The 115343-nt window shown below is 54.9% G+C and carries 112 protein-coding genes, 3 pseudogenes and 3 riboswitches (2 of these 118 cut by a window edge); of the genes and pseudogenes, 29 read left to right on the top strand and 86 right to left on the bottom strand.

The annotated features are described in order from the left end of the window. A protein-coding gene (locus C8P63_RS03515) for a nitrilase-related carbon-nitrogen hydrolase (RefSeq protein ID WP_108021947.1) crosses the window boundary here: on the bottom strand, nucleotides 1-1041 show its 5' portion. 753 nt of this gene lie to the left of the window's left edge; the window shows 1041 of its 1794 coding nt (coding positions 1-1041); the start codon lies at nucleotides 1039-1041; its stop codon lies off the left edge, out of view. Between the two features lie 237 nt (nucleotides 1042-1278). On the opposite strand from C8P63_RS03515, the gene C8P63_RS03510 reads away from it, so the two are divergent. Together C8P63_RS03510 and C8P63_RS03505 are read left to right on the top strand one after the other, a co-directional pair. Continuing rightward, nucleotides 1279-3384, top strand: coding sequence for a PAS domain-containing sensor histidine kinase (locus tag C8P63_RS03510; RefSeq protein ID WP_108021946.1), 2106 nt, complete (start codon nucleotides 1279-1281; stop codon nucleotides 3382-3384). Beyond that, nucleotides 3381-4745, top strand: coding sequence for a sigma-54-dependent transcriptional regulator (locus C8P63_RS03505; protein WP_108021945.1), 1365 nt, complete (start codon nucleotides 3381-3383; stop codon nucleotides 4743-4745). The genes C8P63_RS03510 and C8P63_RS03505 overlap by 4 nt, the downstream gene beginning before the upstream one ends. Before the next feature lie 286 nt (nucleotides 4746-5031). Here the strand turns inward: C8P63_RS03505 and C8P63_RS03500 are convergent, their stop codons facing one another. The 6 genes from C8P63_RS03500 to C8P63_RS03465 form a co-directional block, all read right to left on the bottom strand. Next, nucleotides 5032-5493 carry a hypothetical protein gene (locus tag C8P63_RS03500; RefSeq protein ID WP_108021944.1) on the bottom strand — a complete coding sequence of 154 codons (462 nt, stop codon included), beginning with the start codon at nucleotides 5491-5493 and terminating at the stop codon, nucleotides 5032-5034. Between the two features lie 357 nt (nucleotides 5494-5850). Beyond that, the gene (gene bioD / locus C8P63_RS03490; protein WP_108021942.1) at nucleotides 5851-6585 is read right to left on the bottom strand and encodes a dethiobiotin synthase; all 735 of its coding nucleotides are present in this window, start codon (nucleotides 6583-6585) and stop codon (nucleotides 5851-5853) included. Further along, on the bottom strand, nucleotides 6582-7946 hold the full coding sequence (gene bioA, locus C8P63_RS03485; protein WP_108021941.1) for an adenosylmethionine--8-amino-7-oxononanoate transaminase: 1365 nt from the start codon (nucleotides 7944-7946) through the stop codon (nucleotides 6582-6584). The genes bioD and bioA overlap by 4 nt, the downstream gene beginning before the upstream one ends. A 238-nt stretch (nucleotides 7947-8184) precedes the next feature. Continuing rightward, the gene (locus tag C8P63_RS03480) at nucleotides 8185-8865 is read right to left on the bottom strand and encodes a YetF domain-containing protein (protein WP_108021940.1); all 681 of its coding nucleotides are present in this window, start codon (nucleotides 8863-8865) and stop codon (nucleotides 8185-8187) included. Between the two features lie 529 nt (nucleotides 8866-9394). Then, a complete protein-coding gene (locus C8P63_RS03470; RefSeq protein ID WP_245920653.1) occupies nucleotides 9395-10462 on the bottom strand; it encodes a lamin tail domain-containing protein in 1068 nt (355 codons plus the stop codon). A 12-nt stretch (nucleotides 10463-10474) separates the two neighbouring features. Further along, entirely contained in the window at nucleotides 10475-11170 is a 696-nt protein-coding gene (locus C8P63_RS03465; RefSeq protein WP_108021938.1) for a thermonuclease family protein, read from the bottom strand. A gap of 704 nt (nucleotides 11171-11874) precedes the next feature. Here C8P63_RS03465 and C8P63_RS18945 point away from each other — a divergent pair. From C8P63_RS18945 to C8P63_RS03450, 3 genes are all read left to right on the top strand, one after another. Next, complete coding sequence (locus C8P63_RS18945; protein WP_108021937.1) at nucleotides 11875-12138, top strand: WGxxGxxG family protein; 264 nt, start codon at nucleotides 11875-11877, stop codon at nucleotides 12136-12138. A gap of 232 nt (nucleotides 12139-12370) precedes the next feature. Next, entirely contained in the window at nucleotides 12371-12949 is a 579-nt protein-coding gene (locus C8P63_RS03455; protein WP_108021936.1) for a spore coat protein, read from the top strand. Between the two features lie 155 nt (nucleotides 12950-13104). After that, entirely contained in the window at nucleotides 13105-13353 is a 249-nt protein-coding gene (locus C8P63_RS03450; protein ID WP_108021935.1) for a hypothetical protein, read from the top strand. 240 nt (nucleotides 13354-13593) lie between these two features. Here the strand turns inward: C8P63_RS03450 and C8P63_RS03445 are convergent, their stop codons facing one another. The 5 genes from C8P63_RS03445 to C8P63_RS18720 form a co-directional block, all read right to left on the bottom strand. Beyond that, nucleotides 13594-13899, bottom strand: coding sequence for a DUF1259 domain-containing protein (locus tag C8P63_RS03445; protein ID WP_245920652.1), 306 nt, complete (start codon nucleotides 13897-13899; stop codon nucleotides 13594-13596). A gap of 439 nt (nucleotides 13900-14338) precedes the next feature. Then, entirely contained in the window at nucleotides 14339-14656 is a 318-nt protein-coding gene (locus C8P63_RS03440) for a hypothetical protein (protein ID WP_108021934.1), read from the bottom strand. A 129-nt stretch (nucleotides 14657-14785) separates the two neighbouring features. Next, a complete protein-coding gene (locus tag C8P63_RS03435) occupies nucleotides 14786-15010 on the bottom strand; it encodes an ATP-dependent DNA ligase (protein WP_108021933.1) in 225 nt (74 codons plus the stop codon). A 375-nt stretch (nucleotides 15011-15385) separates the two neighbouring features. Beyond that, on the bottom strand, nucleotides 15386-17497 hold the full coding sequence (locus tag C8P63_RS03430) for a M28 family peptidase (protein WP_108021932.1): 2112 nt from the start codon (nucleotides 17495-17497) through the stop codon (nucleotides 15386-15388). A gap of 474 nt (nucleotides 17498-17971) precedes the next feature. Then, nucleotides 17972-18160, bottom strand: coding sequence for a hypothetical protein (locus C8P63_RS18720; RefSeq protein ID WP_146172101.1), 189 nt, complete (start codon nucleotides 18158-18160; stop codon nucleotides 17972-17974). A gap of 228 nt (nucleotides 18161-18388) precedes the next feature. On the opposite strand from C8P63_RS18720, the gene C8P63_RS03425 reads away from it, so the two are divergent. Beyond that, nucleotides 18389-19438: a M14 family zinc carboxypeptidase gene (locus tag C8P63_RS03425; protein WP_108021931.1), complete on the top strand. Its 1050-nt coding sequence runs from the start codon at nucleotides 18389-18391 to the stop codon at nucleotides 19436-19438. A gap of 1168 nt (nucleotides 19439-20606) precedes the next feature. On the opposite strand, the gene C8P63_RS03420 is transcribed toward C8P63_RS03425, so the two are convergent. The 13 genes from C8P63_RS03420 to C8P63_RS03345 form a co-directional block, all read right to left on the bottom strand. Further along, nucleotides 20607-22196: an alkaline phosphatase D family protein gene (locus C8P63_RS03420; RefSeq protein WP_211308236.1), complete on the bottom strand. Its 1590-nt coding sequence runs from the start codon at nucleotides 22194-22196 to the stop codon at nucleotides 20607-20609. A 226-nt stretch (nucleotides 22197-22422) separates the two neighbouring features. Then, nucleotides 22423-23382 (bottom strand): metal-dependent hydrolase, encoded by a 960-nt coding sequence (locus C8P63_RS03415; protein ID WP_108021930.1) that lies wholly within the window; start codon nucleotides 23380-23382, stop codon nucleotides 22423-22425. Nucleotides 23383-23398: 16 nt separating this feature from the next. Next, the gene (locus tag C8P63_RS03410) at nucleotides 23399-23878 is read right to left on the bottom strand and encodes a DedA family protein (RefSeq protein WP_170109474.1); all 480 of its coding nucleotides are present in this window, start codon (nucleotides 23876-23878) and stop codon (nucleotides 23399-23401) included. 1 nt (nucleotide 23879) lies between these two features. Next, nucleotides 23880-24800, bottom strand: a complete 921-nt coding sequence (locus C8P63_RS03405) for a lysophospholipid acyltransferase family protein (RefSeq protein ID WP_108021928.1) — start codon at nucleotides 24798-24800, stop codon at nucleotides 23880-23882. A gap of 18 nt (nucleotides 24801-24818) precedes the next feature. Continuing rightward, nucleotides 24819-25571, bottom strand: coding sequence for a GNAT family N-acetyltransferase (locus C8P63_RS03400; protein WP_245920651.1), 753 nt, complete (start codon nucleotides 25569-25571; stop codon nucleotides 24819-24821). 887 nt (nucleotides 25572-26458) lie between these two features. Then, the gene (locus C8P63_RS03390) at nucleotides 26459-27832 is read right to left on the bottom strand and encodes an MFS transporter (protein ID WP_108022005.1); all 1374 of its coding nucleotides are present in this window, start codon (nucleotides 27830-27832) and stop codon (nucleotides 26459-26461) included. 601 nt (nucleotides 27833-28433) lie between these two features. Further along, the gene (locus C8P63_RS03380; protein ID WP_108021925.1) at nucleotides 28434-29999 is read right to left on the bottom strand and encodes a phosphodiester glycosidase family protein; all 1566 of its coding nucleotides are present in this window, start codon (nucleotides 29997-29999) and stop codon (nucleotides 28434-28436) included. Nucleotides 30000-30024: 25 nt separating this feature from the next. Continuing rightward, nucleotides 30025-31488: an alkaline phosphatase PhoX gene (locus tag C8P63_RS03375; RefSeq protein ID WP_245920649.1), complete on the bottom strand. Its 1464-nt coding sequence runs from the start codon at nucleotides 31486-31488 to the stop codon at nucleotides 30025-30027. A gap of 432 nt (nucleotides 31489-31920) precedes the next feature. Continuing rightward, nucleotides 31921-32688, bottom strand: coding sequence for a 3-oxoacyl-ACP reductase (locus C8P63_RS03370; RefSeq protein WP_108021923.1), 768 nt, complete (start codon nucleotides 32686-32688; stop codon nucleotides 31921-31923). Nucleotides 32689-32768: 80 nt separating this feature from the next. Further along, a riboswitch (TPP riboswitch) is annotated at nucleotides 32769-32868 on the bottom strand. Nucleotides 32869-33006: 138 nt separating this feature from the next. Beyond that, nucleotides 33007-34074, bottom strand: a complete 1068-nt coding sequence (locus tag C8P63_RS03365; RefSeq protein ID WP_342748048.1) for a class I SAM-dependent methyltransferase — start codon at nucleotides 34072-34074, stop codon at nucleotides 33007-33009. Between the two features lie 79 nt (nucleotides 34075-34153). Further along, nucleotides 34154-35005 (bottom strand): esterase/lipase family protein, encoded by an 852-nt coding sequence (locus tag C8P63_RS03360; RefSeq protein ID WP_170109473.1) that lies wholly within the window; start codon nucleotides 35003-35005, stop codon nucleotides 34154-34156. Between the two features lie 507 nt (nucleotides 35006-35512). Further along, a complete protein-coding gene (locus C8P63_RS03350; RefSeq protein WP_108021920.1) occupies nucleotides 35513-36655 on the bottom strand; it encodes an acyl-CoA dehydrogenase family protein in 1143 nt (380 codons plus the stop codon). 100 nt (nucleotides 36656-36755) lie between these two features. Further along, nucleotides 36756-37334, bottom strand: a complete 579-nt coding sequence (locus C8P63_RS03345) for a TetR/AcrR family transcriptional regulator (protein WP_108021919.1) — start codon at nucleotides 37332-37334, stop codon at nucleotides 36756-36758. 450 nt (nucleotides 37335-37784) lie between these two features. Between C8P63_RS03345 and C8P63_RS03340 the strand changes: the two genes are divergently transcribed. Continuing rightward, nucleotides 37785-39044 carry a S8 family peptidase gene (locus C8P63_RS03340; protein WP_245920648.1) on the top strand — a complete coding sequence of 420 codons (1260 nt, stop codon included), beginning with the start codon at nucleotides 37785-37787 and terminating at the stop codon, nucleotides 39042-39044. A gap of 84 nt (nucleotides 39045-39128) precedes the next feature. After that, nucleotides 39129-40304: a S8 family peptidase gene (locus C8P63_RS03335; RefSeq protein ID WP_108021917.1), complete on the top strand. Its 1176-nt coding sequence runs from the start codon at nucleotides 39129-39131 to the stop codon at nucleotides 40302-40304. A 34-nt stretch (nucleotides 40305-40338) separates the two neighbouring features. Here C8P63_RS03335 and C8P63_RS18940 read toward each other — a convergent pair whose 3' ends face one another. The 12 genes from C8P63_RS18940 to C8P63_RS18935 all read right to left on the bottom strand — a co-directional run bounded on the left by C8P63_RS18940 (nucleotide 40339) and on the right by C8P63_RS18935 (nucleotide 49352). Then, nucleotides 40339-40497 carry a hypothetical protein gene (locus C8P63_RS18940; RefSeq protein WP_170109472.1) on the bottom strand — a complete coding sequence of 53 codons (159 nt, stop codon included), beginning with the start codon at nucleotides 40495-40497 and terminating at the stop codon, nucleotides 40339-40341. Nucleotides 40498-40616: 119 nt separating this feature from the next. Continuing rightward, nucleotides 40617-41264, bottom strand: coding sequence for a DUF3179 domain-containing (seleno)protein (locus tag C8P63_RS03330; RefSeq protein ID WP_342748049.1), 648 nt, complete (start codon nucleotides 41262-41264; stop codon nucleotides 40617-40619). Nucleotides 41265-41267: 3 nt separating this feature from the next. Further along, nucleotides 41268-41495 carry a DUF3179 domain-containing (seleno)protein gene (locus C8P63_RS19875; protein WP_108021915.1) on the bottom strand — a complete coding sequence of 76 codons (228 nt, stop codon included), beginning with the start codon at nucleotides 41493-41495 and terminating at the stop codon, nucleotides 41268-41270. Between the two features lie 129 nt (nucleotides 41496-41624). Next, the gene (locus tag C8P63_RS03320) at nucleotides 41625-42434 is read right to left on the bottom strand and encodes a DUF3179 domain-containing (seleno)protein (RefSeq protein ID WP_170109471.1); all 810 of its coding nucleotides are present in this window, start codon (nucleotides 42432-42434) and stop codon (nucleotides 41625-41627) included. A gap of 408 nt (nucleotides 42435-42842) precedes the next feature. Then, on the bottom strand, nucleotides 42843-43694 hold the full coding sequence (locus C8P63_RS03315; RefSeq protein ID WP_170109470.1) for a DUF3179 domain-containing (seleno)protein: 852 nt from the start codon (nucleotides 43692-43694) through the stop codon (nucleotides 42843-42845). 215 nt (nucleotides 43695-43909) lie between these two features. Next, entirely contained in the window at nucleotides 43910-44431 is a 522-nt protein-coding gene (locus tag C8P63_RS03310) for a GNAT family N-acetyltransferase (protein ID WP_108021912.1), read from the bottom strand. Beyond that, entirely contained in the window at nucleotides 44432-45430 is a 999-nt protein-coding gene (locus tag C8P63_RS03305; protein WP_108021911.1) for a YbgA family protein, read from the bottom strand. 49 nt (nucleotides 45431-45479) lie between these two features. After that, complete coding sequence (locus tag C8P63_RS03300; protein ID WP_108021910.1) at nucleotides 45480-45950, bottom strand: TspO/MBR family protein; 471 nt, start codon at nucleotides 45948-45950, stop codon at nucleotides 45480-45482. Nucleotides 45951-46117: 167 nt separating this feature from the next. Continuing rightward, nucleotides 46118-47041: a TIGR01777 family oxidoreductase gene (locus C8P63_RS03295; protein ID WP_108021909.1), complete on the bottom strand. Its 924-nt coding sequence runs from the start codon at nucleotides 47039-47041 to the stop codon at nucleotides 46118-46120. A 50-nt stretch (nucleotides 47042-47091) separates the two neighbouring features. After that, complete coding sequence (locus C8P63_RS03290) at nucleotides 47092-47487, bottom strand: VOC family protein (protein WP_108021908.1); 396 nt, start codon at nucleotides 47485-47487, stop codon at nucleotides 47092-47094. A 110-nt stretch (nucleotides 47488-47597) separates the two neighbouring features. Further along, a complete protein-coding gene (locus C8P63_RS03285) occupies nucleotides 47598-48272 on the bottom strand; it encodes an HAD family hydrolase (RefSeq protein ID WP_108021907.1) in 675 nt (224 codons plus the stop codon). 387 nt (nucleotides 48273-48659) lie between these two features. Further along, a complete protein-coding gene (locus tag C8P63_RS18935) occupies nucleotides 48660-49352 on the bottom strand; it encodes a DUF3891 family protein (protein ID WP_170109469.1) in 693 nt (230 codons plus the stop codon). A gap of 209 nt (nucleotides 49353-49561) precedes the next feature. On the opposite strand from C8P63_RS18935, the gene C8P63_RS19350 reads away from it, so the two are divergent. Further along, on the top strand, nucleotides 49562-50011 hold the full coding sequence (locus C8P63_RS19350; protein ID WP_211308235.1) for a hypothetical protein: 450 nt from the start codon (nucleotides 49562-49564) through the stop codon (nucleotides 50009-50011). A 202-nt stretch (nucleotides 50012-50213) separates the two neighbouring features. After that, a complete protein-coding gene (locus tag C8P63_RS03270; RefSeq protein WP_108021906.1) occupies nucleotides 50214-50345 on the top strand; it encodes a GapA-binding peptide SR1P in 132 nt (43 codons plus the stop codon). Nucleotides 50346-50501: 156 nt separating this feature from the next. Here C8P63_RS03270 and yfkAB read toward each other — a convergent pair whose 3' ends face one another. From yfkAB to C8P63_RS03235, 6 genes and pseudogenes are all read right to left on the bottom strand, one after another. Continuing rightward, entirely contained in the window at nucleotides 50502-51656 is a 1155-nt protein-coding gene (gene yfkAB, locus C8P63_RS03265; RefSeq protein ID WP_108021905.1) for a radical SAM/CxCxxxxC motif protein YfkAB, read from the bottom strand. A 245-nt stretch (nucleotides 51657-51901) separates the two neighbouring features. Then, the gene (locus tag C8P63_RS03260) at nucleotides 51902-52285 is read right to left on the bottom strand and encodes a hypothetical protein (RefSeq protein ID WP_146172100.1); all 384 of its coding nucleotides are present in this window, start codon (nucleotides 52283-52285) and stop codon (nucleotides 51902-51904) included. A gap of 272 nt (nucleotides 52286-52557) precedes the next feature. Further along, the gene (locus C8P63_RS03255; protein WP_108021903.1) at nucleotides 52558-52800 is read right to left on the bottom strand and encodes a spore germination protein; all 243 of its coding nucleotides are present in this window, start codon (nucleotides 52798-52800) and stop codon (nucleotides 52558-52560) included. A 76-nt stretch (nucleotides 52801-52876) separates the two neighbouring features. Next, nucleotides 52877-53274 (bottom strand): annotated as a pseudogene (locus C8P63_RS19455) (cupin domain-containing protein); the annotation flags it as partial. Nucleotides 53275-53644: 370 nt separating this feature from the next. Then, nucleotides 53645-55342, bottom strand: coding sequence for an alkaline phosphatase D family protein (locus C8P63_RS03240; protein ID WP_425437231.1), 1698 nt, complete (start codon nucleotides 55340-55342; stop codon nucleotides 53645-53647). A 142-nt stretch (nucleotides 55343-55484) separates the two neighbouring features. Next, nucleotides 55485-56048, bottom strand: coding sequence for a GNAT family N-acetyltransferase (locus C8P63_RS03235; RefSeq protein WP_245920647.1), 564 nt, complete (start codon nucleotides 56046-56048; stop codon nucleotides 55485-55487). Nucleotides 56049-56132: 84 nt separating this feature from the next. Here C8P63_RS03235 and C8P63_RS18930 point away from each other — a divergent pair, with 84 nt between their 5' ends. Next, the gene (locus C8P63_RS18930; RefSeq protein ID WP_170109468.1) at nucleotides 56133-56270 is read left to right on the top strand and encodes a hypothetical protein; all 138 of its coding nucleotides are present in this window, start codon (nucleotides 56133-56135) and stop codon (nucleotides 56268-56270) included. 57 nt (nucleotides 56271-56327) lie between these two features. Here C8P63_RS18930 and hmpA read toward each other — a convergent pair whose 3' ends face one another. Beyond that, nucleotides 56328-57596 (bottom strand): NO-inducible flavohemoprotein, encoded by a 1269-nt coding sequence (gene hmpA / locus C8P63_RS03230; protein ID WP_108021902.1) that lies wholly within the window; start codon nucleotides 57594-57596, stop codon nucleotides 56328-56330. Between the two features lie 115 nt (nucleotides 57597-57711). Here hmpA and C8P63_RS03225 point away from each other — a divergent pair, with 115 nt between their 5' ends. Further along, nucleotides 57712-58209 carry a Crp/Fnr family transcriptional regulator gene (locus C8P63_RS03225; protein WP_108021901.1) on the top strand — a complete coding sequence of 166 codons (498 nt, stop codon included), beginning with the start codon at nucleotides 57712-57714 and terminating at the stop codon, nucleotides 58207-58209. Nucleotides 58210-58259: 50 nt separating this feature from the next. Here C8P63_RS03225 and C8P63_RS03220 read toward each other — a convergent pair whose 3' ends face one another. From C8P63_RS03220 to C8P63_RS03210, 3 genes are all read right to left on the bottom strand, one after another. Then, on the bottom strand, nucleotides 58260-59303 hold the full coding sequence (locus tag C8P63_RS03220) for a VOC family protein (RefSeq protein ID WP_146172099.1): 1044 nt from the start codon (nucleotides 59301-59303) through the stop codon (nucleotides 58260-58262). Between the two features lie 196 nt (nucleotides 59304-59499). After that, nucleotides 59500-59916 (bottom strand): disulfide oxidoreductase, encoded by a 417-nt coding sequence (locus C8P63_RS03215; RefSeq protein ID WP_108021899.1) that lies wholly within the window; start codon nucleotides 59914-59916, stop codon nucleotides 59500-59502. 22 nt (nucleotides 59917-59938) lie between these two features. Then, nucleotides 59939-60682, bottom strand: coding sequence for a DsbA family protein (locus tag C8P63_RS03210; protein WP_108021898.1), 744 nt, complete (start codon nucleotides 60680-60682; stop codon nucleotides 59939-59941). A 282-nt stretch (nucleotides 60683-60964) separates the two neighbouring features. Between C8P63_RS03210 and C8P63_RS03205 the strand changes: the two genes are divergently transcribed. Both C8P63_RS03205 and C8P63_RS03200 read left to right on the top strand, forming a co-directional pair. After that, the gene (locus C8P63_RS03205) at nucleotides 60965-61528 is read left to right on the top strand and encodes a CGNR zinc finger domain-containing protein (protein ID WP_146172098.1); all 564 of its coding nucleotides are present in this window, start codon (nucleotides 60965-60967) and stop codon (nucleotides 61526-61528) included. A 36-nt stretch (nucleotides 61529-61564) separates the two neighbouring features. Continuing rightward, a complete protein-coding gene (locus C8P63_RS03200; protein ID WP_108021896.1) occupies nucleotides 61565-62137 on the top strand; it encodes an MOSC domain-containing protein in 573 nt (190 codons plus the stop codon). A gap of 138 nt (nucleotides 62138-62275) precedes the next feature. Here C8P63_RS03200 and C8P63_RS03195 read toward each other — a convergent pair. From C8P63_RS03195 to C8P63_RS03175, 5 genes and pseudogenes are all read right to left on the bottom strand, one after another. Next, nucleotides 62276-62527 (bottom strand): annotated as a pseudogene (locus C8P63_RS03195) (sensor histidine kinase); the annotation flags it as partial. 615 nt (nucleotides 62528-63142) lie between these two features. After that, the gene (locus tag C8P63_RS03190; protein WP_108021895.1) at nucleotides 63143-63898 is read right to left on the bottom strand and encodes an ABC transporter ATP-binding protein; all 756 of its coding nucleotides are present in this window, start codon (nucleotides 63896-63898) and stop codon (nucleotides 63143-63145) included. 3 nt (nucleotides 63899-63901) lie between these two features. Next, complete coding sequence (locus C8P63_RS03185; RefSeq protein ID WP_425437233.1) at nucleotides 63902-64921, bottom strand: ABC transporter substrate-binding protein; 1020 nt, start codon at nucleotides 64919-64921, stop codon at nucleotides 63902-63904. Further along, nucleotides 64921-65721: an ABC transporter permease gene (locus C8P63_RS03180; RefSeq protein WP_108021893.1), complete on the bottom strand. Its 801-nt coding sequence runs from the start codon at nucleotides 65719-65721 to the stop codon at nucleotides 64921-64923. The genes C8P63_RS03185 and C8P63_RS03180 overlap by 1 nt, the downstream gene beginning before the upstream one ends. Beyond that, nucleotides 65718-66023, bottom strand: a complete 306-nt coding sequence (locus C8P63_RS03175; RefSeq protein WP_108021892.1) for a thiamine-binding protein — start codon at nucleotides 66021-66023, stop codon at nucleotides 65718-65720. The genes C8P63_RS03180 and C8P63_RS03175 overlap by 4 nt, the downstream gene beginning before the upstream one ends. 91 nt (nucleotides 66024-66114) lie before the next feature. Next, nucleotides 66115-66225: riboswitch (TPP riboswitch) on the bottom strand. A gap of 132 nt (nucleotides 66226-66357) precedes the next feature. Here C8P63_RS03175 and C8P63_RS03170 point away from each other — a divergent pair. Further along, a complete protein-coding gene (locus C8P63_RS03170; RefSeq protein ID WP_108021891.1) occupies nucleotides 66358-67278 on the top strand; it encodes an RluA family pseudouridine synthase in 921 nt (306 codons plus the stop codon). Between the two features lie 21 nt (nucleotides 67279-67299). Here the strand turns inward: C8P63_RS03170 and C8P63_RS03165 are convergent, their stop codons facing one another. After that, a complete protein-coding gene (locus C8P63_RS03165; protein WP_281258669.1) occupies nucleotides 67300-67854 on the bottom strand; it encodes a short-chain dehydrogenase in 555 nt (184 codons plus the stop codon). 190 nt (nucleotides 67855-68044) lie between these two features. Next, the gene (locus C8P63_RS03160) at nucleotides 68045-68971 is read right to left on the bottom strand and encodes a DUF6612 family protein (protein ID WP_146172096.1); all 927 of its coding nucleotides are present in this window, start codon (nucleotides 68969-68971) and stop codon (nucleotides 68045-68047) included. Between the two features lie 222 nt (nucleotides 68972-69193). On the opposite strand from C8P63_RS03160, the gene C8P63_RS19695 reads away from it, so the two are divergent. Continuing rightward, nucleotides 69194-69325, top strand: coding sequence for a hypothetical protein (locus C8P63_RS19695; RefSeq protein WP_281258666.1), 132 nt, complete (start codon nucleotides 69194-69196; stop codon nucleotides 69323-69325). Then, nucleotides 69322-70839 carry a sodium/proline symporter gene (locus tag C8P63_RS03155; RefSeq protein ID WP_108021888.1) on the top strand — a complete coding sequence of 506 codons (1518 nt, stop codon included), beginning with the start codon at nucleotides 69322-69324 and terminating at the stop codon, nucleotides 70837-70839. Before C8P63_RS19695 ends, C8P63_RS03155 begins: the two co-directional genes overlap by 4 nt. Nucleotides 70840-71068: 229 nt before the next feature. Here C8P63_RS03155 and C8P63_RS03150 read toward each other — a convergent pair whose 3' ends face one another. From C8P63_RS03150 to C8P63_RS03140, 3 genes are all read right to left on the bottom strand, one after another. Then, nucleotides 71069-71407 (bottom strand): hypothetical protein, encoded by a 339-nt coding sequence (locus tag C8P63_RS03150; RefSeq protein WP_108021887.1) that lies wholly within the window; start codon nucleotides 71405-71407, stop codon nucleotides 71069-71071. A 115-nt stretch (nucleotides 71408-71522) separates the two neighbouring features. Further along, a complete protein-coding gene (locus C8P63_RS03145; RefSeq protein ID WP_425437229.1) occupies nucleotides 71523-71831 on the bottom strand; it encodes a YunC family protein in 309 nt (102 codons plus the stop codon). Nucleotides 71832-72025: 194 nt separating this feature from the next. Beyond that, on the bottom strand, nucleotides 72026-72280 hold the full coding sequence (locus C8P63_RS03140) for a DUF6154 family protein (protein ID WP_108021885.1): 255 nt from the start codon (nucleotides 72278-72280) through the stop codon (nucleotides 72026-72028). A gap of 171 nt (nucleotides 72281-72451) precedes the next feature. Between C8P63_RS03140 and C8P63_RS19450 the strand changes: the two genes are divergently transcribed. Together C8P63_RS19450 and C8P63_RS19955 are read left to right on the top strand one after the other, a co-directional pair. Next, nucleotides 72452-72568, top strand: coding sequence for a QueT transporter family protein (locus C8P63_RS19450; protein ID WP_245920645.1), 117 nt, complete (start codon nucleotides 72452-72454; stop codon nucleotides 72566-72568). Nucleotides 72569-72709: 141 nt separating this feature from the next. Beyond that, nucleotides 72710-72991 carry a QueT transporter family protein gene (locus tag C8P63_RS19955; protein WP_108021883.1) on the top strand — a complete coding sequence of 94 codons (282 nt, stop codon included), beginning with the start codon at nucleotides 72710-72712 and terminating at the stop codon, nucleotides 72989-72991. Here C8P63_RS19955 and C8P63_RS03125 read toward each other — a convergent pair. The 4 genes from C8P63_RS03125 to C8P63_RS03110 all read right to left on the bottom strand — a co-directional run bounded on the left by C8P63_RS03125 (nucleotide 72927) and on the right by C8P63_RS03110 (nucleotide 76714). Beyond that, nucleotides 72927-74372 (bottom strand): bifunctional metallophosphatase/5'-nucleotidase, encoded by a 1446-nt coding sequence (locus C8P63_RS03125; RefSeq protein ID WP_170109466.1) that lies wholly within the window; start codon nucleotides 74370-74372, stop codon nucleotides 72927-72929. The two genes, C8P63_RS19955 and C8P63_RS03125, sit on opposite strands and share 65 nt — an antisense overlap. 18 nt (nucleotides 74373-74390) lie before the next feature. Next, nucleotides 74391-75212, bottom strand: a complete 822-nt coding sequence (locus C8P63_RS03120) for a sulfite exporter TauE/SafE family protein (protein WP_108021881.1) — start codon at nucleotides 75210-75212, stop codon at nucleotides 74391-74393. A 124-nt stretch (nucleotides 75213-75336) separates the two neighbouring features. After that, nucleotides 75337-75729: an NUDIX hydrolase gene (locus C8P63_RS03115; protein WP_108021880.1), complete on the bottom strand. Its 393-nt coding sequence runs from the start codon at nucleotides 75727-75729 to the stop codon at nucleotides 75337-75339. Between the two features lie 97 nt (nucleotides 75730-75826). After that, nucleotides 75827-76714 (bottom strand): DUF72 domain-containing protein, encoded by an 888-nt coding sequence (locus C8P63_RS03110; protein ID WP_108021879.1) that lies wholly within the window; start codon nucleotides 76712-76714, stop codon nucleotides 75827-75829. A gap of 171 nt (nucleotides 76715-76885) precedes the next feature. On the opposite strand from C8P63_RS03110, the gene C8P63_RS03105 reads away from it, so the two are divergent. The 4 genes from C8P63_RS03105 (at nucleotide 76886) to C8P63_RS03095 (ending at nucleotide 80397) form a co-directional block, all read left to right on the top strand. Further along, complete coding sequence (locus C8P63_RS03105; RefSeq protein ID WP_170109465.1) at nucleotides 76886-77326, top strand: M67 family metallopeptidase; 441 nt, start codon at nucleotides 76886-76888, stop codon at nucleotides 77324-77326. 5 nt (nucleotides 77327-77331) lie between these two features. Next, nucleotides 77332-78798, top strand: a complete 1467-nt coding sequence (locus C8P63_RS03100) for a nicotinate phosphoribosyltransferase (RefSeq protein WP_108021877.1) — start codon at nucleotides 77332-77334, stop codon at nucleotides 78796-78798. A gap of 146 nt (nucleotides 78799-78944) precedes the next feature. Then, complete coding sequence (locus tag C8P63_RS18925; RefSeq protein WP_170109464.1) at nucleotides 78945-79091, top strand: hypothetical protein; 147 nt, start codon at nucleotides 78945-78947, stop codon at nucleotides 79089-79091. Nucleotides 79092-79167: 76 nt separating this feature from the next. Further along, the gene (locus C8P63_RS03095; protein WP_108022000.1) at nucleotides 79168-80397 is read left to right on the top strand and encodes an aminopeptidase; all 1230 of its coding nucleotides are present in this window, start codon (nucleotides 79168-79170) and stop codon (nucleotides 80395-80397) included. 229 nt (nucleotides 80398-80626) lie between these two features. Here the strand turns inward: C8P63_RS03095 and C8P63_RS03090 are convergent, their stop codons facing one another. The 17 genes from C8P63_RS03090 to aceB form a co-directional block, all read right to left on the bottom strand. Then, nucleotides 80627-81469, bottom strand: a complete 843-nt coding sequence (locus tag C8P63_RS03090) for a sulfurtransferase (RefSeq protein ID WP_108021876.1) — start codon at nucleotides 81467-81469, stop codon at nucleotides 80627-80629. Between the two features lie 517 nt (nucleotides 81470-81986). Then, nucleotides 81987-82949 (bottom strand): adenosylcobinamide-phosphate synthase CbiB, encoded by a 963-nt coding sequence (cbiB, locus tag C8P63_RS03085; RefSeq protein WP_108021875.1) that lies wholly within the window; start codon nucleotides 82947-82949, stop codon nucleotides 81987-81989. Then, nucleotides 82946-83650 carry an adenosylcobinamide amidohydrolase gene (locus tag C8P63_RS03080; protein WP_170109463.1) on the bottom strand — a complete coding sequence of 235 codons (705 nt, stop codon included), beginning with the start codon at nucleotides 83648-83650 and terminating at the stop codon, nucleotides 82946-82948. Before C8P63_RS03080 ends, cbiB begins: the two co-directional genes overlap by 4 nt. Next, the gene (locus C8P63_RS03075) at nucleotides 83647-84267 is read right to left on the bottom strand and encodes a histidine phosphatase family protein (RefSeq protein ID WP_108021873.1); all 621 of its coding nucleotides are present in this window, start codon (nucleotides 84265-84267) and stop codon (nucleotides 83647-83649) included. The genes C8P63_RS03080 and C8P63_RS03075 overlap by 4 nt, the downstream gene beginning before the upstream one ends. Then, nucleotides 84264-85001: an adenosylcobinamide-GDP ribazoletransferase gene (gene cobS, locus C8P63_RS03070; protein ID WP_108021872.1), complete on the bottom strand. Its 738-nt coding sequence runs from the start codon at nucleotides 84999-85001 to the stop codon at nucleotides 84264-84266. Before cobS ends, C8P63_RS03075 begins: the two co-directional genes overlap by 4 nt. Continuing rightward, nucleotides 84998-85534 carry a bifunctional adenosylcobinamide kinase/adenosylcobinamide-phosphate guanylyltransferase gene (gene cobU, locus C8P63_RS03065; RefSeq protein ID WP_108021871.1) on the bottom strand — a complete coding sequence of 179 codons (537 nt, stop codon included), beginning with the start codon at nucleotides 85532-85534 and terminating at the stop codon, nucleotides 84998-85000. The genes cobS and cobU overlap by 4 nt, the downstream gene beginning before the upstream one ends. Next, entirely contained in the window at nucleotides 85531-86667 is a 1137-nt protein-coding gene (gene cobD, locus C8P63_RS03060; protein WP_108021870.1) for a threonine-phosphate decarboxylase CobD, read from the bottom strand. Before cobD ends, cobU begins: the two co-directional genes overlap by 4 nt. Nucleotides 86668-86792: 125 nt before the next feature. Beyond that, nucleotides 86793-86985, bottom strand: a riboswitch (cobalamin riboswitch). Next, the gene (cobT, locus tag C8P63_RS03055) at nucleotides 86985-88037 is read right to left on the bottom strand and encodes a nicotinate-nucleotide--dimethylbenzimidazole phosphoribosyltransferase (RefSeq protein ID WP_342748046.1); all 1053 of its coding nucleotides are present in this window, start codon (nucleotides 88035-88037) and stop codon (nucleotides 86985-86987) included. Its footprint overlaps the riboswitch before it by 1 nt. Before the next feature lie 90 nt (nucleotides 88038-88127). Then, nucleotides 88128-88649 carry a hypothetical protein gene (locus C8P63_RS03050; protein WP_108021869.1) on the bottom strand — a complete coding sequence of 174 codons (522 nt, stop codon included), beginning with the start codon at nucleotides 88647-88649 and terminating at the stop codon, nucleotides 88128-88130. A 542-nt stretch (nucleotides 88650-89191) separates the two neighbouring features. Further along, on the bottom strand, nucleotides 89192-89611 hold the full coding sequence (gene arsC / locus C8P63_RS03045) for an arsenate reductase (thioredoxin) (protein ID WP_108021868.1): 420 nt from the start codon (nucleotides 89609-89611) through the stop codon (nucleotides 89192-89194). A gap of 13 nt (nucleotides 89612-89624) precedes the next feature. Next, nucleotides 89625-90665, bottom strand: coding sequence for an ACR3 family arsenite efflux transporter (gene arsB, locus C8P63_RS03040; protein ID WP_108021998.1), 1041 nt, complete (start codon nucleotides 90663-90665; stop codon nucleotides 89625-89627). Between the two features lie 27 nt (nucleotides 90666-90692). Further along, nucleotides 90693-91019, bottom strand: a complete 327-nt coding sequence (locus tag C8P63_RS03035; RefSeq protein WP_245920644.1) for an ArsR/SmtB family transcription factor — start codon at nucleotides 91017-91019, stop codon at nucleotides 90693-90695. Nucleotides 91020-91947: 928 nt separating this feature from the next. Continuing rightward, nucleotides 91948-92583, bottom strand: a complete 636-nt coding sequence (locus tag C8P63_RS03030) for a LysE family translocator (protein WP_108021867.1) — start codon at nucleotides 92581-92583, stop codon at nucleotides 91948-91950. A gap of 261 nt (nucleotides 92584-92844) precedes the next feature. Next, nucleotides 92845-93555 (bottom strand): hypothetical protein, encoded by a 711-nt coding sequence (locus C8P63_RS03025; RefSeq protein WP_108021866.1) that lies wholly within the window; start codon nucleotides 93553-93555, stop codon nucleotides 92845-92847. A 122-nt stretch (nucleotides 93556-93677) separates the two neighbouring features. Further along, complete coding sequence (locus C8P63_RS03020; protein ID WP_170109462.1) at nucleotides 93678-94541, bottom strand: GNAT family N-acetyltransferase; 864 nt, start codon at nucleotides 94539-94541, stop codon at nucleotides 93678-93680. Between the two features lie 107 nt (nucleotides 94542-94648). Next, nucleotides 94649-95938: an isocitrate lyase gene (gene aceA, locus C8P63_RS03015; protein WP_108021864.1), complete on the bottom strand. Its 1290-nt coding sequence runs from the start codon at nucleotides 95936-95938 to the stop codon at nucleotides 94649-94651. Between the two features lie 48 nt (nucleotides 95939-95986). Further along, nucleotides 95987-97579: a malate synthase A gene (gene aceB / locus C8P63_RS03010; protein ID WP_170109480.1), complete on the bottom strand. Its 1593-nt coding sequence runs from the start codon at nucleotides 97577-97579 to the stop codon at nucleotides 95987-95989. Nucleotides 97580-97882: 303 nt separating this feature from the next. On the opposite strand from aceB, the gene C8P63_RS03005 reads away from it, so the two are divergent. Further along, nucleotides 97883-98491, top strand: a complete 609-nt coding sequence (locus C8P63_RS03005) for a S8 family serine peptidase (protein ID WP_108021862.1) — start codon at nucleotides 97883-97885, stop codon at nucleotides 98489-98491. Nucleotides 98492-98660: 169 nt separating this feature from the next. On the opposite strand, the gene C8P63_RS03000 is transcribed toward C8P63_RS03005, so the two are convergent. Then, the gene (locus C8P63_RS03000) at nucleotides 98661-100331 is read right to left on the bottom strand and encodes a peptide ABC transporter substrate-binding protein (protein WP_108021861.1); all 1671 of its coding nucleotides are present in this window, start codon (nucleotides 100329-100331) and stop codon (nucleotides 98661-98663) included. A 309-nt stretch (nucleotides 100332-100640) separates the two neighbouring features. On the opposite strand from C8P63_RS03000, the gene dapD reads away from it, so the two are divergent. From dapD to C8P63_RS02985, 3 genes are all read left to right on the top strand, one after another. Next, nucleotides 100641-101351: a 2,3,4,5-tetrahydropyridine-2,6-dicarboxylate N-acetyltransferase gene (dapD, locus tag C8P63_RS02995; RefSeq protein WP_108021860.1), complete on the top strand. Its 711-nt coding sequence runs from the start codon at nucleotides 100641-100643 to the stop codon at nucleotides 101349-101351. A 94-nt stretch (nucleotides 101352-101445) separates the two neighbouring features. Then, on the top strand, nucleotides 101446-102648 hold the full coding sequence (locus C8P63_RS02990; RefSeq protein ID WP_108021859.1) for an aspartate aminotransferase family protein: 1203 nt from the start codon (nucleotides 101446-101448) through the stop codon (nucleotides 102646-102648). A 12-nt stretch (nucleotides 102649-102660) separates the two neighbouring features. Beyond that, nucleotides 102661-103794 carry an N-acetyldiaminopimelate deacetylase gene (locus C8P63_RS02985; protein WP_108021858.1) on the top strand — a complete coding sequence of 378 codons (1134 nt, stop codon included), beginning with the start codon at nucleotides 102661-102663 and terminating at the stop codon, nucleotides 103792-103794. A gap of 110 nt (nucleotides 103795-103904) precedes the next feature. Here C8P63_RS02985 and C8P63_RS02980 read toward each other — a convergent pair whose 3' ends face one another. Next, a complete protein-coding gene (locus C8P63_RS02980) occupies nucleotides 103905-106613 on the bottom strand; it encodes a penicillin acylase family protein (protein ID WP_108021857.1) in 2709 nt (902 codons plus the stop codon). Nucleotides 106614-106768: 155 nt separating this feature from the next. Here C8P63_RS02980 and C8P63_RS19445 point away from each other — a divergent pair. After that, nucleotides 106769-106965, top strand: a pseudogene (locus C8P63_RS19445) (hypothetical protein); the annotation flags it as partial. A 67-nt stretch (nucleotides 106966-107032) separates the two neighbouring features. On the opposite strand, the gene C8P63_RS02970 reads toward C8P63_RS19445, so the two are convergent. The 6 genes from C8P63_RS02970 to C8P63_RS02945 form a co-directional block, all read right to left on the bottom strand. Next, nucleotides 107033-109069, bottom strand: a complete 2037-nt coding sequence (locus C8P63_RS02970) for a CocE/NonD family hydrolase (RefSeq protein ID WP_211308233.1) — start codon at nucleotides 109067-109069, stop codon at nucleotides 107033-107035. Between the two features lie 40 nt (nucleotides 109070-109109). Further along, nucleotides 109110-110534, bottom strand: a complete 1425-nt coding sequence (locus C8P63_RS02965; protein ID WP_170109461.1) for an ABC transporter substrate-binding protein — start codon at nucleotides 110532-110534, stop codon at nucleotides 109110-109112. Nucleotides 110535-110646: 112 nt separating this feature from the next. Then, nucleotides 110647-111660, bottom strand: coding sequence for an ABC transporter ATP-binding protein (locus C8P63_RS02960; RefSeq protein ID WP_108021854.1), 1014 nt, complete (start codon nucleotides 111658-111660; stop codon nucleotides 110647-110649). Between the two features lie 12 nt (nucleotides 111661-111672). Then, nucleotides 111673-112632 carry an ABC transporter ATP-binding protein gene (locus C8P63_RS02955; protein WP_108021853.1) on the bottom strand — a complete coding sequence of 320 codons (960 nt, stop codon included), beginning with the start codon at nucleotides 112630-112632 and terminating at the stop codon, nucleotides 111673-111675. An 11-nt stretch (nucleotides 112633-112643) separates the two neighbouring features. Further along, complete coding sequence (locus C8P63_RS02950; RefSeq protein ID WP_211308232.1) at nucleotides 112644-113528, bottom strand: ABC transporter permease; 885 nt, start codon at nucleotides 113526-113528, stop codon at nucleotides 112644-112646. A 19-nt stretch (nucleotides 113529-113547) separates the two neighbouring features. Continuing rightward, nucleotides 113548-114555, bottom strand: coding sequence for an ABC transporter permease (locus C8P63_RS02945; protein ID WP_245920643.1), 1008 nt, complete (start codon nucleotides 114553-114555; stop codon nucleotides 113548-113550). Nucleotides 114556-114811: 256 nt separating this feature from the next. On the opposite strand from C8P63_RS02945, the gene C8P63_RS02940 reads away from it, so the two are divergent. Beyond that, nucleotides 114812-115343: the 5' portion of a GbsR/MarR family transcriptional regulator gene (locus tag C8P63_RS02940; protein WP_108021851.1), read on the top strand. 47 nt of this gene lie beyond the right edge of the window; 532 of the gene's 579 nt are visible here — the first part of the coding sequence; it begins with the start codon at nucleotides 114812-114814; its stop codon lies beyond the right edge, outside the window.

The following is a 115343-nucleotide window of genomic DNA, read 5'->3' as shown; positions in this document are numbered from 1 at the left end:
GTTCAGGTGATTGACCGGGCCAATGAAGGATAGTTCGGGCAATACCAACAGTTTTGTCACTGAAGGAACTGAACCGAGATAATGGAGAGATCCCCTCGTCAACTGTTCAACCTTTTTCAGATTGGCGGGTTTGTCTCCCGGGACCGGCTCGTATTGTAACGCGGCGGCCCTGATATCACGATGTGGGGCTTTGTTACCGTAATCCCAAGGACCTACATACAGCATGAGATCCTTGTACAAAGCGGACCTCCTTTCTCTCAACCGGTCCTTGGATTCGTTTCTGTAAAGAGCAGGATCGATTTCGGCTGAGACGAAAGTCGTCTCTTCCACCGCCTCTTTCGGGGACGGAAGATAATCCGCTTCCTTCAATTTCTCCCCCCTGGGGGACCATATGGCGCTGGCCCCCACCATATGGTATCCCTTCTCCGTGTTGGAACGGTTTGCACTGACGATGTAGAGACCGTTCGTTTCTGCCCATGCCTGCAAATATGCGATCGACTGACCCGATGAATTGGTGGGAAAGGCAAGGATGTCCGCTCCCTGTACCGCTGCCAACCTGGAAGCCTCAAAGTAGATAGAATCCATGCAGATCATCATGGCGATATTTCCAATCTCCGTCGGATAAACCGGTAAGCCCAAATCCCCCCAGCAGGCCCAATTTTCTTCCGTCGCCCACAGATGCATTTTTCGGTATTTCCCGATATATCCGTCCGGACCTACCAAGGCCGCAGAGTTGTAATAGAGCCCGGTTTCCGGCTCGTGCTCCGGCAACCCCAGAACAATGTAGGCTCCGTATTGCCTGGCAATCCATTCAAACCGGTTCGTCGTGATCCCGGGTAACGTATCGACAAAGGGCGAGATCGCTTCACGGTCCTCATAAGTATAGCCCGTTGTCGCCATTTCCGGAGTCACGATGAGCTTTGATCCGTTTCCAGCCGCCTCCCATACGGCTTGGAACAACTCCTCGATGTTTTTATCTCTGGCACTTAATTTCGGATTGAATTGAATGCCGGTTGCTTTAAAAGGTACTGGTTTCACCATACCGCCCCTCCTTCGTCTGCAATGATCGGAATAGGGAAGAAAGTAATGAGGCAGGCATAAGAGTCCATCTACGTTATGATTTCCATCAATGAACCCCAAAAACATCTCCTTCCCCGATTCAATAGCAATTTGGATGCCAACGCCCGTGGTCCTTCCCGTTCCTGTACGCCACTCTGCACAATCCTGTATAATGAATGAAAAACTTTGTTACAAAACAGATAAATCAGAGGTCGATCCATGAATGTATTTAATGCGAAGCTGACCAAGCGTTATTTCATCATCGTTTTAGCCGTTATATTATTTACACTCTCTTCGATTTATTGGATCACCAGTGTGGTTCTGAATTCTTCCCTTGAAAGACAAATCCAATATCGGGATGAGTTGATTGCGAGTACGATCAGCAGAAGAATCGGTGTCACCATGGAGCGCATAGTCACCGATTTAAGGTATGTATCGGTTTATGCAAAGGATCCGAAGGGGGAACGGAACGTCTATCTCAAAGAGATGGAACGCATCGTTTCTCATGAACCCCTGTACCTTTTTATCCAAGTTTACGACCAACAGGGAAACCCGTTGGTAAGGGTGCCGGATCGCCAATTTCCCAAACCTTTGCAATTCACTGAACTCCATCAACGGTTATCTTGGAGTAAAACTCATTACATCTCCAATTTGACAACGCTTCCGGACGGCACCAAAACGATTGCCATTGCTTACCCGACTCTGGATCAAGAGGGAAATTACATGGGAGGAGTCATTGCTTACCTCAATCTGAATACGCTCTCCGATTATTTAAAAGAATTCGCCATCGGAAAGAAAGGAACCAACATCATCGTGGACCGAAACGGTTCGATAATCGGGGACAGCGACATGAAGAGGATCGGAAAGCCTTTTGAAAGTCATACATTGACAAACCATCTTCAAAAAGATCGGTTTGGCATGTGGGAAGGAAAACTATCGGGGGAAGACTGGATCGTCGCATACAGGCCCATGTTGTTGGGTGAGATGGGCTTGCTGACGGGAGAGACCATCGATCAGGCAATGGAACCGGCTCGTGATGTACGCACTCTCATGCTTCAGGGATTTTCCATTGTTTTATTCATCGCAACCTTCCTGACGGTCTTCGGCACATCCCGGGTAGTAAAGCCGATATTACAGTTAATCAAACAGGTGAAGGAATATAAAGAAGGCAAACGGAGAAAATTCGATTTTTTGGACACGAAAGACGAACTGAAAGATTTATCGACGGTAATGGAACAGATGGCCAACCAATTGACTGAAAAAGAGAGAAGACTCTACTACATTCTGGAATCGATCCCTTACGGTGTGATCACAACCGATCAAGACGGGAAAGTCACAACAATGAACAAAGGTGCGGAAAATCTGACCCTCTATGAAAAAGAAGAAGTGATCGGTAAATATATTTATGAGTTGCCGTTAAAGGACAGCAAAGAGGAATTTATCTCTTGGAAAACGTTGCGGGAAGGCCGGGCATTCGAAGAAATCGAAAGCTATATATTCGATAAAGACAAACAAAAACACGATGTCATCATCTACTCTTCCCTTTTTCGAGGGGAGAATCAAGAGCTCATCGGGACCATCCTCGTGATCCGGGATGTAAGTCAAATGAAAAAATTGGAGGAACATTTGAAACGGAGCGAACGACTCGCTTCCATGGGCCAATTGACAGCCGGTATCGCCCATGAAATCAAAAACCCTCTCAGTATCATTCAAGCCGCCGTGGAAGCGATCCAAATGGAACTGAACGAGAGTGAATTGGAAAATAAAGAAATGGAAGAGCTGACAGATAATATTCTGGAATCTTCCGACAGAATGAACCGATTACTTACTGATTTTTTAAAATTGACCAAAGGATCCGATGTGCACAACAGAGAGAGAATCGATCTCATCCATGTGTTTGAGGAACTGCTGAACCTTTTTCGGAAGAAATTAAATGACCAAGGAATCACCATACACAAACAATACGAAGTGCGGGAAGCCCCTGTCTACGGGAACAAAGATCAACTGATCCAAGTGTTTCTCAATATCCTGTTAAACAGCCTGCAGGCGATGGATCAGGGTGGAGAGATCCGTTTCCGATTACTTGAACAATCCGGGTATTGGCAGATAGAAATTGCGGACACCGGCAAAGGCATACCCGAGCCGCAGCTCAAGTGGATATTCAACCCACTCTTTTCCACAAAAAACGAAGGTACTGGTTTGGGTCTGTCCATCGCCCATGAAATTATTACACACCATGGAGGAAGGGTGTGGGCATCCAGCACAGAACATAAAGGAATGACAATCACCATTCAATTGCCGAAGGAGAAGGGGGGCTTAACTTGAACACCCTGTTGTTTGTCGACGACGAAATCCAGCTGTTGCGCATTCTCGCCTCTTCATTCAGAAAAAAAGGGTACGAGGTCCACACGGCTTTCAACGGGGGGGAAGCACGCAAAAAACTGATCAAGACGAAAGCCGATATTATTTTTCTCGATTTAAAGCTGCCGGACACGACGGGGATCGATTTATTACAGGAATTTGTTCCTCTCTATCCGGAAAAACTGTTTGTTATCATGACCGCATACAGCGATGTGGAAAGTGCTGTGACGGCAATGAAGGCCGGTGCATTCGATTATATCGTAAAGCCGGCTAAATTGGATGAAATGCAGGTCGTAATCGATAAAGCCACTGAGTGGCTAAAAATGAAACGGGAAAACGTCTACTTGAAAGAAACATTACAACAAATTCAATCCGAGGGAAACGTGATCGGCGTCAGTTCGTCGATGAAGCGTATTTTTGAAATGGTGGAGCGGGCGGCAAATACGAATGCAACCATTTTGCTTGAGGGGGAGAGCGGCACAGGGAAAAGTTTGATTGCGCGCATGGTTCACCAGCTGAGCGAAAGAGAAAAAAAGCCCTTTATCTCCGTCAACTGTGCGGCAATCCCTGAACAGCTTTTGGAAAGCGAGCTGTTCGGATATGAAAAGGGATCCTTTACGGGGGCCCATTCCAGCCGAAAAGGTAAATTTGCAGCAGCGCACGAAGGAACGATCTTCTTGGATGAAATCGGGGAAATTCCCCCTTCCTTGCAGGGAAAACTGTTGCAAGTCATCCAGGAAAAATCGTTTATGCGGTTAGGAAGCAACACGTTGGAAAAAGTCGATGTCCGCATTATCGCCGCAACCAACCGCGACTTAAAAAAAAGGGTCGAAGAGGGAGCTTTTCGGGAAGATCTGTACTACCGGTTAAACATCGTGGACATCTATGTTCCTCCATTACGGGAGCGGAAAGAAGACATCCCCATTCTGATCGAGACCTTTTTGGAGAAGAACCGGACAAAATACAACAAATCTTTTCACCTTTCATCTGAGCTGAGAAATATTTTGATCGATTATGATTGGCCCGGTAATGTTCGAGAATTGGAAAACGCTGTGGAACGGGCTGCCGTTCTATGTAGCGGGAATCAGTTGTCCATTGATGACTTTCCCCCGGAAATCAAACACATTAAACAAAAGGAGAACCAGGAAATTCCTGATCAATGGCACCCTTCCCTCTCCTTGCCTGAGCATCTGGAACAACTCGAAAAACAATTGATCCTGTCCGCTTTGGAACAATCCAGCGGACAAATCACGGGTGCAGCCCGAATCCTTTCGATCTCAAAACAACGGTTGCTTTACAAAATGAATAAATACTCCATTCGATAGCCCCTCCGGTACCGACCGGAATAAAGTGCATTTGGAATACCAAACCACCCCGTCGGATCGTTGACGGGGTGGTTTTTTTTACGGCCTATCTCGACCGTGTATTCCGCTTTTAATTTTTCACATTCAGCAGATTGGACAGGATGATCTCAATGTTTGACATTCATTCCCTGCCATTTCGGTCGGAAACACAAGAATGACTGTGAATTCGATTTAGGGGGGCCTGACCCATTCCGATCCTAAAAACAGGCCTTACTCGACTTCAGGCCGGTCATTCCGATTGAACCACTTACTTTATGATTCCTTTGTTTTTGCATTGCAGGATCTCTTCCAAAAATTCATCGACCGGGTCGGGCAGCTTCTTCCCTGCTTTTCGCAGGCAGCTCCTCATATGGGTGGTTAACCATCGGAGCTCCATTTCCTCGTCCTTTAACTCCGGATTGTCACCCAGCATGTCCAGCAACAACCCCATCGACCGCACCTGTTCCCACAATGCCTGGACGATGAGGTGCTCCTTTTCCACCTGGTCCACTTTTCCCATCCCTTGGACCTGGTTTTGTTCCCTCTCCTTTTGAAGGTACCGAAAAATGTGATTCACGATTTCCTTGGCCTGCTTCAGGTTCTGCCGAAGAAGGTTGCTCTCGTTTTCATGTTCCGGATCCATGAGGGACCATGTGATCCGTTGTTCTGAATCAATCTGTGCTTCCAACGCTTTTAACAATTTCAACCGTTCCTTTTGCTTCTCCGTCAAGCCACCTTTCCCCCTTCTGCACCTTGCTTATGACCATTATGACATGAATTCGGTTCAAAAAACTTTCCTCTTATTTCTATCAGGGGAAAAGATCATCCGAAGGACAGGCCCCGGAATATCCCGGTTGTGACTGCCGTAAGCCATGGGAGATCCATGCAAACCGCAACCGTTTTCCGTATCCTGATCGATCTTTATTCAGTCCTTCCATTCCTGAGACTTTACCGGCCCCCCAATAATTCGAAGAAAAGTTGATCCGGCGCTTCCCCCCGCGTGTCAACGCGGGGGAAGCCGCGTCCGACACCGGTCGGAGGTTAGAAGATCGCCCGGTGCAGCTGTTGCAACTCCCCCCGGAAACTTTCATCCCGGACCGACACCGGAAGATCCCCCTTTCTTTAGCCGGATCGAAGCTTGAACCGGTTCCAGATCCAGGTTTTGCAGGACGGCTTGTCGGAGTCTTTCTTTCCCGGGATCCTCCAACCAAGGCAGCCGGCCCAGAACCGGTACCCCGGCGAAGGATTCGATCAGGCGGGGATTATGATCGACACTGGGGTCGTCGGCCCGGTATCCACCGTTGAGGACAACGCCGGCCACCTCCAGACCGGTGGAACGAATCGCCCGGACCGTCAGCGCGGTGTGGTTCACGGTTCCCAGGTCGGGCCGGGCCACGATCAGCACCGGCCAGCCAATCTCCCGGGCCAGATCCGCGATGGTCCAGCTCTCTCCCAGCGGCGTCATCCATCCCCCGGCGCCTTCCACCAGCACACCATCGTATTTCCGGGCCAAAGAATCCAAAGAGCGCAGAATCACCTCCCGATCGATCGCGGTCCCCTCCAGTTCGGCCGCCAGCCCCGGCGCCACGGGCAGGGAATAACTGTAGGGAACGATTGATTCGATGGGATCGTCCACTCCGGTCCAGCTTTTCAACCTCATCCCGTCTCCCTTGGGATGCTCCCGGAGATGGCCGCTCTGGACCGGTTTGAAAACTCCCGTCTTCACCCCCCGGGACTGCAAGGCCAGGGACAACCCCGCCGTGACCCAGGTTTTTCCCACTTCGGTGTCCGTGGCAGTGACCATCAATCCGCTTCCGCTCATTCCTCCGTCACTTCCCGCACCGAGCGGATCAGGATGTCCACCATGGCCTGCAGCTCCTCTTCCCGGGAGATGAGAGGAGGCATAAAGGTAATCACGTGTCCGAGCGGCCGGGTAAGCATCCCCAGCTCCCGTGCCCGGCGGCATACCCGGTTCCCGATCGCCTCTTCCCAGGCATAGGGGGTTCGGGCCGCTTTGTCACGGACCAGTTCGATGCCCACGGTAAAGCCCAATTGCCGGACCTCCCCCACGTGCGCAAGCTCGGAGAGGGGCCGGAGCATTTCCGCAAGCTTGGGAGCCGTTTGTTGCACATGCTCCACAATGCCCTCTCTCTCATAAATCGCCAGATTTTCCAAGGCCACGGCACAGCCGAGTTGGTTGCCGGTGTAGGAATGACCGTGGAAAAAGGTTTTGGCCTCCCGATGGTCCCCGAAAAAGGCATCGTAGACTTCGTCTGAAGTGAGCGTGGCCGCCACCGGAAGGTAGCCCCCTGTCAGTTTTTTCCCCAGGGTCATCAGATCCGGTTCCACCCCTTCGTGTTCACAGGCGAACATCCGGCCGGTTCTTCCGAAACCGGTGGCCACCTCGTCGGCAATCAACAAAACGCCATGTTTACGGCAGAGTTTCTCCACCTCTTTCAGGTATCCCGGCGGCATCAGGATGATCCCTCCGGCTCCCTGCACCATCGGCTCGACCACCACGCCGGCGATTTCGTCCCCTTTCCCGCGAAGACGTTGTTCCAGTTCCTCCAGACAGGCTTCTTTGCAGGCTTCCACCGACCCGTCAAAACGGTAGGGGTAAGGATAGGACACTTTTTCCGTCGAAAACAGCAAGGCACCGTAGGCCGCGTGAAACAGATCGATTCCCCCCACACTCACGGCACCGACGGTATCCCCGTGATAGGCGTTCCGCATGCTCAAAAAGGTCGTCTTTTCCGGGCGTCCCCGGTGCTTCCAATATAAACAGGCCATTTTCAGGGCAATTTCCACCGCCTCCGCCCCGCTGTCGGAATAAAAGACCTTTTGCAACCGGGCGGGAGTGATTTCCACCAATTTCTCCGCCAACTGAATGGCGGGAACATTGGAACACCCCAACAGGGTGGAATGGGCGATCTTTTGCAACTGTTCGGTGATCGCTTCATTCAGTTCCCGACGGTTGTGACCCAACGGGTTTAACCAGACGGAGGCATTCCCGTCCCAATATTCCTTTCCCTCCACATCCACCAACTTGACTCCATTTCCGCGCTCCACGATGACCGGTTGATCGCTCAAATACTCCTTCATCTGGGTGAACGGATTCCACAGATACTGCCGGTTCTTTTCAAGGAGCTCTTCGTAGGTGAAGCAGGTTTCGGTGCGGTTCAACGGGGTTCCTCCTCAATTGTAAACTTATAAATATATATGGTTTACGGTTTGATCGTAACACGGATCAACGACGTTCATCCAGTAGGATTTTTTCGAAAAAATAAAAACCCCCTGCCCACCCAGCCGGGGGAAATGGCATCACCACCGCGTGATCGGGTTCCATGACGAATTTTCGGGAATCCGATGAGATCAAATCCCCCTGACGGGGGTGTGGAAAGAGCCCAACCCGGAGACCGTTTCAGGATGGGGCTTCCAACGGAACCACATGCAGTCCGTCTCCTTCCAACCATTCGGAAAAAAACACATCCTCCACCTTTTTCACGCCCTGTGCCCGGAGTTCAGATTGCAGCCGTTGTTCCGTCCATCCGATGGCCTGCAGATTGTCCCGTAAAATCTTTCCGTCGATAATCAATGTCACCGGCAGGTTAACCGGTTGAGGCGGCAGATTCAGATCGGCACGGGTGGGAGTGGAGTCGTTCCACTGTTTGAGAACCGTTAATCTTCCGTCGGTCTCCAGAATCGCATAAGCGACTTTCCGTATGGAAAAGACGTTCTGATGACGAATGAGGTTCTGCAATTGGTTCAGATCGAGATTGTTTTTTTTCAACTCCTTCCGATCCACCACTCCGTTACGGATCACGATGGAGGGATTCCCTTCCAACAGACTCCTTGTCTTCGGGAACTTTGTGGTTATCTTCGCAACGGTGAGAATCATCAGTCCCCACAGTATGAGGGCGGACAAAATGGATAGAAGACCCACTTCCTTGTCGTAGACGGCATTGCCCAACAACTCTCCCAAGACAATCGCGGAGACGAAATAGAACGGGCTGAGCTGGCTGATCTGGACCTTGCCCAGGATTTTGGTGACGAGAAAAAGGACGATAAAGCCGACGATTAACTCAAGAATCATATATAACATACCGGAAAGACTCCTTCGAATGATTTTCGGAGACTTTCACCAGTTTTGACAGGATGAGATGAATTCAAACCCCGCAGCAGGGTCCATCGACCCCCGCTGACTCCCTTGACCCCCAAACGATACAGTCACAGGAAGCGTTCACCGGAAAAGTTGGACCCGTCGGGGTAGGGAAGAACGAATGACTGTCAGAGTCTTTCAAGGCGATTTTCGAGACCACAAACACAAGCGTGTGCAATTGATCATGGTAAAGCTTCCAGGTACCAAGCAACAGCAAACCAAGTTTGGACGTGAGGTGTTCCCTCTGACAAGACAAAAACAGGTCAACGCAAAGATCATTTACCTTCTCATCAAGGATTGTCTGGATCGACGGGAAGGGATCGAAGGCGATGTTCCTGAATCCCCGCTGAAAAAACCCAACTTAAAAAGCCCGCCCAAACGAGGCGGGTTTATATTTAATCCCTTGCGGCTGCGCTCCCTGTATAGGGTGGTTTTTTCATGGGAAAACCCTGCATGAAGTGAGGTATGTTTATTAAGGATTGGCCGTACCTTCAGTGGGGCTGGCTTGGATGCTGGACCAGCTTCCTCCATCCGGAGAACGATGCCAAGACATGTCATAGTCGGTGGAGCTGTAGGTGTATTGGTCCACCATGTTCCCGTTGGGGTCTGACAGGGTGACGTCATCTCCGTCATTGTTGAAGTAATACTCGGTGGTCCAGACGTAATACTCCCCCGGAGCCAGGGAAGTACCGTCCGGAATGGTGTAAGGACTGCTTCCGCCACCCACGATGTCATCGATCACATAGCCGGAGAGATCCACTGTCCGGTCACTGCCATTGTAAATCTCGATGAACTCATGCGCGTAATTTTGATGGGCGGGCAACACCTCATTGATCACCAGACCGGAAGGCGTCGTGCTGCCGTCATCTGCGGGGGTGTATCCGGCATCTTGGGCATCTTGTTCCGTAAAGAAGAAGACGCGGTTTTCCATTGGGACTTGTTTGTAATCGGCCGGTTGAACGTACTCCTTCGTGTAATAATCACCGACATATTTGTCTTGTTCATCCCCGGAGACCCGATCCCGAAATTCAAAGGGAAGCTCCGTCATCGGATGGTCCGGATCCCAGATGTTGCGACCGGCCTCTTTCGCCTCCAACATGGCCGAACGGTATTCCTCGAAATATTTCATGTTAGGCCAGATGTAATACGTCACCGCATGGCCCTGACGGAGCATGTCTTCGTTGACGTCCAGATCCCCTTTCCAGACATGGGCCAACAGACGGCCGTAGGCGTCTAATTCCTCGGTGTCGGTTTCAATGGTAACCGGAGTTCCCGGGGGAAGGAGTTGTTCCAAGTACTCTGTGGCATTCGGCCCCCACGGATCTTGGCTTTCCCCGTAGTAATTGGTCTCCGGGGCGTCGATGGACAACAGCCGGACTTTTTTGGTTCCCAGAATTTCTTCGTTGAGATAAACCGTGTCTCCGTCGACAACATAATCAATGGTGGCGTTATAAGTATTTGCGTGTGCATCCTGAGGAACCACCGTGAAAAGAGTGGTAAGGAGAGCCAACAAACCCATGAAGGAGAAGATTTTTTTCAACTGAAACACCTCTTATTGATGGGTATATCCGGCATCCAAAGCGTCTTGTTCCGTAAAGAAGAAGACACGGTTCTCCATCGGAATTTGTTCGTAATCCAGCGGATCGACATATTCACGGGTGTAGAAATCGCCGACATATTTGTCCTGCTCTTCATCAAACATCCGATCCCGATATTCAAATGGAAGTTCCTCCAAGGGATTGTTCGGATCCCAAACCCCCAGCCCCTTGCTTTCCGCATCCAACATGGCATCCCGATAGGCTTCAAACCGGGTGGTGTCATGGGTGTTGGGCCAAATCACGTAGGTGACGGCATGGCCTTGCCGTAACATTTCTTCATTGACATCCATTCCGTCCTTATACACATAGGCAAGCAAACGGCCGGATCCATCCATCTCTTCCTGATCCGTGACCATGGTGACCGAAGTCCCTTTGGGTAACAACTGCTCCAAGTAAGCGGTGGCGTCTTCACCGTGTTCCACCTGGTTTCCGGGATCTTTTCCATCCACCGTAAAGGTCTCCGGCGCATCGATTCCGACCAAACGCACTTCCCGAGTCCCGTTAACCGGCTTCGTCAACAGAATGGTGTCCCCGTCTTTGACATACTCCACCGTACTCGTGTAGGTAGCCGCTTGAACCGAGGAGTCCGGCAAGACAACCAAACTGAACATCAGGAACAATGTGAGAAAAAAGATGACGGGTTTTCGCATTCGATCGATCCTCCCAATGATGATTTGAGACGGGTTCAGAATAAAAAAATCATTTTAAAAATCGGTGTCAGCGGTTTTTGTTTCTTGTTAAAAATCCCGCATTCAGTCAAACATCAGAACGATACCAACTCATTGGAATGGATCGTATCCCAAACCCCGAAAATCTGGCTGCCAACCCTTCCTGAAGAAACCGCAACTCCGCGCTGAGCTTCAGACCCGGGTCCAGAACAACGACATCCAAGGCGGCTTATATGCTGAAGATGGAGACGATATTGCGACCCGGTTTTGGCTTAGTAATCTCGATTCCAAGCAGGCTCCTTTATGGAGCCCTTTTTATGGTCCAATGATTGAGACATAAAACAAAAAAGCCCCCTCAACAAGGGGGATCCCAATATGGAATAAAGAGAGGTTGGCTATAGAGGATTATTCGAGCCGACCCTCCTTTTTTCAGTCCATTTTTCCCGAGGAAATAAACCCTATTGAACAATATTAATCGCAATCCTCATCAATAAAAGAGTCAAACCCGGCAGCTTCGAGCTTCTTTTTCTCGTTGCTCTGCATTGGATTTCTCTTGAAAGGCGCCGGTTTGTACAATGTACAGGGCTTGTGCGTCATAACGGCCTCCACGATTAGTGGAGTTTTTTGTATGTATTGCCGATTTCGAGGGATTTTAAGGATGACCAAACTCAAAAGGAGGTATTTTATTGAAGACTTTTATGGGATGGCTTGCCATGGTCATGTTGTCCATTTTCGCGGTTCAAGGTACTCATGTCTGGGCACAACCGGTCACGCTAACCGCTGAAGTGAATGATAATCAGGACAACAATGACCAGAGGATGCTGGACATGACCCCCAACAACTACCAACGCACAGCTGTGGATGACAACGACACGGATTGGGGATGGATCGGTTTACTGGGCCTGTTGGGTCTGTTGGGCCGCCGTCGCAAAGATGATAACAACCGTTAGGAGGAAAAAGGGGGGTCCCCCTGATGCAAGTGAAGCATCAAGAGCCAGTTCACAGCTGAAGCCGGTTGAGCTTTCCTGGCCGCTTCAGGTGACATTCCAGAGCCCCAACGTTTTTGGGGGCTCTTTACTTTATGAAATGACCTTTTCCTTTTTTTACATACAAACCCTTACATAGACATCAGGGATGGTTGTTAAGCTATCCGTGATCAAAAACCAAAGGAGGGAACCTCCCATGCAACTGGCCGGTCATGAGCTTTATGACCTTCACGAACTGACCCTAAGTTGCGTTAACTCCATTACAAACATGGGGAATTTCATGATTCATGCCCAGGATCCTGAACTGAAATCCATGATTGAACGTCATTTTCCCTTTCATGTGCGGGATTACAACATGAAGGTGGAATACCTGAAAAACGCACAGGGTCCCACAAAGCAACTTCCTATCCCCGATCTGAACCCGGTACTCCAATCCTTCACCCAGTCCCCGGTGACAGGTCAAACCGTCACTCCCCGAACGAACACCCAAACATTCAATGACCAGGAAATCGCCACTGCTTACCTCCTGACACTGAAACGCGCCGGAAGGGAATACGCCTGGGCGGCTATGGAGATGTCTCATCCGGACCTGAGGGCATTCCTGGAAGACGGGTTCCGAATGAGCTCTCACCACGCTTATGATGTTTGGCAATGGATGGTCCAACAAGGATATTACCCGCTGGAACCTGCATCCCAGACCTCACAGAACACCATCGGCGGCATCTACCAGGAAGTCCCCGAACAGAATCCGGCAGCAACTGCACCCGTAATGTAACCAGGTCTTTGGATTTCTCACCCCCTAAAAAGGGGTAATGCCAATGAAGCTGTCACCAAGGTCAAAGCGGGGTTTTCCATGATTTTTTTCAGGGTTCTTTTCGCGTGAAGAAGCATCATTAGAACCAAACCAATAAACATTGGAGGGATCAGATCTTGAATAAGCAGGAAATGAAAAAAATGAAAGAAGAAATATCGCAAGAAGTTTCGGCCCAACTAGCTCAGCAACAACCTCAGCAAGCTCAGCAACAAGCCCAGCAACTGCAGCAACAACTCCAGCAAGCTCAGCAGCAAGCCCAACAAGCTCAGCAACAAGCCCAGCAAGTTCAGCAGCAAGCCCAGCAAGCTCTACAACAAGCCCAGCAAGCTCAGCAGCAAGCTCAGCGACAAGCTCGGCAATCCTAATCTGCTGCTGTACCTCCCGCTATGCGGTATTCGTAGCATCTGAAGGTGTGCCGAGAATTTGGAAACGGAACTTTAACCGTTTATAGGGTATTCCTGCCATGTGAAACGCTTTGGATCTCACCGCAGCATTGCTGGTTCTGGGCCCATGCAAAAACCGCCTCAGGGTTCCGGGCGGTTTTTTGCAGGCTTCTTCAAGATAGGAGTGAAAGTCACCGCTTCCTTTGAGACGGGGTTTATCCATTATCCTGCCGGACCGACGGGCCGATTGGTTAATACCCGGGAGGCCTTCCGTACATTCCTTGCAAAGACCAAGGGACGTTGAATGGACTGAAAATGAATATACCAAATTCGGGGATTGGTAAAGAGCCAGTGGTTGTGCAGAGCTGTTACCTGAATCCCTGCGCTTCGGAGTCGGCTGATAAACGGGTTGATCTCTCGGGTCAGAATGACGGTTTCCCCCAAGCACAAAGCCCGACCATCCCGACCCCGGCTTTCAAAAGAAATAGCGGCTGGAATGGTTAAGAAGGATCTCGATCTCCGCCCCATATTCTTACTCCAATGTGATTTCGAACTTTGGTAGCTGTACACACTCCGTTAATCACTTGTGCCTGACCGCCAAAAATACGAGCAAATTCTCGACACAGGGGACTGATTGCCATACTACCTCCCCCTTCCTGATAAGCTATGAACAAGTTATCAAGGGAAGAAGGGAGATGGTACCTCGTTTCTCCTGGAATATAGAAAATATACAGTTGAATATGATGGTCAAGCATTTATTCGGCCGGGGCAATCCCGTGCCATCAATCAAACATCGATGGCAGCAATGACGTAGGTGAACACCAGTTATTTTAATAACCCAAACAAAACCCTTGAAAAACGAGCTCACGCAGATATCCGGCGTGGGTTCAGAAGAAAAACCTTCCAATCGGAAGGTTTTTTAGTATGTCTTTTTTCATTTTAACACGATGGATCCTTCTTTTTCATCCTATGACTTGACAGATATTAGCTGGTTTTTATATTTGACTTTGCAATGGATTTTCGGCTCCACATGAACATATTGCCGATTCTCATACGTCTTGATCCGCTGCGCCACCTGATAGAAGGCTTTCCGTTCCCTTGGACCGATTCCGAGTTCCATCACTCCTCCCGGGCGGAGCCGACCGTTCTCCTCGACAGCGATCAACCAACCGGGTTCCTCTTTTCGGTATCCGGTAATCACGACTTCCGCCTCTTGCCAATGGTTCACCTTTTGCCACGCCCATGAGCGTTTCCCCAGGTGATACAGGGAGTCTTTCCGTTTCATCACGATTCCTTCTAACTCTGCTTCGCCGGTGATCCGAAAAAGCCCGGTCCCGTTTTCCCTCGACGTACCGGATCCGGGAAAACACCGAGTTCTCCTCCAATACCTCTTCCAATAAGGCTTTGCGTTCCATCAAGGGAAGGTGGATCCACGGTGGTAGAGGAGATCAAACACCACGTAATGGACTGGAAGAGAAGAGTCCAGTCGCTTCACATTCACCGGATCCCGGGTTTGTAACCGCTTGATGACAGCCTCGAAATCCGGCCGTCCTCGATCATCGGTCACGATCAGCTCCCCATCCAACACGAGACCTTTCGGAATGGAGGAGTCCTGAAGTTCCGGAAAACGATGGGTCACTTCATGTACGCCTTGGCACTATCCATCGTGGAAAAAAGCAGCCGAAATCCGTCCATCTTGGGTTCGGCGATATATCGTTCATCATCAAAGGGATAATCAATCTTCTGAGCCAATATGGGAGGAGTATACATTTCATTCACCTAATTCCAGCGTAGCAAAACAACCGGTCGATGGATCTGGGAATCGTTGGGTGTTGCTGCCGTCAAGGGAGTGAAAAAAAACGGCCTCAGAAGGCAAAATTCTGGGGCCGTTTTACTTACCAATAATCGGATTTGATCACAACGTCCAGGGTGCCGAAATACAAAAACCAACATTTAACACAGCATTTGCGTAGTAATTTGCCCCATCCGTTCTGAGGCAGGGAATAGGGTACTCTTATCTGGTTACCGACTCAGCGGTTTCGGTTGCGTGTTTTAACGACGCCTCCAGCCAATCCGTTGCTTGCTCTAAGGATTTTTCGTCTCCCGATTCCAACGCTTCCCCTAATGCCGGGAGCGGTTGAGCCGCATACCCAGTGGTCAGGCCCGGTGCCCAAATCTGATGTTTGTACCAGGGGCGGGACGGGATCCCCTCTTCTTGAATCAGATCGCGTTCCTGCTTCAATAAGGCTTTGTTGATCCATTCCAGCTGTTTCTTTTCTGCAGGTGTGACCCCATCCTGGATAAGCGATGCCGCTTTTTCCTCCAGATCACGCGCCGCTTCCTGCCATTCTTTCGACGCTTCGATGGAACCCTTCAGTACCTCTTTAGGGGCTCCTTTTTCCACCATATCCAAAAGAAGCTTTTCCACGTTCTCCGCATAGGCGGAATACTGGATCGGCAACACATCAGCATTGGCCAGGCGCAAGGCCAGGATGCCGTTCAATCGAGCTCCAGCGGCATGGTGTTCATAGTTGGGGTCAATAAAACGCTCCACTGAATCGGTGTTGTCGTAGGCGCTGTGATAAAAACCGTTGGGAGTGGTGAACCTGATGTTGATGGAAGGGACTCCGTTATGTTGGAGAAATGCCGTGTAATCCGAGCCGCTCCCCAGTTTCCCGATTGTGGGTTCTTCCTCATCAGAGCGATCCACCCAGTCCTCATAGATGCTCTTTCCGTTCCGGGGCTCCGTCACTTCTTTCGTCACAGAATAAATGACATCTCTCATGGAGGGAACGGCTTGTACACTGAAGAATTTCCCACCGGGGCCGTCCATGTTAAGATACGCCACAGCATGTTGTTTGAGTTTTGCGCGTTTTTCTTCCGCCCATTCCGTGGATCCAAGGAGCCCATACTCTTCTCCGTCCCAACCCGCGATAATGATGGTACGATCTGGCCGCCAACCTTCCTTATACATCTTTCCCATTACCCGGGCTATTTCCATAGCCGACGACCATCCGGAAGTATTGTCGCGAGCGCCATAGGTCCAAGTATCCCGGTGTGCCCCAATCACAATGGATTGTTCCGGATACTTGGTGCCAGGTATTTTGACGATAACATCGTTTACAGGTTGCTGATCGTACTCGATGTCGAGGTCGAGCTTCGTTTTGGCAGGCCCCGGCCCAAGGTGATAATCAAAGGGAAGCCCTCCTTGCCAATCTTTCGGCGCCAATGGTCCTTTCATGCTCTTTAGCAAATACTGGGCCTCTCCGTAGGAAATCGGGGTGGTCGGGATGGTCGGCAGGTTTTCGGTATCTTTCGGATCCAACCTCTTTTGACCTGGGAGAGAAGGTGCTCCCGGTGTTAGCGGGTCGCCAGGATAACGGTAGATCGGAAGGATACTTCCCCTCTGAATGGAGTCACTTGGACGCCAAGGGCCGTTGGGATAGACCTCGCCCTTCTTATAACCGTCATCCTCCGGATCAGAGTAAATGAGCATCCCCGCAGCACCGCGTTGGGCAGCCAGGTCTGGCTTCACTCCACGGAAGTTAGCTCCGTATCGGGCGATCACAATTTTTCCTTCGACGGAAACCCCTTGCCTCTCCAACTCTTCAAAGTCCTCCGGCCGGCCGTAATTCGCATATACCAGTTCCCCCTCTACAGTGCCAGAAGGAGAGTACGCATTATATCCAGGAACGATCTCATTTTTAAAGGGCGCATCCTCCGGAAGATCCTCCATCACGTTCAGTTCCCGCTTTTCCGGGGCAGTTTGCGTCACTGAGATATTCTTCGGGGTGGAGAGATATACGTCATACGAACGAATCTGGGGGTTTAATCCAGCCTTCTTCAGTTCCTTGACCGCATACATCAGAGACGCTATATTCCCCTTGGATCCGACCAATGAGGGGCGTTTGCTCATGGTGCGGGAATATTCTCCAATGGTATTCTTACTTACCGCTTCGGAAAACTTTTTTTCAAATTTCCTTTGCCATTGGCTTCTCTCCATGCTGAACCCTTTTAAGGAGTCCGTTTCAACCTTTGCTTGTACGAACGAAGCATGGGTCGAGAAACCCGTTGTCGCCACCAATCCAGCTGCCAGAAATCCCATAACAGCTTTCCTGACATGCATCGCTTCACTACCCTCCCTTAATTTTTAAACCCTTAAATTTTAGACAGCAAAACTGTTATTACAGAATTTAGACGTGCATATTGTATTTCCTCCCTATTTACAATTTTTTTACAAAAAGTGAAAGGAATCTAATCGCGTGGTGGAAAACGGAGCTCCCCGGAGGCTTGTGGTTCCGTACCCTTATAGGCAAGGAAACTGAGATCACGAAACTCTGACCTTCCATTTCAGACATTGAAAAACCGCCTTCTCCCCTATAAGGGTTGAAGGTGGTTTCCACATACGGTTCTCTTTTTTACCTTTCCGATCCATTTCCAATATAAGCAAAACAGTCTTATCCCCTTTGATCACGGGGTTTTTGACACTTCCCGTCTCTCTCTCCCTTCCCTGCTGAAGATAGGGAAGGGTTTAAAAACGATATAGTTTATTAAAGTTTCAGTTTCGATAAGGAGGGCTTACGCCCTCCCTTGCATCGTATTACCGCTCCTCAAGTAACGGTGAGGAGACGTCCTTCACACCGACCAGAGCCAGAATAGTCAGGTATGTCCGTTGAGATTCAAGATACGCATCCGTGGGGTCAAACCATTCATTCAGGGAGTGGGCCCCTCCTCCCTTGCCGCCTTGGCCCAAAGTCAGAGAAGGGATCCCCAAGTGTCGATCGCCCACATATTCCTGACCCATTCAGTTCCGGGAAGTAAAGTGAGCGAATCGCTGAAACAGGAGTCATCAGATAATCTAAGATAAACATAGAAAATACGTCATGAAAAGGATAGATATCATTCCACTTTCAGCTTGTAGAGAAACCCCGTTTTTTTCTGCAAGCTTCTTTATATAAGAAAGCAAGCAGGGTTTTCCGCTGAAAACAGTGAAGTTAAATACAGAAGGAGGGACAGTATGAAAAAATCTTTTCGTGCATTTGCTTTTCTTGTCGCCTTTTTGACGGCCATCGCCTGGCTCCTTCCCGCCAATCCCGCCGACGCAACGGGCAATGGGCCAAATTACAACGGGAATGAAACAGTGCGAAACGAACGTCTCCATAACTACGAAGAGATGGTCGACTTTCTGAAAAAAGAGGATCGGAAATCCGACGCATTGTCATTGGAAATCTACGGACAGTCCGTCAAGGGCAGGGATTTGTATCTGGCCAATTTCGGGGTGAAGGAAGGAAATCCGACGATCTTGTTTTTAACACAGCAACACGGTAATGAAACGTTGACCACCGAAGGTGCCCTCAAGTTCATTCAGTATCTTACCAGTAACAGCCGGGAAGTGAAAAACCTCCTCGACCGGGTCAATGTGCTGGTGGTTCCGCGTCTGAACGTGGATGGGGCTGAGGGAGACGTCAACTTTTCGATGGATGATTACGTTGCCGGGACCCATACCCGTTATAATGCCAATGGTGTGGATTTAAACAGGGACCACCAGGATCTGAACGAACCGGAAACCCGGGCGCTGCACAATTTGTTGAAGAAGTACCGTCCTGATTATCTGATCGACTTCCATCACCAGGGGACGCGGGAGCGATATGGGGATACCGACGAGCTGGTGTCCGGTTCCATCCTTCATCCCACCCACGAAAATGTCGATCCTGACGTGTTGCAACGATCGAAACAACTCGGTTCGGTTGTCTATCATGCACTGGAGCAAAAAGGATACGCCAAAATCTCCAAATACCCCGGCAGCGACAACCCCGCCATTGCCCGAAACAACTTCGCCTTGGATTACGGGAGCGCCACCCTGCTCATGGAAATGCGCGGAATGGCCGATCATTACTACGAACCGTATATCCTGGGACAGAAAAGCAACGGATATCTGATCCGCCAGGCATTTACGGCGATGCTAGCCACCACGCAATCCTTGGCCGATGGATCCATTCAACAGGCCGACACTTCATTCTGGGACACTCTGCCCGAAAGTAATTACGATGATTACGAAGGAGAATAATGAACGGCCGGATCTCCCGTGAATATATCATCTGTAAGTTTGCCAATTACCAAAAACGTCGTACTTCCATGGTGGAAGTACGACATTTTTGGGTTATCAGCCCGGTTGGGGGGATCCGGTCGTATTCTTCGGGATCGATGTCGTATACCTCACCGGTGACGACGGCCTTCAGGATGCCGTTCAGGCCCCGTTCGACCGTCTTGAGGCCCTTATTTTTATGGCTTTTCCTTTACCCCTGATAAATCCTTTCGTTAGGGGATGAGTGGATAAGATGCTGCATGATGAATGCCTTGGCTTAGCAGTAAAAAACTCGTTATGGATTTTATTTCCACCAATAAAATGACCTCTTTTTGGGATTCTATTAAAAGAAAGGAGGCTCAACATTTGTATAAAGTACATTTAATCCCTTATGAAATTGAAGAAGTACGACCTTCAGCGGACGAAATACCCGAAGGTGTACAAATGGTACATGGACCTCAATTTTGGGATAAAACAGGAAACAAAGGAGACGGCGTGGTAGTTGCCGTACCTGATACAAGTGCCAACCGGACAACCCAAACCTGCCGGTCGGCGGATTCCAGACACATGAAAAAAGCCACTCATTTCAGAGTGACTCCCGTCGTTCCAACACGAAAAGCATCATGTTTTTGTTGTCCCCAGCGGTCAAAAAAACTCCTGAAGCTTTTGTCTATCTCCTTCGCCTACCTGTCCATCTGCCCATCCATGCAGGTACGGTAGCGGGATATTCCACTTCATAACTCCATACGCCTTCAAATGTATTAGCATCAGGTGAAAAAGTAAACTCTATCCTCCCTGAGGATCTCCTTACACCAGGTGAAGGATACAATCTTCTCCAATAACCGCTTAATTGTAAGTAAGATCGGGAATGTATTGTTTTTTCATGATGCTCCACTCCCCGAAAATTTTCATTCATCTTTATCCAGACTATGCATTTTAACAAAAAAAGGGGACGTTTATGGAACTTTCGCTGGTATTGTGTGACGTGAAAGTCGTTTGCTTCACATGGCGATGAAGCCTGCTTTACCATCAGCAGTATCCTGGGCAGATCGGCGGCGAGCCGAGAGCCTGCCGACAACATCCCAACAAACAAAAAAAACGCCCTCCATCAGGGCGTTTTGTAATATGGGTGACAGGAAGACATTTTCATTTACTCTTTCCCTGCTGCTGTTTTCACTTTATTCTCTTGAGAGAAAAGCTCCTTTGCACCCGGCTGTCCGTTTCTGACTTCCCAAGACGTCAACGTATAAGCCTCTGCATGAGGATCGTTGGGGGAAGATACCACCCTGTAATCGCTTTTCCATGCCTGGTGTGTCACATCGCATCGGACGTAACCCCGCAGGTCCCCGTTAAAGAACTTTACATGTGGATTCACCGGGAGGGCTGCTTCCACTGCACCGGCCCACCCGCATCCGGAACTGATCGATGTCCCAACAAATTCAGTCGCGATCGTCTCGGATTCGGGGTTATGGAAGTCGGCTTTCAGATCATTGACCCAGCTTGAGTGCCAATCCCCAGTGATGACAACCGGATTGGAAGGCTGGCGCTGTTGAATGAAATCGAAGATGCGTTTCCGTTGACCGGCGTACCCATCCCACTGATCGTGGTTGACGCTGATTCCTTCTCCCGGATCATAATCAAATTGCGCCATAATCGTCTGCTGGGCAAGAACATTCCAGCGTGCCTGGGAACGGTCAAGATTTTGAAACAGCCATTGCTCCTGCTCCGCTCCTGTCATTGTCTTGGACGGATCCGAGGCTTCCGGTTGAAGCGGGCCGCCCGGGAATCCCTCATGCAATTGATCATCGCGGTACTGACGGGTGTCCAATACGCTGAACTCAGCCAGATCACCAAAGGTGAATTTTCGGTACAGCTGAATATCATGGCCATTCGGTTTCGATCGGGCCCGGAGTGGCAAGTGCTCGTAATAGGCTTGAAAGGCCGCGGCACGCAAAGCAAGGAAACGCTCGCGTTCATTCGACTCCTCCCCGTCCGGCTGGGATACATCATTCGCCCAGTTGTTTTCAATTTCATGGTCATCAAATGTAACAATGAACGGAAACTTTGCATGGGCAGCCTGCAAATCGGGAGAAGTTTTGTAAAGAGCGTGGAGAAGACGGAAATCGGCGAGGGTTTCCGTATCCCTCTTTTCATATATGTAATCGCCAAGGTGGATGACAAAATCGAGATCCTCCTCCGCCATATTCCGATAGGCGGCATAACGTCCACCCACCCACGCCTGACAGGAGGCAAAAGCAAACGAAAGATGGTCCACATGACTGGCGACAGCCGGAGCTGTTTTTGTCCTTCCGGTCGGACTGATCTCTTTCCCGGCTCTGAATCTATAATAGTACTCACGTCCAGGCTTCAAGCCATGTACCTCTGCATGAACGGAATGTCCAAGCTCCGGTGTGGCAATTTCTGAACCGGCACGGACAATCCGATGAAACTGCTCATCCTCCGCCACTTCCCATTGAACGGGAATATTGGTGTTCGGCATCCCGCCCCTTCCATCTGCCGCGAGAGGTTCGGGAGCCAGCCGGGTCCATAACACGACCCCGTCCGGAAGCGGATCACCGGACGCTACACCAAGGGTGAAGGGATATTTCGAGAACTTCATGGCGGCCTCTGCTTGAGGTTGTGTCGCCGAAAATGGGAATGTCAGCCCCAAAGCCGTCAGAACCGCTGTTTTTCCGGTCATTCCAAGAAAGGTTCGTCGATCCATTTTGTCGTTACCCATTTCCCGCAACTCCTTTTCCAATCGTGGTTGCTTTATTTGGAGAATCCTCCGGATTGAGTATAGAAAACAGGAATCGATATTTTATTAAAAAAATATAAAATATGCTTTAATAATTTCCGGCCCTCCATTGAGGTGACAGAGATCTTCTTTGCCCTCGTATAAACCTGGGTTACTGTGGTTCCTTACACCCTTGCCGGGGTGACCGGTCCCTTCCCGGGGTGAACGGTTACACATACGGTGGATCCCACGCTTTTTTTCGCCAACCCAGTTTCTGCTCCCGGACGCTCAGGTTGCGATCGAGCTGGATGTCGACACCGAAGCTCAGCTTCCGGTCATACCAGAAGCGGACGTCGCTCCAACTGACCAGATAGCCGTCCTTCTTCTCTTTCCAGGAAACATGGATTCGCTGGGCAAATGAAAGGAACGCCCGAACTCCGTCGGTTTCCATGGATGCCCGGATGATGGGGGAATCCGACGCCTTGGGGTACGTATCTTGGAGAATGATGTTTCCGTAAACCACTTTTCCCGTATGGAAACACTTTGACGTTTCCATTACGAAAACCCAATGAAACCAGTGCAGGGTCGGGGTGACCTGGCAGCTGCCCCGCTCCCCAAAATACTCTCTCACTCTTCGGACCAAGTGTCGGTGCTGAAGGGCCCGAACCGCGATGTACACAAAGGTGGCGGCATAGACCCCGGGAAAAACCGACGCTGCGCTGATGCCGCTCCACCAGAGGAGCAGCCCGGCGAAATGAAGAAAAAAGAGAAACGGTTCAAAAATCGATAAAATATCCAGGTGAAACCATTTCTTCGAGAAGGGCCAGGCCCATTGCGTTCCGTAGGTGTTCAATACATCGAGAAAGACATGGAACAACACACCGACCAGGATCCATATCCAAAGGAAGAACACGTGTTCATCCACTTGGAACAGAGGAATCAATAACGAACCGATCAACACGGGCCACAGAAGCCAGGCGAACACGGAATGGGTGACTCCCCGGTGGTGACGGAGATAAGAAGCATATCCCTTGAAGCGGGTCATTCCGTCCAAATCCGGGGCATTGGAACCGAAAACACATCCCGCAATGACGGCCTTGGACAGGGCAGGATCCCCGGCCACCGCCGGGTCCGTATGGGCGAGGCCGGCCAAAGTCACTCCCATCAACACGTGACTGGCAGTATCCATGGTATCTCCCCCTTATTCAGACCAGCATCCAACCGATCCAAAGATAAAAACCGACCCAGACCAGAGCTCCCGCGAAGGATCCGACGGCGAAGGTCTGAAGACGCAGGCGAACCAGACCGGCCGTGTAAGCTGTTCCCATGCGGACTCCGGGAACAAAATAGGAAACAGCCACCGCCCAACCACCGTATCGGTTTATCAGCTTAAGGGAAGTCCGAATCCGCTTCTTTGACAACCCCCATTTTCTTCCCCACCGGATCAGCCACCGCCGACGGGGAAGGGAAGCCACCCTGTAATTGATCAAGGAACCGAGGAGAACGGCGAATACACCACATCCGAAGGAAGACAGAGGGTCCAACCAACCTTTGGCGGCCAGGACACCGGCATAAATCAGCAACCCCTCGTCGGGGAGGGGAAAACCGATGATCCCCGCCAGAATCACCATGAACAACAATGGATACCCATACTCCCGGATCAGCATGTAAGCCGCCTCTTCCATCTTAACGGCTCTCCCTGCCCGTTCCGTTGTTATCCGCGGAATCTTCCCAGCGATGATGAACATCAAACCAATACAGCCACTGCTCCGGCTGTTCCCGGATCATCTGCTCCAATTGGATATTGAGGTGGTTAACGGCTTCGCGAATGCGGGTCCGGTCGTATCGACGATACAGGTGAAGAGGTGGATACAGGGTTAACTGATGACGGTAATCACGGGTGCGCGTACCCAGGCAGGGAATCACCGGGATTTCCCCTTCGATCGACAGGACGGCGGTACCCGACGGGCTTCGGGTGGGTTTTCCGAACAGCCGGGAGGGTTGGAAAGTCGGCCTCCAGAAATCGCCCAGGAGAAACACCACTCCGTTTTGTTTCAGATGATTTCGCAGCCTTTTCATTAAGGTGATCGGAGGGGTTTGGTCATAATCCAAGCCTTCACAGCCCATATTCCGGAATCGAAGGTAAAGCGGGCGAAGCTCCGCGCTGCCGGCGGTGGCCACCGTCAGGCAGGGATACAGACGGGATAAATACCAGTAACAGTAGAAAAAATTCCCGGTGTGGGGTGCAAACAGAATGGCGCCCTTTCCCCTCTGCAAAGTTTCCTTCAAGTGATGTTCCCCCGAAATCGCGATCCGCTCATCCCCCGTACGGTTCAGGAATTTGTCGGCGCAAAGGAGCTCGTACAGCAAAACCGCCAGATGGGTGAAGTAACGGCGGGAGATTTGTTTGGCAAACCGCCGGGAGGGGCCCCATTCCCCCAGGTTTTTCCGAACCCTCTCCCGAAGATCCCGATCATACCCATACAGCACCCATCCCGCCGATTGAAACAACGGGAGAGCCATGCTTTCGGGAATGGTCTCCAGCCGGCGGGACCACTTCCCCAGGCTCCCCTCCCCGGCCGTGACCCGAGCGAGCCAGTCGTACACCCTCTCTCCCCTCCCCCGTCACCGGTTCAGAAACCGACTGCGATATTTTTTCATCACATTTGCATTGTGAAGAATCACAAAAAAATCATAGGAACCAAAGTTGGGGTCGTAGGCGGGATCTCCCCCGATTTTTGCTCCCAACCAGCGGTACCCTTTCATCAAGGGAGGAAGGATCCGCATAATCTCCTTTTCATCCGGCAACTCACTCAAGAGGGAAAGCCGGGGGATCCGGTGATCCGAATGGGGATGAATTCCGTACTCCTGCGTCAAAACTCCGGTTTGGCACAGATGGGTATACAGACGGTTCAATGATTCCATCCCATCCGGATACAGGTTGGCGCAGCCGATGAGATATCGGTAACCGTTCATCCGCAGATAATCCGCGATACCGGACCACAACATCCGGATCACCCGCCCATCCCGATACCCTTCGGCCACACAACTCCGTCCCAGTTCCAGGGTCTCCGGCATCTTTGTTCTGAACGCACCGAGGTCGAATTCCGTCTCGGAGTAAAAACCCCCGTGTTGCATCGCGCGATCGCCCGGCAACAGGCGATACGTGCCCACCACCTCCCCTTCGGGCTCCTTCCGTACCATCAGATGGTCGCAGACCGGGTCAAACCGATCCTGTTCCATCCGGGAAGATCGCGACAGACCCGTGGCGTTGCCTTCCTCAACAAAGACCTCATACCGAAGGCGAAAAACGCGCTCCAACTCCTCTTCACTGCGGGCCAATTTGACGGTCAGCCGGGCGTTCTCCGTCATTGTCATGCAAATCGTTCCTCTCATGGGTGATGGATTGTATCTTCCGATTGATCATCGTAAACGATCTCTGTTGAAGACCCATTAGCAGTTGTTAAGCACTTTATTGAAAATTGACAAAGAAAAGGTATAGATATACGTGCTCTTTTGAGTTCCGAAATCAAGCAGTTGGCACCCATACGTCCCTCGAAGAACCGGTCCCCGAATCCGAAGGTGATGACAAAACAAAATCCCAGTGCCCATAAGAAATCGGTCACTGGGAAGATCAAGCCTTATGACAGATCCATATTTCACAACGAAATGACTCTAAAAGCGTTGTGATTACATGTTCGATTCGAGAAAAGGGGAAGCGTTTTCCCAAAATAGCGACTTTGCTGTCCTGCCCAGCGGAGAATCAGCCTGCAAGGGCGTTCAGGGGCAATAGCTTCTCTGTGTTGCATCCGAAGGTGTTTGCCCCTGCCCGCAGCAGGATGATTCGGAGCGGACAGTGCCTGCATCGCTGCAGGACAGCATAGCGAGACCGGGGAGAGAAGCGACCCAGGCGAGACTTGTGCTCGGTGAGTGCAGCCGGAGCGGCTTTGGGTAAATGCTGCCGCTCACTTTTTCACACCGCTTCTAAAGCTGGCGAGTCATCTCTTTCATCTTCACTCCTTGCTTAAAACCGTTCCAATCTCCTTTTCCTACACGGAGGAGTCGGGGGCAGTGCATGCGACCCTGGATCAAGCCCCGTTTTTCAAGGAAAGGCTGATGGATTTCTTCGGTTTCATCATGCACCTTTTTTGGGGTATAAATTATGTTGGATTCGGAAGGTTAAAATTTCGGTGGTTATAACAACAGGACCACCAGTTCTATTTCACCCTATGGCACCGATGGAAGAATTCGATTCCAGAACTTCATTATGGCTCATCGATTTTGTTTTTTTCTTCTTTCCACCATAAGGCTTCTTCAGGCTTTTCTAGAACATCCCTTATTTCCTGTTTCTCTTCCACCGCCGGCGGCGACCCACGAAGCGATTTGCCTGTGGTATCTTTAACAAAATACGTCACTACAAAAATGCCGATAAGGGAAGCGAAAACAAGATAATATGCCGGTACCAGCCGGTCTGCCGTTAAATTAATCAACCAGGACACAACTAAGGGTGTCGTACCGCCAAATAATGAAGCCGATATATTATACGTAATAGCCAGCGCCCCGTATCTTACTTCCGTAAAGAATAACGAAGGCAACAGCGACGGCATCGTTCCTTGGAAGGAAGACGAAAAGACGGCCAACATCATCAACCCTAAAAAAACCATCCAAATATTGCCGCTTGCGATTAACAAAAACGATGGAATTGATAAGAATATCAATCCGATCAATCCGCCCTGAACAATTCGCTTCGCGCCAATGCGGTCACCAAAATAACCCATCATAATTACAATTGGCACCATAATCAACATGATGATTACAACTAACAAGAGCCCTTTCGTTTCCCCATAACCAAGCACGGCGGATAAATGCGAAGGCATATAGGACAAAACCATGTAGTTCACAACGTTATAAAAGAATACCACGATCATGCCAATCAGCAAAGTCCTCCAATGAGAAATGAATATGTCCTTCATAGACAGATGTTGACGATCATTCCTTGCTTCTTCCATAGCTTCAAATGCGGGGGTTTCCTCTAAACGATTACGCAAGTAGAAGCCGATGAAACCAATAGGTCCAGCGATCAAAAATGGAATTCGCCACCCCCAATTCACCATAGTTTCCGATCCTAAAATAAAAGTAAGCAAAGTGACGAGACCGGCCCCGGCAATATATCCAATTAAGGTGCCCACTTCTAATCCGCTTGCCATAACCCCTCGCTTCTTGTCCGGCGTCGATTCGGCGATAAAAGTCATGGCACCTGCATACTCCCCGCCGGTCGAGAATCCCTGGACCAATCTGGCGATTAACAATAATATGGTTGCCGTCGAGCCAATCGTTGTATAACTTGGAATCAAGCCGATACTTAAGGTAGAGATCGCCATCACTATCAACGTCATCGCCAACACTTTTTTGCGTCCCAATCGATCGCCCAACATCCCGAAAAACAAACCACCCAACGGACGGACAAGAAAGGCGACGGCAAAGGTGGCAAAGGTATAAATCAATTGCACACCCCCGGTCATTTCAGGAAAAAAGACTTTGCCGATCGTCACAGCCAAATAAGAATAAATGCCAAAGTCAAACCATTCCATGGCATTACCAAGCCCTGTAGCCGCAACCGCCTTTTTTGCGACTTCCATATCTACAACGGTAACATCCTCTTGCTCCAATCTTTGTTTTGACTTTATTTTGATCGAAAATCGCTGTTTTTTGTTATCTCCCTTTTCAGCCAAGCGTTGCCCCTCCTTGTCGAGCCGTGTACAGGCTCTTAGACTTCAGTTCACCCGACATTTAGTATGAGCGAGGGGCTGATGCTCCATTCAAAACTGCAAATCAGTCCGAGTGGCTGCCGCCGGAATACTCCGGCCCTTATGTATCCCATGCCGGCGGACCGACACCCAATTCGAGAGCCCGCTCCGGTGGCGGGAGAAGCTATCTCTCGAACGAAAGTCACTATCGCTCCAACCGGCTCCGGATCGCGCTCGGAGCAGACCGACATCCCCGGTGGCCACCTCCATAACGCCGCCCTGGACAATGATCCCGAGGACAAGAGCGTTTATATCGACACAAAGTTCCGCGGGGAACGAAGAACCTCCGTCCATCAGACAATCGCTTTGGTAACGGCAGCCGCCCGATCGCTGGATTCATAATGAAAACCACCCCGGTCAGCGGGGTGGTTTGATGTGAACCATTTAACCCCGGCTTTCCAAGGAAAACCGGGGGTTGTTCATTCTATTCATCTCACTCCCTGATCAACAGTGCATCCGCGATGGGACGTTCTCCGGTCGGGTCGGAAGGGTGGTTGACCACCCGGTCTTCGACCGTCATGGTGGTGGATCCCCCTCCATCCAGGTTCAACCCTTCCCGTGCACCCAACGCCTTTAAAATCCGGGCACTTTCCTTGAAACTGGCCCCGATGCTGGTACCCGGGTTGCGGCCGTCCACCGTCACCAGCAGAAGACGGCCCTGTTCCGTAATCCCGGCGAGGGTGCGCGGATTGCGCCGAGCTCCGAAGCGGTAGTAAAATTCGGGGTTCTCTTTCCAATGAAATCCTTCCCTGACGGCCGTGATCGCCGGCTCCCCGTCTTTGAGCAACCGCGGTCCGCCGTTGAGAATATGCATACGGGGGGAGAGAGGCAGACGATGCCTTCCCGCTTGGACCCGGGTTTCAAAGGTCAACCGGGTCCCGGGACGGGCGTATTGTTGCAGCCAGCCCCGCGCCTCCCCGGTGGCGGCCAGGACCGATCCCTTTTCCGGAATCGGTCCGCCCCGGTCCGTCCGGATCTCAAGAACCCGTCCCGAGGCGTCCAACACCGCCTCCGTCCCCTCACCTCCGGGTGTTTGGTCACCGAAGGCGGAAGTAAACCGGATCAGTTCGCTGTCATCGGTGCAGGTGTAGTCATGCTTGGGCTCCTCTGTCGGCCGGTCCCCGCCGGATCCGCCGCATCCCCGGATGAGTCCGGGGCGGCGGTTGAGCCCGTCCAGTTCCCTTCGAACACCGTTGGCGGCGAGAACCTCCAGCTCTGTGGAAACCGGGGCCACCCGGGCCCCCTGACCGGAATCAGAGGGCAGGACCAGGGAGGTTCGTCCCCGGACCGCTTCGCTCAACACGCGCCCGTTGATGACGGAGGTACCCGCCAGATCCCCCGGGGTTCCGTCCGTTTCCCCCACCACGAAATAACCGCCATTCACCCCCGCGAGGGCTCCGGTCCGGCCGACCATGGACGACAGGGTTTCCCTGCCCTGGATCCGGTCCTTGCCCAGTTGGGGAACAAGGTTTCCCTTGAAGGATCGGGGGTCGATTTCAAGAACGTGAACCACCCAGGGGCCTGTAGTGGGACCGCCGTCCTCTCCGGTATAAACGACCCGGAGCCCGGAGTATCCCTGGGCCGTCAACTCCTGTTTCAGTTCCTCCGCTTCGCTTTCATCGGAAAACGCCCCCACCCGTACCAGATAACCCAAGGGCCCCTCCCGGGGATCGTCGGGAGCCCGTTCACGGATCGGTTTCACCCGGGGTCGGTGCCCGTCAGACCGCAGCCGGGCGGCTTCCCGCTCCGCCTCCTCCCGGGTGGCATGAAACGCCACATCCACGGTGAAAAGATCCTTTTCCGAGGGCTGTCCACGGACGATCCGGGTATAAGTCACCCCCGGTGCCAGGGGTTGGGTTTCCCTCTTCTCCCGCAGGTCCGGGGGACCCAACGGCAGTCCCCCGCGATTTCCGTCCGCCGAACCCACCGAAGGACGGAGGCTCATCACGAGAACGACCACAAGCAACAGGATGAAGGGCTTTCTCACAGGCTTCCGCATGCGCTATTCCCTCTATTCCCTCCGTTCAACCCAACGGAACGTTGTGACGCCTGTAGGCCGCCGCTTCCAAGGGGCTCAGTCCGTACCGTTCCACGGCTTCCTCCAGCCCCTTTGTATTCGGAGCGAAGGTTTCACCGGGGGCCGCATGGGCCATCTGTCGCCGCCGCACGGGATTCTTTTGCTGGAATGGTCCCCAGATCGCGAACGTCAGCCCCGGGCTCTGGATGTTGACAAAGAAGGTCCTTCCGTCCGGGGAAAAGGTGGGACCGCACAACTCCGAGTCATTCAGCCGGTTCCGGGCAAAGGGGTAAATCTCCCCTTCGGGAGTGATTCCCATGATCCGGTCCTCCCCGTCCCCGTCTTCCACGAACCAGAGATCGCCCCAGGGGCTCATGCAGATGTTGTCCGGGCTTTCCATCTTCTTCGCTTCCGTGGCTTCATAAAACAGCTCCAACGTTTCCGTCGCCGGAATGTAACGGTAGATTTGTCCCAGACGCTTTTCGCCTCCTGCGGTGTCGTCGAACCAGAACGCTCCGGCGGCGAAAAAGGCTCCCTCCAGCCGGTTGAAACGGACGCAGCCCTTTTTCAGGGCATCATCGTGGGGTTCTTCCGAATTCACATCCTTCCAGATCACTCCGAAACGCTGACCCGGGTTGAACAGATCGGCATCGGGCGAAACCTTTTCTTCAATAGCCAGGGCCTGGAGTTTGCCGCCTTTTTGCAGCGCACCCGGTTTCATGCTCCGATCATTCGGGATGTAGCGGTAAAGAAAACTGGAACGCGTGTCATTGAGGGGATCCTCCGGATCGATGGTGCCACGGAAATCGTCCTCGGTCAGATAAGTGATCCCGGTGGCCGGGTCGATGGCTGCCGCTTCATGGGAAAAGAAACCCATCTCCCGGATCGGGGTCTTCGACAGATCGTTTTCCGGATCGTCGGGCATTACCTCAAAAACATAACCGTGTCCCTCCGTGCGGTCTTCTTCGCATGTCAACCACGTCCCCCAAGGAGTTGCCCCGCCGGCGCAGTTGTTCCGGGTGCCGGAGGAGGTCACAAACTCCCGGATTTTTTTCCGGTCCGATCCGACCACGATCCCGGTGGTCCCGCCGGGTTCCAATCGGTCATAGGGGTTCTTTCCGAAGACGGCCGAACCGTCTTCCGGACGCAGCTCATGATTCCGTACGAGGACCGTGGTGTCCCCCGGCCCCGGAAATGCCGCCATCCCGTCAAAGTCCCCGGGGATCGGGGCCCCGTTGGAGAGCTTCTTACCCTCTTCGGAGATGATCCGGTACTGAAAGCCCTCCGGCAAATCCAGCACGCCTCCCGGATCCGGGACCAGTTTGCCGTAGCCGCCGGAACCGGATGAATGAGTTTGAGCGTTGGCCGCCCCGAGTCCCATGGGAAGACTGTTTGCAATGACAAGACCCGCCGCACTCACCCCCGTCATCTTCAAAAAGTGACGGCGGCTGATTTTTCCCTTTTCGCTCACCAAAATCCCCCTCATCTCTGTTAGATTGGCTTTCGATTAATTTTGTAACTTTCTGTCAAAATTCGAAAAGGTGACTGTTATCCCCCTGACAACAAGATCGGAAGATGATCTTCCCGTGAAAACAGAAACATGCCCTGAACCACCGAAGCATCCCATTCCCTCCAAACCTGAAAAGATCGAACACTGTTATGGTAGTGCAGCCACATTAACCAGCCATTAAAAGAATGTTAGGAATATCTTCGCTTCTTTCGTTGAAAGACCTTCCACACTCTTATAAGAACCCATCACCCCGCCTTCTGCCAAGACGGGGTGATGGGTGTCTCCTGTATATTTAAAAGGGGGAAGAGGCTGATCCGATGATCGATCAACACAAGGCATTTCCCCGTGCCATTTCAGGGGTGGTAACCACCAATCGGCCGCCTACCCATCCATTCAGTTCATCACCAGACCCCCATCCACGATCAGATACTGCCCGGTGATCTGTCGCGCCCAGTCCGAGGCGAAGAACAAGACGGCGCCGGCCACATCGTCCGGTCGGGTAACCCGCCGGAGGGGAGTGATGGAACGGACGAGTTCAAAGACTTCGTCGGAGGTTTTCCGGCTGGCCCGGGTTCGGTCGAGCAAGCCCCCCGCCACTGTGTTCACCGTGATGTTAAAGGGACCCAGTTCCGCGGCCAAGGTGCGGGTGAAACCCATCAGGGCCGCTTTGGCCGCGGTGTAATCGTGGTAAGGAACCACCGGGTGATTGACCAGATTGGTCCCGATGTTGATGATCCGGCCGAACTGCTGCTCCTTCATCTTTTTTAGCACGGCCTGCACACAATGGAAGGTGCCCTTCAGCGTCCCGTCCAGCTGATTTTGCATTTCCTCCCAAGTCAGGGTATCGGATGGGGAGCGATGATCGGGATCAAACTCATACCGGTACAGGGCGTTGTTGACCAGGATCTCAACGGGTCCCCACTCTCCTTCAATCTCCTTCACCATCCGTCGTACCGCTTCTTCGTCGCGAACGTCCGCCTGAATGGCGATCGCCCTGCCTCCGGAAGAAGTGATCTCATTTACCACCGCTTCGGCCTTGTCCTTGCTTTCCCGGTAGTTAACGGCAACGGAGGCGCCTTCGGCCGCAAAAGCCCGGCAGATGGAGGCCCCCAATCCCCGGCTCCCGCCGGTCACCAGCACGGTCTTTCCTTTCAGTTTCATAAAAAATCCCCTCTCCTTCCCGAGTACAGTGGAACCCGACGGAAAAAGGCCGCTCCGGGGGGAGCGGCCTTGATCAATGCAAAAAAACAGCCGGTACTCCCTTCGCCGGTATGACCCGGATCAGGTTCAAAGGGTTGGGACCTTGTCCCTCTCAGCCCGCAGGCACCCCTGTACTCCTTGGTTGAAAAATTCAATGGGTTATCGCCATCATAGAAAACTCATTGGCGGATGTCAAACCGATGATTTCAACACACCGGAAGGATGGCTTTCTGCATCGATTGGAAACTGAAAAAGGATCCCCGCCTTTCGAATACCTCTTCACCGCGGCTTGGCGACGATCCCGTTGTGAACCTTGATGATCCCGTGCCGCAGGATGCCGAAACCGTTTTCGTGGAGGTACAGCCCCATCTGCCGGATGTTCATCAGTTCCCGGTAGGTATAGTTCATCACGTCGGCCATGATTTTGTAATAGAGACGGGATTTCACTTGATCCCGGGGGGTGGTGAGGATGGCAACACCTCCCGGTTTCAGAAACTTCCGGTGCCAGTCCAGGACTTCCGGCTTGTACTCGTCGGGGAAATGTTCCAGCAGTCCAACACTGAGGACGATGTCGAATTCACGGCCGAAGGCGAGGTTTCGGATATCATCCACGATGTATTCGATCTTCATCTGCTCTTTGTACCAAACCTCCGGCCCTCCGGTGGCCGGGTTGGTCCCCAGGAAAGGGTAGGAGTCCGGGAAGCGGCCGTAACGATCCGTCTTGCAGAAGGCGTCATAATCGACCAGGACGGCCTCGCCGCCGGGATACATGGCGGAGAGCTGCATGGCCTCGTACCCTTCCGCGGCCCCCAGAAAAAGAATGCGCGGCTTCTCCACATCCAGCCCACGGAACAACGCCCGCTTGCCCCGCGGGTCCCAGATTCCGTCTTCCACCCGTTGGACGTAATTCCACAGGGAAAGGCGCATGTAATCGCCCAGGGCGGCTTTGACCTCCGACCACCGGAACCGGGACAGATGCTGTTTCAAGTTGCTCTTGGTCTCGTTCAGCTCCCGGGGGACATCTTTGACGAACCATTCGTGGAAGGAACGGTTAAAGTGCTCCCAGGACGTCTTGACGGACATGTCCTCATTCGCTTCCGCTTCCCACTTCTTCTTTCCTTCGGCCATATTTTCCACCCGATAGGGCCGACCGGCATCCTTCCAGCTCAGCTGGGACCAGTCCTTCACCTGGTCCGACTCGAACAACCGGTCCAGTTCCTCCGGCCCGGGGTTTCGGAGGTCGACCCGGTAACTCGGATTCAACTCGGTCGTTCCGATGTGCTCTTCCCCGTAGGGATACTTTGTTTCCACCCCTCCATCAGGAGAAGGTGCCGGCATCATCGGCATGAAAGCGCTCTCCTTTCTCGCCATTGGTTCTTCCCGATCTCCTTCGTTAAAGAAGGCTTTCCGGGTGGGGTCGGGAGACTTACCTCACCCGGTCGGGATCGGCCGGCCCGGGATGGGCCAGGGCGTCCAAAACAAACTGAAAGGCGTGGGGATCGTAGGGGATTCCCAGGTGCTCCACCTGATCGTAAGGATACACGTCTTGCAGGGTTATGTTGGCCACTCGGGAAGGCGGCCCCTTCAGAAAACCGGAGGTGCAGGGAACAACCACCTCATCGGTGCGTGTCGCCACCACCGTGTAGGAGACCGATCCCGGTGCCTCCTCCCCTTCGTTCAGTTTCCGCAGAAACTCCGACCCCGCCTGTTGCTGCCGGCAGGCTGCACAGGAGAAGAGGTCGACGGCCGGCCATGTCGCTTTCAGCCCGGCCAGGCCTTCGGTCCCATGGTTGGAGGGGGCCAATCCGATGAGGTCCTCCACGTTGCCCGCCCCGCCGAGAAACTTCAGGTAGTAACGGGGCATCATCCCGCCCTGACTGTGTCCGACGATGGATACCTTTTCGGCTCCTGTGTGGGCGAGGACCTGTTCCACAAAGGCTTTCAGTTCGGATGCCGATTCTTCGATCGGGCCGGTGGAGGGACCGGCTTTGCTGAAACCGTAATTGAGGGCATACACACAGTACCCCTTTTTCGACAAAAAGGGAGCCAGCACCGCCCAGTTTTGCGCCATGGTTTCAAAAGTTCCCGGTACCAGCACAACAGGCTCCGGATGCTCTTCATCCGGGCGGCAGTCAGGATCATTGGCTCCCGGCGGCGCCGGACCCTCCAGGAAATCCCCGGAACTGTCGGCGTTCACCGTCTGAGTGGAAACAAACGAAAATGAAACCAAGCCGGGAATCAGAACCATCAGCAGCACACGGAACAATACCTTTGGCAACTCCTCACCACCCCATGCAGTTTTCTGATTTCTAAAATAACACAATAAACAAAAAAGGTCCATGATCGTTAATATTCTGCATTCGGGCCTTAAAGAAAAATGAAAGACGAAATGTCGAATCCATTGCTATACAAAAAGCCTCGGTGTTCATTCGAGGCTTTTTCCCACATTGGATGGATCACCCGGGATGAAACGTATAAATGCCGTTGTTTCCGGCTCGGTGGACCATGGTCCACAGGGATCACCCGGAGATTCACCGAACAAGCGTCGTTCACTCTTTCAAACGGAAGGGGCCAAGGCATCCGGGAACCGGGGGACATGCTGGGTCCTACTCCTTTTCCTGACCGGATCCCCTCTTCCATTACCAGCATCGATCCCCTCCCCTGAGAGGAGCGTCGTAAGGATGAAAAAGGGGGGTTCGCCGAAAGCAAGCGTCATGATGAAAAAAGCATTCCCACGGCTGAAAACCGTTCATAGAGTTCAGGTTCCCTGAACCTCGCCGCGTTTTCAACACCCCAGCTGCCGGGCGATGACGAGCCGCTGGATTTCCGATGTGCCCTCCCCGATCTCCATCAGTTTCACGTCCCTCAGGTAGCGCTCCACTTCGTACTCCCGCATGTACCCGTATCCGCCGTGAATCTGGATCGCTTCGTTGCATATTTTGGTGGCCATTTCGGAGGCGAACAGTTTGGCAAAGGCGGATTCCTTCGTGAACGGTTTTCCCTGGTCTTTCAGCCAGGCGGCCTTCAGCACCATGTTACGTGCCAGTTCCAGGTTCATCGCCATATCCGCCAACTTGAACTGGATTGCCTGGAGTTTGGAGATGGACTGTCCGAACTGTTTTCGCTCCTTGGCGTACTGAAGGGCTTTGTCATAAGCCGCCTGAGCGATTCCCAGCGCCAGCGCCCCGATCGAGATCCTGCCGCCGTCCAGGGTATGCAAAAACTGACTGAACCCTTTATTCGGATCGCCGAGCAGGTTTTCCTGCGGAACCCGGACGTCTTGCAAAATAATTTCGCTCGTGTTGGAGCCACGGAGTCCCATTTTTTCATAATGGCTGTTGATGGTCACTCCCGGGGCGTCAGAGGGGACGATGATGGCGGAGATCATGTTTTTTCCTCTCGCGTCTTTCCCGGTCACAGCGGTCACGATAATGACCTTCGCATATCCGGCGTTGGTGATGAAACACTTCTCCCCGTTGAGGATGTATTCCCCGTTCTCCAGCACGGCGGTGGTCCGTGTGCCTCCCGCGTCGGAACCGGCATTGGGTTCGGTCAGCCCGAAGGCGCCCAGTTCCTTGCCGGAAGCGAGGGGCACGAGGTACTTCCGCTTTTGTTCTTCCGTTCCGAAATAGTAGAGGGGACTCGCCCCCAGGGAGACGGCGGCGGCATAGCTCAACCCCGTGCTTCCGCAGGCCCGGCCGATTTCTTCCACTGCCAGGGCATAGGACACGGTGTCCCCGCCGGATCCGCCGTACTTTTCAGAAAAAGGAATCCCCAACAGACCGAGTTCCCCCATTTTCCGGAAGGTCTCGACGGGGAACTCCCCGGTGCGGTCCACATGGTCCGCCTTCGGCTTCACCTCGTTTTCGGCAAAATCCCGCACCATGTTCCGGACCATTTGCTGTTCTTTTGTCAACTCAAAATTCATCTGCCCTTCCTCCCCTGATGTATTTTCCACAACCGAGATGGACCCACGCGGTACCGACCGGTCGGTCTGATCGGGCAAAACATTGCGGGTTCATCAAAAATTACTCAGGTAACAGGCCGTTCATCACAAAGTCCGTGTAGATATCGGCGATTTCCTCCAGGGAAAAGTCGCCGTCCGGTCTGTACCATTTATAGATCCAGTTGATCATTCCCAAGACCGCCATGGTGACGATCGTTACATTGGAGTTCGAACGGAATTCGCCGTTTTTCACCCCTTCCTCAATCACCTGATGGAGTAACCTTTTGTAACGATCCCGCTTCCCTTCGATCTTCTTCAGGTATTCCCGGGACAGATGCAAGCTCTCTTCATTGAAAATGGCCAGATGGGATTGGTAAGTGTCGAACAGCAGGACGAAAGAGCGGATGATGCCACGCAGCTGTTCCTTGGCATTGTCATGCCTTTCGATGGCTTCTTCCGCCTTTTCCAGGGCATGAGTGACACAAAAGTCGTGGATCATGTAGAGAAGTTCATCTTTCGATGTAAAGTTGTGATAAAACCCCCCTTTGGAAGTTCCGCTCTCCTTCACGATCTGATCCACGGACACGCGGGAGTAGCCGCAGCTTTCGAACAGGCGGAGAGCGGTCCGGATGATCCGGTCTTTGGTGGGGGATTGTTCCATTTCTTTTCACCTCTTCAGCGATCCATGAACCAACGGAAGACCGACCAGTCTGTCTGTTTGATATTATATAAATTTTCTGCCCATTTCTCAATCCTTATTTCGCTTCCTCCGCAGGCAGTTTCATCTTACATAATCAGGGTATTACTGGTCTCGGCTGGATTATGGAAAATACATCCGATCCATTATCAATCTATCAATCTCCACGACAGGAACGAGAAGTCAACCCCCAAAGGAAAAGTTTGGTTTCCTCGTCTGTTGGTTGTACTTGAACGGTAATTACCTTTATTAACCATATTGTAATTCTAATATATTTCGCGCTTTTATGCGCGAAAACAAGATGTCCCAATTAACATTATTACTAAACTATTAAATCTATACAAATTTTCAGATGTTTGTGTTATAGTGCTTATGGAGGATCTTCCAAGCCATTTATACGAGGGAGTGAACTGTTTGAAGGCAAAAAATTTTAAATTGTTGGGGAGCGTATTGCTGTCTTGCTCTCTGGTGTTCACGGCTTTCAGCCCTGGTGCCGGGGCCTCGGCAGCCGACTCTTCTTCACCGGAGAAATTCCGGGTTCTGATCCAAGCTGACAAAGAGGACAAGCGGGAGCTGAAACAAAAGTACGGTGAGCGGTGGGATTTCGGAAAAAAGGGGTTTACCACCGATGTCAACCAAAAGCAGTACGAAGGGCTTAAGAACCGCAAGGACTTGGAAATCCGGAAGGTGCAAAAAGCAAAAACCGTTGGAACCGTAAAAGCGGAGGCAACCCGTTCCGCAACCCCGTCGGACCAGACCCCTTGGGGGATTGAAGCCATCTACAACATTTCCTCGATACCATCCACTTCCGGCGGATCCGGCACCCGGGTCGCCGTCCTGGACACCGGTACTTACATCGACCACGCGGATCTGGCTGGTAACGCCGAGCAATGCAAGGATTTTACCTCCGGAAGGGGAATGAAAAACGGGGCTTGCACCGACAAAAACGGTCACGGCACCCATGTCGCCGGTACCGTGCTGGCTGACGGCGGATCCGACGGCCTGGGGATCTACGGAGTGGCCCCTGATGCCAAACTGTGGGCGTACAAAGTCCTCGGGAACAGTGGTTTCGGCTGGTCCGATGACATAGCCAACGCCATCCGGCATGCGGCAGATGAAGGGAACCGCCTCGGGGTGAACGTGGTCATCTCCATGTCTCTCGGCTCCTCCAGCAAAGACAGCCTGATCGCCGACGCTGTCACCTACGCGTACAACAATGGCGCTCTTGTCGTGGCGGCTGCCGGTAACGACGGTCCTGACCCGGATACGATCGGTTACCCCGGCGCCCTGGCCAACGCCGTGGCGGTGGCGGCTTTGGAGGACGTTCAGGAAAACGGAACCTATCGGGTGGCCGATTTCTCCTCCCGGGGCAACCCGGACACGGTGGGGGACGATGTGATTCAAGAGCGTGACGTGGAAGTCTCCGCTCCGGGCCGGACAATCGAGTCCACCTGGAAAGACGGCGGCTACAACACCATCAGCGGAACCTCCATGGCCACTCCGCACATCTCCGGTCTGGCCGCGAAGATCTGGGCAGCCAACCCGTCTTGGAACAACCATCAACTTCGCGACGAACTGCAGAACCGCGCCAAGACCAACGATATCCAGGGCGGTCTCGATGCCGGCAGCGGAGATGACATCGCCTCCGGCTTCGGGTTCCCCCTCGCCCAATAATCGTTTTTCAAATGATCTGAATGGTGCGACGTCAGGATCAACCGTCCCGGCGTTTCATCCATAAAATTTCAGGGAGGGTTTCCATTGAAACGGTTTCTCAGTCTTTCTTCCGCCCTGGCTCTGACCCTGGGGCTTCTCTTCTCCCCGGCCGCAGCCGACGTGGATGCCAAAGCGAAGGATCAGGCCGAATATGTGAAAGGCGAAGTCATCGTGAAGTTCAAATCCGGCACTACGAACAGCGAAAAAGCCCAAGCCCACAAAAATGAAAATGCCACGCTGAAAGAACGCAACGACCACAAAAAGGTAAAGTTCGACTTGGTGAAAGTAAAAGGCCGATCCGTGGAAGAAGCCATCCAAGAGTATAAAGGAAATTCCGACGTGGAATACGCCGAGCCGAACTACATCTTCAAAGCGGACTGGGTGCCCAACGACACCTATTACAACAGCTACCAGTGGGGACCCCAAAAGGTTCAGGCGGAAGCCGCCTGGGACTACACCCGCAGCTCCGGCAGCACCCGGATCGCCATTGTGGACACCGGGGTCCAGTATGACCATCCGGACCTGAACGCCAAAGTGACCCGCGGCTATGACTTCGTCGGTAACGACTGGTACCCCTATGACTACAACGGACACGGCACCCACGTGGCGGGAACGGCCGCAGCCGAGACCAACAACTCCACCGGGGTGGCCGGGATGGCACCGAATGCGGAAATCTTCGCCGTCCGCGTCCTTGACGCCAACGGCAGCGGGACCCTGGCCGACGTGGCCGACGGCATCGTCCATTCGGCCGACTACGGCTCTGACGTGATCAACCTCAGCCTCGGGTCCCCCTCCGGCTCCTCCACTCTGAAAAGCGCGGTCGACTACGCCTGGAACCGCGGGGCCGTCGTGGTGGCCGCCGCGGGGAACGCCGGCACCAGCACCAAACATTATCCCGCAGCTTATGCGAACGCCATCGCCGTCGGCGCAACCGACCCAAACGACAACAAAGCTTCCTTCTCCAGCTACGGTACCTGGGTTGACGTGGCTGCTCCGGGTGTGGATATCCTCTCCACCTACCCGACCAACAGCTACGCTTATCTGAGCGGCACTTCGATGGCCACCCCCCACGTGGCGGGATTGGCAGGTCTACTGGACGCCCAGGGAAGGAGCAAGAGCAACATCCGTGCCGCGATCGAAAACACCGCCGACTGGACTCCCGGCACGGGGACCTACTGGGCCCACGGACGGATCAACGCCTACGACGCCGTCCGCTACTGAGTCGCCTGAACTCCATACCCAAAAGGGACGACCTTCATCGGGGGTCGTCCCTTTTGAGTTCCTTTTCCTTCCCCTTTCGATCACAGTCGAAGCACCGGATTTTTCCGTCCGCGAGAACCACCCCGTTCAGGAAGCCCTCCAGGCAATACACGACTTTCCCGCATCCGGAGCACTCGCCCACCCGTTCTTGCATCGGCTCACTCCCTTCCCCGGCTTTCTTCGGCCGGCGGTTCCGATTCTCCTCCCGGCCGTAGAACCCGAACGGCTACCGTCCTGTAAAAACAGAAGGCCCGCCGGTTGCGGACCTTCTCATCATGAAGCCGATGATTCCTTTTTCTCCTCACTCTCCCGGTAAATCTCACATCCCGGATAGGTGAGGGCGAAACCGTACCAGCGGGTGTAAAGATACTGAGGAACGTCTTCCCAGTCGTCGGTGTCTTCATAGTTGACATCCGGGAAGCCGTCTTCGTCAACGGAGATGCTGACCGGACGACCGTCCAAAATATCCCGCACTTCCCCGCCGGATTTTTCGATGGCGTCGATGGGATAAAACTTCTTCACGTTCCCGGTCATGATCCCGACGCCGCTCATCATGTCCGGAAGTCGGTGGTCCCGTTTGACCATGGTCTTCTTGAATCCGGGGGGATAGATGCCGAATTTCCCAAACCAGTTCATCACAGGTTGAATCACCAATCGCCGGAACAGGGGTTGTTTCGACAGGGCCAACCGAAGATCGGGCCACCGTTCCAAGGCTTGTCCCGCTGTCATCTGACCCAGCAGAAGGCTGTCCATCTTCTTTCCTTTCAGGGGGCCATAGACACACTCTCCGGTGATGTGGTTCCAATAGGATCCGGTTTCCCGGTCCTGCAGGATGGCAAGACCATCGTATACCCCCACACAGAAGAAGTGAAGTTCCTTTCCATCAATGACGGGAACCATACTGGTTCCACTGTGGCAGATCGCTCAATAGTTGACGATATAGGGCTCACCGGCCAGTTTCCCCTGGGCGACATGGTGGTACGTCATCTGGTACATCCAGAAGGCAAGGCTCTCGCCGCCCCGGTTCAACACCAGCACCGTGTCATCCTTTTTGATCTCGCCGCGACCGACAGCGTTCTTGAGCGGTTCGGAACCGGCGACCGGAAACGGATGAAACTGCTGTTTCATAAAACGATCAATGTCAAACGCCATCCTTCTCCCTCCTTCTCTTCTTTTCTAATTTAGCACATGTCTTTTCCGCTTTCAGCAGAGGAAGGCCAGGTTTCCATAGAAATAGAATATATTAAGAGAAAAATATTCGACTATCATTGATTCCACAAATCAGGATGCAGCTTCCGTTTCCCCTTCCGACCTCGGTTCAAACACCTTGCAATCCGGAAAGGTGAGGGAAAACGCATACCAACGGGTGTAAACGTAGGGCGGAACATCATCCGGACCTTCAGCATCTTCGTACCAGACATCCGGAAAACCGTCTTCATCCACAGAGATGATGAAGGGACGGTGGTTCAGAACGTCCGTCACCTCTCCGCCCGATTTTTCGAGTTCCTCGATCGGGTAAAACTTTTTCAGACCGTCGGCCATGATGCCGACCCCGCTGGTCATGTCGGGGAAACGGGGATCTCTCTTGGGCATGGTGCTTTTAAACGTGGGGGGATAGATGCCGAACCGGCCGACGAAATTCATGAAAGGCAAAAGGATGTATTTCCGCCACGCGGGCTGTTTGGACAGCGCCAACCGAAGGTCGGGCCAACGTTCCAGGGCTTGTCCCGCCGTCATTTGGCCCAGGAGCAGCATCTCCATCCGCTCCCCTTTCAACGGTCCGTGCATGCATTCTCCGGTCACCGGGTTCCAGAAGGATTGGGTTTCCCGATCCTGCAGAATGGCGCTCCCATTGTAGACACCGGCACAATGGAAATGATATTCCCGACCTTTTATAACCGGCACGAAACCGGTCCCGGCATGACAGATGGCACAATAGCTGATCATGAAGGGTTCCCCGGCCAATGTTCCCTGCGCCACATGGTGATACGTCATCTGATACATCAAAAACGCGAGTCGTTCTCCACCCCGGCAGATCACCAACAACGTGTCATTCTCCTTGATGTCTCCGCGCCCGATCACGTGTTTCACAGGCTCGGACCCCCCGACCGGAAACGGTTCAAAATCGTGTCCCAAAACACGGTAAATCGGGGATTTCTTAAAACGGGAAAGATCAAACTCCTGCAATGGGGCTCCCTCGCTTTTCCTTGGTTGATGGGTGAACCTCCAAAAAAGTTGCTTCCAAAGCTTCTCTCTTCAGATCTTCGGCTGTGAGGGGCAAGCTCCTTTCCTGATCCATCCCAAAGCGGATCCACAGTCCGGAACGGTTCAGTCCAAATGTATCATATCTTTCTGTTCGTTTTCACCATCGAAATCAAATGATTTAAAATCAAATACGTTTTCAATCCTTCCAAATTCAAACAGAAAAACAGAGTCACGAAAAAGAGCCCGTATGAAACGGACTCTTCCCAGGACATATGGCAAGGAATGATTTCCGGGTTATCCCGCCTGATGGATCTTACAACCGGGATAGGTAATCGAAAACCCAAACCAGCGGGTGTACAGATACTGGGGAATGTCCTCTCCGTCCTCTGTGTCTTCGTAGTACGCTTCCGGAAACCCGTCCTCATCCACGATGACGGTGACGGGTCGTCCGGCGAGGCGGTCACTCAATTTCCCCCCGGCTTTCTCGATGGTGTCGATGGGATAAAACTTCTGCTCTTCCTTCGTGAAGACGCCTACACCGCTGGTCATATCCGGGAGACGCTCGTCCCGCTTGATGATCGTCTTTTTGTATCCCGGCGGATAAATCCCGTGTTTTCCGAAATAGTTCATGATCGGGGTCAGCATCCGGTGAAGCCAGCTCTGTTTGGCCAGGGAGAGATGCAGGTTCGGGTACTTCTTCAACGCTTGCCGGGCGGTCATCTGCCCCAGAAGGAGCATGTCCATTTTCTTTCCCTTCAGGGGCCCTTCCACACATTCCCCGGTCACATGGTTCCAGTAGGAATCCGTCTCCCGGTCCTGAAGCATGGCAATGCCATTGTGCACCCCGACACACCGGAAATGAAATTCCTTCCCGTCGATGACGGGGACCATGGCAGTCCCGGTATGGCAAATCGGACAGTAGGTCGCCAGGTAGGGCAACCCGTTCAAGCTTCCTTGGGCCACTTTGTTGTAGGTCATCTGGTACATCGAAAAGGCCCGGTATTCCCCGCCGCGCCCCACCACCAAGACGGTATCTTCCTCCTGGATCTCGCCCCGCTTCACGGCATTCTTAAGGGGTTCCGAACCTTCAACCAAAAACGGCTCAAACTCCATCCTCATAAAACGGGAGCTATCAAAGTCTTCCACGAACTCGTTCCCCTTTCTTCCCGTAAAAATGTACGGTTTTGATTCCATTATTAAATTTATCACAAGAAAATGTTTCCTTCTCTACCCCTGGGTGTATATTTTTTAGAATTTTACGAAACAAATTTTTTCATTTCTTCCATCTTCCGATCGATGAACGATATAATTCCCATTTCTATGTCAATGAACATGGGAGACCGGCTTCCCCCGGTTTCCGGTCATGGATTCCATTCCGGTTGCAGGAGGCTCATGATACACAGATTCCAGTACTCATCCCCCATTTTCCGGGCATCCCGCATCGTCCCTTCCCACCGAAACCCCGCCCGTTCGTAGCTCCGGATGGCGGAGCGGTTAAAATCGAAAACATACAGGTCCAGCCGGTGAAGGTCGAGTTCTCCGAAGGCATAACGAACCGCTTCGCGAACCATGGCCGTGCCCAGCCCGCCGCCCCGGCGTGCCGGGTCCAGCAGAACCCGGGCCAGGGTGGCGGACCGGTGCTCCCGGTCGATTCGGTTCAGCTCCACATGTCCCACCATCTCCCCGGATGCTTCTTCGATCGCCTTGAAATTGATCCGCTCGGCATTCTTTCCTTCGTTTCCTTTCAGGTGGCCGGCCAGCTGCGCCTCATCCAGGGGGAAATGAAAGCGTGGACCGGCCCACTGAAGGAGAAATTCCGGGGAGTCGGTCCATTCGATGAGACGGGGAAAATCCGCCGTTGTCAGCTTCCGGAGTGTCAGCATTCATTCATCCTCCCATCCCTCTTCCTCTGCATCCACCTCCCGCTTCCACAGCCACTCGATGGGGAGTGGATTCAGGTAGGTCTGTTCCTTCGCCCAGTCATCCTTCCTCCGCATGAAATGGTACCGAAGCAGGGTAAGAGGAACGGTCAGGGGAAGTCTCCCCTTCCGGAACGCTTCGATCGCTTCCCGGATCTCCCCTTTTTCTTCCGCCGGAAGGAAGTCTTTCAGGCGTCCCTCCAAATGGGTGAGTACATCGGTGTGCCGCTTCCGGGTGGCGGGTTTCGCCACCGCCTCCATGAAATGCTCTCCATACGTTTTCAGCCGCTCCTCCACGGGGCGATCCCCGTCGGCGGCGATCCGGCCGAGACGGGTGTACAGATCCCGGCTGTGGGACAGGAGGCTCAGCTTCTGACGGGTGTGAAACTCAACCAGATCCCCGGACCCGGGATTCCGCGAAAGAAAGGAAAGCCACCTCCACCGGGCGGCCACCCGGCCGATAAAGACAGCCAGCCTTCCCGGATCTTCCAGCTCCGTCTCCTCCGCCACCGGGAGCCCGGGAAACCGTCGCAGCAACGCTTCGGCAAACAACCCGCGCCCCTCTTCTTTCTCTTCTTCTCCGTGGTGGTGGATGGGAATCTCCCGGAGACCGCAGGAAGGGGAACCTTTTTTCAGGATGTAGCCGTGAAGAGGTTCCTTGGAAAGCTCCGCCAGGCGGCGTTCCGAATACGCTTCCATGGCCTCCGTCAGATCCCGCCGGGTCTTCGTCGCAACCAGGCGGGGGGCGGCTTCCCTGCCGTCTGACTCCAGCCGGATCGTTTCCCGGGGGACCCCCAACCCCAGTTCCACCTCGGGGCAGACAGGCACCCACCGGAAGAAACGTCCCAGCTCCCGATTGATAAACCGATGGTATTTGTGAGCCCCGTTGTATCTCACCCGCTCGCCGAGCAGACAACTGCTGATCCCGACGCGCAGAACGGGGACGTCCGACTCCCAGTTCATCCTTCCACCTCCCGATGAAAAACCGGTGCCGTATGCCGACAGCCTCCTTTTAATTCAACCACCAGATGTTCAGGTTGTAAAATGCGACAAAAGTGACCCAGATCCAATAGGGGAGCAACAGCACCGCGGCCGTCCGGGTCACTTTCCAGGCGGCGATCACAAAAGCCCCGATGAAAAACCACAACAGAAGGATTTCCAACAGGGCCGCGCCAGGGAACTGATACGCGAAGAACAAACAGGTCCACACCAGATTGAGGAGTACCAGTCCTCCCCAGAACAACAGCGCATACCGACGTTCCGTCGAATCCTTTCCCTCCCAGACCATCCAGCCGGAAATCGCAATCAGAACGTACCATACCGTCCACACCGGACCGAAAACCCATCCGGGAGGGTGGAAGAACGGTTTTTGCAACCGATCATACCATGATCCCGGATCGGGATCCGACACCCTCCCTCCCAGAGCCGCGACAATGGAGCAGAACACCAGGAAAACGGCCAACGATCCCCATTTTCGCTTCACCCGTACACCCCCTCACCCATTTGATGACCTGTGAAGCGATTCAACCGATTCTCTTCACTTTTTAATGATGGGTAAACGGAATATAGTACCATTGTTCCCGATTCCACCCCGGATTCAACCCGGGACAGGGGATGGCCGAGTGGGGGAAGGAAAAAACCACCGGAAGTTCACCGGTGGCCGTCTTCCTTATTCAATTCGTGACGAAGCGCTTTTTCAAGGTGGGGCCATCGAAAGCGGCACTCCGATTCCAACAGCTTCTTCGGAAGCGTTTGGTTTCCTCCGAGGAGCAACTCCTCCGCCATCTCCCCCAAAACCACCCGGGCGATCGGACCCGGCAGGGGGAACGGAGTCGGCCGGCGGAGGATCCGTCCCAACGTGCGGGTGAACTCCTCATTGTTGACCGGTGCGGGAGCGACAATATTCACCGGTCCGGACAGGTCCTCCCGTTCCAGCAGGAAATCCACCACATGGGGGATCTCGTCCCGTGCGATCCAGCTCATCATTTGACGGCCCCGCCCGATTCGCCCGCCCAGCCCCAGTTTGAAGAGGGGGAGCATGGTCGCCAGCGCCCCTCCCTTTCGGCTCAGCACCATCCCGAAGCGCATGTGGGCCACCCGGATCCCCGCGTCAACGGCCGCCCGGGTCGCCCGTTCCCACTCCATCGACACCCGTGCGAGAAACCCGTTTCCTGCCGGGGTTCCTTCATCCACTTTGATTCCGGGAGGCCGGTTACCGTAATACCCAACAGCGGAAGCGGACAGCAACACCTTCGGTGGATGTTTGAGCCCGGCCAGGGTTCGGGCAAGTAACTGCGTCCCTTCCTGCCGACTTTTCAGAATTTGTTCCTTCTTTTTTCGCGTCCAGCGTCCGGAGGCGATGTTCTCTCCCGCCAGATGAATGACCGCCTCATGGCCTTCCAACCCGGCGGCATCGATTTCTCCCCGGTCCGGACTCCAACGAATTTCAAAGCCTTTCTTCTTCCGGTCCGTATGGCTCCGGACCACACGGGTTACCTCGTGTCCCGTGCCGGTCAGGTGACGGACCAATGTGCTGCCGATCAATCCCGAAGATCCTGTCATGGCGATTCGCATGGGGGAACCGATCCCTCCCGGTCTCTGATCGCGATTCCATTCCCGGAAAATCAGACCCAGACTTTCATCCGTCCGCGGAGATCCCCTGTATTCAGCTCCAATTGGGTGCCGTCGGGGTCGAGAAAGTTGATCACCCGGCCGCCGCCCCGTTCCACCGGCCCCCGGACAACAGGGACCCGGTGCAGGCGAAGTTGTTCCACCGCTTCATCGAAGTCTTCTTCCGCGATCGAGAAGGCCACATGATCCACCCCGGGGCCCGGGTTTTCCTCCCGGATCGCTTCTCCTTCCCTCTCGATCAGACAGACCCAGGCCGTCCCCCACTCGAGGTAGGCATCCAGGCGTCCCCGGTGAACCAGTTCCATCCCGAGAACTTCCACGTAAAAATGGAGCGATGCTTTCAAGTCGGTGACACGGATGGTCACATGGTTGAATCCGGACACCTTCATCTCCCCGTTCTCCCCTCTCCATGGAGTAAAAAAGAAACCCCCGGATGATTTACAAACTGGGACTGGGGCGCGATTGCCGTCTCCGCACCGCTTTCCCTGCGGACCTTCTTTCACTTACCCGTGGCGGTTTTCTCCACTCGGTCCGCCCAGGCTTTCAGATCCAGTTCTTCCAAGGAATCCAGCCGCAAGTCAATGTCCCCGAAGGCGAAATGCTTTGTGACAGAGTTCGGAACGGCAATGCATCTCATCCCGGCCCGTTTGGCGGCGAGAGCCCCGTTCGGGGAGTCTTCCAGCGCCACCGCTTCCGACGGATCCACTCCCAGGCATTCCGCCGCCAGCCGGTACAGAGCGGGGTCGGGCTTGGTCCGTTCCACGTCGTCGCGGGTCCGGAGACATTGGAAATGAGGGCGGATCCCCAGTTTGTTCAAGTATCCTTCCACCCAGCTTCGGGTGGAGCTGGAAGCCAGCCCGACTTTCCAGCCGAGCTCACGGGCCTGTTCCAGGACTTCCCGGACACCGGGAAGAATGTCTTCCTCCTCAATATACGCAAGGTGACGCTCCCGCCGCCTGCTCTCCAGATCCCCGCGATCCAACGGACGACCCACGTGCTTCTCCAGATAGTCGTACGGATCGAAATCGCTGTCCGAACTGCCGACGACCCGTGCCCAGGACTCCATCGGAAGCTGGGCCCCGTATTGTTCGTATATTTCCGCAAAGGTCCGGTATTCGGACGTTTCCGTATCCAAAATCAGCCCGTCAAAGTCAAAGATCACCGCTCGAATCATCCCGCTTCTCCCCTCTCTCTTAGAAGCGTTGTGAAAAAGTGGCGGCAGCATTTACCCAAGCCGCTCCGGCTGTACCACAGAGCACAAGTCTCGCCTGGGTCGCTCTCTCCCCGGTCTCGCTATGCACTCACGGAGCACAAGTCTCGCCTGGGTCGCTCTCTCCCCGGTCTCGCTATGCTGTCCTGCAGAGAGCACTGTCCGCTCCGCTGGGCAGGACAGCAAAGTCGCTATTTTGGGTAAACGCTTCTCCTTTTCTCGAAACGAACATGAAATCACAACGCTTTTAGTGCTTCACCGGCCCTTCCATCACCCGGCGGGACCGGCCGGAAGGCGTCATCTCCCATTATATCCAATGGGAACGGTCATGGGAATGAAAAGATGGGAGTCTCAGTCCTCCCCGGCAACCCGGATCCGGTGGACCCCCTCTTTCAGCGGCTTCCCGGAGAAGCTGATCTCTTGGTACGGAAGGACCACTTCAAAGGTGACGAAAAAGGGCAGGGGTTCCAGGCGCAGGAGATCTGTTTCTTCCCACCTCGGAAGGAAGCGTTCGCTCCCGGAGCGAAACCCGGCCCGGTACCAGGGGTGTTCGTTTTTTCCCGGTGAATTGAGACAGAGAAACAATGAGAGATCATCGCACAGCTTCAAAAAGCGCAGACGTTCCTCCAGCTTTCGCCGGTCCGCTTCTCCCGTCCCGCCGGTCCATCTGCGTTGCCGCTCTGTTTCCCTTTCGACGAACCGGACGGCCGCTTCTTCCCGGGGTTTGGAAAAAAAAGAGACATAATGCATGCTGCAAAGACAGGCGGCCCACCCGTCCATCTCTTCCACCCGGTTCACTCCCGAATGATAGGCGCGTATTTTGTCCTCCATCGGATGATCCACAAAGGAATACGGTTTGCCGGTCTTCGGGTTCCACCGGACCGATCGGTCCAACTCTTCCCACCCCACGTCATGATAACGGACGGCCGTCCGCGTGGACGCGTCCGGCGTTTCCTTCCAATGGTCTGCAATATCCCCGGAGACCCGTCCGTGGTCATGCTGACGGATCAGGATGTACCGGTCTTTCTCTTCCCTGACGATCACCTTGGGCCACCCCTTTCGCCATAAGGAACATTCTGGAAATCCTTGATCCCTACCACTTTTCCAAAGAAACCTGAAAATCCTTTTGGATTCCAATTTATGCAAACGGTGATTTATCCGGCATAAATTGTCCGTGGACAAACAAAAAACAGTCCCACCCACATACATTTGTGGTGTAAGCCTATTTACGGTGAAAAAGGAGGAGAGGAAGGTTGTCCGATCAGGAACGAAAGGAACGGGAAAACCAACCGGAAGCCCGCTCTTCCGGACAAGAGCAGGAAGCCCAACCGGATTACGGGGCTCCTTATCCCTACGGATACGATTGGGCGCACCCCACGGTGAGTCAGTACGGGTTCGGTCAGGATCCCTGGCAACCGGCCCAGGAAGGTTTTGATCCACAGCAGGCAGCCTACGGCTGGCCGGACCCCTACGGTTTTTCCCCGGATCCCTACGGTTTTTCCCCGGATCCCTACAGCCAGACCACATCGTACCCCGAAGAGGAGGAGGACCTCGACACCGAGCAGCGCCGGCGGTATCCGCCTTATTATCCGCCCTACTATCGGCCACCTTACTACCCGCCGTACCGTCGTCCATATTACCCGCCTTACCGGCCGCCTTACTACCCGCCGTACCGACCGCCTTATTATCCTTACCGGAGATAATCGATTCACCCCCCGGTCCCTCCGGGGGTTTCTTGTGTTTCCAATTCCGTATAATAAAAAGGCTGTAAGGATATATGGGATTTACAACGGGATACGACATGAATAATGAAACATTATTCCATGTGTTGACGTAAACTGTATAACATAATAATATTAATGTGACACATTTATTAAAGCGCTTACTTGTAAAGGGGGATCATCCATGGAGGCCCTTGTCTGCCAAACCTGCGACACGGTTATTGATTACGTCGATGGGGAGAAAAATGGTACCCTTTACGGCACTTGTTGCGATTGTCACGAACTACAGGCAGAAAAAAATCACTCCGCCAATTGACGAAATTGCATAGAGAGTGCCCCATGGACACGACCGTGGGGTTTTTTTATCAAAATCCATATTTCGATCATCGATTCCCGGCCGTACGAAACAATGGATACGCGCGTTGATCCATCCAAAAAAAAGCCGGGAATCCGGTCACCCGGCCCTCCGGTTTCAATCCGGATCCCCGTCCAGCGAAACGAGGGCTTTTCGTTTTTGAAAATCCACTCCGGAATAATAAGCATCGGCCACGAGGATATTGGGGCCGGTGCAACGGGCTTCAGGACAATAACAGTGGTGCCGGCGAGCCAAAGGGTGTTTCAGCCAGCGGTTGAAGACCTCCTCCAGCCGGTCCGAATAAATGTTGCCGAGGGGCGGGACGTCCCCGAAGTCGGTTACGATCACATCCCCGGTGAAGGCATGGACGTTGAGCCGGTTCCTGCCATCGGGATCATGCCGGACAGTGACGTTTTCCTCCCGGTGAAGGCGCAGCCACAGATCCCTGTCCGCTTCCTCTTCACTGCAAGGATAAAAGGGGAGGGTTCCGAACAGGATCCAAACCCCCGGATCCCTCCAATCCAGGAGACGGATCACGGTTTCCCGGAACGTCTCCAGATCGATCAGCTCCATTCCCCTGGCGAAATCACTGGGATAGAGGGGGTGGACTTCATGCCGGCGACACCCCATCCCGGCCACATCCCGGTGAATCCGATCGATATGAGGGGAGGTGAAAGGGCTTAACAGGGTCTCGGCGGAAACGAACACCCCGGCGTCGGAGAGGGCCTTCGCGTTCTCCACCATCTGTCTGAATAACTTATCCGCGGCCTTCGGTGTCACCTCACGCCCGTATTTTTCAAAGGCGATCCGGTGAAAGTCCGCTTCATCCCGGTAATTGTAGGAGATATGTAAAACGTCCACGTCGGCGACCCAATCTTCGTACCGGGACAACGGGAGGGTCAGGTTGGAGTTGAGTTGGGTGTACACCCCCCGGTCCCGGGCATACCGGAGCAAAGGCCGGATCGTCTCTTTCACGATCCGGGGACTCAATACCGGCTCCCCGCCGGTAATGCTGAGGGTCTGCAGGTTCTCCACTTCCTCGAGTCTCCGGATCAGCTGATCGGCCGGAAGCGGGATCCCTTCCTCCTTCACCAACGCCTCCCCGACGGCACAGTGTTCACAACGAAGGTTGCAGAGCTGGGTGACGGTGAACTCCACGCCCGTCAGTTCATGCCGACCTTTTCGGCTCCGGGTGTACCACGGGTCCCACGGATCCCATGCCGGGGAAAGGGGGGTTTTTTCCGCTCTCTTGCCGACTTCCGTTTCACTCATCATCGTTCCCTCCCGTTCACTTCTACGCAGGAGAAGTATAGTCCCTGAAAGGACACCCGTCAATCATCAGCTTATTCCCGGTGGGGAACCCGCATGAAGGAGCGACAAAAAACCGACTTCCGCCGATGAATCGGTTTGTCTGTCAGCCGCAGTGTCACCCGGGACGGCCGGGCTGTCATTTTTGTCGAAACCTTTGCTTAGCGGCAACCGGGAAAGAGAAAGGCCGGGCGGGAAAGCCCGGCCTTTCAGGGACGGCGCACGCCGTAAATCAGCTGGTCGACGAGATTGCGAAGGGTTTGGAGCTCTTCCGTCATCTTTTCCTGGCGGGCCATCATGGCTTCCTGATTGCGCACGATTGTCACCATGGAAGGAAGCGCCGCCGGTTCTCTTTCCGTTTCCTCTTCCTGCAGGATCTCCTCTTTCACTTCTTCCATCAGAAGCGGGGTTTTCTCACGGGATTTTTTGCGTTTCTCGGTCTCATTCCTCAGAAAATCTTTCAGGTTTTCCCTGAGCCCTTTCAGACCGTCCCTCATTTCGAGGGACGGCTTTTCGGCATTCCGGTCTTCGACCTTGGTTTCCATCTCTTTTTCCTTCTCTTGATACGCTTCCGCTTTCTCCATTTTCTTCACCCTCCTTCTCCTCATACCTTTCCACGGAGAAGGCGGGTTTCCCTTTTTTCCGTGAAATTTAAGTTCGAATTTTTTGAACAGGGTGGGGACGGCCTGTCCGGCTTTGAGAAAACCGAAAAATGGTGGAAGACAGTCCGGGTTCCCTACCACTCCCCCAGAAGCGTTGTGAAAAAGTGAGCGGCAGCATTTAACCAACGCCGCTCCGGCTTTTTCTCACAGAGCACAAGTCGCGCATGAACAGCAGGATGATGCGTTTGTTCAGCATTCATTAATCAAAGTGATTTATTTACCGGGGAAGACGGGTTTCCGAATTGGCCTTGATCGCTTAAATCATTATCAGATAGACCATTATTCATTTGGGATTTCGCCGGAGATAAATCTCCTACTGACATATTCGTCCCCTGAGCTTTAGTGTTTGCTGTGTGGCTGTTGTGGAGCGTACTTCCAACGTTAAACGACCCGTTATTAGCAATATTATTAATCTTAATGCTCCCTATTTTTACAAAAGGAGGCATTATTCTCATTCCTTTTTATAAATAATTCATCTTATGCAAAATGGATGCCTCGTGAGAATGGCGGAAGTTACGATTCCTCCAGCCTTTGAATCGAGTGTGTCCGGGGGGGAAAAGTACCACAAATCGCCCATGCCGACATCGGCTATGAAGTTCCGCCCGTTCTGGTCGGCCGCGGTAATGTGCGCACGACCCCAAAGCATGCAAGCCCACTCCGTTTGTTTATGCCAATGGACTCATGCACAATCACCCCCGCAATGTGCTTGCGACCGACATCTCTCTAACTTTTACTTCCCGCGAGCCACTGCTATGATTGAACTGCATATAGGTGTCGGAGAAAGAAGCTGGGGATCGTTCCGGCGTCAGTGGCCGGCATGTCGGGAATCTCAAGGTCGCGCATCACGTCGAGCGGGCCTGAATCAATCCCATCGGCGCGATCATCCTTTTAGGCTGTGGTAGAGATGTATAAGGATACATTGGAATCAACGACGATCCCTTTATCTTTTTGAGTTGATACAGGATTATTCAACCAGCCGCCCAATGGTTCCGAAAAAACGGGTCGTATAATAACCGCAAGATGTAGCATCAACTTTAGTTTCGCCTTTCAGGACAAATCCTCTTCGGGAACGAGGACATGCATCCGAACGTGTCATTTTCGGCGACAGTTTCGCGGGATTTTATAAAAAGTAACGCATCAGGGCCATGATACGTCCTTAAAAGTATGGTGAAAAAGTGAGCGGCGACATTTACCCGAAGCCGCTCCCGGGAAGCCAGGGCATAAAATCAAACACCCTTCCGCATTGGGGAAGGGTGGGGATGAAAATGGGGCCGGGAACAAAGAGGTGGGTTATCGGGTCACCTTGGCTTTCTGCCTTTCGTGTGCCCGGTCCTGTGCCTTCAGTCGGTCCTTCTCCACTTCGGAGGTTTGAGCCTCGCCCCCGGGGATGGGATGGTCTCCGGTCTGTTTCATGCCGGGCTTTCCGTTTTCCACAAGAAAGGAGGCCCGGGTATAGATTGGGGCGCCCGGTTGGTTGACATAGGGAACGACACGGTAGTCGGTCTGCCAGCGGTCCGGGGTCAGGGTGCAGCGGACGTATCCCCGGTAGTCGTTAAAAAAGCGGATATGCGGGTTTTCCTCCAGCAGGACGGGTGTTTCGGCACGGATGTCGGAACCGTTGCCGCCGGAGGTGATCGACGTTCCCACAAATTCCGACCCGACGATGGGGGACTCGGGGTTGTCAAAATCGGCTTTCAGGTCATTGGCCCAACTGGCGTGAACGTCCCCCGTAATCACGACGGGGTTGGATACGGACCCCTCCCCAAACAATTCCAAAAGTCGGTTCCGGGAAGCGGCATATCCGTCCCAGGCATCCATGTTGAGCAACTTGCCGGGCCCCGTTTGAATGTCCAGCTCCGCAAAAAAGATCTGCTGGGCCAAGACATTCCACCGGGCAGGGGAGTTTCGCAGCCCGTCGAACAGCCACGCTTCCTGCTCCTTTCCGAGAAGCGTCCGGTTGGGGTCGAGCGACTCTTCGTTCGGGGCCTTGAACCCGTCCCCGTTGGCCTGGTCGTCCCGGTACTGCCGGGTGTCCAACACGTGGAATTGGACCAGATTGCCGAAGGTGAGCCGCCGGTACAGCTTCAGGTCCGGTCCTTTCGGCAGCGACGAGCGACGCAGGGGCATGTGCTCGTAATAAGCCTGGTAGGCAGCGGCGCGGCGGCGGATAAAGGCTTCGGGGTCCTGCCCCTTTTCCGGGATGTGGTCAGCGTAGTTGTTTTCCACTTCATGGTCATCCCAGGTCACCACCCAGGGAAAAGCGGCGTGGGCCGCCTGCAGGTCCTTGTCCGATCGGTACTGGGCATGACGGTTCCGGTAGTCTTCCAGGGTCAGGATCTCCGGACTGTTGTGGTGCCGGACGTTTCCTGTTTTGGATACATATTCGTCCGGCCCGTATTCGTAGATGTAATCGCCCAAATGGACCACCAGATCCAGATTCTCACGGGCCATGTGGCGGTAGGCGGTATAGTAGCCGTGCTCATACTGTTGGCAGGAAGCAAAGGCAAAGGTGAACGTCTCCAGTGCGGCCCCCCGCCCCGGCGCCGTCTTGGTTCTTCCTTCCGGGCTCACCTCGCTGCCGGCCCGGAACCGGTAGTAATACTCCCGTCCCGGCTCCAACCCCTCCACTTCCACATGAACAGAATGAGCCAAATCATAACGGGCCAACTCCGTTCCTCTCCGCACAATGTTGGTAAAATTTCGGTCCTTCGCCACTTCCCATTGAACGGGGACGTCCCGGGCCGGCATTCCCCCGCCGTTCAACGGATCGGGAGCCAGACGCGTCCACAGCACCACCCCATCCGGAAGGGGATCTCCCGAAGCGACCCCCAGAGAAAACGGATAATCGCTGAAGACCGGAGAAGCTTCCACCTCCCGAACCGGAAACGTCCCGGCGATTGCGGCGCCCGCCGCCATCATGGCCAAACGACCCGTTTCCCTCAAAAATCCACGGCGGTCCATGTTCTCCCAACGTTCCTTTCGATCCACCTTGATCCCCCCGGTTCCTTCGTAATGGATACACGAAAAGGATAGAATAGTAGTTTGAATGGAATTTTAAAATGAATTCAAAATTGTGTTGAGGAAGCCAATCAAAAAACCGGCCGGTTTGGCCGGTCAGGGACGGAAGCGATCATTCGGCGGGAAGTTCCGCCATCTCCGCGGTCAAGGCATACAGGTGGTGGTCCTCCCATTTGCCGTTGATTTTGAGATGCTGCTTCGCCAAACCGATGTACCGGAATCCCGTCCGTTCCACCACCCGGATGGAGGCCCGGTTCCGGGGCATCACGGAAGCTTCGATCCGGTGGAGTTCTGCTTCCTGAAAGGCAAAGGAGGTGGCCAGGCGGACTGCTTCGGTCATGTACCCTTTGCCCTGGTGCTGTTGATCCAAAAAATATCCGATGGTACAGTTTTGCCAAGCGCCCCGGACGATGTTGCTGAGATTGACCCGGCCGATCAACCGGTCCGTGGGGCGGAGGAAGATGCCGAAACCGAATCCCGTCCCGCGTTCCCACCGGTCGATCGTCGTTTGGACGGCTTCCCGCTGCCCTTCCTCGGTGAAATGACGTTCCGGAAACCGGGGCTCAATGGGTTTCAGAAATGCTCGGTTGTTCAGGCGAAGCTCCAGAAAAGCATCGAGGTCTTCCATTTCCGGCCGCCGGATGTACACCCGGTCACCCGTCATGCTTTGGATCATGATCTGTGGGCCTCTCCTTTTCCGTGAAATAACCGGGTTTCGCGGAAAGAGATTCCGATCTCCCCGGTGAAAGGGGTGGAACCGATGAATCAACGAAGGAAAGAATGGCTGATCCGGGCCGCGGTTTTGCTGGGAATCCTGCTGGTGATCCTCTACCTCCTGGGAGACGATCACCCCGGGGGACTCCGGATTCTGTTCAAGCTGCTCAAGGAACTCCATTAATATCCATTCAAAAAAAGGCAGCCTTTTCCTCCGGCCGCCTTTTGCTTATGGGAACCCTCAGATCCGGGACGGCTCCCTTCTCCCCCGGATTGTTCCCGCTTCACGGGATTCATCCAGATGGCAGGTGGGACCGAATACTTCATAATGAATCCGTAGATCGTCCACTCCCCATTCCCTCAGAATCCGGTACATGGCTTTCATGAAGGGAAAAGGACCGCAAAGGTAAAAGTCCCCGCGGTTGGACGGGAGCACGGTCCGGAGCCAGGTTCCGTCGATATTACCCTCCTTGTGAAACCTTCCTTCTTTTCGATCCCGTTCGGTGGGCTTCTCATAACAGATGAAGGACCGGATGCGGGGGTTTCGGGCAGCCAGACCGGAGACTTCATCCCCCAAAGCGTGGACGCGTCCGTTCACCGCGGCATGGATGAAGGTGATCTCCCGGTTCGACCCCTCTTCCACCAAGGTCCGCAACATGCTGACCAGCGGGGTGAGTCCCACTCCTCCGCTGAGAAGAATGACGGGATCGCTCCCTTCCCGTTTCAGGGTGAAATCACCGGCGGGGGCGGACAGCTCCAGCACATCCCCTTCGCGGATGTCCCGGTGGAGGTGGGTGGAAACCGCTCCCGGCGGCTTTCCGTCGATCCCGTCTTCCCGTTTCACCGTGATCCGGTAAACCTCTGCTCCGGGAGCGCCGGACAAACTGTAATGGCGCATGGAGGTGCAGGGATCTCCCGGGATCCGGACGCGAACGGTCACGTATTGTCCTGGCTGGAAACGGGCCAAGGGGCCGCCGTCGGCAGGTTTCAGATAAAAGGACGTGATGACTTCGCTTTCCCTGACTTTCCGGACCACCTGGAACGGACGGAAACCGGCCCAACCACCGGGCTGGCTGTTCACTTCCTGAACCAACCGCTCCTCCACCCCGATAAAGATCCGGGCGATCGCATCATAAGCTTTTTTCCAGGCATCCAGGACTTCTCCGGTGGCAGCTTCCCCCAGCACATCCCCGATGGCCCAAAGAAGGTTCTCCCCCACGATGGGGTACTGTTCGGGACGAACCCCCAGGGCCCGGTGCTTGTGCGCCACCCGCTCCACCACCGGCAGGATGTCCTCCAACCGGTCGATATGGGCCGCAGCGGCATACACGGTATCCGCCAGGGCCCGGGCCTGTTTTCCTTCCCGTTGGTTGGATCGGTTGAAAATGTTGTACAATTCGGGGTGACGGGAAAACATCCGCCCGTAAAATCGGCGGGTGATGACCTCTCCCTGCTCTTTCAATACCGGTGCCGTCCTCTTGACAATCGCCAACGTTTTCTCATCCAGCATGAACGGTTCCCCCTCATTTCACGGGATGGTGTTTTTCCATCTCCAAGATAGCGGAGGAAGCCGGTTCATTTCTGTGATGCACGGCACACTGACTTTGACAAAGAGGTGAACCCCCTTGATCCTGCACCGGGGAGAAGTGTTGTTTCGACAGGGAGAAACCGGAGATTTGTACCGGCTGAAAAGCGGGCTTTTAAAAGTGGTTCGTCTTCGTCCCGACGGTTCCTCTCTGCTTTTCAACCTGCTGGTTCCGGGAGAATTCTTCCCCCATCATTCCCTGTTGAGCCCTCAGCCCTATTTCGCCACCGCAATCGCCGTCATCTCCAGCGAAGTGGAAGCGGTCCCCGCCCGGGAATGGTACGATTCCCTGGAGAAAGATCCGGTAAAATACCGGGAAGTGGCCGTACAGTTGCAGCACACCCTCCGGATCATCCAACAACGTCTGAACATTGCCACCGCTCCCGCCAAGGAACGGATTCCCCTGTTGAGAGAATGGTTCAGACGCCACTTTGGAAGCCAATCCGTGGAAGAGATGCTCACTCAGGAAGAAATCGGGCAGCTGATCGGAATGAGCCGTGAGACGGTCAACCGGCAACTCCGGAAAACACAGAAATAACCGGACCCCTCCGGTATACACGAGTGCTGCACACCGGAGGGGTCCGGGCGTCATTTCCCGTAGCGACGGCGTGTCTCCATAATGGTCTGGACCTGCTCCCGGACCGACTCTCCCGCCACCTGCACCATGGTGCGAACCTCCACGTTCCCATGTTCGGAAACCAGGTAACGGTCCATCGCTCCGGAAACGGTTTCCAACTGGCTGAGGACATGATCCCGGACAAAGCGGAACATGCCGAGTTCAGCCTGAACGGGACGGGAAGCGTAATGGAGTTTTTCGGCCCATTCCTCGGGATCGTAGAGGGGGATGGTATACTTCCGGCCGCTTTCGGCCAGCGCCCACTTGATCCGTTGCATCATCTCCAGATCGAAATCCACGATTTGGAGGATCAACTGGCGGATGGTTTCCCCCTCTTCGGTTTCCCATTCCAAATCTTCGTTCTCCAAACCCAGAATCGCGCCCTCTAAGAGGTCCGGACCTTTGCGGTAGAGGGCGATCACTTCCTCATCGTCCAGGCGGAGGCTCTCATAGAGAGCGATGCGGTAACCGTCCGGATCCTGGATCTTCAAAACCTGCTCCACTCCGGGGTTCTCTTCCAGAAGGAGGTCGGGGAGCCCGTACATGGCCAGGCGTTCCTGGAAATACTCGAGGTTCTCTCCGGGAAAACGGAGGGGCTCCTCTTTATTCGCTTCCAGAATCTGATAGGTCCCAACTTGCCCCTTGGGTTCCTCTTCCCCGAAAGGATCATAAGAACCGACAGGTTCCGCTTCCGGATTCGGAGCCTGCTCCCCGTCCGGTCCGCCGTCAGGGGCTGCCTGATCTTCTTCCGATTCAGGCTCCAACCTCTCCTCCGGCACCGCGGGTTCCGGTTCCGCCGGTTCCCGGGGCGGTGTCTCCGGGGCAAACAGGGTTCGAATGTCCAGTTCCGGATCCGAAGTCAACAGGATCCGATCCCCGTCGGGTGCCACCAGCCGGACGGTCCCCCTTTCGGGGTCCTCCCAATCGGGCTCAAACCCCAGCATGTCCCGGTAGAAAGTGAGGGATCTATTCAGGTCGGTGATGCGCAACACGTGCAGCGGAATCGTTTCGCTCACCATGGATCTCTCCTTTGCCGATAGAATCCGATCTATATAAAGGGCGGTCTCCCGGTGTTTACCCTGACGGGTAAAATTAATGTACCAAAGTGCTTCCGGGCGTTCAAGAAAACTGATACAAATTACAATAAACTGGAAATGAATTCATTCCTGCTTCGACAAAAAGGGTGCCCGGAAAAAAAAGGCACCCTCCCCGTCAGTCCGTTTCTTTCCGCCCGATCCATAAAAGGGAAGTGATCAGGACAAAGGCGGTCAAAGCCAAAAAAGGAATCGTGACGAAACCGAACCAATTGATGTACTGACCGGAACAGGGAATCCCTTCGCTGCAACCGGCCACGTCAGCCAACCCCGGGATTTTTTGCTGTGCGTAATGCCAGAGGGAGACGACCAGCCCCATCACGCTGAAAGGCAACGCGTAAAGCACGGCATCACGGTCCCCGCGGTAACTGGCAAGACCTAAGATCAACGCAAGGGGGTACATGAGAATTCGTTGGAACCAGCACAGTTTGCAAGGGATAAATCCGGCCACTTCGCTGAACCAAAGGCTTCCGACCAGAGCGGCCACCGCCACCAACCACGCCAGATAGAGACTGTAGGTGCGTATCCAGGACACCGACGACTCTCCCCCCTGTGGGTTATTTTTCCAACTCTTCCTCGATCATCTTTCTAATTTGATCGTAATCGAAGGTGTTGGGAACCGGTTTCCCGTTGATGAACAGAGTGGGAACGGAAGTAACCCCCGCCTTCGCGGCGATCTGCCTGTCCTGTTGGACCGCGTCTTCATATTTCCGGTCTTCGATCGCCTGTTTCAGCTTTTGCCGATCCACCCCGGGGATTTCTTTTTTTGCCAGATCGACCAGAAACTCCTGGGTGGCCCAGGTTTCCTTTTCCGGCCCTTGGTTGTCGTAGACCGCATGGTAGAACTTCCAGAATGCATCCGGATCCTGTTCGTAAACCGCTTCCCCGGCAATCCCCGCAGTCACGGAATCCTCTCCGATGAACGGGTTGTTGATGAAATAAAAACCGGCTTTGTCGGTATCCAAGAAATCTTTCTTCAGTTTCGGAAAGATTTCATCCTTGAACCGTTTGCAAACCGGGCACTTGTAATCCCCGAATTCGACGATCCTGACCTTGGCGTCCGGATTGCCCCGGACGGGCTGTTTATCATAGGCGAAGATCGCTTCGTCGACGTTGGCCTTCCCCCCGTCTCCCTGTTTGACTTCTTCTCCTCCGATGAAACTGTCCACCAGCGCGAAGATACCCAATCCCAGGAAGAGCAGGATGACCGTCACGAGGGTGAGGGTCTGCATGCGGTCGGAGCGGGCCTCGACCTGTTTCTTTTTCTGTTTATGGCTCTGCCCCGTCTTTTTCTTTGCCATCCGGTTATCCCTCCCAATCGCTGTGTGTTTGAGCTCCTATACCTTTTCCCATCATACCCTTGATGACAAGGCTTTTCAATTGGGGAGGGAGTTTGGTAATCCCGCAAGAGAGATACGGACTCCCGCACCACAACTTCAATACCCGGCCCGAAATCGCCCCTTCATGCTGCCTCTTCCCCTGTCCCGTCCTCCTTGTTTGTAACTATTTAATTCATTTATATTTATTACAAACGAAATTTAGCGTAAATTTTGAATGGAACAAGGAAAGAGAGGGGGGTCACTGTGAATTTTCTGTTCATCGATTTTCTCAACAGTGAATGGCGGGACGGGGTGCATCCCGATTTCCTGGAGGACCGCCTGGAGAAACCCGGCTGGCTGGATCAGGTGCTCGCCGACTGGGGCATCCGGACGCCGGGGGAGCCGTTCCCGGAGAAGGCCCTGAAACGGTTTCGGGCCTGGCTCCGCCTGCTCACGATGGACCTGACCCGGGGGATTCCGCCGGACGAAGAGGCTCTGAGCCACCTGAACGCCTGTCTCGCGCACCGGCCGGTCCGACGGCAACTTCGACAGGAAGGTGATTCCTTCGAGTGGAAGCTGACTCCGGTGGAAATGGATTGGGACGGGGTGAAAGCCGAGATCGCGGCTTCCTTCGCCGAACTCCTCGTCCGGCATGATCCTGGCCGGGTGCGAATCTGCGGAAACGATGCCTGTCTTTGGTTCTTCTATGATGAAAGCCGCAACCGAAGCCGCCGCTGGTGTGACCACCGAACCTGCGGCAACCGGATGAATGTCCGCAGACACCGGGCCCGGCAAAGCGGCAAACCATCGACGCCGGAAGGTCGGTGATGCGGTATGATATGAAGATAAAAAGGAGGAGATCGGATGTGGAGGCATGAGGAAGTAAGAATTGAAGGAATCTACCGAGCCGACCGAAGGGATACGTTTGTCACCCGGTCGATGGAGTCGGCGGAGCTGGAATACGGCGGCATCCCGGGGGACCTTCACTTCGGATGGACGAAAAAAGCCGGTGCCAGGGAACCCATGTACCCCCGGGGGACGGAAATTTTCAACCGGAGACAGGTCTCCGTGGCCTCCGTCGAGGAGTGTACCCGTATCGCCGAAGAATTGGGAATCGAGGAAGTTCGGCCCGAATGGCTGGGAGCCAATTTGGCTATCACCGGATACCCTGAACTTTCCCGCCTTTCTCCCGGAAGCCGGATCATCTTCCCTGACGGAGCCGGACTCCTGTGCGAAGGGGAAAACCTCCCCTGCATCCAGCCGGGAAAAATCCTCCAGCAGCGGTTCCCCGATCAACCCCAACTGGCCTCCCGTTTTGTCAAAGCCTCACGGGGCTTGCGGGGGATCGTATGTGTGGTGGAGAAACCGGGGCCCATCCGTCGTGGGGAAACGGCCACTCTCGCCATCTGCCGTTCCCGAGCGGAAAATGAGTCTTAAGACCAGCTTCGCCGACTCAATGCCCTGAAGCGTTGCCGGAGGAGATCCGTCTCCCCGGAGGCCGACCGCCGACACCTTTTCCCTCCGGATGCCGCCGTTGAACTGAAAAGATCTAACCATCCACAGGCTAAGGGGTGGTTAGATCTTTTTGGCTTCATCGTGCCTGTAAGGCAACTTGACGATAAAGGTCATGCCTTGCCCCGGCTGGCTTTCCACTTCAATGGTTCCGTCATGGGCCAACACGAATTCCTTCGCAATCGCCAGCCCCAGTCCCGTTCCCCCTCTGTTCCGGGTACGTGCTTCATCGGCTCGATAAAACCGATTGAAGAGGAAAGGGAGTTGATCGGGTTCGATGCCGATTCCGGTGTCGGCGATCGCAATCCGCAGCATCCCGCTCAGCTGACATGACGCGCACGTTGTTTTCCGTTTCCCGTGACATTGGGAAATCCCAAGAAAAAACCCTGCAGCCAACGTATATCGTTGGCTGCAGGGTTGCCTTCCCGTTTTCATTCGCTATGGTTCGTTTGAATTTTCCGTTTTCTATGCTGAAAATCTTCTATCAAAAAGCAAGGTATAATATAACAAGCATAGGATGAACGGCTGTCCCCCTTCCGGGTGTCGGAGACCATCCGGAAAGGGAGGATGTCTATGGGCATGGCAGAATGGGCTGCTGTGACAGTAGCCTTCACCGCTGTTGCCCGGCTTCTCTTTGACCTGTATCGCGATCGGCGCGATCAGGATAAGGAGGAGTAGGCGCTAACCCTTGTGGCAGCGACGGGTATGAAAAACCTCACCTGAAGCGGCAACTTCGGTGAGGTTCCCGGCCCCGGAAGCGAGACCACGCCCTGTCGTTCATCTAAGCTTAATATATCATGTGCCAAAAGCAGAATCAATATGCATCAGACAGCCGGTCTACGCTTTTCCCACAATAAAATCAAGCGCCGTCTGCGTCAGGGATGACACGGATCAAAAAATGAAAGCCACCCCGAACGTCACGGGGTGGTTTCATTTGTCCTCATGCAGCTTTTCCCACAGCCACTGTTTCGCCTGAAGGAACGCCTCCGAAGTCATCTGTTCCCGTGTCCTCGGACGGGGGAGGGTGATGGAAAGCTCTCCTTTGACCCGGGCCGGACGGGGAGTGAGCACCACCACGCGGTCGGAGAGGTAGACGGCTTCGTCCACACTGTGGGTGATGAAGAGGACGGTCCGGGGAAACCGACTCAGGATTTGCAGGAGCCAGTCCTGTATCCGCTCCCGGGTGAGGGCGTCCAGGGCACCCATGGGTTCGTCCAGGAGCCACAGGTCACGGTCCGCCATCACGGTGCGCAGAAGGGCCGCCCGTTGCCGCATGCCCCCGGAGAGGCGGGCGGGATACTCCCCGGCGAAGTCCTCCAGCCCGAAGACCGGCAGGAGCCGTTCCGCCCGTTCCCGGGCTTTTTTCTTGTCCTTTCCGGCGACCTCGGCAGCCAGGGAGGCATTTTCCACCACCGTCCGCCAAGGAAAGAGGCAATCCTTCTGGGGCATGTAACTGACGTGGCCCGTCGCGCCGGTGATGTCGGAGCCGTCTTTTCGGATCCGGCCCCCCAGAGGACGCTCCAACCCGCTCACCAGGTTGAAGAGGGTGCTCTTTCCGCATCCGCTGGGACCGATGAGACTGACGAACTCCCCCTCCTCCACTTTGAGGTCCACCCGGTCGATCACCCGTCGTTCTCCGGTCGGGGAAGCGTAGGATTGTTCCAGGGCTTCCATTTCCAACTTCATCGGTCATTGCTCCGGAAGGAATTCATTGGTGAAGGCTTTGTCCGGGTCCATTTTTTTCTCGATCAGCCGGTGCTTCCACATCCACTCCGTGAAGTCCGTCCATACCTTCTCTTTCTGTTCCCCCCAACGGTCGGCATCGGCCCGGTAGCGTTTGCTTATCCACTTCTGGGAAGCACGGGCCAGTTTTTTGTCCGTTTCAGGTGCCGCTTTGACCAGGATGTCCGCCGACTCTTTCGGATGGTCGATGGCGTATTCGTATCCCCGGCTCACCGCTTTCATGAACTTTTTGACCGTCTCCGGATCTTCCTTGATTTTCTTTTCATTGGTGATCACGGTGGGCGTGTAGAAGTCCAGCACCGGATCCAGTTCCCTCAGTTCCAAAAAGTCGATGGGAACCCCCCGCAGCTTGGCTTCGATTCCCGTCCATCCGTAGTAAATCCAGGCGAAGTCCACATTCCGTTCGGTGGCGGTGAAGAAGTCGGCCTCTCCCATGTTGACGATCTTCACTTGGTCCTCGACGTTCCGGGTCTTCACTCCGTCCATATTCAGGACGGTCTGAATAAAGGCGTTTTCGATCGGAGTGCCCCATCCTCCGTAGGTTTTGCCGACGAAATCTTTCGGCCGTTGGATCCTTTTCCCTTTGGGAGCGGCGAACCCGGAGGTGTTGTGCTGCAGGATGGCCGCAATGGAAACGATCGGCACCCCTTCCGCCCGGGCCTGGGTCACGTACTCCTGGGAGCTGATGCCGAAATCCGCCTTACCGGCTCCCACCAGCTGGTTGGCGGTGGTTTCCGCCGGAGTGGCGATCTCCACCTCCAGTCCCTCTTCGGCAAAATATCCTTTTTCTTTGGCCACATAGAGGCCTGTGTGGTTGGTGTTGGGCACCCAGTCGAGCATGAGTTTCACTTTTTTCTTGCCGGAATCACCGCCCCCCGCGTCATGGCCCCCGCCGGCGCAACCGGTGATCACCAGGACCAGTGACAGCAGTAGCACGGTGAATGGATACACTCTCCTTCTCCCCATCATCGTTTTTCCTCTCCCTTCCATGAATCCTCTTTCCGAAGGTACGCCCAGGGGGCCGCCCACCGCGCCGCCAGACAGACCAGACCAAATAGCACCAGACTCCAGAAGGTGATGACAGTGATGGCCACAAACACCCGGTCCGCGGCGAAGGAGTTTTGGGACCGGATCAGAAAGACGCCCAATCCTTCACTCGCCCCCAACCATTCGGCGATCACCGCTCCGAGCACCCCGTAGGTGGCGGCGATCTTCATTCCGGAGAAAAACGAGGGCAGCGCGTGGGGAAACCGGACCATCCGGAACACTTGCCATTCCTTCGCCCCCATCGAGCGGAGAAGCCGCACCATGTCCGGATCCGCGGAGGACAGTCCGTCCACGGTGCTCACGACAACAGGGAAAAAGGTGACCAGGGCGACAATCAGCACCTTGGGCAACAGGCCGTACCCGAACCACAGAATCAACAGCGGGGCGACGGCGATGATGGGCACCGTCTGGGAACCGATCAACAGCGGATAAATCCCCCGGCGGAGCCAAGCCGAAAGTTGGATCAACACCGCCAGCAACAGGGCCACCCCGATCCCCAGCAGGAAACCGAGGACCGCCTCCTGAAGGGTGGGCCAGGTGTGACGTTGGATCAATTCCCAGCTGTCCGCAAAGGAAGCAGCGATTCCGCTGGGAGCGGGGAGAAGCCACCTTTCGATCCCCGTGAGCCGCACCCCCGCTTCCCATACCAGGAGAAACAAAAGCACGGTCAGGACCGGAGGAGCCCCGTCCCGAAACCGTTTCTTAACCCTGCGCCTCACTGGGAACCGCCGGAGCGATAGGGGGCCGTCTTCTCTTCCATCGAGATCCCCGCCGGCTTGTAGTCCACCTTGATAATGGAGATCACCCGATCGCTTCCGGCCCGGACCACCGCTTCCTGGGCTTCTTTGACGATGGTCATCAGGCTGTCGTAGTCGCCTTCCATCGTCGTTTCCATCGGGCCAACCTCGTACTTCACGCCGGAACGCCGGATCACCCGGATCGCTTCGTCCACCCGGGCATAAGCCTCTTCGTCCCCGGCGGCCCGGGGCAGGATCTGAAGGCTGACATTGGCATTCGCCACGGCATTCCCTCCTTTGGACAAAATAAAAAGCCAATCCTGACCGGACGGATTGGCGAGCTTCCATACGTACCTGCCTGCAGGCCCTTATGGGCCGCTTTTTCCGTATGTTCCCTACGCTGGTATCATCCAGATCAGGTTCAGCGGGTCGGTGCGGGATCCAGCACCCTCTCAGCCGGTTTCCCCGGCTCCCCATTGTCGTGTTGAACCCAATATATCATAAGCCCCGCCGGGCGGCAAACGCATTTCTTCCAGTAAAACCTTTGCCAAAGGGGGAAAAAGGGGTACGATGGATACGGAAGCGGCCATATGACAAAGAGAAAGCGGGGGTTGCCGGATGTCGCACAACAAGTGGATCACCTACCGCGTCCCCGAAGAGTGGGACCGGCACACGGTGGAGGAGGTGTTGAAAGGTCCGCTCCTCCTGTCCAACCGGATGATCAACCGATTGACCCGCAGCCGGGGAATCCGTCTGAACGGACAGATGCCCTGGCTGAAACGGGTGGTCAAAAAGGGGGACCGGCTTCAGGTGGCAGTCCGTCCCCGGGAGCGGGCCGACCTGGAACCGGAACCGGTCCCCTTCGACGTGCGGTACGAAGACGCCGACCTGATGGTGGTGGATAAACCGGCGGGGGTCAATGTGCATCCGGTCCGTCCGGGGGAAACCGGTACGTTGGCCCACGGGATCGTTCATTACTGGAAAGAGCAGGGGAGGGAAGGGAAAGTCCGCCCTGTCCACCGGTTGGACCGCCACACCTCCGGTCTTTTGATGGTGGCCCGATCCGCCTACGCCCACCAACTGATGGACCGGGAACTGAGGGAGAAACGGCTGAAGCGATTCTATTACGCCTTTTTGGAGGGGAGCTTCTCCGGATCCGGCTTCTCCGAGGGAACCATCGACGCCCCCATCGCCCGGGAACCGAACCACCCGCTCCGGCGCACCGTCTCCCCGAAGGGGGATCCCGCCGTCACCCATTACCGCGTGCTGGAACGGAACGAACACGCCACCCTGGTCCGGGTGGAACTGGAAACCGGCCGGACCCATCAAATCCGGGTCCATTTCGCCCATCTGGGCTTCCCGCTCTTCGGCGACGGCCTCTACGGGAGCAAAAGCCGTCTGATCCGGCGCCAGGCCCTCCATGCCTGTGAATTGCGTTTCCGTCATCCGCTGAAGGAAGAATCGATCGAAGTCCGATCCCCCTTGCCGAAAGACCTCCTCGATCTGGCCCGGAACCTGAAACTGCGCACCCCGGAATGAGTCCCACGCGGGCACCTTTTCTCAAGGTTTTTTTGACCACGGTTTAACGACTCCCACGATGGATGTTGTTCTGTTGGAATGAATCGCATCGATCACTCCCTGACTGATCTCCTGATGGGTCAACCATCTCGAGCCATCGTTTTCTAAAATGAATCCCAGAATGACTTCGTGATATCGGAGGTTCTTGAATCGATGAAATCCTTCGATTCCGGATGTCGAATCGCGGGAGGGGTCCGCAACGCTGCTTCCAATAATATGAAAATAATCACAGGATTCAATTGACTGGTCCAATAAAGAAGCCAACTTGTAAGGGGCTTCAGGAGCCGTGGAATGAATCCAGACGACTGCCAATTGGATCGGGCCGTATGTGGATATCGCCCGTTCCATCTCTTTCAGAAATGCATCCCCATCATGATAATCGACTTGTGCGGGATGGACGGAACCTTCAGCGGATGGAGTGTCATTCACCAAGGAGTTTAAGCGCTGATGATTCCGTGCAACGACGGTTACATCATAACCTTTCCCCGCAAGGAAAACAGACACATCCCGAATCATTCCGGTCCCACCTACAACCACGGCATGCAAGCCAATCACCTCCTTTTCAGTCAAACGGATCGCTGATCGGTTCCGTTCTTTGGCTTACCCCGTTGCACCCCTGGAAAAACCAAGCCCTCACGCCTTTCAACGCAGGGCCTTGTCTGAACCGGATGCTCTGATCAGAGCTTGATTTTTTTCAATATTTTGGGGAGCTTCATTATGAAAGCCCCTATTGCTGCCCCATGCCGTCCATCTCCTTCATATTCCCCATATCGACCGCATTTGCCTTTACTTCATCGGGGATCGTAATTTGATCCACTCCCCCTTTGATTTCCATGCTCATTTTTTGATCCGTCTTTATCTTGTTGCCTTCCAGCATCATTTCCATGTTCAGTTTCTGGTCCACTTTTTTTTGCTCAAAGGTTTTCTCATCGATGTGAAAGGTTTGCTTTAAATCATGGATCTTCATGTTCTTCAGAAATTTGTCCATTTCGCTTTTCATCTCTTCTTCTCCGGGGACACCGGTATCCTTCATCATGTTCAGAATTTGATCCATCTTGTCCTCGACTATAACGTCCATGTACTTCTGAGACTGTTCTTCGTTCAGTTCCAAGGTGATGATATACATCCCCTTTTCATGGGTCATCTTCAGATCGTTTTGAAAGGGTTTTAATTGTTCCAACATGGCTTGGGGATCTTCTGAACTGCTTTGGTTCAAGAGCTCCTCAAACTTCTCCTTATCAAAGTTGCCAGGGATCTCCATTTTGCTCCATTCGTCGCCTTGGGGATTTTTCATGTAGTACGTCATATCGGCAAAATACATCTCCATGGGGATCGATTCGTTCATGTTTATGGTTCCCTTTGCGTGCATCGCAAGGGGTTCGCGAGTCATCTGAATCTCCATCTCCATGTTTTGGTCCATGGATTGTTTCATACCGTTGGTTTCCATGTTCAAGGTTTGATCCATTGTGGTGTCAAAGTGTAATCCGGTCTGCTTTTCGGCGGCTTTTGTTGCTTTCTCCAGCACTTGGGCGGGCGTCAGTTCTTTCTTCTTCTTTTCTTCGAATCCCGGATCCGCTTGCTCTGCCTGCCCGCAACCGGTAATCAAACTGATGGAGAGAAGAAGAATCCATAAAACAGATTTGAATGGCTTCAACACAGTACACCCTTCCTGTTGGTAGAGATTCATATCCAAGAGGCAAGCACTATTAGAATATAGCATTCCTTGGTAAACATCAATTCAGAATCTTAACACTCACTCGAAGCGTTGCGAAAAAAGTGGGGATTGGTTCCCTTCCTGCAAAATACCGGGAGGTGGCAGGCTCTGTTTCATCGAAAGAATATTCTGCGAGAAAAAAGAGAAAGGAAGTGGATATCCGTGAGCGGAGGCATCTTCTTCGCCCTGGTGGGTCTCCCGGTTGGAATCATCCTGTTGGCGGTGATCCTGTACGCGGTGACCGGAAGAAACAACACGGAAGCCGAAGCCCGGAAAGGCGGTGAGTCGACATGAGCGCTCATCCGCTGACCCTGACGGTCTTGGGCGGGTATCTTTTGTTATTGGTGACGATCGGAATCCTCACATCCCGCACCAGCTCCGGATCTCTGGCCGACTTTTTCCTGGCGGGGCGAAAGCTGGGAAAATTCACCGTTGCCCTGAGCGCAGTCAGTTCCGGCCGGAGTGCCTGGCTGGTCCTGGGCGTTACCGGAATGGCTTATGCCACCGGGTTAAACGCGGTCTGGGCTCTCGCCGGGTTCATCACCGTGGAAGTCTTCCTGTTCATGTTTTTGGCCCGGCGGGTGCGCCAATACAGTGAAACCTCGGGCAGCATCACTCTGACCGACATCCTGGAGCATCGCTTCCGGGATCAAACCGGGGTTCTCCGGCTCACCGCCGCCATCATCATTATCTTTTTCATGATCGCTTACGTCAGCAGCCAGGTTGTGGCCGGGGGGAGCGCTTTTTCCTCCAGCCTGGGGCTCACCCCGACTCAGGGAATGTGGGTGACCGCTTTGATCATCCTCGTTTACACCATGCTGGGCGGATTTCACGCGGTCAGCAAAACCGACGTTCTGCAGGCCGGATTTATGTTGTTCTCCCTCGTGATTGTGCCGTTGGCGGCCGTGATCGACTTGGGTGGATTCGGACCCATTTTGGAGGCAATGAAGGCACAGGGAGAAGGTTTTGTCAACCCTTGGCACTTCGGCTTCGGCGCCATCGCCGGGCTTTTGGGGATCGGATTCGGCAGCCCCGGCAATCCCCACATCATTGTTCGCTACATGGCGCTTAAAAACCGGAAAGAGATGCGCAAGGCTGCGCTGATCGGATCGGTCTGGAACGTGGTGATGGGCTGGGGGGCGGTGATCCTGGGGCTTGCCGGCCGGGTTTATTTTCCCGACATCGGAAGTTTGCCGGATGAAAACCAGGAAACCATCTTCATGACTCTGGGTGACGAATTGTTCGGGCCCTTTATTCTCGGACTGCTGTTGACCGCCGTCCTGGCGGCGATCATGTCCAGCGCCGACAGTCAGCTGTTGGTGGCCTCCAGCTCCTTCATCCGGGATATCTACCAACGGTTCACCAAAAAGGAAGAGGCGCCGGAACGGCGCCTGGTGGTCTACAGCCGGCTCTCCATCCTTCTCGTCATTCTGCTCGCGCTGTGGCTCGCCTTCTCGGCCCAGGAGTTCGTCTTCTGGCTGGTGCTTTTCGCCTGGGGCGGTCTGGGAGCGGCCCTCGGTCCGGCTCTCATCTTTTCGATGTTCTGGAAACGGGCCACCAAATGGGGGGTTCTTTCCGGAATGATCAGCGGTTTGATCACCGTGATTCTGGTGAAAAAACAGCCGGCCTGGACCTTTTCCTTCCTGCCGGACATCAAGGAACTGTTCGCCACCCTCCTCGGAGGAATCACCTACGAAGCCGTCCCCGGATTCCTCGTGTCCACCTTGGTCACGGTGGTGGTCAGCCTGCTGACCCGGGTTCCCGCCGAAGCCGGGAGGGAACTGGAGGAGTTGAAGAAAACGGCCTGAACAGGGTTGTGCCATCCATCGCAACAGCCTCCTGTACCGGCAGAGGGCTGTTGTTACGATTCCCTGCCTCGGAGATCCCTTTCGATGTCGAAAGAGCCGTTGCCTAGAAACCCGGATGGGGAGAGGGGATCCAAGATACGAACTTCAGGATGGGGACCTGCTTCAACGAACGGGCCGAAAAATAAAAGACACTCCCGAAGCCCTCTCTCCGGGGGTGTCCCTTTCTTCCCTATGCCCGATGTCGCAATTTCAGGCGAAGGCTGACGGGCTGGGATCCGTGATCGATGGAAATCCACCCCCGCTCCTCACACTTGGCAAGGGTCTTGTCCACCTCGTTCCGGGACAGACCCGCTTCTTTCTCCCAATCCTTCGTCCCGATGCGAAGGGTCTCCTTTCCGTCCTCTCCGAGACGGAGGGATTTCCGGACCAAGTAGCCCATCAGTTTGATCTCCGCTTTGGTGACCTGTTTCTCCGCCACGACATCGAACAAATACCGTTTCACCAGTTCCATCGCTTCCTTGGAACCCGTCACGGGGTGGCTCCCTTTGTTCGCGTACCATGTCGCCATTCGCTTTTCCTCCGGTTTTGTGAAAATGAGTCCGATGATTCAGGTTTCAGTATACCGGAGTTGAATATCCCGTTCAATTGATCCGGACAAAGGGTGAGGGCACCCGTCGGTACCCTCACAGCATGTGCAAAAGAGCTTCCCTGCCGGTCGTCCCCGCATGGATTCCCAATTGTTCCGCTTCGACCGTCACCATTTCCAACGGGGCGTCCAGAAGCTCTTCCAGCGTGCGCACCCCGACGGCGCGGCCGGCCAGGACCCTTCGGTCCGCCAGCTTTTCGTTTAAGAGGGCCACATCCAAGGCGCCACACATGATGTACCCTTTCTCCGTCGTGATGACCAGAAGGTTGGTTTTCGGCAGCGCCACTTCCACCCCCACGACCGGATGGCCATCCACTTGCATCGGTTTCAGCCGGACCACTGACATCCCTCCCACCTTGCGTTCCGTTACACTACAGCGTATGTGAAGCAAATGGAAGGGGTGTCGGATCCGTCTGAACCGGGCGTCTTCCCGGGGCAAAACGGCGGAAGCTTCGGAATGCGGGGCTGTCCGTTCCTTTTTCCCCGGAAACTCCCCCGAACCGGTATGAGGTTGGGAACGGACTCGTCACCGGATCCGTCTCAATGGTATCGGGGACGCTTCAGAGGGGATTCCCAATCGCTGAGTTGCCCCTCCTGGGACATCTTCATCTTCAGCATCTCGACAAGGTAAACCCCCACCATCTGGACCACTTCTTCATCGTCCATCTCCTCGATCAATTTCATGATGTCTTCCCGGTTTTGATCTTCCAGGATATTCAAAACCACCGAGACGGCGTTTTCTTCATCTTCAAGGTGCTCCCGGTAAAGGGAATACAGGTCGTCCACAAATCGCATCGGTTGAGCCTCCTTCTCCTCCGCTATTCTAACCTATCGGGAGGCCGTATGGAACCCGGTTCCGCTTAAAAAGGAGACCGACTTCCACACTCCCCACTATTTTTTCCCAGCGGGAAGAAACCATGCCGGCGGATCGTGAATAATACAGGCAAGTGAAAGGAGATGACACCCATGTCCGCTCAGAAAATCGCCACCGTGGCAATGATTGCCGCCATCTACGCGGTCCTGACCGTGTTGGTCGCTCCGCTGTCCCATGGTCTCGTCCGTTTCGGATCCCGGAAATTCTGACCGTGCTCCCCTGGATCACGCCCCTGGCCGTGCCCGGCCTGTTTGTGGGGGCACTGGTGGCCAACTCTTCAGCCCCGTGGGTTTTTATGACGTCCTCTTCGGAAGTTGGCTTCCTTGATCGCGGCCTGGTGGACGGCCAGGATGCCCTTTCGGTGGCTGGCTCCCCTGCCCCCGGTCCTGGTAAATGCCGTGATCATCGGAATTTTGCTTGAAACGGTCACCGGACTGGATGTCACCCTTCCCGCCGCCATGTTGTATGTGGGGGGCGGGCAATTGGCCGTGTGCTGCGGCTTCGGCCTTCCCTTCTGTATGTGCTGGAGCGGCTCCGGGAGCAAACCCCCGGCGCCCGCCCCCGTTCTTAACCGGATCCCCGGGGGTGCCAGCGGGCCCGGAAGGACTCTTTTACCGCTCCGGGTTGCCTGAGGCGAAGGGCGAGAATGTCCCGCAGAAATTCCGGAAGGTAATATTTCAGGTCTTTTCCGTTTTTAAACTCCTTGTAACCGACACCGAAGGTGAACATGTCGATCGTGGCCACCCGATAGGTGCGACTTGGCTGCAGGCGCTCCGATCCGACCCGGACTTCCCCCAGGCGTCTTCCGGGCGGGGCCTCGGGATCGTATTCCGCTTCGATCCCGGCGAGGTTCAGGATCCCCAGTTTTTTCCCGCGAAACCCGAATCCGCGGATCTCCCGGTCCTGATGGTTGAAGTCCAGCGCCTCCTCCAACAGCTTGCGGATTTGTCTTCCTTCCAGCCCGATCCTTGCGGGATTGATCGGATGAGGGCAAATCCGGTGGAGAAGCCCCCGGGTGACGGGCCCCGCCTCCAACCCCTCCAACAGCTGGCCGGAATTGACCAGGGCACATTCGGAATCGGGAACCCAGTGAAAAAGCCCGTCAGCCAGGAAATTCCCCAGGGGGGACTCCCCATACCAGTCGACGGGAAGCGGCCGATCCAGCTTCGCGAAGGGTTCGGAGAGACGGTGTTCCGCTTCCCGCCGGTATTCCCGGATTCTCTCCTTCACTTTCGGATCGGGCTCCGCACGGTCCGTCTCCAGACACCGGGCCTCGATCCGGGCCACCCGTTTCAGGCGGGAATCCCACTCCAGCGTGATGTGGCCCACATGGCTGCCGAACTTGCCGGCCGCGGCGATCAGGGTGTCCCCCACCCGTTCGGGCACTTCCAAGAGATGGTGGGTGTGGCTTCCCATGATCACGTCGATCCCCGGGATTTCTTCCGCCAGACGCCGGTCGTTTCCCAAGCCGAGATGGGAGAGGACCACCACGGCATCCACTTCCTTTTTCAAACGGGGCACTTCCAGGATCAGCACCTCCAAAGGGTCGGAAACATCCCAACCCAACAGGCGGTAAAAGTTTTGAAAAGGGATGGTCACCCCCAGAAATCCGATGCGACATCCCCCCACCTTCCGGATGGACCGGGAACGGATCCAGGCAGGTCGCTCCCCGTCGGAGTCGGTCACGTTGGTGGCCAGCACTTCGAAGGGTGCATCGTGGTAGAGGTGGTGAAGTTCTTCTTTGGAAAAGGTGAGAAGCTCATTGTTTCCCAACGTAACCATCTTGTAACCGGCGGCTTCCATCACCGCTCGATTGGCCATGCCCCCGGTGCCTTCCGTCTCCACACTGACCCGGTCCATATGATCCCCCAAGTCCACCGGGATCACGGCCTCCCCCGCCGCTTCCAGCTCCCCGGCCATCTTTTTCAGGACGGTATGAACGTGAGGCATCGCCTCAAAATGGCTGTGAAGATCGTTCGTATGTAAAATGTGCACCCGATTCCTGCCGTTCACCTTCATCCTCCCTTCTCTTCAGAAGAGACCCTCAAAGATCATCCGCAACGCCACGACCATCAACGCCAACCTCATGGCGATCATCAGGGAGCGGCCGGTCATCACCCTGGAAACCCGGGCTCCCAGCTGTCCCCCGATCCAGGATCCCGGTGCGATCAAGAGCACCGCCTGCCAATCGACATGCCCCTGAATCAGGTGGGTCAAAGAACCCACTGCGGCCGACAGAAAGATGACGAACATGGAGGTGGCCGTCGCCACGTGGGGCGGAAAACGAAACCACAGCATCATCATTGAGACCAGCAACGCCCCACCCCCGATCCCGAACAACCCCGAAATCATTCCGATCAGGAAGGAGCCCGCCCAGGCCGTGGACCGACGATAACCATAGTGGTATATATTCCCTTCGGGGTCGCTGAATTCCCTCTTGACACTCCACCGAACCGGCCTCTTGTCCATACGCCCCTGGAAAGTCAGCATCCCGGTGACCAGCAACATAAAGAGACCGAAACCGGTGTAAAAAGCCTCTTCCTGAAAAAAGCGGGTGAGCCAGGCACCCAGGATCGCCCCCGGCCCGCTCGCCAGGAAAAACACCCCTCCGCTCAGAAAGTCCACCCGTTTTTGCCGGGCATAGGAAAGGGTGGAGGACAGGGCGGTGATGATGACCAACACCAGGGAGGTTCCCACCGCCACCTGGGGGGTGAGGTGGCTCTGTCCCGGAAAGAACGTTGCCATCAACAACAGGGAGGGAACGGTGACAACGCCCCCTCCCAACCCCACCAGGCTGCCCACCGTTCCAGAGATCAGGCCGATCAACAAAAACAACATCCACTCCGACAGCATGTTCCCCTCCTGCGACGGCGTCCGATGAAGCCGTTGTCTGATGTCTTCCCTACCATCCTAACAGAGAAGGCAAAGCAAAAGAAGACGGGGACCGTTCCCCCGGCCCCCTTCCCTTTGGCACCAGTCACCTGTCCAGGCTCTTTTGCACCGCTTTTTGATATCCATCCGGAAACTCAATTCCTTTGAGGTCGTCCAAGGAAAACCACTCCAGGGCCTCATGCTCTTCACTCCGCTCGATTTGGCCTTCTCCATCCCAATAACAGCGATAGGTGACAATCAGGACTTCCTTGCCCGGCAATACCTCGAAAATCCAGGTATCCAGCAGGTGACTGATCAAAACCTGAATCCCCAGCTCTTCACGGATTTCCCGCACCAGCGCCTGTTCCGGCGATTCTCCCCGCTCCAGCCTTCCCCCGGGAAGTTCCCACTGGTTCCGCTCGTTTTTCAACAGACAGATCCGATCGGATGCGTCCAGTAAAACCCCTTTGACGGATATCGGCAACCGGTAATCTCCCATGAAACCCTCCTAAACTTCGAAATGGATCCTGAAACCTTTCACCTATTCATATTTCCCCATCCCCTCCTCCGCAACCCTTTTTCACTTTGAAATCCAATCACGTCCATCGGAACATATCCATCTGCCGCGGCCCCAACCCGTTCAGGTCGATGCCGAGAAGATCGATCATCTCTTTGGCATTGTCGGCGGCGTCCCCCCGGGAATTGTTGTTGAACAAAAGAGTGATCTGATCCGCTTGCTCCTTCATCCCGACCACCCGGCCCACCCATTCCCCCAGTTCTTTCCGGCTGTACCGGTAAGCATAGCGGACATCCCGCCAGTGGCTGTTGCTGCGTCCGGACTTGTTCCATCCGGAAACATTCCGCCCGTGAAACCGGATCAACCCTTGAGCCGGGTGAGTGACGGCGGGCACGACCGGAACGGAGCCGATCCCCGCCTGAGGTTCGTCGCAGACGACGTGGATCAGCTGTTCCTCCACCAGAAAGCGGAGCGTCCGGTCACGGTACCGGGGCTCAAACCATGTCCGGTTCCGAAACTCCACCGCCATGGGAAGATCCGGAACTGCCTGCCGCGATTGGCGGATATACCGCACATGATCCCGGTTGCAATCATACCAGGGAGGAAACTGGAACAGAACCGCCGTCAGTTTCCCCGCCTTCGCCATCGGCTCAAGGGAGTCGACGAATTCACGGAATATTTCTTTCACCGAACGGACGGGAGCCCCTTCCCGCCGGCCGTGGCCGGTCATTTCCCGATACGCTTTCACCACGAAACGAAAATCTTTCGGCGTCTCCTCCGTCCACTGAGCCATCCGCTCCCGGGGCTGGATCGCGTGATAGGTGCTGTCCACCTCCACCACGGGAAAATGGCCGGCATAAAGGGAGAGCTTTTCCCGCGATGGAGTTCCGGGCGGGTAGAGGTCGTGATCCCCCCAGCCGCAAACGCCGATTTGAACCGGATTGACAGGGCCGCTTTGACTCTCCATTCCGAACCCCCCTCTCGCTTTCGGTGCCGCCATTTTACCACAGACTTCGACGGTTTCTGACGGGTTTTGCCGAACCGGCGGTTTCAGAGTAAAATAAGGGGGAAAATCCTTCGACAGAGGATGAACCCCTGAGGGATCCGGATCTTCACTCAGACTGAAGAGGTGGCAGCGGTGGCGTTTTCTACGATCACGATTCGTTCCGATGTGATCACCGATATCGAGGATCACTGCCTGCGGGAAAAGCCCCGCGAAGGGTGCGGCATCCTGGCGGGATCGGGGCGGGAGATCACCCGTTTTTTCCCGATCCCCAACCAGGATATGAGCCCCCGCTCCTTTTCCTTTGAACCGAAGGCGTATCTGGAAACCCTCAAAGAGATGCGCAGGCTCGAACTGGAGCTGTTGGGGATTCTTCATTCGCACCCCCATACCGATCCGTATCCATCCGCTCGGGACACCCGGGAATGGCATTATCCCGAACTGATCAGCTGGATCTTGTCCCTGAAAGGCGAAAAGCCCCGTCTTTCCGCTTATACCATTAAGAACGGCCGGATCTTTCCGGTCATTTATCTTGTGGTGAACGGTCCGTCTCCGGACCGAAACCGAATGGAGTGAACTCGATGCAAACCAATCCGGGGTGGGCGCTTCACACCGACAAATATCAGATCACCATGATGTATGCCCACTGGAAAAACGGCTCCCATCACCAGCGGAAGGTTTTTGATCTGTACTTCCGCAAGCTCCCCTTCGGAAACGGATTCGCCGTTTTCGCCGGCCTGGAACGGGCCGTTCAATATCTGGAGAATCTCCGGTTCACCGAGGAAGATCTCCGTTACCTGGCCGAGCAGCCGGAGAGATACGACCCCGCTTTTCTGGACCTGCTCCGGGGGTTTCGGTTCACCGGCGATGTCTACGGCATGAAAGAAGGAACCCTGATTTTTCCCAACGAACCGCTCCTGCGCCTGGAGGGCAACGTGATCGAATTGCAACTGATTGAAACCGCCCTCCTGAATTTCATCGGATACCAAACCCTGGTCGCCACCAAAGCGGCACGGCTCCGCACGGTGGCGGAGGAAGATGTCCTGCTGGAATTCGGCACCCGCCGGGCCCAGGAGACGGACGCGGCGGTCTGGGGGGCCCGTGCAGCTTATCTGGCGGGTTTCGACGGAACCTCCAATCTCCGGGCCGGTGAACAATTCGGCATCCCCACCAGCGGCACCCACTCCCACGCCTGGGTTCAGGACTTTGACAGCGAACTGGAAGCCTTCCGCGCCTTCACCCGGGCCTTCCCGGAACGGTCGGTGCTCCTGGTGGATACGTACGACACGCTGAAAAGCGGCGTCCCCCATGCGATCCAAGTGGGGCTGGAATTGCGGGAGCAGGGTCACGAGCTGGCCGGGATCCGCCTGGACAGCGGTGACCTCGCCTACCTTTCCAAAGAAGCGCGGAAAATGCTGGACGAAGCCGGACTGACGAACACCCGGATCATCGCCTCCAGCGACTTGGATGAAGAAACCCTGCTCAACCTGAAATCCCAGGGAGCCCGCATCGACGCTTGGGGGGTCGGTACCCGCCTCATCACCGCCTACGACCAACCGGCTCTGGGAGCGGTCTACAAGCTGGTGGCCCGCCACCGGAACGGAGAATGGATCCCCTCCATCAAGATTTCCTCCAATCCGGAGAAGGTGACCACGCCCGGACGGAAGACGGTGTACCGGATCATCGACCGGAAGACCAACAAAGCCCGTGGCGACCTGATCACCCCCGCCGATCAGGTCCTCGACGAAGATCGGCCGCTCACCCTGTTTCACCCGGTCCACACCTACCGGAAGAAGAAGGTCCGCGACTTCCGGGCGATCAACCTGCTGGAGCCGATCTTTGAGGACGGGAAACGGGTGTACGATCTGCCAACCCTTTCGGAAGTGCGCAAGTATCACCGGGAGCAGCGCTCCCTGTTCTGGGAGGAATACCTGCGTCAACTGAATCCGGAGGAATACCCCGTGGACCTCTCCGACGAACTTTGGGAAACCAAACAGGAACTGATCCGTAATATCTACCGCCAGATCCGTGAAGAGAACGGTAAGTGAACTGCGGCCGGCTGGGGCCGGCTCTTCTTTTTCCCTTTCGATACAGAACTTTTCCTATATTGCCAAAGAGTCTCGGCATATGAGAGGTATGAAGTGGTCCATTCCGGGGAACTCCGGGGAATGGTGATCTTCGCTTCCAATCCGTGGTGTCCAGCCCCAACGCCCACCGGGTGGAAGAAGCGCTGAACAAGCCGGATTTTCTGGCCGCCGTGGATCTCTTCCTGTCGTTGGAGCCCGCGGAAGCGGAAACCCCGGCGGAAAAATCACTTGCCGGGGCAGGCACGCCGGGATGATGGATTCACAGGCATGAAAAGGATATTTGGGTTGAGTGAAGAAGTGGTTATCAACTTTACAACGAAGGAGCGTCCCATGTCTTTTCAAAACCAACTCGAAAAATATGCGGAACTGGCCGTCAAAACCGGAGTGAACGTCCAACCCGGACAAACGCTGGTGATCACCGCATCGATCCATACGGCGGAACTGATCCGGTTGATCGTGGAAAAATCCTATCAGGAAGGGGCGAAACACGTCTATGTCGATTGGCAGGATGAAGTGTGCACCCGTTTGAAATATGATCTGGCACCGGATGAGGCTTTTGAGGAATTTCCCCTCTGGAAAGCCAGGGGAAGGGAAGAGATCGCCGCGAACGGCGGGGCTTTCCTTCATGTGGAATCCCAGAACCCGGAGCTGTTGAAAGGAGTCGATCCGAAACGGATCGCCGCTTTCTCCAAAGCGGCGGGCAACGCCATGAAAAAATTGCGGGAGTACATCCTCTCCGACCGAATCAGCTGGTCCATCATCGCGGCTCCGTCACCGGCCTGGGCCACAAAAGTCTTCCCCGATTTGGATGAGAAGGAGGCCGTGGAAAGACTGTGGCAGGCCATCTTCCACGCGACGCGGGTGGACACGGAGAATCCCGTGGAGGCGTGGAAGCAGCACAGCGCCACCCTGCATGAAAAAATGGACTTTCTGAACCGGAAGCGGTTCAAAAAACTCCACTACCGGGCTCCCGGCACGGACCTGACCGTGGAGCTCCCCGACGGCCATATCTGGAGCGGCGGCTCCTCGAAGAACGAGCGAGGGATCTGGTTCAACGCCAACATTCCCACCGAAGAAGTCTTCACTTCCCCGCTGAAAAACGGAACCCAGGGGACGGTCCGGAGCACCAAACCCTTGAGCTACCAAGGGAACCTGATCGAAGACTTCACCCTGACCTTTGAAAACGGCCGGGTGGTGGACATGCACGCGAAAAGGGGACAGGAAACGTTGAAGAGCTTGCTGGAGCTGGACGAAGGGGCCCGTCACCTGGGTGAGATCGCCCTGGTCCCCCACGATTCCCCCATTTCCAACTCCAACCTGATCTTCTTCAACACCCTGTTCGACGAGAATGCCTCCAACCACCTGGCCCTCGGAAAAGCCTTTTCTTCCTGCATCGAAGGCGGAACCTCCATGTCCCGGGAAGAACTGGAGCAAGCCGGACTCAACGACAGTCTCACCCACGTGGACTTCATGATCGGCTCGGCCGACATGGACATCGACGGCGAAACCGCCGACGGACGTCGGGAGCCGATCTTCCGCAAGGGAAATTGGGCGTTTTAAATGGTAAGGCAGGGATCTCCCGATCCCTGCTGGTTATTATTATTCCAAATCACAGGTACCGTTGAATGAAAGGATCTGGACGTTCATATCTCCACACCTTTGGACTTCGGCTTTCTCAGGCACCTCAAATTGGCAGAAGGGTTTGTCGGCCGTTCAGAAGACCTCAGGTTGAATCATCATGGGAAGTGTCAAATGAAAAGACGACGGGGATTCGACCCGTCGTCTTTTTTCAATGATTCGTTTTCCCTGTCCGGACCGGGTTTGCCTCATAGCTGATCCAGTCGCTCCAGCTGCCGGCGTAGAGGCGGGCATTTTTGAAGCCGGCGGCGTGGAGGGCGAGGAGGTTGGCACAGGCGGTGACGCCGGAGCCGCAGTAGACGATCGGGGCTTCGCCCCGGGAGGCGAACGCCCACTCTTTTTTCAATTCCGACGGGCGCTTCCACCGGCCGTCCTCACACAGGTTCTTCTTCCAGAAGCGGTTGACCGCCCCCGGAATATGGCCCGCCTTGGCGTCGATGGGCTCGGTCTTTCCTTCGAAGCGGTCCGGGTCCCGGGAGTCGATCACCAGTCCGCTGTAGTGTTTGACATCCTCCATCCCCGCCAGTTGCTCGGGCCGGTCGATCCGGGGTTGGAATCGGCAAGGCACCGGTTGGGGGATTTCCCCGGTCACCGGATACCCCCTCTCTTTCCAGGCACGATACCCCCCGTCCAAAATGGCCACCTCTTCATGTCCCAGATAGCGGAGCATCCACCAGAAACGGGCGGCCATGGCGCCGCCCTGATCGTCGTAAGCGATCACGGTTTTGGCTCCGTCGATCCCCACGGTCCCCAGTTTTTCAACGAATTCGTCCAGATCGGGGAGCGGATGGCGTCCCCCGTGCTTCTTCACGGGACCGGACAGATCTTCTTCCAGGTCCATGTACCGGGCTCCCGGGATATGATCCTGTCGGTAGGCTTCCTTACCGGCGGCGGGATCCGCCAGTTCAAACCGACTGTCCACCACCACCAGGTCCGGGTCTTCCAAATGCGCATGCAACCATTCCGGTGTTACCAGCGGCTGTCCTTCCAACATCGGGATCCCCTCCGTTCAGGTAATGGGAGCGTTTCCATCCAGGTCCGTGCAAGGGGGCTTTCACGCAACCCTTTCCCCCATTCATGAGTATTGACTCACTTCATATGGGGATGGTGGATCGTGTTTTGCCGCGCTCCGGTTGTATGACAGAGCACAAGTCTCGCGCAGAAGTATTGTGAAAAAGTAAGCGGCGGCATTTACCCGAAGCCGCTCCGGTTTCTGTCCTGCAGGGATGTAGGCACTGTCCGCTCCGAATCTTCCTGCTGCGGGCAGGGGCAAACGCCTGCGGATGCAACACAGAGAAGCCTTTGCCCCTGAACGCCCTTGCTGGCTGATTCTCCGCTGGGCAGGACAGCAAAGTCGCTGTTTCGGGTAAACGCTTCCCTTCTTCTGAGCCTGACCATCAATCACAACGCTTCTTGGTTCGCTCTCTCCCCGGTCTCGCTATGCACTCACAGAGCACAAGCTCGCCTTCCTTTCAACACCCGTTACTGGACAGTCCACCGTCCTGACCCCACTATCCACTTACAGTGTAACAGATCAGGGCCAGGAGAAGTACATACACCCAGCCGGCCGCTTTCAAAATCCGGACCGATTCCCGGATGTCTTCCGGTTCCTTCGGCCTCGATGGATCCCCGAGGAACGCCCGGTGGGAAAGGGTGCCCCGGTATCGGTTGGTTCCGCCGAGCTGGATTCCCAATCCCCCGGCCATCAGGGATTCGGTGATTCCGCTGTTGGGACTGGGATGCTTTCCCGCATCCCGTCGGAGAATCCGCCATGCCCTCCGGGGGGAGTGTCCGGTCCACCACAGTGCGGTCAGCAGGGGGAGAACGGTCAGCCGGGCCGGAAGCCAGTTGGCCAGATCATCCAGACGGGCGGAGGCCCAGCCCAGGTGGAGGTACCGTTCATCCTTGTACCCGACCATGGAGTCCAGCGTGTTGACCGCCCGGTAGGCCAGGGCCAGCGGGGCTCCCCCGACGGCGGCGAAAAAAAGGGGCGCCGTAACCGCATCAACCAGATTTTCCGCCGTCGTCTCCACCGCCCCCCGCACCACTTCCGGTTCATCCAGCTCCTCCGTGTCCCGCCCCACCACCATGGACAGCGCCTTCCGGGCCTGTGCCAGATTCCCCGCCGCAAGGGCACGGTAGATGGAGAGGGCGGCATCCGCCAAGCCACGGGTGGCGAGCGTGGTGGCAATCAGCCAGACTTCCAGGACGAAAGCCGCCCACCGGGAAAGGGCTCCCACCCCGGACAGGAGAAGGAAGGACAGGAGCCAGACGGAGCCGACCACCGTCAGCGGCAAGAGGCATCCAATCAGCCGTTCTACACCCCTGCCCGGCTTCCGCTCCGTCAGGGGGTGCAGGAGCTTTTCCACGCGGGTGATCAGCCAACCCATCCCCACCACCGGATGGGGCAGGCGGCGGGGATCTCCCACGATCCGGTCGATGAGATGCGCCAGCAACAAGGCCCAAGGGATCATCGACGGACTGCCTCCCCTGCCCTCAACAGCGCCTCCCGGACCGCCTCAAAGACGGCCCGGCCCCCCGCCTGTCCCAGGGGACTGGCCGGACCGCCGTAGGCATGGACATAGCGGTCCCGGGTTTCTCCGGTCACCGCGATCACCACCGCGTCCGTGGTCGTTCCGGTGGCGGGCCTCCCTTCCCGGTCTGTGATCCTCAGCTCCTCCAGGGCGGCGGTCTTGGCTTCGGTCACGGTGATGACGGTGTTGACCATGGCTGCTTCCGTCACCTGTCCGTCCACCAGCAGAATCGTGTTGATCGTGCCCGGTTCCGGACAGCGGGTATAAACAGGGCCGTCCGTCCCCGCCCGGGCGGCATTGCTCACTCCGGCGGTGACAACGGCGGCGACCCGGACACGGGTCGACTCCGCCTCCACCACCGCCGCGTCCTTGATTGAGGCGGCGGTCAGCATGGCCGCCGTCTTCCCGGGATCATAACCGTGCTGGGCTAACCAACGCCGCGTCTCCCCCACCGGATCGGTTTCACGGTAACCCTTGTCCACCTGTCGGTTGACGATGGTTTGGGTGTGGAAGAATCCGCCGCCCAGAGGGGCGCTGGACAGCACCGTCAGCGGGGCTTGGGAACGGAGGGATAAGTGAGTGTCCATCCGGTGGAGGCGCAGGGTGTTTTGATTGAACAGTTTGCGGATCATCGGTTTCATGAATTCCCTCCCTCTCTCTCTTCGGCACGGAGCGGAACCTCCCGCCACGTCGTCCCGTTCCATTCCGCCGACAAAAGAACCCCGTGGGGGAGTCTCCTCTCCCAGAACGCATCGGGATCTCCTTTGATGTGACGGGAGAAAAACCAGCGGATGGGACCGCCGTGGCTGACCGCCGCCACCCACTCCCCGCCCTCCCGGTGGCGATGGAGGACTTCTTCCAGCCACCGTCCCAGCCGTTCTTCCATTTGGCCCAATGTCTCCCCCGCCGGCGGCGGAACCCGGACCGGGTCGGAAAGCCACCGGTGGAGGGCCGTCGGAAACCGGGCGCGGATTTCTTCATAGGTCCACCCCTCCCAATCCCCGAAGGAAAGCTCCCGCAGCAGGGGGGTGGGTTCCACCCGGGCTTCCGCCAGCCGGGTCAGAAGAGGTTCCGCCGTCTGACGGGAACGGAGCAAATCGCTGACATACACATGACGGATCGGGTGGGCGGCCAGTCGTTCCGCCACCGATGCCGCCTGGCGGCGGCCGTTTTCATTCAGGGGCACATCCAGGTGGCCGCAGTACCGCCCTTCGCGGTTTAATTCTGTCTCCCCGTGGCGAATCCAGATCAGCCTCATGGATCCACAACCTCCAGCCACAACCACAAAAGGAGCATCCACGCTTCCGTCCCTTCCACCAGCGCCCCGTACACATCCCCGGTAAATCCGCCGATCCGCCGGATCACCACCCGGGCGGTCCACCCAACCAACAGGGCCGCCCCCACCGGAAACAGGAGCCCCCACCCGCCGAGAGCGGCCACCGACACCCCCAGGGTGATCAGGGTGGCCCCCGCCAGCCGGGGACCTGTCAGACCTTCCCGCAATCCGAGTCCGATCCCGTCTTCCCGACGATACGGATAAAAGCGGATGGCCAACAGGATGGACCAGCGGCCGACGGTCGGAGCCACCAACAGCGGGACCCAAAGCGGGGCGGGAGCAGAGGCCAGCACCGCCGCTTTCAGCAGCAGGAGGAACAAAGCCGCCAGCACCCCCATCGCCCCCACCCGGCTGTCCTTCATGATCTCCAGCGTCCGCTCCGGTCCCCGGTTGGAACCGAAACCGTCGGCGGTATCCATCAGACCGTCCAGATGAAGCCCCCCGGTGAGTCCCACCCACACCCCCAGCAACAGCACGCCCCGGACTGCGGAGGGGAAAAAGCCGGCCACCAAAAGATCGAAGAGAATCAGGGCAAAACCGATCACCAACCCGGCGACGGGGTAGTAAAGGGTGCTCCGGGGCCAACCTTCGGGATCGGTTCTCCGGGGGACGGGAAAGCGCGTCAGAAAGGAGAGGGCGACGAAAAACGCGTTCATCCTTTCACCCTCCAGGGAACACCGGAGACCACCATCCAAACTTCTTCCGCCCGCTCCGCCGCCCGCTGGTTGACGGTTCCCAGAGCGTCCTGGAACTGTCGGCCCATCCGGTTCATCGAGACGCCGCCCAGTCCCGCTTCCGACGTGACCAGGACCGCCTCCCGACCCTCCAGGGCATCCAGCAGCCGGATCGTTTCCCTTTCCATTTCCCGTTCAAAGGCATCTCCCGGCTCCCCGATCCGCCCCTCGGGCAACGCCATCAACCGGTTGGCCACCCAGGCGGACAGACAGTCCACCAAGATCCCGTCCCACCCTTGTGCTTCCTTCACGGCATCGGCCGGGTCCTTCGGGGCTTCCGCCAACTCCCAGGCAGCGGGGCGGCGTTCCCGGTGGCGGGCGATCCGCCTCTCCATTTCCCCGTCTCCCGGAAATCCGGTGGCCACATACAGAATGCGCTCCCCGCATTTCGAGGCCAAGGCTTCGGCAAAACGGCTTTTCCCGGAACGAACCCCCCCGGTGACCAGACGGATCATGACCCGACCCTCCCCGCGCGGAAAAGAGCGTCCTCCATCGCCGAGAGGAGCCGGCGGTTCTCCTTCCGTCCCCGTACCGCGACCCGGACGTAGCGGCCGTCCAGCCCCGGATAAGTGGAGCCGTCCCGGATCATGATGCCCCGCTCCCCCAGCTCCCGTTGCAACCAACGGGAAGGGATCGGGCCTCCCACATTCTCCGCCACCCGGAGCAGGAGGTAGTTCGCCTCCCCCGGCAGCACATCCACCCCGGGAAGGGACGCCAGGCCACGGGCCAGCGCCGGACGTTCCTCCGCCAGCCAGCTCCGCGTTTGTTCTTCAAATTCCCGGTCTCCGAGCGCCGCTGTACCGGCCTCCTGGGCCACCCCATTGACGCTCCAGGGGATTTGCCATTCCGCCAGCTTCCGGATCCACTCCGGGGCAGCCACCGCATACCCCAACCGCAACCCCGGGATGGCGTAAAATTTGGTCATGGAACGGAAGAGAATCGTGGTGGGAAACTCTTCCAAACGGGGCAGCAGGGAGATCTCCTCTCCCGGGGGGAGAAAATCGAGAAAGGCTTCGTCCACCGCGAGGACCGTTCCCCGGCGGGTCGCCTCTTCCGCCGCGGCCACCAGGTCTTCGAAGGGGATCCGGGTGCCGGTGGGGTTGTTGGGATGGCCGACCCAGGCCAGGTCCACTTCCCGGATCCAGGCCAGAAGCGCTTTCCGTTCCGGAAGGAACGCCCGGTCCCATTCCGTCTTCAGGGGGACGATTTCCTGCCCCCGCTTCCTCGCTGCCGCTTCGTATTCGGCGAAGGAGGGGTGAATCACTCCGACCCGGCGGGGACGGGCCGCCGAATGGAGGAGATCGATCAATTCCGCCCCTCCGTTTCCAATCAGCACCTGCTCCGGATCCACTCCCAACCGCCCGGCCAAGGCGCTCCGGAGGGAGCGGGCGGCGGGATCCGGGTAACGGGAGAGGGTGGAGCATTCCGGATCGTTCCAGATCCGCCGAAGTATGTCCAGCACCCCGGTTGGCGGACCGAGGGGGTTGATATTGGCGCTGAAATCGAGGAACGATCCGGCTTCCCGGCCGAAGCGCTCCCCGGCGGTCCACCGGTCCCCTCCGTGCCCGTACCGTTCCAAACTTTCCATGGGGTCACAACCTTTCATCAAAATAAAAAACACTTTCCGCGTTCAGGGAGGAAAGTGTCCAGCAACGGGGAAACCCCATCCTCGGGACCCCGTCCTGCCGAACACCTCCCCTTCCGCGCGGATCGTCGGTGTTGTCGGAAAAGGCAGGTCTCCTGGCTCCCGGATCCCCGCGGCTCCGTTCGCCCGGCCTTCCCATCCTGACGGACAGTGGCCCGGCTTGCCGCTCCCCGGTCACAGTGGCGGGACCGCGCCGGATTTACACCGGCTTCCCTCTTGCGGGGGCGAAAGACTCGCCCCGCCTTTTCCCCTTGGTTCCGTTATCCATTCAGCCCCAGTTCCGAAAACGTGGCCATTTCCTTCGCCGTCGTCACTGCCCCGTCGAAAAGGGGAAAAGCGAGAACGGCTCCGCTCCCTTCCCCCAGCCGCATGCCGGCCGTGATCAAGGGCTTCAACCCGAGGTCCTCCAACAGGACCCCGTGGGCGGGTTCCGCAGACCGATGGGAGGCAAACAAACAGGCACGAACACCGGGAGCCAGTCGGACCGCGGCCAGCGCAGCCACCGTGGAGATCAAACCGTCCACCACCACCGGCAGCCGATGACGTGCCGCCCCCAGGATGAATCCCGTCATGGCCGCGATTTCCAGTCCACCCACCTTGGCCAACCCATCCAGCGGGTCCGCCGGATCGGGGCGGTTCACTTCCAGGCTGCGGGTGATCACCTCCCGCTTTCGCTCCAGGCCGTCATCATCCAGCCCGGTTCCCCGGCCGGTCAGTTCACGGACCGGTTTCCCCGTGAGAACCGCGGCGACCGCTGAGGCGGAGGTGGTGTTCCCGATACCCATCTCGCCCACTGCCGCCAACTGAATTCCATTCTCTTTCCACTGAAGGGCCAGGTCCGCCCCCACCCGGAGAGCTTTCAAAGTTTCCTCCCTTGTCATGGCGGGTCCCCGGGCCATATTGGCGGTGCCGAAGCGGACTTTCCGGTCCAGGACGCCTTCCGGCAGGGGTTCCAGGCGGCTTCCCACATCCACCACCGACACTTCCGCACCGAAGCGGCGGGCCAGCACGGTGACCGCCGCTTTCCCGCGGCTGAAGTTCCCGATCATGAGACCCGTCACCTCGGCGGGATAGGCGCTGACCCCTTCTTCGGTCACTCCGTGATCGCCGCAGAAGACCGCCACCCCTTTCCGTTCGATGTCCGGAACGGTTTCACCCGTGATCCCCGCCAGCCGGATCACAATCTCTTCCAGATCCCCCAGGGCGCCCAGGGGTTTGGTCAACTGATCCATATGATTCCGGGCTTCTTTTTCCGCCTTTTCATCCGTGACCGGGATCTCCATCAATCCCTTCAACCATTGGTCCTTTTCCAACCGGATCTCCCTTTCTCTGTTTGATCGGTCCTCCCTCATTGTACCGTTCGTAAAACGGGAGGAACAGTCCCGGGACTTCCGGACCCCCTTTCACACCTGGAACCGTTCTCCCGGCTGGGAGGATAAGGGACGGTCCACCGTCTCCGAAAGCCGGTCTTTCACTGCCACGTAACGCCGGTTCGCCTCTTCCCAGATCTCGTCCAGATCATAGTCGATCCGGGCGTCATCCGGTTTGTCTTGGTGAAAACGGATGGCATCCACCATCACGTGAAAGGACTCCGCCATGGTTTGTACCGACTGATGAAACTCTTCGGAAAACAAAAATTCCGCTTTTGCTTGCGCTCTCCCGTATGCGGTCACTGTCTTTTCCAGAGCTGCCGGATCCACTTTGCCGCTCTGTTTCCAATGCCCCAGCATCCGGTGAAAATGAATCAACTCCGCGTAAAACTCCAACAGCAGCCGGCGCCAGAAATCCCGTTCCAAGCGCTGTTGCAACTCCCGGATCATCGACTGGCTGACTTTCACCTGTCGGTGAAGATGCCGGTACAACAGCCAACCGGTGGCCCAGGACCCCACTGCTGTTCCGATCAGGGCATAAAGAAATGCACTCATGCTTTCCCTCCGCTTCATGGTCCCCCGATGAACACAAGAGGCAAAGATCGGTACTGAATTCTTCTATATTTTAACACTTGTCGTCATGTTTGGACACAGATCCATCCGACTCCGGTGCAAAAATTTGATCGTAAAAAGAGCCGTCCGAAGATGGACGGCGATCGAGGAGAAGGAAAGAGCCCCCTATGTATCGTCAACCCTTGAAAGGAGGTGGAAGGTGCAACCGGAGAAGTCCATTCAACCCCGGATCCGAACTATTACTCCGTCAACCAAGTCATGCTGAAGGCCTTCTGTGAGGAACTATCCCGCCGCTTCCACCTGACCGAAGCGATGATCACTCCATGAGCGTTTCCTGGACGATCCGAAAAGCATAGGAAGAGGATTGGCGGCAGATTCAAGTCATCTATAACCAAGGAATTGATATGGGACTTGCCGTTTTGTTGATGTGATGGCCATGAAGAAATATTTATCACCGAGCCAAAAATAGACCGCACCCAAAAGGGTGCGGTTTCGTTATCGATTTTAGCTTTCGATCGCCAGTTTTATTGGGTTTCGTCTGCAAATCGACGGATTCGCTCTTCAATTTCATCCCGAACCCGTCGGAATACTTCCCATACCTCTTCCGGCGTTCCTTCCGCCTTCGCCGGATCGTCAAGGCCCCAGTGGATCCGTTGGACTTGGGGCGGGGTCATAGGGCAGGTTTCGTTGGCGTCCCCGCACAGGGTGATGACGTAATCGGCTTTGTTCAGAATATCCGGATCGATCACCTCCGAAGTCTGATCGGAAATGTCGATCCCTTTTTCCTTCATCGCTTTAATCGCCTTGGGATTTAATCCGTGGGGTTCGATTCCGGCACTATAAACGTTGAACCGATCGCCGAGGATTTTTTTACCGAATCCCTCGGCCATTTGGCTGCGGCAGGAGTTGCCGGTACAGAGGAAATAGACCGTCTTTTTATTCATGTTTTCGCCTCCTTTACGCTTGTTTGGCTTGGAAATACTTGCGTTGGAACCAGAAGGCCACATTCACCAAAGCGATCAGGACCGGGACTTCCACCAAGGGACCGATCACGGCAGCAAAGGCGGCCCCAGAGTGGATCCCGAACACGCCGATGGCGACAGCAATGGCCAACTCAAAGTTGTTGCTGGCTGCCGTGAAGGAGAGGGAGACGGTTTTAGAGTAATCGGCGCCCACCTTCTTCCCCATATAGAACGACACCAGGAACATGATCACGAAGTAGATTACCAGTGGAATGGCGATACGAACCACGTCCAAGGGCAATTGGAGCACCAGCTCCCCTTTCAAAGAAAACATAACGATGATGGTAAACAGAAGAGCAATCAAGGTAAGCGGGCTGATCACCGGGATGAATTCATTTTCATACCACTCCCGGCCCTTGGCCTTCACGAGAGCCAACCGAGTCAACATGCCGGCCACGAAGGGAACCCCCAAGTAAATCAATACACTTTCCGCCACCTGAGCCATGGTGATGTTCACAACTGCTCCTTTCATGCCGAGCCATTTTGGGATCAGGGTGATGAAGAAGTAGGCATAAAAGGAGTAAAACACGATTTGGAAGACGGAATTGAACGCGACCAGACCCGCAGCATACTCCCGGTTTCCATTGGCAAGATCGTTCCAAACGATAACCATGGCGATGCAGCGGGCCAATCCAATCAGGATCAGGCCGACCATATATGCGGGGTCATCGCGCAAAAAAAGGATGGCCAAGACGAACATCAACACCGGGCCAATGATCCAGTTCTGCACCAGGGACAATCCGAGGATCCGCGTATTTCGGAACACTTGACCCAACTCTTCGTACCGGACCTTAGCCAGCGGGGGATACATCATTAGAATGAGGCCGATGGCGATCGGGATGGAGGTTGTGCCAACCTGGTAGCCCGTCAGGGTGTCCACCATTCCGGGAAAGAGATAACCCGAAGCGATTCCCACGATCATCGCCAGAAAGATCCACAAAGTTAAGTATCGATCCAAAAAAGACAACCGTCTCATCACACCACTCATGATGTCCCATCCTTTCTAATTGCAAATCACTTTTTTGCCGTTGTTCTTCAGTTGTTCGATTTCTTCCCGAAGATCGGGTAAGGTTTCAATCACTCCCTTAAACAAGGGATATTGGCTCCCGTCCAGGGAGTAGAAAACCCATTGCCCCTGCCGGCGTTCCTTGACCAAACCGATGCTTTTTAAGCGTCGCATATGCTGAGAAACGGTGGGTTGTGATAGTTGGAGGATCTCCACCAGTTCGCAGACACACAGTTCTTCGCATTTCAATAAAGCCAGGATACGCAAACGGGTCTGATCCCCGAGCACTTTGTGATACTCGGCCAACTGATCCAATGCCATCATCCTTTATCGCCACTCCTTCCAAGACATTGCTTATGCTTAAGCCTTCCGTTACTCAAAAAAGAATGCTCCTGTTGCAGGAGTCAGACGTAGGGAGTACTGTTATTATAAACAGGTTAGTAATAATATTGCAATATACCTATATAACGTTGTATCTAATTCCAATAAGTGGTCAAATTGCGGATTCAGTAACGGTGCTGGTTCTGGCCCGTCCAGGATATCTGGAGGGACCATTCGTCGCAGAATATCGGTTCTACGATGAAAATCGAGGCTGAACAGGCCGATAATGCTGGATAGATGGTATTTATCCCTTGGAATTTTTAACGATCCTTAGAGCAGATGGATTGACGCAAATCAGGCGATTCCTGTGCTTAGCCCAGGATTTTGTTAAATGGCTGGCGAGACCCCTAGAAAAATCCCGGGCGGTCTTGTGCCGGCGCGATCACTGGCGACAATCACCCAAAACACCATACTGCAATCTATAGAGATCACCACTTGAAGATCAGGAAGGAACATCGTGAAAGCAGGCTTTTATCCTGGACCCATTCCGTCTCAACGGCTGCCCCGACCCGACCTGCCACCGCCTCCAACACCCTGGCCCTATCCGGATCCAATTCCTTATACACCACCATCTATACCGCCTGATTATCCTGTCATGGACCCACGGCGGTATAGATATCGAATCGATTGGTACCCACCAATCCCTTAAAAATAGACCCACGCCGGATACCTGCGGGAGCCCTTTTTCAAGGATTTTGCTTATAGGATCGATGATCCATCGGAAAAGTGGACAAAAACTTTTCCCCCTCCGCCCTTGACGGGGACGAGTCGGACCGGTTCCGTCTTTGGTGCCGACGGAACTCAGAAAGATGGCTTTCCAAGCTCTTCCTGCCAATCACGCTGATCGTTTTCACCTTTGACCTCTCCGGATTCATTGGTGTTCCATTGACAACAACCGCGCTCCCAGCAGAGCATAGATTCCCGCCTTGCCCCGGTCCACCCACCTGGAGACGGCAACGTTCGCCATGAAGTTTCGGCCCAGCCGGTGGGCGGCCAATGAAACGACGGCAAACACCAAAAAGGCCTGCACCATAAAGATCACACCCAAAAGGATCATCTGCACCGAAACGGAACCCGCTTCCGGCGAGACAAACTGGGGGAGAAACGCCAAAAAGAAAAGAGAAACTTTCGGGTTTAAGAGGTTCATCAGGATCCCCTTGCGGTACAGGGCAAAGAACGGGCGTTTCCGCCCTTCCACCGCTAAAGACCCGGTGTGGGCGGCCCCCGCTTCCCTGAGGGATTGCCAGGCCAAATAAAAGAGATAAAGCGCCCCCGCGACTTTTAACGTCTGAAAAGCGAGGGAGGAATGATACAGGACAGCGGAGACACCCAGGGCTGCCGCCGTCGTGTGGACCATCAATCCCGTGCACAGTCCCAGGGCAACGGCGATTCCGTCCTTCGGATTGCGGGTGATGCTCTGGGTGATGACAAACAGAATGTCCGGTCCGGGCATCAACGTCAGCATGATCGAGATTCCCGTAAATGTGAGCAGGTTGGTCCCATCCATCGATAAACCCTCGCTTTCCGGTCAATGAATATGTCCCACCATACGAAAACCGGGGAACTGATCTGGAAGCGCTGTGATTGAATGTTCGTTTCGGGAAAAGGGGAAGCGTTTACCCAAACCAGCTGTCCTGCCCAGCGGAGAATCAGCCTGCAAATCGGATCAATCCACGGGCACAGATCCGATAACCCTTCTTTCCAACACGATTCCCCGATCCTTTCCCAAAACCAGGCCCTTCGATTCAGAAGGACCTGGTTTGTCCCATTACAACGTCACCCCCGCCCGGTTGGCCTGGTTGAGGAGGGACTGCCACTTTTTCTTCTCTTCGTCGCTCATCACATCGCCGGTCAGATACAACACCGTGCAGATTCCCTCATGGGTGGTGAGAAACCGGGCGTATCCGTACATGTTACCCTGGGGATTCCCGGTCAACGACAGTTCCACCAGCATGTTGTCCCGATCCTGGGAAAGGACCTTCCAGGTCACCGTTCCCTGGCTTTCTTCCTCCATTCCCCGCTTCATGACTTCCGCAGTCTGGGAAACGCTCGCCTGATGGTGCAGTCCTTTGAAAAAGTGGACGCCGATGAGCTCCCGGCTGAGATCGGAGGGTTGCCCGTCGGGCGTGAATTCCGTGTATTCGTGGTTGGTGTCCAGGATCTGAAAGTCCACCTGCTGCCAATTGCGATCATCGGCCAGGATGGTGATGTTGCTCGCCTCCAATTTCTTTCCGTCCAAGAGACCGGCTCCGTCACCGGCCGCCGGCCCCTCCGCTCCATCGGTGCTGTCGGGAGCGTCAGGCGATGGTTCGTCGGTGGAGGGCTCTTCTTCCTCTTTTTTCGCCACTTCTTTTTCTTTCTGAGATTCTTCCATCTGAGCACGGCTGGCGTCTATCCACTCTTTGGCCGCCAGGGAGCAACCGCTCGCAAAACACAGGACGGAAGCCGCAATAAACGCCGCCAGCCATTTTAACGGCAATGCCAACACCTCTTTGATTTGATAAATAAAAATATTTTCTCCGCTTCAATTGTATGTAAGATTTCCCTTTCCGTCACTAGGAAGAAAGACATAGCCGAACGGAGAGATCCCGCGGGAATTCCCTATCCGAATGCCTGGGAAGCGACGGCGATAAGGTTTTTCCCGGAAGGAAGCAAGACCCCGTCCTTCAACATGACCGGCGGCTTTCGCTCCCGTACAAAGCCGTTTCGGATAAGCCAATCCGACAACCCCCGGTGCCCGGAGAAAAGATCGATGCGCATCGGACCCGGATGCCCTGAGGCGATCCGGTGGATCAGCCAGGCGGCCGAGGCTGGATCCGGAGCGATGACGGGACCGATCAGCAACACGTCCGGCCCCTGCACTCCCAAGGCGAACCCCGAAATTTCCCCGGTCGGACTCCGGAAAAGTACACGCTCCCTCGCCTGCCGGATCCTCCATTTGAGCAAAGTCTCCCGGTTGGCCCCAAAGACTTTCCGGTCCAGCTTGAGCACCGGCTCAATGTCCGCCTCCGTCAGGGGTCGGAGGATACCGTCTCCTTCCTCCGACGGCTTTTGCCCCGACCAGCGCTTCGCCACCAGCTTGTCCAAGGTGTCCACCATTCTGAACCCCAACTTTTCATAGAGGGGCACCCCTTCCTCCGTGGCGACAAGCGTGACGGGAAACCCGGGGACTTCCCCCAGACAGGCCCGGATGGCTTCCGTCGCCAATCCCTTTCTCCGGTAACCCGGATCCACCATAACCACCCCCAGAGAAGCCAGGTTGCCGTAGGGAAAGATGGCAGCGGTGGAGATCACCTTTCCCGCCCCGTTTCGATGGCCGAAAAACACACCGGACCGCATCATCCCCTCCACGTCCTTTTCTGAATAATCCCAGCCCAAATTTTCGGAAAGTCCGACGATGGCTCCGATTTCGTTCCGGGATAACCGGTGAAAGTCATACTGGAGGATGCTTTCATCCTGAATCAACCCCCGCACCTCCTCTTGTTCATCCATGATACCACAAAAGGAACGCTTGTTCGTGATGCAAATGGAAAAACCGCCACCCCTGAGGGTGGCGGCGAAAGAAACAGCCTTTATTTTGCGGCGGTGAACTGCGCTTCTTCCGTGGATCCTTTGAGGGCGGTGGTGGAAGAGGAGCCACTGGTGATGGTCATGGAGACGGCATCGAAGTATCCGGTCCCCACCTCCCGCTGGTGGCGGGTGGCGCTGTATCCGTGAACTTCGTTGGCAAATTCCCGCTCCTGGAGCTGGGAGTAGGCAGCCATCCCCGTTTCCCTGTAACCGTTGGCCAGTTCGAACATGCTGTTGTTGAGGGAATGGAAGCCGGCCAGGGTGATGAACTGGAATTTGTACCCCATCTCGCCCAGTTCGTCCTGGAATCGGGCAATGGTATCGTCGTCCAGGTGTTTTTTCCAATTGAAGGAGGGGGAGCAGTTGTAAGCCAGCATTTTACCCGGGAATCGCTCATGGATGGCTTCGGCGAACCGCCGGGCTTCCTCCAGGTCCGGAGTGGAGGTCTCACACCAGATCAAGTCAGCGTAGGGAGCGTAGGCCAGGCCCCGGGCGATGGCGGTCTCCAGACCGCAGCGCTGACGGTGGAACCCTTCCGTTGTCCGCTCGCCGGTGAGGAACCGGTGATCCGATGGATCGACGTCACTGGTGATCAATTCTGCCGCGTTGGCGTCCGTGCGGGCCACCAGGATCGTGGGCACTCCCATCACATCGGCGGCCAGACGGGCGGAAATGAGGTTGCGCACCGCCTGGGAAGTCGGAATCAACACTTTCCCGCCGAGGTGGCCGCATTTTTTCTCGGAGGCCAACTGATCCTCGAAGTGAACCCCGGCCGCTCCGGCTTCGATCATCGCTTTCATCAGTTCAAAGACGTTCAGGGGGCCGCCGAAGCCGGCTTCCGCATCGGCCACGATGGGGGCAAACCAGTCCCGTTGGGCTCCTCCTTCCGCGTGCTCGATCTGGTCTGCCCGCTGAAGCGCCTGGTTGATCCGCTTCACGACATGGGGAACGCTGTTGGCCGGGTAGAGGCTCTGATCCGGGTACATCTGCCCGGCGAGGTTGGCGTCGGCGGCCACTTGCCACCCGGAGAGATAAATCGCTTTCAAACCGGCTTTGACTTGCTGAACCGCCTGGTTTCCGGTCAGGGCTCCGAGGGCTTTGACATGGTGCTCCTCCTGAAGTAACTTCCACAGCCGTTCTGCACCCCGGCGGGCCAACGTATGCTCGATGTGGATCGAACCGCGGAGTTTCAGTACCTCTTCGGCGCTGTACGGGCGCTCGATACCTTGCCAGCGGGAGTCGTTCTCCCAGGATTCCCGCAGCTTTTTCGCTTCTTCTTGGATGGTGGTCATTTTCAACCTCTCCTTTAATCTTTATTTGAAATGTATGGGGCGGCGGCTTCAGAGCCGCTCATATCCCGGCAGGGTGAGAAACTCCACGAATTCATCGGAGACGGTCAGCGCATCGAAAAGATCCTTCGCCTCCGTGAACCGCCCGGCGGAGAACCGTTCCTCCCCGATCGTTTCCCGGATCTTCTCCAACTCTTCTTCCACCGTGCGGCGGAAAAGGTCCACCGTCACTCTCCGTCCGTCTTCCAGCACCCCCTTGGGGTGGCGGATCCACTGCCACACCTGGGCCCGGGAGATTTCGGCCGTGGCCGCGTCTTCCATCAGGTGGTTGATACCCACCGCCCCGTAACCCCGGAGCCAGGCTTCCATGTATTGGATCCCCACACTCACGTTTTGGCGCAATCCCTCTTCCGTGATGGGACCCTCGGGAACCTGGCACAGATCCTTTGCGGTGACCTCCACGTCTCCCCGCTTCTTGTCGATCTGGTTCGGATGAAGCATGTGTTTGTCAAAGACTTCTTTGGCGACAGGCACCAACGCCGGATGGGCCACCCAAGTGCCGTCATGACCGTCGAGGGCCTCCCGTTCCTTATCAGCCCGAACCTTGGAGAGAGCGGCTTCGTTGGCTTCAGGGTCGTTCCGGACCGGAATCTGGGCCGCCATCCCTCCGATGCAGTGGGCGTTCCGTTTGTGGCACGTTTGGACCGCCAGCAGGGTGTAGGCCCGCATGAAGGGAACCGTCATCGTCACCAGGGACCGGTCCGGAAGAATCACTTCCGGACGGTTACGGAAGCGCTTGATGCAGCTGAAGATGTAATCCCAACGCCCGCAGTTGAGCCCCGCGGAGTGTTCCTTCAGTTCGTAGAGGATTTCATCCATCTCAAAGGCGGCGGTGATCGTTTCGATCAGGACGGTCGCCTTGATGGTGCCCGGAGCGATCTTCAGCTCCTTCTGGGCGAAGAGAAATACATCGTTCCACAGGCGGGCTTCCAAGTGATTTTCCAGCTTCGGAAGATAAAAATAAGGGCCGGATCCTTTTTTCAGCAGGGGTTTGGCGTTATGGAAAAAGTACAGTCCGAAGTCGAAAAGGCCGCCGGGAACGGGTCGGCCGTCCACCGTGACGTGCTTTTCATCCAGGTGCCAGCCCCTCGGACGGATGAGGAGTACCGCCGGTTTCTCCTTCAGTTGGTAACGCTTCCCGTCGGGGTTGATGAAACGGATCGTCCCGTTGACGGCATCGCGCATGTTGATCTGACCCTGGATGCAGTTCTCCCAAGTGGGAGAGTTGGCATCCTCAAAGTCCGCCATGAACACCTTCGCCCCGGAGTTGAGGGCGTTGATCACCATCTTCCGGTCGGAAGCGGGACCGGTGATCTCCACCCTCCGGTCCCGAAGGTCGTAGGGAACCGGATCGATGGACCAGGAACGGTTCCGGATCTCTTCGGTCTCCTTCCGAAACCCGGGCCCCCGACCCTCATCGATCTCCTTTTGGCGCCGTTCCCTGTTATGCAACAGACGGTCCCGGTCATCGGTAAAATTCCGTGCCAGTTTTGCCACGAATTCCAAGGCCTCGGGAGTCAGGATTTCTCCAAATTCCCCGGTTATCTCCCCCTTCACTTCCACATCTTTGGGGAGTGAGGAAATCTCTGTGTTCACGGAAGGTCACTCCTTTGGGTTGACGTCTGTTCAGATACAGAGTGATTAACTCGTGTTGTATTATATAACAGTAAAGCCGAAATTGACAAGACTTTTTTCCCATTTCGAATAAAAAGGCTTTTCATACACCCGGAGGTCAACGCCGAGCGCGGCAAGTCACTGCCCTCGGGTCGGCATCCTGTTATGTTACAGGCGGCCCGCCATAAAAAGGATCTTCGGACAAAAACGACGAAGGAATGTCATCCACCGCGTTTGTTATAATGGAGAAAAGGTTCAGCGGAGGAACAGTTCATGAAGAAATCGATCATCAAGGGTGTCTTTCTGGTGGGAACCTGCGTCAGCATTCCTTTGGCCGGAACCTTCACCATGGGTTCCGATGCCTTGGCTTACCGGGAACCCTTCTCCCCCCACCCCCGAACCCATGCGGCTGTCAACAAAGCCCCCGTGAAAAATGAGCAGGGAAAGGACGTCCCCAAACGGAAACGAATTCAACGGCAAAGTCGGATCGAAACCCCCCCGGTCGCCCCAAAACCGGAGGATACCGTGGCCGTCCAGTTTCACCGGAATGTAAGCCAAGAGGACCAGCAGAAGCTGCACCGGAAGCTCAATGGGAAAGTGGTCTACCGGATTTTTGACAACATCGTTCTCGTGAAAGTGAAACAGCCGGGGGAAGAAGCGATCCGACGCTATCGGGAGAGCGCCCTGGTCAAACAAGCGGGGGCCGAAGAACCGGTGAAAAACCATCCTGAAGCAAAGGAACCGCCCCTGCAAAAACCGGAACCCGAACCGGAACGTCGCTTGACGGATCCGCCGGATGACCCCGTGGGAGTGCCCCAAACCGAAAAAAAGAAAAACTTGATTCAGAATCTCACAGAGCGGCTGAATCCGTTCGCCGAATGATTTTCCAATGGCGTCCTTTGAACACCCGCCGGCCTCCGTTCTTTCGGAGGAACGCAGCGGCCAAAACTCGAATCTTCATTCGTCCTGATCCAATATCATTGACTTGAAAACCATACGAAAAACCCGGTTCCGGTGAACCGGGTTTTTCGTATGGGTCCGAAGCGCGGGATCAGTTAACGGATTCCGCTTCGACCCTGCCGTCGATATAAACCCATTTCAGGGTATACTCCGCTCCGACGGGGGAACGGTACAGGTTCTTTACGTAGGGTTTCTGGATATAAGCCTGTGTTTCGTAAAACAAAGGGGAAACCCCCGCCTGGTTCATTACGATTTCTTCCGCCTTGGCCAGATCCGTGTCCCTCTTTTTCAGATCTGTGTTGAATTTGGATTGGACGATCAACTTGTCAAAGGTGGGGTCACTCCAACGGCCTAAGTTCACCCGGCTCTGGGAGTGTCCGATTTCGAGGAAGGCCATGGGATCGTTATACCGTCCGATCCAACGGACCAGGGACAGGTGAAAGTAGCCGGCCTGTTCCGCCTTCAATTTTTGTTTCATGGTTTTGGGGTTGATCACGATATCGACTCCGAGCGTGCTTTTCAGTTGTTGCTTCAGGTTAAGGGCAATTTTCTTGCGGTCGTCGTCGTTCACGTTCAGCTCGATCTGGGGGAGATAGGAAATCCCCAGTTCCTGCATCCCTTCCTTCAACAAGCGCCGGGCTTCTTCCACATCCGTGTCCAACAGTTTTCCCGCCTGTTTTCGGAAGGGTTCATCGTTGTACCCCGAGATCGAGTCCGGGACCATCCCCTTTGCCGGCCGGGAACCGTTCTTCAACACATCCTGCACCAATTGTTCCCGGTCGATGGCCAGGCTGAACGCTTTTCTGATTTTCGTATTGGAAAAGAAGGTCATGTTGGTATTGTACAGAAGGAGGAACGTTGCCCCCCGCTCCACCGGTACGAATTCCGGGTTGCCCTTAAACGCCTGCACCAAGCTGTCACTCAGGGGCGCCATGTCCACTTCCCCCGAGGTGTAAAGGTTGGTCGCCTCCACGGAATCCGGAATGATCCGCACCTGCGCTTCATCCAGCTTCACGCTTCCCGCATCCCAGTAGCTTTCGTTTTTCACCAAGCGATAGCTCTGTTCATGTTCCCAGTCCTTCAGAACAAAAGGACCGTTGTAGACCATCTTGTCTTCCTCTTTGGCATAATCGGAGCCGAATTTTTCGATGATATCCTTCCGTTGGGGATAGTAGGCCGCCGATGCCGTCAGACTCAGGAAATAGGGCACGGGCTCGTCCAAGCGGACGCGGAGCGTGCGGTCATCCAGCGCTTTCACTCCCACCGCGGTCACCGGCAGTTGCCCCGAATAATATGCCCGGGCATTTTCAAGAGGAAACAGGATGTATGCGGATTCCAGTTTCTTCTCCGGGTCCAGCGCCCGTTTCCAGGCGTACTCGAAATCCTGGGCCGTTACCGGTTTTCCGTCGCTCCAACGGGCTCCCTCCCGGATTTGGAAAGTATAGGTTTTTTTGTCGTCACTCACCTCAAAATCTTCGGCCATCGCCGGCTGCGGCTTGTTGTCCTGATCCAGCCGCATCAGCCCTTCCATCACGTTGTTCAATACGTTGAATGAGTTCCCGTCAATGGCTTCGGCACTGTCCAGGTTGGGAGGCTCCGCCTCCGTCGTCAACCTGAGGACCTGCTCTTCCTTCTCTGCCCGGGCATGGGTCTCTTTTCCCGTCTCCGGGAGCCACTCCCGAATCTGTTCTATTGGACCGCAGCCGCCCAGAAACAGACCGGAGGCCAGCAGCACCGCGAAAAATGAGCAAATCCGCCTCATGTGATTGATCCCCCCCGATGAGAAACGATTTGAAAAAATGGGCAAAGTACATGCACTTACTCATTATAGAGAAGAATACATTTCTTTGGAAGCGCTTTGGTTCTAATTGAAAGAAAATATGTCATTCCATTCCGTACCCTCTGCAACACTCTATAGCACCGGATCAAAAAGCGTGACCCTCTCCGGCAGAAACTTCCCCCGACGGTCCGGTTTCTTCATCGCGGAGCCTTATGCTATACTCATCTTTAGGCCAGTGTCGTCCAAAAGAAAAACCGTCTTTGACATGGACATAGAAAGGGTGGACAAAGGATGGAAATGATGGATGCCAACCAAATAATCGAATTTATCCGGACAAGTGAAAAGAAAACCCCGGTGAAAGTACATATCAAAGGGGAGTTGGAAGGGATCGACTTCGGGAAAGAAGTCCATTCTTTCATTACGGGGAAAGTGGGCGTCCTGTTCGGGGATTGGAAGGCCCTTGAACCGGTCCTTGAAGCTCACAAAGACAAAATTGAGGACATGGTCGTGGAAAACGACCGCCGCAATTCCGCCATCCCGCTCCTCGACCTGAAAAACGTGGAAGCCCGGATCGAACCCGGAGCCATCATCCGTGACCAGGTGGAAATCGGCAAGAACGCGGTGATTATGATGGGTGCCTCGATCAACATCGGCGCCGTCATCGGTGAAGGCACCATGATCGACATGAATGTGGTTGTGGGAGGACGCGGCACGATCGGGAAAAACTGTCACATCGGAGCCGGGGCCGTCATCGCCGGCGTGGTTGAGCCGCCGTCCGCCACACCCGTGATCATCGAAGACGGGGTCGTGGTGGGAGCCAACGCCGTCATTCTGGAAGGGGTCCGCGTCGGGAAAGGATCCGTCGTCGCCGCCGGTGCCGTCGTGGTGGAAGACGTGCCGGAAAACAGTGTGGTCGCCGGAACCCCGGCCCGCGTGATCAAAAAGATCGACGAACAGACCCGGTCCAAGACGGAGATCAAGCAGGAACTCCGCCAACTTTGAAAAACGCAACCTCATCCTCATCCGGGCCGTCATCCAGGCGGCCCTCCTTTTCTATCCGACCGGAAATGATGAACGTGCATCAAGGGGGAGCATTATGACCCAATGGCAAACACTGGACCGACAGTATCTCATGAATACCTACCTCCGGCTTCCGATCGCCATTGCTGAAGCCCGGGGAAACACCCTCATCGACACCGAAGGAAAAGAATACCTGGACCTCTTTACCGGGTTGGCCGTCAATGTGCTGGGTCATTCCCACCCGGCGGTCATGGAGGCGCTCCACCGACAGGGGGAACAGTTTCTCCATATCTCCAACAAATTCCTGAACATTCCCGCCATCCGTCTGGCGGAACGGTTGGTCAAACACAGCATCAGCGGGAAAGTTTTTTTCTCCAATTCCGGCGCCGAAGCAACGGAGGCGGCGGTCAAGCTGGTTCATAAGTGGACGAAAGAACGGGAAGACGGTAAACGCGGCTTCGTGGTGATGAAAAAGAGTTTCCACGGTCGAACCCTGGGTGCGGTTCGTCTCACCCGCCAGCCCGGTGTGTATCAGGATTTCCCCATGCCGGAATTCCCCGTCATCGAAGTGGAACCCAACGACCCGGATGCCTTAGAACGAGTATGTGAAGAAGAAAACCCCGCAGCGATCCTGGCGGAGCCGATCCTCGGTTCGGGGGGCGTGGAGCCCCTCGTGTCCTCGTACCTGCGGGAAATGGAAAGGCTGTGCCGGGAGCGGAGTATGCTCCTTCTGATGGACGAGATCCAAACAGGCATGGGCCGGACCGGCACGTTGTTCGCCTACCAGCATGACGGAATCGAACCGGATCTGATCCTTTTTGCCAAGGGTGTGGGCGGCGGCTTGCCCCTCGGCGGCATCATCGCCGGCGACGAGCTGGCTGATCTGTTCCGCCCGGGGGATCATGGAACCACCTTCGCCCCGTCCCCCCTGAGCGCCGCCCTCGGCAACGCGGTGCTGGAGGAATTGCTGGAGCGGGGGCAGCTGGAAGAAGGTCGTCGCAATGCGGAATACCTCTGGGAAAAGCTCCGTCAACTGCAGAAACGCTTCCCCTCTGTCCTGCGGGAAATCCGGGGCAGGGGCATGATGATTGGCGTCCATACGTCCCTCACCCCGGAACAGGCGAACCGTTTGCAACTGGACCTTCTGGATGACGGAGTGCTGGTGGACCTCACCCAGCAGACCGTAGTCCGGTTGTTGCCCCCGCTTACCCTGAAACATGCTGAAACCGACCGGTTCATTGGGTGTCTGGAGCACTGCCTGAGCCGGATTCTCTCCTGAGGAGGAAGGAAGATGACCACGTGCCTCCACCCTTTTGTGGAAATCCGAAGACAACTTCACCGGATTCCGGAACTGGGGTTTGCCGAATTTAAAACGCAGCGGTTCATATTGGACTATTTATCCCGTCTTCCCCAAGACCGGCTCGAAGTGAAAACCTGGCGAACCGGAGTATTGGTCAAGGTGAAGGGAACGCGGCCGACCCGGACCATCGGGTACCGGACGGATATGGACGGTTTGCCGATCCATGAGGAAACGGGGGTTGAATTTACGTCCGAACACCCCGGTCAGATGCACGCCTGTGGACATGATCTGCACATGGCGATCGCCTTGGGGATTCTGACCCATTTCGCGGAACGGCCGGTGCGGGATGACCTCCTGTTCCTTTTCCAACCGGCGGAGGAAGGACCGGGAGGGGCTCTGCCCATGATGGAGAGCGAAGAGTTCCGATCCTGGCGTCCCGACTGCCTCTTCGCCCTCCACATCGGCCCCGATTATCCCGTCGGAACCATCGCCACCCGCCCGGGAATCCTCTTTGCCAACACCTCGGAACTGTTTATCGACCTGGTGGGAACGGACGGCCATGCCTCCCTCCCCCACCGGTCCAACGACATGGTGATCGCCGGCAGTCAACTGGCGATGCAGCTCCAGACCATCATTTCACGCAACATCGATCCCTTGGACTCCGCCATCCTCACCCTGGGAAAAGTGACCATCGGCACCAAACAAAATATCATTCCGGGCAACGCCCGACTGGAAGGCACCATCCGCACCTTGTCCATGGAATCGATGGAGAAGATCAAAAGCAGGATCCGGTCCCTCGTTCGCGGAATCGAGGAAGGTTTTGAATGCGAGGCGCATATCGATTGGGGGGCCAATTACTGTCAGGTGGAAAACGACCCTTCCCTCACCCGGGAATTCATGGATTGGGCTGCCCGCCACGGGAACGTCCGTGTCATGGAATGCCGGGAATCCATGGCCGGGGAAGACTTCGGTTACTTTCTTCGGGAGATTCCCGGCTTCATGTTCTGGCTGGGTGTGGACAGCCCCCACGGCCTTCACCATCCCCGGATCCACCCCAACGAAGACGCCATCCCCGTGGCAATCGACCTGATGACCCGATGGCTCACCCTGCAAGCCGACGGCTAAACAAGCGGCAGGCCTCCCCCTGCCGTTTCTTGTACCGGATCCCCCAACCCCAAAGAAAGCCCGACACTCCCTTCAAACCGGTGTGTCGGGCTTTCCTGATCAAAGAGGCATCATTCGCCCTGAACGGGTACCCCCACCTGAACGACCTGTTGGAAAGTGGGACGGTTGACCCAGGCCATGTCAGGGGCGGAAACAAGGCCAACCGCTTCCTGGCGGATGGCGTCCCGGGAAGGGTCGTAAACCCAGTCCTCCACCCGTTCGGAACCGTATTCCTTCGCCAGTTCCTCCGAGGTTTTGGAAAGAGCGTTCCAAAGGTCCTCCCTGCAGGCGGCAAGGTCCCCGTCCCCACAGTAGGTCCGGTGCCATGGATCCTCCACCGGCTCCTTCAACACCTGCCTCAGGTCTTTGTGGAGGTGGGAATACACCCCTTCGATAAAGGCGGATCCCACCCCCGTACGGGGAGAATCTTCGAGGGGAAAGGGGAGGTCACTTCCTTCCAGAGCGGAACCGAAGGCCGCCTCTGTCCAATGAGGAAGGGCGGTATCGGCGATCGCCACGGCAACGGCGTGATCATACTGACCATCACGGGGTTGAACATCCCTCCTGTGACCCCCATCCGCTGCCCAATCCGCGAGCCGGTCCCGCATCGCCTGAAGGGTCGGGTCTCCTTGGGGGGCTTTCTCTCCGAGGACCCGGAGGATCCAGGGGACCGTTTCCTGCCCCTTCAGATCGACGGTGGCGGCATCCATCATGATGTTCACCATATCGGCCCGGGTCATTTTCTCTCCCGAGTTCACCGCCTCCTTGATCCGTTTTTCCAGGTGGAGGGAACGGTGGGCGGGCCCGTAGCTGAACTCGGCATCATTGGCCCGGAAACCGGGAGCCTGTTTGTTGTTCCAGTTGACGAAGTAACCTTTGTCGGGGTTGATTTCATGGGGCTGTTGTTCCGGTTTCAGATACTCGCCGCTCCAGTCGTATTCTCCCGTTCCCCAGGTGGGCAGGTCGGGGTCCGTCCGGGAATCCCGGATCGGGGCCAAGCCCGAATGTTTATACGCGATGTCCTGTTTATCCACATAGAACCAGTTGAAGGTGTATTCCACCCCGTCAAAGGCCTTCAGAAAGGACCGTGCCCCATCTTTCATGAAGGCGGGATCGTTGATCCGCTTGAACCCGAGAGCGCTGTTCAGTTCCCTGCCGTAGGTGGAACGCTGGGTGGTCACCGCCACCGGTTTTCCATCCACGGTTCCCCGAGCGTTGACCGGACCGTAAACCGTCCGTTCCACCTCGATGTCGAAAACGATGTTCTCCAGCCCGGGTTTCGGAATACCGGCTGCCGTGGGTTTGGCGATCTGGCGGTGAGTGTACACGTCCATCGGCTTGCATTCCCCTTTGTACCAGTAGCCCTGGGACTCCTTCGTGGGTTCGCCTCCCTCCGGTTCACACAGCTTCACCACCCATTGGTCCACATTGTCGGCTCCGGCGGAGGTGGCGGACCAGGCATAATCCCGTCCCCTCCCCAGCTGGACGTAGAGGTTCACCCCGGCAAAACCGACCCCCCGGGCATCAATCCCCGGCCCGTGAACATCGGTTTCCACCAACAGCTGCGGGCTGAAGTAGCCGGTCTGGGGACCGAAGACGGCGATGGGGCGTCCGTTTTCGGTGTGTCGGCCGCTGACCAAGATGGCGTTGCTCATACGCTCCGGCACCTTCAGCGGAATCTTCCCGAAGGGACCGTCGGCTGCCATCTCCGGCTTCTTCATCTCCTTCAGAGTCCCGTCCACGGTTTCGAGATCCAAAAGCGCGGTGGAACGGGGATCCACCCTGTCATGCCGGTTGTAGGAAAAGGGCTTGTCCGTGGTGACGGGGGCTTCCCGGTCGTCGGCGTTTCTAAAGTCTTCCCAGATCGCCCGTGCTTCCTTGTTCCCGTGTTTCTGCCGGAGTTGGGAGAGGAATCGGCCGCTCGCCACTTCATTGCCGCCACCCTTTCCGAAGATGCCGCCCACCAGACTGGCAATGGCCACACTGTCCTCAGGCTTCCATTTACGGGGCATCTGCTGTAAGGCGGGATATTCCGCCGGCAACAGGTTGGGGTTGAGAAGGGCTTTGCCGATATAGGCGTTGACACCCGCTGTATACGCTTTCATGTCTTCACAGGCTTCGGCCTCTTCCGCCCCTTGTGTACAACTCGCTTCCCACTGTCGAATCAGTTCCTCTTCCTTGTACGGTGCCACTTGGACTTGTGCCCGGTCCATGGCTTTGTTGGCTTCACTGGCCCCCAGGAATTGACTCAGCCGCCCCCGGCCCAAGTGCCGCAACACATCCATCAGGAACAGACGGTCTTCCGCCGTGGCATACCCCACGGCAAACATCGTTGCTTCCCGGGTTTCTCCCTCGATATGAGGGACGCCGAATTCATCCCGGCGAATCAAAGCCCCTTCGGTCGGGGAATAGGTCCGCTCCGCTTCGCCTTTCAAGCCGAAGGAAGCCTCCTTGAAATAACGGGTCAGTTCCCCGTCGGTCACACCCCGGGCCGCCTTCGACAGTGAATCGTACATCTTTGTCTGATCGTTAAAGTGCTTCGGGTACTCCCCGGTCACCTGATAGACTCCCCATTCGACCGTATTCAACGTCCCATCCTGTCCCGGCGGCATGATGTTCAAAAAGCCCCCGGGATCGGCGGTCCCGGCCGATGCCGCTCCCTTCCCGGGGCCCGATCCGGGGAAAAGAACGGTGGCTGCGGCCAAAACCACACAGAGAACCAGACAAATACCTCGAGGCTTTCCTCTCTTCCGGGAAAAAAAGTTTTTTCCCTTGATCAAAGAAATCCCTCCTTCTGGTCACCTTCCACCCCTGATAATTCAATCGAGTGTGTATTTTCTGATATAGTACCATAACGTACTCATGAAAAAAATATCAATTTTCTTTCAACATGAAAAAAACCGGCTATTTACCGGCCGGTTTTTCCCCGGGCAACGCCCGACTGGAAGGCACCATCCGCACCTTGTCCATGGAATCGATGGAGAAGATCAAAAGCAGGATCCGGTCCCTCGTTCGCGGAATCTGGCTGGGTGTGGACAGCCCCACGGCCTTCACCATCCCCGAATCCAACCCAACGAAGACGCCATCCCCGTGGCAATCGACCTGATGACCGATGACTCACCCTCCAACTGACAAATAAAAACAGCGTGAAACGTGACCCCCCTGATTCAGTGGAATCAGGGGGGTCCCTCGTTTGATGTTATAACAGCTGGCGTTTTATCGTTTCATCCCATGTTTTTGAAAACACTCTTCGATCCTTTTCATAGGCATCCAGTGTCGCGTGGACATAAAAGTTTTCTTGATCACATGTCAGAACGGTTCGCGTCACGGTTCGGACCGACCAACCCTCCCGGCTCAACCCACGAACCGAATGCACTTCGCCACGAAGGGAGTCGTAACGGTTTTCCTCATAGGTATACCATTCTTCCGTTTTGCTCACCACGTTCAGGTTGATATCAGCGAAATACAACTCGCCACCGTCCTGAATCACCTTCAACGTGGTGGACTCTTTGCCCAAGTCATGTGTAATCAGCCAGTTTTGTTCAGATGAGCTCTTCTGCACAGGCGGTTCGACTTTGGCGCTTTCTGGCGATGGAAATGACGTTAAACGGCTATCCACTTCCTGATTCGATGGACGAACCGGCAAAATGGCCTGGCTGTGGTAAGGATCGATCGTCAGCGTTACCGGCTCCGGCGAAGGCCATGCCAACGGCCAGTAAACCGTGGAGACGGAAATGCGAAACCGGTGCCCGGGTTGAAACGAATGCGCAATCTCATTCATATGGATTTTGACGCGTTCCTTTTTTCCGGGAGTCAGGGGCTCGGGATGCTCATGACTGTGACGATGGCACAAATTCAACAAACCGTATGTCACTCTCGTCGCCTTTTGATCAGGCGAAATATCGGATAACCGAACCGCAATCATCGCCACCGGTTTGTCGGCGCTCAATTCCAATTCGACAGCGGGGGAACCGTGAATCTCCAACTTTTGAACCAACGCCTCACTTTCAAATACCAAGGAGCCCCCATCTTCCAACCGTTGGTCATAGGGTAAATCCGGTGCATCTCCGGAGGAGTACCACTTCCCTGCAAACAAGCCGACATTCAGCGGGGATTGTATCGTCAGCGATTCCGATGCGGAATCCGGGGTCGAATCGTCCATCAAAATCTTTCCGGGCGCCAACGGATAACGAACCGACTCGATTTTGGGCGGAGGCCACTGCTCTTCTCCAATCCAGCGGCCGGGAATTTTATCGTATTTCGTTTTCGGCTCGAAGCTATCCTGCATCCAGGAATGGATCATCGGTTCCTTCATCATACCGGTATCTTGATCCTTTAACCAGTGATCCCACCACCGGAGCACTTCCTGCAGAAAGCCGATCGCAGGACCGGGAACGCCGTCATGCGGATATTTGTGACTCCATGGACCGACCAGCCCCTTTTTAGGCACATTCAAATGCTCCATGAGGCGAAAGACGGAATTGGAGTAGCCGTCCGCCCATCCACTGACAGCCATCACCGGACACTGGACATCACCGTAGTTCTCGCAGATTGAACCGTGTTTCCAATACTCGTTTCGATGGGGCTTTTTCATCCATTTTTCCAACCACAATCCGCTGTTCTCCAGTCGATCCATCCACATTTCTTTCCACCGATCACCGACGATTTCCGGGTCCGGCGGAAGTGAATTAAAGGCAAACATGGTGGAAGCCCAGGATAAATTGTTGTTGAGCAAACATCCGCCCATGTAATGAATATCGTCCGCGTATCGATCATCGGTGGAACAAACCGTTACCACCGCCTGTAATTGTCGCGGTTGACGGGCGGCGATTTGTAACCCGTTAAATCCCCCCCATGAAATCCCGATGATGCCGACTCTGCCATTACACCACGGTTGTTCTTCCAACCACTGCAAAATATCCTCGCCATCATCCAATTCTTGAGGTAAATATTCGTCGCTTAACACACCTTCCGAATCACCGCTGCCCCGAATGTCCACTCGAACCGATGCGTAACCGTGTCCGGCAAAGTAGGCGTGCATCTCTGTATCCCTTAATCGTTTGATATCCCGTTTTCGGTATGGAATATATTCCAATACAGCGGGGACGGGATCCTCTTCCGCTCCCTCGGGAATCCAGATGCGGGCGGCTAATCGACATCCGTCACGCATCGGAATCCATGTATGTTCGATTACTTTGACGTCGTATGGCATTTCACTTGGATCGATTGCGTTCACCGCAGCTTTTCCACCTTTCTTCGACTATAATGAGGATCGGTTATTTCTTAGAAGCTTTATGGGCGCGCACGACACCCAGATTGTCGAGAACAAATCCTTTGACATCGCTGCGAACCGCCGCGGAGTAGTTACTGTGAGCGATCGGAACGATGGGTGCTCCTTCATGAAGCCCTTGTTGCAACTCTTGATACAGTTTTAATTGTTTTTCTTCGTCATACGTGGCCAAAGCTTTTTTCGCCTTTTCTTGTAAATCCTCAGGGTGATATTTGGTTCTGGATCCTTCAAGCGCCAAGGTCTTGAGGAAGTTACTCGGATAAGGAACATCAAACCACCCGGTCAAACTGAGCTCATGCTTTCCGTTATCCATGATGTCGGCATGCTTCGCCCATTCATTGGTCTCGATTTCTACATCGAGTCCGATCTTTTTTAAGTCGGAAGCGATTAATTCAGCGGCTTGAACCGGTTGAGAAACGTACGTACGCGCACCCTCGAAGGTGTTGAGTTTCACTTTAAAACCATCTTCATATCCCGCTTCCTGCAAAAGGGCTTTCGCTTGATCCGGATCATACCGGTACGGCCCTGCATTTTTATCAAAAGAGAAGACCGTGGGCGGCATGAAATTGATCGCCCGTGTGCCGTCGCCTTCATAAATATTTTCAACGATGCGTTTCGTGTTGACCGCGTGGTTCAAGGCTTGTCTCACTTTCACATCGTCGAAGGGCTCCTTCTCCGTATTGATCGACATAAAGAAGGTGTTCGCTCCCGGCACGGACAACGCCTTTAATTCATCGTTTTTCTCAATCGTTTCCAGTTGTTTCGGATCGATATTCTTAATGGCATCTACGCTTCCATTCTGCAGCTCCATGAGACGAGTGGACGATTCCGGAACGACTTTAAAGACCAGAGAATCGATTTTGGGTTTTTCACCCCAGTAATCTTCGTTAGCTGTCAGTTCCAGGTACTCTCCTTTTTTCCATCGCTTGAACTTAAAGGGTCCGGTTCCCACCGGGTGATTGATAAAGTCCTCACCGTATTTCTCCAATGCTGCAGGGCTTACGACAAATTGGGAATAGTACCCCATATATGTTAAAAACGGAGCGAATTTTCTCTTCAACTCAAATTTGACTTCATAATCATTCATTTTTACGACATCCTCAATGATATCGCCCAAAAGATAATCCAAATAGGAGTTCCCTTTTATCAAACCATAAAACTTGTGATCTTTATCGAGAATCCTCTTAAATGAATGGACGACGGCGTCTGCATTGAAATCCGTTCCGTCGTGGAATTTCACCCCTTTACGAAGTTGAAAGGTCCACGTCTTTCCATCTTCAGAAACATCCCAATCCGTAGCCAACGCCGGCTCCACTTCCAAATCCCGATTCTTAAATTGGACGAGACCGTCAAAGAGGTGAAACACGACGTCAATGTCGCCTTCCGCCATCGCATGTCCGGGGTCGATCATTTCAGCATCTGTGCTTCTGGCGATCGTCAGGTCGTTCCCCCCCTCCAGTTCTTTCCCTTTGACACAACCGGAAAGGATAAGCAGGGTGGAAAGCATGACCATGAAGAACCGTTTACATTTGAACATCCATTTCCTCTCCTTCTCCCGTGAATCGATCGTTGTACAGATGACATTTCACTTGACGGCCCTCTCCCAGATCGTGAGTGGCGGGTGCATGGGTTTTACACTCCTCTGTTGCAAACTCACAACGCGGGTGAAAAGGGCAACCTGAAGGCGGGTTGATGGGACTGGGCACTTCCCCTTCCAAAAACCGAAGATCCTTTCTCTTATTCGGATCCGGAAGCGGAATGGATGACATCAACGCTTTTGTATACGGATGTTTCGGATCGTTGTAAAGTTCCTCCGTCGATGCCATCTCCACGATTTCCCCCAAATACATCACCCCGACCCGATCGCTGATATGCTTGACCACGCTCAGATCGTGGGAGATAAACACATACGTCAGACCCAATTGATCCTGCAGCCTTCTGAACATATTCAACACTTGAGCTTGAATGGAGACATCCAGAGCGGACACCGGCTCATCCGCGATAATCACTTCCGGATTTAACGCCAACGCTCGGGCAATCCCGATCCGCTGTCGTTGTCCACCGCTGAATTCATGCGGATACCGGTCATAAAACCGAGGATTAATGCCCACCAACGATAATAACTCTTGAACCCTTTCTTTCCTTTCCCTGGCCGTCCCCTTTCGATGAATCCATAAGGGTTCTCCCACGATGTTCCCGATTTTCCATTTCGGGTTGAGCGAAGCGTATGGATCCTGAAACACCGCTTGCATCTTTTTCCTTAACCGACGCATGTCGGAGTCATTGAGATCATAAATATTCTCGCCTCTGTAACGCACCTCCCCTCGATCCGCTTTCAGTAAATTCAATAACAATTTACGGGTCGTCGATTTGCCGCAACCACTTTCACCGACTAATGCCAGCGTCTCTCCCTCATACACGGAGAAGCTGATATTGTTCACGGCTTTTAGCCAATCCACTTGGCGACTGAGGAATCCTTTTTTGATCGGAAAGGATTTGGACAAGTGACGGACCTCGATCAATTTCTCTTCACTCATATTTCCAATCCCCTATTCGGAATAGAGTAAGCATCGGACTTTCGATTGCTCGACATCGAGAAGATTGATATCGGCTTTCTTACATGCTTTCATTGCTTTCGGACACCGATCGTAGAATCGGCAACCTTTAAATTCCTGTGAAAGCTCCGGAACCATGCCCGGAATTTCTTCCAACTCCCCTTGCTGCTCATCCATACGGGGAATGGTACGAATCAATCCCTGCGTATAAGGATGCTTGGGAGATTCAAAAAGCTCCTCTGTGGTCGTCCATTCGACCACTTGACCGGCATACATCACCGCCACATCATCGGCGACTTGTGAAATGACTCCTAAATCGTGGGAGATCATGAGAACAGCTGTGTTCAGTTTTTCTTGCAATTCCCGGATTAACGCCAAAATCTGTGCTTGAACGGTGACATCCAGTGCCGTCGTCGGTTCATCGGCGATTAAAAGTTCAGGATCACAGGCGATCGCCATCGCAATCATGATCCGCTGCCGGATCCCGCCACTCATTTGGTGCGGATATTCTCTAATTCTTCGCTCGCTATCGGGAATTTTGACTAAATCCATCAATTCCAACGTTCGGTCTCTGATCTCTTGCTTTGTCCCTCCCTGATGGTAGCGAATCACCTCTTCGATCTGCTCTCCTATCGTCAATACCGGATTTAAGGAGGTCATGGGATCCTGGAAAATCATCGAGATTTTGTCGCCTCTGATTCTCTCTAGTTCCTTCTGATCTTTTTGCAGCAGATCTTCTCCCAAAAAACCGATTTCACCGGAGATCCGGGCCTTCTCGGGTAAAAGTCTCATCACGGAAAGCGAGGTCACACTTTTACCACACCCCGATTCCCCCACCAAACCGAGTGTCTTTCCTTCGCCGATCTGTAAGTCGAGTCCGTCCACGGCTTGCACGAAACCCTCATCGGAATGAAACCCGACTTTCAGATTTTTGATATCTAAAACCGATTTCATATTCGGCCCCCTTAGACATCCATTTTCGGATCCAGCGCTTCTCTCAATCCGTCCCCTAATAAGTTGAATGCAAAAACGGTGAGAGCGATCATGATCCCCGGGAACACCGTCACCCACCATTGTCCGAGGATGATATAATCTCTGCCTTTACTCAGCATCGCACCCCATTCCGGTGTCGATGGATCAATCCCGATCCCCAAGAACCCCAGCGCCGATGTATAGAGAATGGCGTCAGCCAACAGCAAGGTCAGGTAAACCACGGATGGTGCCAATATATTGGGTAAAATATGGCCGATGATGATGAAGGAATTCTTTGCGCCTAAGGACTTACTCGCTTCAACGTAAGGAAGTTCTTTCACCGTTAAAACGGAACTTCTCACGATTCTCGCCATTTGCGGAATATAGATCAGCGCGATCGCCAACATCGCATTTTCCAGACCCGTTCCCAGGATCGCGATGACGGACAGAGCCAACAGCAACGGCGGAAAGGAGAGAAAGATGTCGGTGATCCTCATCAATATCAGGTCAATCATTCCCCCGTAATAAGCAGAGATTAAACCGAACAGAGTACCGAAAATGGCCGTAATCAAGATCACCGTATAACCGACCTTGAGCGAAATCTGAGCTCCGTAAACAATACGGCTGTATATATCCCGTCCCAGTTCATCCGTTCCCAGGGGATGATCAAAGTTGCCGGCCCAAAAGCCGGGCTGCAACCGATTCTCCGGTGAAGGATTGACCGGATCCTCCAGCGCAATCAACGGAGCCAATACACCCAGTAACATGATGACAATCACCAAAATGAAACTGGTAACCGCCAGTCGATTCTTTCTGAACTGTTTAAAAGCTTCACCGATAAACGATCGAGGTGCTTGTGCTGTCTTGTTTATGGACATAGTTTTCACCCTCATTCCCTCAGTATCGGATACGAGGATCCAGATAAGCGTAAAGAACATCGACAATGAGATTGACCACAATCATGATCAGGGTCGCGAGAAAGACCACTCCCTGTATCACCGGATAGTCTCGGTCATTGATCGAATCGATGATCAGCGAGCCGAGTCCCGGCCATGAGAACACTGTTTCCGTCAGGATCGAGCCTCCCATCAAAGAACCGATCTGAATCCCCAATACCGTAACCACCGGGATCAGTGCATTCCTTAACGCGTGTTTGTAAATAATTAAACGACCCGGAATTCCTTTGGCCCTGGCGGTTTTCATATAATCCTGCGAGAGAACTTCCAGCATACTGGAACGCGTGATCCGAACGACCATCGCTAAAGGAATCGTGGATAAGGCGACCGCCGGGAGAATCAAATGTTTGACTGCGTCCCCGAAAGCATACAAGTTACCGATCAACAGCGCATCCAGTAGATAAAACCCGGTCACGATTTGCATCCCACTGTCCATCGATATCCTTCCGGATACGGGCAACCATCCGAGAGTCGCCGCAAAAACGAAGATCAGCATGAGTCCGAGCCAAAAAACCGGAATCGATACACCGCCCAGCGAAAAGGTAATGCACAGGTAATCGATCAACGAATTTTTCTTGCGTGCCGCGATGACTCCCAAGGGAATGCCGACAACCACCGCAATCGATAACGCGGACAGAGCCAGCTCAACGGTAGCGGCGAAACGACTGCTGATTTCTGAAATGACGGAGGACCCGGTCGAAACGGATTTTCCGAAATCAAAGAATAATGCATCTTTTAGCCAATTGAAATATTGGACGGCCATCGGATCATTGAGTCCCAGTTGTTCACGCAAAGCTTCCACTTGCTCAGGGGTTCCCCGCGGATAGAGCATCAGTTGCGCAGGATCCCCGGGAATCAGGTGGATCATCAAAAAGACGAGAATCGACACACCGAGGAGCGTGGGAATCGCCCACAAGAAACGAATGAGAATGTAATTCAAGATGTTCATGACGTGATCACCAAATCCTCTTCGTATTCTTTGTCATCTAACGCGGCATTTTTTTTGCACGGGCAAAAAACGGTTTGATTGTCGGAGTAAAGTGTATAAAATATATAATTTATAAGTCAAATTTGTAAAATATATATTTTACGATATTTACACGATAAATGCTCGACTTAACGAGTAAATACTCCGATATGGAGCTGATTTGGGCGATTTACATCAAAACCAAGATTCAGTACAACAGTAAATAGAAAATATATAGATGGAAGTGATCAGGTTGAAGGGCTCCCATGAAGATCGATTAGATGTGATTAAAAGCCGTATTATCGAACAGATTGGCAACAATATGAAAATATATGGCGTATCCCAAACGACCGGACGAGTCATGGCCACCATCTATTACCACCAGAAACCGATGACGTTGGATGAGTTAAGCGAAGAAATGGGCATGACCAAAATGAGTATGAGTAATGCCGTGCGTGAACTGATGGATTTGGGTGTGGCTGAGAAGATTCATGTAAAAGGATCGAGAAAAGACCACTATGTCATCGAACAAGATTATTACCAGTTTTTTATTGACTTGTTTTGTACGAGTTGGAGCAAAACGACCCATGCAAAAGCAGCCACGCGGATGAAACTAAGCCGTGACTTGGAGGAAATCATCCAAGATGAAAATGCGGATCCGGAAACGAAAGAAGAGGCCAAAAAGATACTGGAAGAAAATCATAAAGCGATCGAATTCTTTAACTGGATCAATCGACTCATTCAGCACTTTGAGAGTCACGAAATTTTCA

Origin of the sequence: Melghirimyces profundicolus (genome assembly GCF_003054245.1) — a bacterium.
Taxonomy (GTDB): Bacteria; Bacillota; Bacilli; order Thermoactinomycetales; family DSM-45169; genus Melghirimyces; species Melghirimyces profundicolus.
The sequence above is the reverse complement of the archived record's forward strand: the minus strand, read 5'-3'. Positions and strand labels throughout refer to the sequence as shown.

Bases quoted from the DNA above. Each gene is read 5' to 3' on its own strand.
- C8P63_RS03425 (WP_108021931.1), top strand. From the start codon at position 18,389: ATGAAAAAATCTTTTCGTGCATTTGCTTTTCTTGTCGCCTTTTTGACG.
- C8P63_RS03285 (WP_108021907.1), bottom strand. From the start codon at position 48,272: ATGATTCGAGCGGTGATCTTTGACTTTGACGGGCTGATTTTGGATACG.
- C8P63_RS03380 (WP_108021925.1), bottom strand. From the start codon at position 29,999: ATGCGGAAGCCTGTGAGAAAGCCCTTCATCCTGTTGCTTGTGGTCGTT.
- C8P63_RS18940 (WP_170109472.1), bottom strand. From the start codon at position 40,497: ATGCAAGAACGGGTGGGCGAGTGCTCCGGATGCGGGAAAGTCGTGTAT.
- C8P63_RS03420 (WP_211308236.1), bottom strand. From the start codon at position 22,196: ATGGGTAACGACAAAATGGATCGACGAACCTTTCTTGGAATGACCGGA.
- C8P63_RS03255 (WP_108021903.1), bottom strand. From the start codon at position 52,800: ATGCCTCCTTTTGTAAAAATAGGGAGCATTAAGATTAATAATATTGCT.
- C8P63_RS03290 (WP_108021908.1), bottom strand. From the start codon at position 47,487: ATGAAGGTGTCCGGATTCAACCATGTGACCATCCGTGTCACCGACTTG.
- C8P63_RS03120 (WP_108021881.1), bottom strand. From the start codon at position 75,212: ATGCTGTCGGAGTGGATGTTGTTTTTGTTGATCGGCCTGATCTCTGGA.
- C8P63_RS03430 (WP_108021932.1), bottom strand. From the start codon at position 17,497: ATGCATGTCAGGAAAGCTGTTATGGGATTTCTGGCAGCTGGATTGGTG.
- C8P63_RS03440 (WP_108021934.1), bottom strand. From the start codon at position 14,656: ATGAAACGGAAAGACTCCCTGTATCACCTGGGGAAACGCTCATGGGCG.
- C8P63_RS03445 (WP_245920652.1), bottom strand. From the start codon at position 13,899: ATGGGGCGGAGATCGAGATCCTTCTTAACCATTCCAGCCGCTATTTCT.
- C8P63_RS03150 (WP_108021887.1), bottom strand. From the start codon at position 71,407: ATGGCGACATGGTACGCGAACAAAGGGAGCCACCCCGTGACGGGTTCC.
- C8P63_RS03080 (WP_170109463.1), bottom strand. From the start codon at position 83,650: ATGAAACCGATGATCCGCAAACTGTTCAATCAAAACACCCTGCGCCTC.
- C8P63_RS03095 (WP_108022000.1), top strand. From the start codon at position 79,168: ATGTCTTTTCAAAACCAACTCGAAAAATATGCGGAACTGGCCGTCAAA.
- cobS (WP_108021872.1), bottom strand. From the start codon at position 85,001: ATGAACGCGTTTTTCGTCGCCCTCTCCTTTCTGACGCGCTTTCCCGTC.
- C8P63_RS03480 (WP_108021940.1), bottom strand. From the start codon at position 8,865: ATGTTATATATGATTCTTGAGTTAATCGTCGGCTTTATCGTCCTTTTT.
- C8P63_RS03075 (WP_108021873.1), bottom strand. From the start codon at position 84,267: ATGAGGCTGATCTGGATTCGCCACGGGGAGACAGAATTAAACCGCGAA.
- C8P63_RS03400 (WP_245920651.1), bottom strand. From the start codon at position 25,571: ATGACAATGACGGAGAACGCCCGGCTGACCGTCAAATTGGCCCGCAGT.
- bioD (WP_108021942.1), bottom strand. From the start codon at position 6,585: ATGAGCGGAAGCGGATTGATGGTCACTGCCACGGACACCGAAGTGGGA.
- C8P63_RS03345 (WP_108021919.1), bottom strand. From the start codon at position 37,334: ATGGAACAATCCCCCACCAAAGACCGGATCATCCGGACCGCTCTCCGC.
- C8P63_RS03365 (WP_342748048.1), bottom strand. From the start codon at position 34,074: ATGCCGATGATGCCGGCACCTTCTCCTGATGGAGGGGTGGAAACAAAG.
- C8P63_RS03005 (WP_108021862.1), top strand. From the start codon at position 97,883: ATGAAGAAATCGATCATCAAGGGTGTCTTTCTGGTGGGAACCTGCGTC.
- C8P63_RS03030 (WP_108021867.1), bottom strand. From the start codon at position 92,583: ATGGATGGGACCAACCTGCTCACATTTACGGGAATCTCGATCATGCTG.
- aceA (WP_108021864.1), bottom strand. From the start codon at position 95,938: ATGACCACCATCCAAGAAGAAGCGAAAAAGCTGCGGGAATCCTGGGAG.
- arsB (WP_108021998.1), bottom strand. From the start codon at position 90,665: ATGAGACGGTTGTCTTTTTTGGATCGATACTTAACTTTGTGGATCTTT.
- C8P63_RS03210 (WP_108021898.1), bottom strand. From the start codon at position 60,682: ATGGCAAAGAAAAAGACGGGGCAGAGCCATAAACAGAAAAAGAAACAG.
- C8P63_RS03295 (WP_108021909.1), bottom strand. From the start codon at position 47,041: ATGCGAATCGCCATGACAGGATCTTCGGGATTGATCGGCAGCACATTG.
- C8P63_RS02990 (WP_108021859.1), top strand. From the start codon at position 101,446: ATGACCCAATGGCAAACACTGGACCGACAGTATCTCATGAATACCTAC.
- C8P63_RS03050 (WP_108021869.1), bottom strand. From the start codon at position 88,649: ATGAGTGCATTTCTTTATGCCCTGATCGGAACAGCAGTGGGGTCCTGG.
- yfkAB (WP_108021905.1), bottom strand. From the start codon at position 51,656: ATGAGTGAAACGGAAGTCGGCAAGAGAGCGGAAAAAACCCCCCTTTCC.
- C8P63_RS02945 (WP_245920643.1), bottom strand. From the start codon at position 114,555: ATGAACATCTTGAATTACATTCTCATTCGTTTCTTGTGGGCGATTCCC.
- C8P63_RS03100 (WP_108021877.1), top strand. From the start codon at position 77,332: ATGCAAACCAATCCGGGGTGGGCGCTTCACACCGACAAATATCAGATC.
- C8P63_RS19875 (WP_108021915.1), bottom strand. From the start codon at position 41,495: ATGGCGTTTGACATTGATCGTTTTATGAAACAGCAGTTTCATCCGTTT.
- dapD (WP_108021860.1), top strand. From the start codon at position 100,641: ATGGAAATGATGGATGCCAACCAAATAATCGAATTTATCCGGACAAGT.
- C8P63_RS03115 (WP_108021880.1), bottom strand. From the start codon at position 75,729: ATGGGAGATTACCGGTTGCCGATATCCGTCAAAGGGGTTTTACTGGAC.
- C8P63_RS03235 (WP_245920647.1), bottom strand. From the start codon at position 56,048: ATGATCCAAAGCATGACGGGTGACCGGGTGTACATCCGGCGGCCGGAA.
- C8P63_RS02960 (WP_108021854.1), bottom strand. From the start codon at position 111,660: ATGAGTGAAGAGAAATTGATCGAGGTCCGTCACTTGTCCAAATCCTTT.
- C8P63_RS03190 (WP_108021895.1), bottom strand. From the start codon at position 63,898: ATGAAGTTGGAAATGGAAGCCCTGGAACAATCCTACGCTTCCCCGACC.
- arsC (WP_108021868.1), bottom strand. From the start codon at position 89,611: ATGAATAAAAAGACGGTCTATTTCCTCTGTACCGGCAACTCCTGCCGC.
- C8P63_RS03185 (WP_425437233.1), bottom strand. From the start codon at position 64,921: ATGGGGAGAAGGAGAGTGTATCCATTCACCGTGCTACTGCTGTCACTG.
- C8P63_RS03305 (WP_108021911.1), bottom strand. From the start codon at position 45,430: ATGAACTGGGAGTCGGACGTCCCCGTTCTGCGCGTCGGGATCAGCAGT.
- C8P63_RS03415 (WP_108021930.1), bottom strand. From the start codon at position 23,382: ATGGATACTGCCAGTCACGTGTTGATGGGAGTGACTTTGGCCGGCCTC.
- cobD (WP_108021870.1), bottom strand. From the start codon at position 86,667: ATGGAAAGTTTGGAACGGTACGGGCACGGAGGGGACCGGTGGACCGCC.
- C8P63_RS03110 (WP_108021879.1), bottom strand. From the start codon at position 76,714: ATGGAGAGTCAAAGCGGCCCTGTCAATCCGGTTCAAATCGGCGTTTGC.
- C8P63_RS19955 (WP_108021883.1), top strand. From the start codon at position 72,710: ATGCCCTTTCGGTGGCTGGCTCCCCTGCCCCCGGTCCTGGTAAATGCC.
- C8P63_RS03455 (WP_108021936.1), top strand. From the start codon at position 12,371: ATGCAACTGGCCGGTCATGAGCTTTATGACCTTCACGAACTGACCCTA.
- C8P63_RS02985 (WP_108021858.1), top strand. From the start codon at position 102,661: ATGACCACGTGCCTCCACCCTTTTGTGGAAATCCGAAGACAACTTCAC.
- C8P63_RS03350 (WP_108021920.1), bottom strand. From the start codon at position 36,655: ATGAATTTTGAGTTGACAAAAGAACAGCAAATGGTCCGGAACATGGTG.
- C8P63_RS03410 (WP_170109474.1), bottom strand. From the start codon at position 23,878: ATGGAAGAGGCGGCTTACATGCTGATCCGGGAGTATGGGTATCCATTG.
- C8P63_RS03390 (WP_108022005.1), bottom strand. From the start codon at position 27,832: ATGGAAGTCGCAAAAAAGGCGGTTGCGGCTACAGGGCTTGGTAATGCC.
- C8P63_RS03000 (WP_108021861.1), bottom strand. From the start codon at position 100,331: ATGAGGCGGATTTGCTCATTTTTCGCGGTGCTGCTGGCCTCCGGTCTG.
- C8P63_RS03145 (WP_425437229.1), bottom strand. From the start codon at position 71,831: ATGTCAGTGGTCCGGCTGAAACCGATGCAAGTGGATGGCCATCCGGTC.
- C8P63_RS03370 (WP_108021923.1), bottom strand. From the start codon at position 32,688: ATGAAACTGAAAGGAAAGACCGTGCTGGTGACCGGCGGGAGCCGGGGA.
- cobU (WP_108021871.1), bottom strand. From the start codon at position 85,534: ATGATCCGTCTGGTCACCGGGGGGGTTCGTTCCGGGAAAAGCCGTTTT.
- C8P63_RS03510 (WP_108021946.1), top strand. From the start codon at position 1,279: ATGAATGTATTTAATGCGAAGCTGACCAAGCGTTATTTCATCATCGTT.
- C8P63_RS02950 (WP_211308232.1), bottom strand. From the start codon at position 113,528: ATGTCCATAAACAAGACAGCACAAGCACCTCGATCGTTTATCGGTGAA.
- cbiB (WP_108021875.1), bottom strand. From the start codon at position 82,949: ATGATCCCTTGGGCCTTGTTGCTGGCGCATCTCATCGACCGGATCGTG.
- C8P63_RS03090 (WP_108021876.1), bottom strand. From the start codon at position 81,469: ATGTTGGAAGGACAGCCGCTGGTAACACCGGAATGGTTGCATGCGCAT.
- C8P63_RS03035 (WP_245920644.1), bottom strand. From the start codon at position 91,019: ATGATGGCATTGGATCAGTTGGCCGAGTATCACAAAGTGCTCGGGGAT.
- C8P63_RS03140 (WP_108021885.1), bottom strand. From the start codon at position 72,280: ATGCGATTTGTGGACGACCTGTATTCCCTTTACCGGGAGCACCTTGAA.
- C8P63_RS03170 (WP_108021891.1), top strand. From the start codon at position 66,358: ATGTCGCACAACAAGTGGATCACCTACCGCGTCCCCGAAGAGTGGGAC.
- C8P63_RS18930 (WP_170109468.1), top strand. From the start codon at position 56,133: ATGAATCAACGAAGGAAAGAATGGCTGATCCGGGCCGCGGTTTTGCTG.
- C8P63_RS03200 (WP_108021896.1), top strand. From the start codon at position 61,565: ATGTGGAGGCATGAGGAAGTAAGAATTGAAGGAATCTACCGAGCCGAC.
- C8P63_RS03270 (WP_108021906.1), top strand. From the start codon at position 50,214: ATGGAGGCCCTTGTCTGCCAAACCTGCGACACGGTTATTGATTACGTC.
- C8P63_RS02965 (WP_170109461.1), bottom strand. From the start codon at position 110,534: ATGATCGACCCCGGACATGCGATGGCGGAAGGCGACATTGACGTCGTG.
- C8P63_RS03310 (WP_108021912.1), bottom strand. From the start codon at position 44,431: ATGCTGACACTCCGGAAGCTGACAACGGCGGATTTTCCCCGTCTCATC.
- C8P63_RS03155 (WP_108021888.1), top strand. From the start codon at position 69,322: ATGAGCGCTCATCCGCTGACCCTGACGGTCTTGGGCGGGTATCTTTTG.
- C8P63_RS03465 (WP_108021938.1), bottom strand. From the start codon at position 11,170: ATGCGAAAACCCGTCATCTTTTTTCTCACATTGTTCCTGATGTTCAGT.
- C8P63_RS02955 (WP_108021853.1), bottom strand. From the start codon at position 112,632: ATGAAATCGGTTTTAGATATCAAAAATCTGAAAGTCGGGTTTCATTCC.
- C8P63_RS19450 (WP_245920645.1), top strand. From the start codon at position 72,452: ATGTCCGCTCAGAAAATCGCCACCGTGGCAATGATTGCCGCCATCTAC.
- hmpA (WP_108021902.1), bottom strand. From the start codon at position 57,596: ATGCTGGATGAGAAAACGTTGGCGATTGTCAAGAGGACGGCACCGGTA.